Raw genomic sequence first — 115343 nt, forward strand, 5'->3', positions numbered from 1 at the left:
GAGGCATAGCTGGGTAGCTATGTACGGAGGGGATAAGCGCTGAAAGCATCTAAGCGTGAAGCCCCCCTCAAGATGAGATTTCCCAGTATGTAAGACCCCTTGAAGACGACGAGGTAGATAGGTTCGAGGTGGAAGTGCCGTAAGGTATGGAGCTGACGAATACTAATCGGTCGAGGGCTTAACCACAACACAAGCAACACTCACGCGTAACACAACGACTTGTTTCGTATCTAGTTTTCAGGGAATACCATATTTATGATGGCGGTCGTGGCGAAGTGGCTAACGCATCGGATTGTGGCTCCGACATTCGAGGGTTCAATTCCCTTCGATCGCCCTTTCCCAAACCAACATTCATAATGGGGATTAGCCAAGCGGTAAGGCAACGGACTTTGACTCCGTCATGCCTAGGTTCGAATCCTAGATCCCCAGTTTCCTTCATATGCGGTCGTGGTGGAACGGCAGACACACCATCTTGAGGGGGTGGCGCCCAAAAGGCGTGAGGGTTCAAATCCCTCCGACCGCATCCCGAGAAAGCCTTGAATATTCAAGGCTTTTTTTGTTTTTCGGCTTGTCATTTCCTGTTTTTTTATGTTTAATAAAGGTAATTCTTGTAGATTGGGGCGAAAGCATGAGTACATCGGCGATGCCATTACCTTTATCGCAATCCGCTATATGGCCGGTGCAGCGGCGCTATTTTGAACAGACTGGCATTGATGCATGGCGTCAAGCCGAAGTGCCCCACTATGTGACCAACAATCCCACAGTAGCTAAAGCCTATGCGGAGATTGTTTTTGCTTTTTTTAGAGACAGAAATCGCTTATCGACAAATGTACAGGAACCGATATATATAGTAGAGCTCGGCGGAGGTTCAGGGCGCTTGGCTTATCATTTTTTGCGTGAGCTGTGCCGGATGTGCGAGCAGGCGACTTTTCCCGTACCGGCGTTTGTGTACGTATTGACTGATTTGCCGGAAGCGAATTTGCGTTTTTGGCGCGATCATCCGCGTTTGCAGCCGTATATAGAGCAAGGATGCTTGGACATGGCTTGCTTTGATGCCGAACAGGATACGGAGCTTCAGCTGCGACTCAGCGGTAAAGTGATTCGTCCGGGGCAGCTGCAGCAGCCGCTGGTATTGATTGCGAATTATTTTTTTGACAGCATTCCGCAGGATTTGTTCCGATTTTATGAAAACAAGGCGTTTGTGTATACGGTTGATCTGCCTGCGCCAGTGATGAACGAACCGTTTGATGCTGCCGGTTGGCTGAAACAGGCGGAAATGCGCGGACGTTATGACGAGATGCCGCCGAAGGTGTACGAGGAGCCCGAGTTTAATGCGATTCTGGAGCAGTATCGGAAGCGGTTGAGCGATACGCATGTATATTTTCCAGTCGTAGGGCTTAGATGCTTGGAGCGGCTGCGTCGCTTGTCGACGGAGGGGTTTGTGCTCCTTTCCGCCGATAAGGGGGCAGACGCGTGGGGAGAATTGGAGGGTAATCCGCTGCCCGGGCTGGTGCGGCACGGCAGTGTCTCCCTGACAGTTAACTATCATGCGATCAAGAGCTATTATGAGCAGCAAGCTGCGCAGGCGTATTTTACCGAACATCATCATCAGTTTATTAATATTGCCTGCGTAGTCATGCTTGCAGATGGCGCGGATTACGGCGAAGTCAAGCTCGCTTACGAGCGGTTTGTGGGGCAGTATGGCCCGGACGATTTTTTTACTTTGAAAAAGCATTTCGATGCGCACCTGCACGAGATGGAGCTGCGCCATTTGCTGGCGTTAATGCGCTTTAGCGGATTCGATGCGCGTTTATTCAAGCAGGCTGTGCCTTTTTTTCTGAATCTGGTACAAGAGGCCGGGCCGCGGGAGCGCATGGATCTGCAAAGGCTGATGTGTCAGGTGTGGGAGGGCTATTACCCGATCGGGGAAGAGCAGGATTTGGCTTTTGATCTGGCGCTGCTGTTCTATGAGATGGACGAGTATGAAGAGGCGCTGCGCTTTTTTCAAAGCTCGTTGGACGGTTATGGTCCGGCTGGCCCCACTTATTACAATATGGGAGTGTGCTCTTCCGGACTTGGGCGGCTGGAGGAAGCTCAAGCTTGGCTGCTCATGTGTCTGGAAGTTGATCCGGGGCATCAGGAAGCCGCGGCTATGTTGAAGGAGCTTGAAGCCTGAGGGGCAACCCTAAGTTGCGCTAAATGAACAGACACGGGCAAGGTCCGGAATGCAAGTCTTTCTAGCGGTGAGGATCAAGCGAAGGATAAGCACTACATGCAATCGCGGATGAATGCGGTTTGCCGCAAGGCCGGCTCTATATTCGCGTGAACGTACAGCAGGGAGGGAGCTTATGGGGAAGCAGGAGCATGTGAACAAAGCGGTGTCGGCTGGGCCTGAGTCGGCTGAACGAACGTCCGAGACAGAGGCTTTAACGGAAAGAAGCGAAGCGGCTGCGGGGCGTATGGGTGTCGGTACGGCGATTTCGGGTTTGCAGCGACAGTTGGGCAATAACGGTGTGGCGCAGCTGGTACGCTCGCAAAGCGGCCGCTTTGCCGCATCTTCCGCCCCCGTGGGCGCCATTCAAAGGGTCTCGGATAATAAGGACCATCATATTGATTTTTTGACGCTAAGGGCTCAAGCAGCCGGAGCTGATTTGAGTCAAGCCCCATTTATGCTGGCTCATGCGTGCGCCTATGTGATGGATCATCATCTTTACAAGGAAAAATTTAAGCCGGGCAACCTTCCGCCCGTCTATCTGCCTGTGCAGGGGTTGGTTCCGCAGAGCGGGGATCCGGAGGATTATCACAAGATTATTTATGATTACATAGGAACCTTGGGGGGCGCTGCAACCAGTCAGGTGAAGTGGGGCGGGCTGACGGCTGCCGGTACGGGAACGGGAGCGCGGATCACCTATGCGCCCAACGGTCATGCGGAGGGAACGCCAACAGATGCCAAAACGCCGTGGATGACCGAGCTGAGCAAGCGCAAAGACGGAACAAAGGGGCTTTATGTGATGGGCCATTTGATCAATGCCGATCTCGGCGGCCCCGGTCTGGACTATAACTACGTCCCGTTAACGGGTAGAGCGGGCTGGCATGGCGCCAATGACGCCAACGCGCTCCATTCCAAAGGCATCGAGCAGATCGTGAAGACGAAATATGCCCAGCTTGGCGGTGACGTAACCGCGCTGGAATATGAAGTGGTGGCCGATTACTCGCGCGGCCCGCGGACGGCGCAAACCGATCCGATGCAGCAGGCGCTGCAAAAAATAGCGGAAATCGAGGGGGAATTGGGTCCGCTTGCCAATACGCAGCTCGCTCGACTTGAGCAGGCCGATAAAGAGAAATTGAAGAAATTGATTCAGGCTGTTCCCAATCTGGATACGATGCTATACGCCGTAAGCTCCGGCAATTATTGGACGCGCAATTGGGCGACGTTGAAGGGACTTGTGCAAGAGAACCTGAATCTGTGGCAATATGAGGACCAGATTGTACCCAGCGAGCTGAATGCGAGAGTGACCTGGACGCAGGCCGGTTCACAACAGGAGCTGAGGCTGGACGTACCGATCATCTTGCCGGACAGCTTGGCAACGCCGTATAACAGCAATCGCGAATCGAACTACAAAAGTGAAGCGCCAATGGATCACAAAAGCCAGTTCGCCGATTATTTGGAGCGTAACAGCGGTGCGTATCAGTTGGGCGACGAAGCGTCTACAAAAGCTAAGGGCGCAGCGCTCCTGATGGATTTGAATGAATATGACCGCGAGAATTTGACGAATGTTTTAGCCAATATGAGCAAGTATTACGACATTCAACATCAGATTGACGGGGGCAACGGTCCACTGGCGCCGGAGAAGATTGCGGAGCTGCAAGCGGAACAGGCGGAGTATGTGGACGCTTTTGAACTGATTAAGGATGAACCGGATATTGCCAAGCTGATTACGAATAAGGATACGGCTGTAGTGGTGGCGAATCTATTGTCCAGCTCGTCCGGGGCTTTGTTTAACGAGGTTCAGGACTACACGAAGCAGGTCAATGAAACCGCCGGGACGGGGAAAAAATTCAGCCAGTTTGCTTATAGCGGCCAGACGCCGTTCGGCAGTCCGAGTAAAATCGTCGCTCAATTGGAAAAAGACGGCCACCCACAAGGGTCCAGCGCGGGCGGCGATCCGGCATGGATGCTCCAACTGGAGGAGCGGCGCGACGCCAGCAAGACGCTGTACGTGCGCGGTCACATGCTTAATCGTCATCTGGGCGGGGCAGGTCTCGATTCCAACATGGTGCCGCTCACCGGCCGCGAAGGCTGGTACGGGGCCAATAATGCCAACGGCATGCATTCTGCCGGCATTGAAGAAAATGTCAAGCATTTGTACGAGCAGGTGGCCGGACCGGGCGAAGAAGCCGATCCGAGCAAGGTAACGAATCTGGTGTATACGGTTGAGGCGATTTTTGGCGATCACGCCCGCCAGCAGACGGCCCAGGTTAAAGCCTTGTATACAGCCTACAAGCAGCAGGTCATTGACGGTGTATTCAGCAAGCTCGCAGAGGGCAACGAGGCAATGGACGATAACGATCATAAGGAAAAGTATACGAACTACTCCACCGGGGATTTTATCAACATGGTGAATACGGACATGAATGCAGCGCGAGATATGTTCCTCAATAAAATTTACGTGGTCATGGGTGCCAATTATCCGGCCAATCAGGATCCGACGGTTGATCCGTTGCGCTCGCAGATTGCGGCCGATTATCAGTTGGACACGTTGACCGTACCCCAGTTGATTCAAGCGTGGAAGGAGCATCTGGCTACGCGCGAATATCAGGCCACCAACCGGCAGGTTGCTTCTCAACAGATGGCGATGGCGGATATGCGCGAGCAATTCTCCCTGCCGATCGGCGCGTTGCAGCCGGCTCAGGTGCAATTTATTCAGGGCGTCGTGCAAGCCAATGATCAGATGGAAGCGGCGTTGAATGCGGTTAGCCCGAATGGCAACTATTTGCTGGAGGATATTCGCTCGCTGCAGGATGGCCTGTATACGAACAGTGCATTGTGGGAGTTTGAGGATAAAAATGTGCCGCTGCGTCTGGAAGCGTCAGTCCGCTGGACGCAGCATGGAATGAATAAATATGGAGAGGCTTTGATTCCGGTCGTTCTGCCGAGCGACCTCAAGGCGCCGTATCGCGAGCGTGAGCTTGGCTAGAGGCAAACGCAAACAGCCCGTCTAGGCGGGCTGTTTATTGATGCGGTGTGGAAAACGACCACATCGTCCCGGGCTGTCAGCTCATCCTGCTGGCAGAGCCGCAGAAGTCCGGCCCAAGCCGCACTGCCTTCGTTGGAGCAAGCCAGGTTGAATTATTATCTAAATCGGATTTTTTTGACAGGAGACGCGGTTATGATGATTGGCTTGTATAGCCCTAGCCTGGATTGGCTGACTCCCCAGCGTGTAGCTTCATGGGTCCGCACAGCGGAGGAGCAGGGAGTGCAGCTGTTTTTTTTCACGCCCTCCGGCCTGGATGAAAGCTCTGAATCGGTGCAAGGCATCGTGTATTCCCGTCAAGGGGAGCAGCGGCAGCGTCTCCCGGTTCCGGCATGCGTCATTGCTACTCCCGGTTCGCCCTCGGAGCTGCCGGCCTGGAGGTGGATGTGCCGTCATACGACGGTTATCGGAACTGAGCTATCCATTCTTCCAGAGGAGTCGGAAATCGGCCGATTCCCGGCGGGAGTCAGGCGGGGAAATGCGGTGGCAACTGCGGAATCGCTGACAGCGGCAGAAGGTCGTGAAGCGTCGGCTCAATTCCGCTGCACGTTGAGCCGCACTGTGCAAGGTGGATGGAAAAGCGCCGGTATCGAGCTGCTGGCTGGCGGGGCTGTTCGTTCCGCACAGATGGAGGGAAAGCCGGATCGCCTGCTGGTTGAAGCGTATTTGCTTGGCGTTGCCATCGAGATGGCAGAGCAAATCGCTGCCAGTCAGCAGACCGAATTGCCGGGCTTGTATGTCGAGCTTGAGCTTGACGAACGGCTCGGCACCTGCGTGGTTGGCGCCGGGATTGCCGTGAATGAAGCGGAGGTCTGCTTGCGGGCGATCTCGCATGCCGCACAGCTGACCGGACAAGCGGGCCGGATGGCTTCGCCGGTGCAGCGGCTTGCAGCCTGCTTGCTGGCGGATAAGCCGACCATTGGCATGCTGGTAGGTTGGGAGCTGTCGCCGCTGTTTCTGGAAGCGTGTCATTACGCAGCCGAGGCGCGGGGAGCGCGCTTTTTTTACTTTTATCCGCGTCGGGTTGATATCGCCAATCGGCAGATTCAAGGGCATTATTGGCAAAACGGGCAGTGGCGTAAGGCGCTGTTTCCTTATCCGGATGTGATTTACGACCGGATGCGGCGCAAAAATGCCGAGCATGCAGCAGTGTATGAAGCGCTGACCGGCATTCCGATTACCCATGAGCTGCTCTTCGGCTCTCTGGACAAGCTGAAGGTGTATCAGGCGGTTGCGGAGCACCCGGTCCTGTCGGCGTCCATTATCCCGTTCCATAAGCTGGACAGGCTGGAGGAAGCGAAGCGTTTTATCGATCGGCATCCGCACTTTATTTTAAAGCCATTGCGCGGTTCAAACGGCGACAAGATGATTATCGGGACGTTGAAGGAGAACGGGCGGTTCGAGATCTGCGATCAGGATTTTGTGCATGACCTGTCGCGGGAGGAGCTGGACAAGCTGCTTGCCGAGCTGCGGAAGCATCGTTATGTTGTCCAGAAGTTTATCGAAAGCCAATCTCGCGAGGGCTTCACTTTCCACGTTCGGGCGCATGCGATGAAGGATGGCAACGGCCGGTGGGACGTCGCGTTTGTGCTGCCCTCCTTTTCGCTGAATAAGCATCGTCAAATTACCAATCATGTCAAGACGTTCCGCTGCGTGACGAAATGGGAATGGTTTCTGAAAAGTCAATTCGGCCAGACGCCGGAGGGCGATATGAATGTCCGGGTGCGGAGCTTTGCGGTGCAGCTTGCCACATTTTTGGAAGGTTGTTTCGGGTCTGGGTTTCATGAAGCAGGAATCGACATGGGCATTGACGAACATGGAGCTATATGTCTTTTTGAAGTTAATTTGAATAACGTGGGTATGAATCTGCATGAGCTGGAAGCTGCCAAATACGGGATTGAATATGCCCTGTGGCTGTTGGCTTCGAGCAAGGGTTGATCGACCGCTACGTGCCAATCCCAGGGGGGCAGTTCGATGGTAAAGAATAACGATGACGCTGAATGGCAAGCGTCGATGGACAAACGGGCCAAGCTCAAAAAGTATGGAAAGGTAGCTCGCACGTCGATGCTGGCCATTACGATGGGCATGAGCTGGACGGCGGGCCATGCATCCGCTGCATCCCCCGGAGCCGAGCCTGCCGCTCAGCCACCTGGACCACAGGTAGCTTCCGCTGCTGCGCCGCCGCAATATACGGGAAATTCGCTGCATTATTTTAAAAATGTATTTTTGCCGCAATCCAAATATTTCAATTCGTCGAGCAGCGGGGAAACAGCGCCGGTAGCGAATAATGTGACCATTAGTGGCATTACAACTGTGGGTCAAACGTTGTCGGGAACCTATGACTATTCGGATGCGGAGAGCGATGCAGAGAGCGGAACGACGGTGCAGTGGTATCGTTCGGACGATCAGGGGCTGACGATCAACTATACGCCCATTGGCGGAGCGACGGGCGGCTCGTATACGCTAACGTTGGCGGATGTGGGCAAGTATATCACATTTGTGGTGACGCCGCGCGCGAGCGTTACTCCGTTCGAGGGGGCTTCGGCGGGCAGCACGACGCTGTCGCCTGTCGCCTATGCGCCAACCGCGCCGACAGCGACCGGAGTGAACGTCAGCGGCAGCGCGGTTGCGGGCCAGACACTGTCGGGCACTTATACGTACGGCGATCTCAACAGTGATGCGGAAAGCGGAACGACGGTGCAGTGGTACCGCTCGGATGATGCCGGGCAGACGGTGAACTATACGCCGATTTCTGGAGCGACGGGCGTTAGCTATACGCTGACGGGAGCGGATGTCGGCAAGTATATCACGTTTGTCGTGACGCCGCGTACGACGGTTGCGCCAACGGATGGAAGCGCGGCGAAAAGTGAGGCAACCGGCCCGATTACTGTGGCTCCGGCTGCACCGACGGCTTCTGCGGTAGCGATCAGCGGAACGGCCCGGGCGGGTCAAACTTTGACCGGCTCGTATACGTACGGCGATGTTAACAGCGATGCGGAAAGCGGCACGACGTTCCAATGGTACCGTTCGGACGATGCCGGCCAGTCTGTGAATTATATGGCGATTTCGGGAGCGACAGGCGCTAGCTATACGCTGACGGGAGCCGATGTCGGCAAATACCTGACCTTCGTCGTAACGCCGCGTACAGCTGTAGCGCCAACCGACGGTGCCGCGGTCAAAAGCGAGCCGACTGCACGCGTGATGGACAAGATCTCTTCGTCGTCAACGACCACGACGGTTTCGGAGCCCAAGGAAGAAGAGGCGTTGATCGAGGTTGTGGCGGTCAAGAAAAATGTGGAAACGCAGGATTCCGCCAAGCTGCTGCTGACGCGGGATAAGGACACAAAGGCGATTACGCTCGCCAACTTCCATTTTTATACGGATGGCGTTAAACAGTCGTCTCAGGATGCCAGCAAAAAAGAAACGATTGCTGTCCGGGCCAAATCGCTGAAGGATGCGCAAAAGGTATATGCCGATATTTCCGGCGACGCTGTTTCCGTATTGCGTGACAATCAGCAAAGATTGGCCGTCATTACCGGCGATGTAGCGATTGATTTGCCGACGATTTCCGTGCCAGTGAACGATCTGGTTCAACAAACCGGCGTTGCCGCGGATAAGCTGAAGATCGAAATCAATATTGAAAAACAACCCGCGGCGGTGAAAGAGCAAGCGGGCGAATGGGCCAGCTTGCAGCATGCAACCGTAATCGGCGAGCCTTACAAGTTCAGCTTGAACGTTAACGACGGAACGGGCGCGATGCCGATTGTTCAATATGGCAATCGTTATGCTTATCAGACGATTCCGATTCCTGAAGGCATTGCCGACCTGAACTCGCTGGGTGCGGTGATGCTGATGGACGGCAAGTATGTGCCGGTTCCCGTACGCATTGTCGATGAAGGACATGCGCTGCTGCATACGCCAACCAACGTTACGGTCATGCTGATACAGCGCAATGAGGATTTTGCCGACATTGCCGATCACTGGAGCAAGGACGATGTGCGGCTGATGGCCAATAAGGGCAATGTACAGGGAGACGCCGCGGGACAATATAACCCCGACCAGCAGCTGACGCGCGCTGAATTTGCCGACTTGCTGGTGAAGGCTTTTGGTCTGGGCCATCAGGATACGGCGGGTCAAGGGCCGCAATTCAACGATTTGCCGGATGATCCCAAGCTCAAGGAAAGCATCGCCATTGTCGTGGGCGACGGCTTGTTCAACGGAATTACCGATGAAGAATTTGCACCGGATGAGGGAGTAACCCGCGAGCAAATGATTACGGTGCTGATGCGGTTCTACAAGGAGTTTGAACTGGAATCCACTCCGGATCAAGAGCCGCCTGTGTACACGGATTCGGAACAAACCTCGGGCTGGGCTCAAGCGGATGTCAACGCCGCCAATGAAGCGGGTATTATTACCGGATACGAAAATGCCACTGTGCGTCCGCTGCATGTAGGCACACGCGCAGAAGCCACGGCATTGATTCGCCGCTTCCTGCAAAAAACGAATTTGATCAATTAAAGCGCCGCTTCCGGCCATGAAAAAACCTCAAAGCTGTTTGTCGCGATGTTGCGGCAAGAGCTTCGAGGTTTTTTGGCGTTGCTCAATCTTGGCGGGCCGTTAGCGGTGCAGGGCCTTGGCGTATTGGCTGGTCTGCAAGATCAGGGCGTACGGAATGACGTAGCGGGCTGCTTCATAAGGATGCACCACGCCAGCCGGGCCCTCGTATTCGCCGCCCAGCAAGCGAATCGTGCCTGCGCTGTCAATCGCCGCGTCGAGAATCAGCTCATGAATGTGATGACGGCTCGCTGTATTAAGCTGCTCAGCCATCGTGCAGGTTAGCGCATGCAATCGGTCATTCAGGCGGATTCCCTCCATTTCCGGGAATTCCCGGTCCAGCAGCCAGTCCCATTTGACCTCGCAAGGCAGCGCCGCTTGCGGTTCATCGGACGCTAGCGCCAGGAGCGGAGCAATATGCAGCAACCGCCAAGCGCCTTCGGCCGTCTTCGTCATATACATGCGAAGATGTAAAGCGTGGCCGTCGTGCGTGGAGCTGCTGATTTGCTCAATCAGTATATAGCCGGAATCGTAAAACAGCTGTAAAAATGCTTGAAATTCGGAAGCTGTCAGCGTGTGGACGAATTGCTCCTCCTGCACGACATAACGGTCCGTCAAACGGCGAATCATCAAGACATCCTCCAGTTGCCGGGCATTGTCGGTTTTCATGACAACGAGCCCGCAGCGGTCGATAAAGTGTTGCGCTTCTTCCGGGCCTTCGGGGCGCACGAATTGCGGCAGGTGAGCGGCCAGCTCCGCATGCCGGGACGCGACGGCAAAAAACAACGACGACGGGACCGGCCCCTTGGGTTCATTGGACGTCAGCTGCAGGTTGGAGCTCGGCCGATACAGCGTATAGGCTGCTTCAAGGTCCGTTTGCTCCATCAGGTTATACACCCTGTCGGGAAATGCAAACAGCCGCTTCGACCAGCTTGGTCCTTCACGCCAATAACCGGAAATCGACCCGGCCCGAAAGCTGATATCTTCAAGTAAAAAATAAGCCAGTTGTACGCCGTGCGCTCCGGCAACATCAGCAAAGGCTTCCAGATCCTCGCGTTCCGGCGGCTCGCTGAACAGCAGGCCCAGGCTGAAGGGCTCATTGCTATGAGCGGGCAGCCTGCTCTTTGGATTAGCCTGCTCGGCGATGTATTTGACATACGCGACCGCTTGCACGGCCCGCTCCTGCTCATGATACAACGTGCCCGGGCACGTATTGGCTTCATAAAACCAAATACGCCGCTCCGCGTCGATCGCCAGATCGATGCCCAGCTCATTCAGCGGATGTGCGTAATGGGAGTCGATGAACGCGGCCAATTCCAGTCCCAGTGCCGTCATCTGCGCAGATAAGCTTTCGGCTTGGCCGGGGAACAATCGCTGCAAAAACGGTTCTACGGGCTCCGTGCGTCCGCCGACGCTGACATTGCTGGTAATCGTATTGATCGCCCCGATGCGCGGGTAAATAATCGTCACGTTCCATTCGCCGCACCCGTCCCGCTGGACCAGCACGCGAAAATCGAAAGGCTCCTGCTCAGGAGTCAAGCAAACGATGTACGGCTGGATCAAATATTCGCGATTCAATTGGGCGACAAACGCATCCAGCTCCGTGCGATTCATCCAGGTCCAATCCGCACCAGCCTGAAGCCCGTACTGATCGTTCCGGCGCACCATCGCTTGTACGCCCTCCCCGCGGCTGCCCTGCACCGGCTTGATGACCAGCTTGCTATGGGCTTCCAGCAGCTCCGTGATCTGAGAGGCATCCTCCAGCACCGCTGTTGGTACCAGATGCTTGGCTAACACGGGATGCTCGGCAAGCATTTTGGTAATTTCCCATTTGTTATCGATTAAAAAAGCCGTAAACGGCACGAGCTTGCGAAAAATCAGCTCCCGGTCCGAGCGGCGGCGCGGTCCCCAAGGCCGGATGTTCATAATCGCCTGCGGAAACGGCAGCACGCGTTCGTTCCAGACGCCTTCCTCAAACATCACACCAGACACCGTCATCTGATCCAAATCAATGCCCGCTTCGTTAAAAAACACCAATTGCACGTCCTGCCTGACGGATTCCGCGACAATCGCTTGTACACGGTTTTCGGTCATCACTGAAAACGGGTCGTGGGGATGAAACACGCCGATCAGCACGCAAAGCTCCTCCTTCAGTCTGCTTACTGGCATGCAGCGCAGTGTCGTTTGTCCTTCATTATAACAAATGCGGGCAGTCTTTTTCTTGCCTTTCGTAATACTTTCACCGTGTTCAGGTTGCGGCGGATCGGCGATGATAGGGAAGGCGAGGCGATCACACGACAAGGAAGCGCGCGAAGCGGGGATTTCTCCCTATTCCGCAGTGCGAGCGCCGACTCGGCGTTCGTATGCTGCGCGCGGCCTTACGCCCCGTCACCAGGTGTCGCAGGTTCGAATCCTGCATCGCCCCGACGGCGATTAGCTCAGTGGTAGAGCACTCGACTGTAAATCGAGCGTACCTTTCTTCAACAGCCTTGGCAAAAAGAGTCCCTGCGGGCCTTCACGGCCGCACCGAAGCGCCGGCTTTGCGAGCTGCGGATACCGGCCGCGGCTGCGCGCGCCTTCCGCTGATGGACGCTCGGCTGGCTAACGGCTTGCCTGCGGGCAAGCTCTGAAGCCGGCGGTATTCATGAGCGACTGGAGTGCCAGGCCTGGCCTCAAGACGGCTCCCGTCGGGCGCAACGGCGGGACTCTCTATGCTTAGGCGCCTATCCATCCGATATTTTACACGAAAAAGGTGATAAAGATGATGTGGAAAACGATCAACATTCAAAACGACGAACGCGGGCTTCTGTTTCGCGACGGCCGCTACGTCAAGCTGCTGGCGCCCGGCCGGCAGCGCTACCTCCCGCTGCGCGGCGAAAGCGTGGAACTGCTGAACGTGCTGCGCCCGTTCTCTGTGCCGGGCAAGGACCTGCGCTTGTTTCTCGGCGACGACCGGCTGCGCATGGAGCTGAGCGTGGTGGAGGTGGCTGACGACGAATACGCGCTGCACTTTGAGGACGGCCAGTTTGTCTCGGTGCTGGCTACCGGCAGGCACGCCTTCTGGCACGCGCTCAAGCGGCATGAAATCGTTCGCGCCGACAAGCGCGATCCGTTGCTTCCGGCCGGGATCAGCGCGACGGTCGCGGTCAAGCTGGTGGCGCTCGGCGTCGTTCAGGCGGTCGATGTGGGCAGCCACGAGGTCGGCTTGCTTTTTTTTAACCATGTGCTGCACAAACAGCTTGGTCCCGGGCGTTACTTCTTCTGGCGGGGGCCGGTAAGCGTAACGGTCCGCAATATCGATCTGCGCCAGCAGCAGCAAGATGTCACCGGCCAGGAGATGATGACGATGGACAAAATCGCCCTGCGCCTCAACTTCGTCTGCCAGTACAAAATCATCGACCCGCTCAAATCGCTCGAAATCAAGGCGTTGGAGGAGCAAATTTATGTGCGGCTGCAGCTGCAGCTTCGGGAATATGTCGGGACGCTCAAGCTCGATGAATTGCTGAACATGCGGCAGGAAATCGCGGCGTTTGTGCTGACGAGGCTGAATGCGGAAAGCGCGACGTACGGCGTGCAGTTCATTTCGGCTGGGGTGAAGGATGTCATTTTGCCCGGCGATGTCAAAGAGATTCTGAACACCGTGCTGCTCGCGGAGAAGAAAGCACAGGCCAACCTGATTACGCGGCGGGAGGAGACGGCTTCAACGCGCAGCCTGTTGAACACGGCCAAGCTGATGGAGGAAAACCAGACGTTGTACCGTTTGAAGGAGCTGGAGTTTCTTGAGAAAATTTGTGAGAAAATCGGCTCGGTGTCTGTTGGCGGCGGGGGCAGCCTGCTGGAGCAGCTGAACTTTTTTCTGGCCGATAAAAGCCGGGGCGTCTAGCTTGAAGTTTGGCAAATGATGGATTACGATAGTGGAAAATCGACGTTGGGAGAAGAAGCGTTTATGAGTTCTGCCTTCATGTTACCCATTCAATATCCGCCAATTACGTCCTATCAGCACCATGCGGCGACGTTATCGATTATGGCTGCGCACGGAGATGACCTGCCGTGGTTTTGCAGCAACTATATCCAGCTGAGAGTGAATGTGAATCCCGATTCCAGACCTTGGCTGGATTTTTTTTCGTTTTTGTATCAGGAGTTTCACAATTGCCCGTATTTGCGCGTGCAGCATCTGGAGAGCGAGCTGATCACGGAGCTGTGTCCGGACGTGGCGGAATTTGCTGTCCGCAGCCTGCGGATCGGCTATTATGTGTACGCTGTGATCGATTGCGCGCTTGTGCCGGCGTATGCCGATTATGGCAAGGAAGCGGCGCCGCATCCGATTTTGCTGTATGGCTGCGATACGGAGCGGGAGCTGCTGTATGCGGGCGATTTTTTTCGGGGACGGTTTGCTTGGGAGACGATTGGGTTTGAGGATTTTCGCAGCGCGTTTCGGGCGGTGAAGCCGGGAGGATTTAATTTTGTCGGCGCCAAGCTGATTCAGCCGTATGTGCAGATAAGGTATGAGCTGGATCTGGAGACGGTCGGCGCTTTGTTCGCCGATTATTTGTACGGGCGGGAGACGGAGGAGCGCTACCGGATGGACCGCAATCTCAATCCCGATATTCGCAAGGGATTGGATGCGGTGTATGACCGGCTTGTGCAGGAGGTCGAGCGGCATCTGGATGAGCCGGAGGTGTTCCATCTGACTTCGTTTCATGTGCTGCATGATCACAAGCGGGCGCTCGTGCGTATTATCGGCTATTTGCAGGAGCGAGGGCATCTGGAGCGCGATTACGGCTTTGCGGCTCTTGAAACGGCAGCGCTGGCATTGCGCAACACGATTCTCAAATATAGCCTCCGGCCGTCGCCCAAGCTGCGCGATCAAATCCTGCGCATGCTGGAGGCACTGCGGGAAGCGGAGCGCTCTGCGCTGACGGCGCTGCTCGCCGAATGGCCGCAGGCTCCTGCCTGAAGGCGCTGCGTGCGAGCGCGGCAAGCCATCGGCCTGCGTACAGCGAGCGGCAGCAGCAAGGAGGCTTGCGCGTGTGCATAGCGGGCGGAAAGCGGCGGCAATTGCAGAGGGCAGAGGGCAGTCTACCGTGGGCAGACCGTCTGGCACCCGCACCGCACCTGCGCAGCAAGCGATGCTCCGGTAGCCGCAGGCAGTTGCCACGCCCGGGCGCTGCCCATTACGGCGCTGCCTGCGCTGGAACGCCGTCAAGCGACATGGCAAGCCGGGAACGGCCGTCGCTGTACTGCCAGACGAGCGTCTGGCCGCTGGCGACAAGGCGGACGGCGTCTTCGTCAGCGGACGAGGTGTGCGCCGGTCCGGCCTGCTGCCGGAAGCGGGCGAGAATGTCGGCGTAGCCGAGCGGCAGCCGAACTTGGCGAATATCGCCGTTTTTGTCAAACACGACGGCGTATTGGACGTTGGCGGGGTCCTCCGCGATCGCAATAAAAGGCGGCGCCGCAGCCGGCATCGACGTCACCTCGCTCAAATGCATGGCCGATAATCGGGCCGCATAATCGGCCGGGACGTAAGGGGCGGAGTCGTCCTCGGCGGAAGCCGACAAGGGCTGTATGGCGGCGCAGCCGGTTAACGCCGGTATGGTGAATATAGACAGCAGCAAGAGCAGGCTGCGGATCAGCTTCATGGAAATTTCCTCCTCTTTTCCTTTCTAGCCGTATACTGGAATAGACGCGTAGCAGCGGGCAAGGTTGCGGGACCGGAAGGAGGAGTTTTTCGGGCTTGGTAATTTGTCGTTTTTTGAAGGTGTTTGTCGAATTTGCTACGAATAAATGAGATAGGCGTTTTTTTAGTCAGAAGGAAGTGGTGCAGGCGGCCTGTCCGGCCAATAATTGTGATCAGCTACGTCTCATTTAAGCCCTATTTCCCCAATCATAAATAGACCGGCAAAGCGGAAACGCCTGTCTGCTGCGGCGCGGCTGTCGAAGGATTATGACAAAAATTTCACAAGTTATTCAAATTGACAGATAAATGTTTCAATTGTGAAAATAAATGTGGAGGATTCAACGCGCTCGCGTCGTATACTTGATAAGTAGTATAGGACCGCATGACTAGTCACTAAGGAGGATATCTATGCCTAAAAACGAGAAGGTTTGGAGATTGACGATCCGCAAGAAACTGCTCTTGATTTCCCTGCTGATGCTGCTTGTTCCCGTTTCTGTGCTGGGAGCGATCACGTATAGAGTGTCCTCGCAGGAAACCGACGCTCTGATTCGGAGCAATCTGCAAAATTCGGTGCGCATGGCCATTGATTTGGCCACAACCTTTGAAGAAGCGGAAAAGTCGGGGATTATGACCAAGGATGAAGCGCAGGAGAAGGTGAAGGCGCTACTGCTCGGTCCCAAGCAGGACGGCAAGCGGCCTGTGAACAAACACATCAATTTGGGCGCAAACGGGTACTTTTTTGTGCTAGAAACGGACGGAACGCTGGCGGCGCATCCTTCGCTGGAAGGTCAAAATATTATTGACAAGCAGGCGCCTGACGGCACGTTTTATGTGAAAGACATTATCGCGCATGCGCAAAGCGGCGGCGGTTACACGATGTACAGCTGGCCGCTGCCCAATTCCGAGAAGGAAGGCGAGAAAATCACGTATTCCGAGCAAACGCCGGGCTGGGGCTGGGTGATTGCGGCAGGTTCCTACATGCAGGATTACAATAGCGGGCAAACGAGAATTCTGAAAACGATTCTGATCACGCTGGTCTGCTGCTGGGTGATCGGCGGGGCGGTGATGACGCTGTTCTCGCTGCATATTTCCCGGCCGCTGATCCGGCTGGCGCAGCAGGCGCGCTTGTTTGCTACAGGCGATTTGCGTAAGGCTGATTTGCAGGTCAGCAATCGCGATGAGATTGGTGAGCTCGCCTCTTCGTTTGAGGCCATGTACAACAATTTGCGAGCGGTTGTATCCGGTTTGCTGAAGAACTCCGATTCGCTGTCCGAAGCGGCGAAAGAGGTCGGGCAGGCGATCGAAGAGACGACGCAGGCCAGCAATCAGATTGCCAATTCGGTGCAGGATATGGCGCTCAGCAGCGAAACGCAGGAGCGCAGCATCCGTGAAAGCTCCGTGGCGATGGAGGAGATGGCGCACGGCATTCAGCGCATCGTCACTACTTCGTTCAGCGCATATGATTCTTCTACAATGACGCTGGAGCAAGCTGAACAGGGCAATCAGCTGATCGTGAGGTCGACGAATCAGATGGGCTCCGTGACGCTGACGGTCAATGAGCTGGCTGAAATTGTCGCCAAGCTGGCCGAGCGCTCGCAGATGATCGGCGAGATCATCCAGGTGATGACGGATTTATCTTCGCAGACGAACCTGCTGGCGCTTAACGCTTCGATTGAAGCGGCACGGGCCGGCTCCGAGGGACGCGGCTTTGCCGTCGTCGCCAGCGAGGTGAAGAAGCTGGCGGAGCGCTCCAATGAATCGGCGTCGCAGGTGTCGGAGCTGATTCATGCGATTCAGGGCGATATCGAGCAAGCCAGCGTGGCGATGAGGAAGGGCGAGCGCGAGGTGGCTGCCGGCGTGGAATCGATCGAGCATACGGGGCAGGCGTTTGTGCGCATTCTCGAAGCGACGCGAAGCGTTGTACAGCAGGTGCAGGAGGCTTCGGCTGCGGCTGAGGAGATGTCGGCGAGCTCGGAGGAGATTTCGGCTTCGCTGCAAGAGATTGAGCGCATGTCGACGCGCGCCAACGAGCTGGCTCAGCAGATTTCCGGCGCGACAGAGGAGCAGATTGCCGCGATGGAGGAGACGAACGCATCGTCAGAATCGCTGCGCGGCATGGCGTCCGATATGCAGGCGCTGGCGCACCGCTTTACGCTGTAGCTTAAAGGTCCCCGCTGCCGAGCCTCGATGGCCGGAAAGTGCGGCGGCGAATGGTCTGTGCGACGGTCGAATTCCGATGTTGCCAATAATGGGCAAAAATTCAATAATTCGAGCGCAAAAAACCTGCGAATAGCAGGTTTTTTGCTTATGAATGGCGAAAACGATTTCTGAAAGCTGTTTGGTATTTAAAGGGGGTTAATCAAGTGAAAATATCGATCGTTATTCCCAGCTATAATGCGGACTGGCTGTTGGCGAAAGGCTTGGCGTCGCTGGCTACCCAGAAGCTGGATACCGGAGATGCCTTTGAGGTCGTCGTTGCCGACGACGGCTCTACGGATGCGACGCGCGAATGCGTGGCCGGTTTTGCCGCTGGCGGGCTGGACGTTCATTATGTGTATGTGCCGCGCGACGAGCATTCCTGCCGTTCGCGAGCGCGAAATCGCGGCATTGCCGCCAGCTCGGGCGAGGTGCTGCTTTTTCTCGATAGCGGAATTGTTGTGCCGGATCGGTTCATAAGCGACATTGCCGCTTATTATCGAACGCATGCGCCCGATTCGGCGCTGCTGATCTATACCTATGGATTGAACGTTACGCCGGAGCAGACCGATATGGAACAGTTGGAGCGGCTGGACATTAACGATCGCCGGGCTGTTGACGAATTTTGCCGGGAGCCGTTCTGGTACGATATGCGGCATGGCGCGTTCCAGCACGAGATCGGGCGGTTGCGGTCGCCGTGGTTTTGCGGTTTTTCGTGCGCGCTGACAGCGCCGGCCGGGCTGACCCGGGCCATCGGCGGCTTCGATGAAGCGTTCAAGGGCTGGGGGGTTGAGGACCTTGATTTCAGCTACCGGCTGCATCGCAACGGGGTATGCTTTGATTCGGTCAGCTCGTTGTACGCGTTCCATTATCCGCATCCGATTCAATATTCAGCCGAGAAGCCGCTGAACGAGCAGCGTAATAAAGAAAACATGCATGCCAAGTATTACGAGCTGGAGACGGAGCTATTTGCTTTTGAACGTCACGAATTTCCGCATGTGTTGGCCAAGCTCGATTATTTGCAGCTGGCAGACCTGCTGCCGGCCGACTATCGGCAAGCGGACCTGGACGAGCTGAGCGAACGCTGTCTGGATGGAGCCGAGCGCTCGCTGCTCGTTGGCGTCGATGACGTCAAGCTAGCTGGTCGATTGCCGGTTACGCATCTGTTCGGACGCAGTCCCGGCATGGTAGAGAAGCTTCAGGCAGCGTTTCCTGAACGAGAGGTTGCTTATTTGCTCGGCTATGCGACCCCTTACGAAAACGATTTTTTCGATGTCGCTATTGTAAGCGATCTGCTGCGCGCGTTGAATCCGCAGGCACGCCGACGCTTGCTGGAAGAGATGAACCGCATCGCCCGCGAGGTGATCGTGTTGATTGGCGCTGCGCTGAGCCCGCGGATTGATCAGGAGCTGAATGCGCGGGTGATTCCCGGCCAATCATTTGTTGGCAGCCCCTTCCAGCCCTATGCCGCAATGGAAAAGGTTTTCAGCGCTTCGCGGGAGGAAATGGCCGCTGCAGCGGTGGGGCTGGAGCGAGTGCGGTTGGTCGATATGGCGCTGGAGGCTGCGCTGGTCAAGGACTAGATACGAATCTGACAACGGTTTGCAGCAGGCTTGCACTGCGCCGTCTCGCGCTGGGCGTAGCGTCGGCTGAGCTCGTTGCCGGTTTAGCGGCGTTTCGTATCGGCGCTTCGAAGATGTGTGTGGCAGCTCTCATGCGCGCAAATTTGCTGTTGACCTCGGGCGCGTCGTCGCTTATGATAGGGGTAAGTAAATAAGGCGATGGAGTTCGCCATAACCGCCGAACGGCTGATGACTCCTACCAGCGATTTTTTTGCTGGTAGGAGTCTGTTTGTTTTTAAGCTTACATTCAGCCGGCAGGGCAAAGGAGAAGAAGTTCATGGGATCTTGGAAGCATCAAGCGATGTCGGCTCTGCGGGAGTCGCATCACGGGGCGCTGCTTGCAGCGCTTGGGAAATGGCTGCTGCTCGGCGGTTTGGTCGGCGTGCTGGCCGGAACGGCGTCGGCCTGGTTTTTGAAAGCTTTGAATGCAGCGACGGAACTGCGGGTGCAGCACGGCTGGCTGCTGTTTCTGCTGCCGCTGGGCGGCGCGTTGATCAGCTGGCTATATATGAAAGCAGGCAAAAACAGCGCGCGCGGCAACAATTTGATTCTGGAGCAAATTGCCGGAGGCCAAGAGGCCGTGCCGCTGCGTATGGCGCCGCTCGTGCTGCTGGGCACGCTGACGACGCATCTGTTCGGAGGATCGGCCGGGCGCGAGGGGACGGCGGTGCAAATGGGCGGCAGCCTCGCGGACGCGCTGGGAAGGCTGCTGCGTATCGGCCGGGACGATCGCGCGATTCTGTTGATCTGCGGCATCAGCGGCGGCTTTGGCTCGGTGTTCGGCACGCCGCTGGCCGGGACGGTATTTGCGTTGGAGGTGCTGGCCATCGGCTTGCTGCGCTATGAAGCACTGATACCGGCGCTGATTGCTGCGCTTGTGGGCAATTCCGTTGCGGTGTCGGTATGGCATGCCCCGCACAGTCACTATCACATCGAAGCGGCGCCGGAATTGTCGGCTTTGCTGCTTGGCAAGGTGCTGCTTGCGTCGGCTGTATTCGGCCTGGTCAGCTTGCTGTTCAGCGAAGCGACCCATGCGCTCAAGGCGCTGTATACCCGTCTGCTGCCGAATCCGCTGGCCAAGGCCGCGGCAGGCGGCTTGATCGTCATTGCGCTAACGTATCTGCTGGGTACGCGCGATTATTTGGGGCTCGGACTGCCGCTGATCGAGCGTTCATTTGACAGCGGGGCCGGTCTGCTGACGTTTTTGTGGAAGCTGATATTTACATCGCTGACGCTGGGCGCCGGCTATCAAGGGGGCGAGGTGACGCCGTTGTTCGCGATTGGCGCGACGCTGGGCAGCGCTTTGTCGCAATTGCTGCATGTTAGCGGGCCCTTTCTGGCTGCGCTTGGCTTTATCGGCGTATTCTGCGGTGCGGCGAATACGCCGCTGGCCTGTTTTATTATGGGGATCGAGCTGTTCGGAATCGGGGGAACGGGCGGGCTTGTTTATATGTTTGTCGCTTGCGCGGTCAGCTACTTGTTTTCCGGTCATACGGGCATCTACACCTCACAGCGGGTGGCTGTGTCCAAGAGCCTGCTGGCTCCGCTACCCGGAGGGCTGACGCTGGCGTCGTTCAAGCAGCAGAAGGCGCAGCGGCGCCAGAGACCGTGAGCGGAGCGGCCGTAGCTCGGCCAGAGAACGTGCGGGAGGCTGCCCCGCGAGTAAGCTGGATGGGCTGATCACGGGGAGGGGGAGCAATGAGCCGAAGATGGGCGGAACTGATCGTGCTCATGACGCTGGCGAGCTGTCTGAGCTTTTCGCGCGCGAATGCTTTAAGCTGCGATTCGGTCTGGATTGAAGACGAGCTGGAGCAATCGCAGGTTGTTTTCTACGGAAAGTCGCTATCGGTTCTGGATGGCTTTACGCTCGTATGATGAACAGGGCAATATCTTCTGCAACGCCTGCACCAGCTTGAGGCTTTGCAGCCGGACTATGTGATGAAGCGCGCAGCTGTAACCGAAAGGCAGCATAAAACGCTCCCGGCCATGAGAGACTGAATCCTCGCGGCGGGAGCGTTTTATATTGTTGGGGCGGCTGCCGACCTAGGGCGCGGCTCCGTCTGTGACGTTACAACTGCGAGGCGTTGTCGGCCAATTCGACGAGCTCCACGATAAAAATCGAGCCCTTGCCCAGCTCCGTATCGATCACGACTTTGCCGTGATGGGCCTCCACGATTTCCTTGACGATGGAGAGTCCCAGTCCGGTACCGCCGATCTTGCGGCGATCGGAATTGTCCACGCGGTAAAAACGCGTAAACAGCTTGTCAAGGGCGTCGGACGGAATGCCAAGTCCGTAGTCCTGAACCTTGATCAGCACTTTGCCGGCGTCGTCTGTCTCCACGTAAATGTCGATTTGATGTTGTCCCGGCGAATATTTGATCGCATTGCTGATGAGGTTGTGAAACACCTGCTTGAGCCGGTCTTCGTCACCGTGCACATAGACGCTGCGCGTCGGCGCATGCAGTCGGGCTTTATGATCGTCCTTGCCCTGCCACTGATCGACGATCTCCTTGAGCAGCAGCACGGCGTCGAGTGTTTTAAAATGAAATTCCTGCCGCCCCGAGGTCATCCGCTGCAAATCGAGGAAATCGTTGATCAGATTGGCGAGCCGGCTGGCTTCCTTGCGGATTGTTTCGATGTAACGCTGCCGCTTGTCTGCAGCAACCTCGCGCGTGGCCAGGATTTCAATAAAGCCTACGATCGACGACATCGGCGTGCGGATTTCGTGCGAGATGATGCTGACGAATTCGTTCTTGATCTCGTCCATCCGTTCCTCGTCCGTGCGGTCGCGAAAGCCGAACAGATGGCCGCGGAATTGGCCTTCCTCTTCGCCGGGAATCGGGCTGACGTAGCATTCGTAGTAGCGGTTTTCTTCATGATGCGTCAGCACGGAAATCCGTTTGCTGAACACCGGGATGTTTTCTTCACAGTACGCGGTAATCAGCTCCGATAAGGTGCCGCCCTCCAGCAGCTTCATGCCGGTGCAGTAATCGGCAAACCGCTGTCCGCTCAGCAGCGGACGCTCGAAGTATTGCTCCAGACGTTGGTTAGCGAACACGACCTGACCGGCGATGTCGCACATCACGATCGCTTCGCGGCTGGATTCGAGCATGCGCTCGATAATTTCGCTTTGCTCGGCGATGGTGCGCTTGGCGTCTTCGCTTTCGCTGAACAGATGCTTGTAGCGCTGCTCGCTGTCGGTTACCTGCCGGTAGAGGACGGCGATGTTCATGTACATTTTGGTAAATTCAAAAATCATGGCAGCCAGCACGATATTGCTGCAAACGAAGCTGTTCCATTTGGCTACGTACCAGCCGAGACTGAAGCGGTGACTGGAATACATGGTAATGGATATTTCCAGCAGCGCAGCGAGCAGCGCGACGGCGAGCCAAGCGGTGCCGACCGTACGTCCGCGGGTCACGGCCATAAAGCTGATCAAGGCGACGATCGTCAGCAGCAAAATAACCGTAGAGACGCCATAGACAAACAGCGGCGTAAATCGGCCGCTGACAACGAGCGGGGGCAAGTAATCGTGAAGCTGCGTCGCAGCTGCTGTAATCAAGCTGACGCCTAGCATCACGGCGGGGATGGACAGGAGAATGGCTCTGCGGGCCGTGCGCGGTCTAAGCCGCGTATGGCGGTGGCGTCGCTCGACGCCAAGATAGATCAGAATGGCCAGCGGCAGTCCGGCGTGCCACAGGCAAAAAATCCAGATCGCCGACTGCGGCCCGGCCCCGAACAGGCCCGTTTCCGAAAACAGGTGGGGGAAGGTTAGCAAATACGGCACGATGATGCAGCCCGAATACAAATAATACACGGCCAGCACGAGCAAGCCGGGCGTTCCGCTGGCGCGGAATTGGCTGTACAGCACGTAAGCGGTGATCAGCTCAAAGCAGATGACGGTGGAAAAAATCGCCGCTTGAAACACTTGAACCTCAAGCAGCTGAACGGAAGCGAACGGCAGCGAGGCCAGCGAAATCAACAGCAGGATCAGCGCGACGGCGAGGGCGAATTTTTGCTGGGAGCGGTTGATTTCCAGGGTAAGCAGGTTGTTGACCGGCGCTTCGGCCACGGGTGGAACTTTCATGACGACCTCCCCAATCGGCTGCGTTTGCAAAAGGCTTTGCTGGACTAATTCGACAGACTGGGGGGAAATCCTTGCGGTGGGGATAAATCGTCTGCGTGGAACGGATTAAGCTTCTTGTTAGGTGATAAATACGGGAATTTTAACAAAAGCTATACGATATTCGAGGTATCCAAGGGAGGATTTTGCTTGAAAAATCAAGGAGTATTGTCCATTTTTGCATTGGGGGGCGTGAATGAGATCGGGAAAAATATGTACGCCGTGCAGATGGGGGACGATATTGTCGTCATCGATTGCGGTTCGAAATTTCCTGATGAAAGCTTGCTCGGAATCGATCTGATCATTCCCGATATTGCGTATTTGCTGGAAAATACTTCGAAAGTCAGAGGTCTGCTCGTCACCCACGGCCATGAGGATCACATCGGGGCGATTCCCTATGTGCTCAAGCAGTTGAACATGCCGATTTATGCGACCAGGCTCACCTTGGGTCTGATCTCGGCGAAGCTGAAGGAGGCGGGGCTGGCGGGCGATGTAAAGCTGCATGAAATCGATGCGTCCAGCGAGGTGCAGCTAGGCGCGATGCGCGCGACTTTTTTTCGTACGAATCACAGCATCCCCGATTGTGTAGGGATTGTGTTCCATACGGCGCAAGGGGTTGTCGTGCATACCGGGGATTTCAAATTCGATCTCACTCCGGTTGGCGGACAATACCCGGATTTGCATGCGATGGCCGACATTGGTAAGCGCGGTGTGCTGGCGCTGTTGTCGGAAAGCACGAACGCCGAGCGTCCGGGTTTCACGCCCTCAGAGCAAGTTGTCGGCGAGCATATTGAGGAAGCGTTCCGTAAGGCCGAACAAAAGGTGTTTTTGTCCACGTTCGCTTCGAACGTGAATCGACTGCAGCAGGTGGTCAACGCTGCGGCAGTGACGGGTCGCAGATTGGTTTTGCTCGGACGCAGTATGGTCAATGTCGTGCACACGGCGCGTGAGCTTGGTTATTTGCATATTCCCGAAGGGATGCTGGTTGAGCCAACAGAAGTGAACAGCTTGCCGCCCAAACGGGTAGCCGTGCTATGCACCGGCTCGCAAGGAGAGCCAATGGCAGCGCTTGCCCGTCTGTCAAGCATGAAATACCGACAGTTCGAAATTTCCCCCGGGGACACGGTGATTTTGTCGGCGACGCCAATTCCCGGCAATGAACGCAGCGTTTCGGCGATCGTCGACAATTTGTACCGATTAGGGGCCAAAGTCATCTACGGCTCGGGCTCGGTGACGGGCATGCATGTGTCCGGTCATGGTAGTCAGGAGGAATTGAAGCTGATGCTATCGCTGATGAAGCCGACATATTTTGTGCCGATTCACGGCGAATACCGGATGCTGCGCCAGCATGCCTTGCTGGCTGAAGCGGTAGGGGTCAAGCCCGAGCATATTTTTATCCTGAAAAACGGCGAGGTTCTTGATATCGAAGCAGGCCAAGCAGAGCAAAAGCGCAAGGTAACAGCTGGTAATACGCTGGTTGACGGCTACGGCATCGGCGATGTTGGCAATATCGTGCTGCGGGACCGCAAGCATTTGGCCGAAGACGGCATACTCGTCGTCGTGACGACGCTTAGCGACAGCAAAATCGCCTCGGGGCCGGATTTTATTTCCCGCGGCTTTGTCTACGTGCGCGAGGCAGAGGCGCTGTTAGACGAAGCGAATCGTCATGTCACGCAAAAGATCAAGGAGCTACTGAGGGAGAATGTAAACCAGTGGAACACGCTCAAGCTGGCCATCAAGGAGACGCTTGGACGTTATTTGTATGAAAAGACCGGGCGGAGGCCGGTAATATTGCCGATATTGCTGGAGGTTTGAAGCGGAGGCTGCGAAGCTGTAAGCTTCAGACAAGTAAAAGAAGCCGTAGACCGAATGAACGAATCGGACTGCGGCTTCTTCAGCTGCATCAAGGAAAGGGGATATGGAAGACGAGGGCATAAAACACAGTCATCGCAACGGAAAGGACGTAGGCTGCCCGGGCGTGGCGGTGGTGCAGTAACAAGATCGGAAACATCGTGGCGACGAAGAAGCAAGACCAGGCGTAGCTCCAGCCGCGATGGTATTCAATGACATGGCCTTTCCAGGCGGCAAATTCAACCAGCCAATAAATAAAACACCATTTCAATACTTGCACCCAAATTTTCGTCGGCGTCCGCTCCAGCTTGTCCAGAAACAGCATGACTGTGCAAGGAAACGCGATAAACGTAATGACCAATTCGGCGATCTTATGATGCCCGAGCAGGCCAGGGTTATACTCCCACAGCAGGTTGTCTTTGACAATGAAATAATACAACAAATTGCACAGCACCATAAATGAAACGGTGGCATTGTAATTTTTCCAGTTTCTATAGGCACGTTGCTTCCAAGTGGAGACGACTGCGGCGAGCGTAACGCCGACAATAAACATAAGCCACCTTCTTCGTCCATAATTGGATTTATTTTTTGTACATGGCTATGTTTTATACTTGGAGAAAAAACTGAGAAAAATCCTGCGCGGCAAATTCGCGGCCCGTTATTCGCTGGTCCCTGACAGGTTAGGATAATGCGGTCATGGACCGATGAAGTCTAAACTAAAGGGCATGAGCTCGGTACGCTACCGAACGCATGCCCTACAGGCTGCTTAAATAAATACTGTCTAGCTTATTTGGAGGCGCTGACCGTTTCGAGGTCCTTGACGCCTTGGTAGATCAGGTTAAACAATTCTTCCAGACCGGCTTCCTCGATGCAGGAGAAGGCGACGCGCAGATCGGTTTGACCGAGAGCGATTGTGCCTACGCCGTATTTGTCGAGCAGGTGGACGCGTAGCGTTTCGGCGTCGACGGTTTTCAGCTTGAGGCACATGAAGTAGCCCGAATTGAACGGATAGTAGCCCCAGGCGTCGTCGAATTTGCCGCTGTCGAGCAGCGCTTTGGTGCGGTTGGCACGGCCTTTCATGATGTCGAATTTTTCTTGCTTTTGCTGCTTGAATTCCGGTGCGTTCAGCGCGCGCAGCACAAATGTCTGCGAAGGGTGCGGCCCGCTGGAAATCGTGGCGCGGATGATGCCGAGCGTTTTTTGCTCCAGCGCCGCAAGCAAAGCTTCACTGCTGCCGGCGTAGGTGATGAACCCGACGCGGAAGCCCCACACGTATTCTTCCTTTGTGGCGCCATCGACCTTGACGGCCAACACGCGCTCATGAAGTCCCGCCAATCGGCTGAACAGCGATTCCTGCAAGGAATCCTCGAAGAACAGCCCGAAATAGGCGTCGTCGGTCAATACGACGACATTGATGCCCGCTTCGGCCGCATCCTTGATCGCAGCGACGATGGCTTGGCCTTCGTCCGCGTTCGGCGTGTAGCCGGTCGGATTGTTCGGGAAGTTGAGCACGACAATCGCTTTGCCGCTGGACTGCTGGGCGAGCAGTGCTTCGCGCAGACCCTCGGCGTTAAACGCGTTGCGCTCATTGTAGAGCGGGTAGTTGACGATGCGCGCACCGCGGCGGATTTCGAACGTCAGCTCGTAGTTTTCCCAGTTTTTATCCGGCAAGATCACGGCGTCGCCGGCGTCGGCGAACAGATCGGCCGCGATGCTGAGGCCGTGGGTCAAAGCGTTGGTGACAATCGGATTGCCGAACAGCTTGCCGGCAAGGCCCGGGTTTTCCTCCAGCATCTTGCTGCGCCATGCCGTGCGCAGCTCGGGCTTGCCTGCAGGCGGAGCGTATTCATATATATCTTTGGGCGCGTAGGATGACAGTGTATCTTGGATCACCTTCAGGTGCATCGGTTGTCCGCCTTCTGTCGCAATGCCGATCGTCGCGTTGTACTTGCCGGCCTTCGTCTTCGCTTCCGCAGATTGGCTCAGGATGCCAACCTTGGGGAAGTAAATCGACTTGCCAAGCGCGGAGAGCATTGCGTACACATGGGGATTTTCGCGTTCCAAGATTTCGTTTAACTGTCGGGCCAAAGGGTTCATGATTTCGGTCATTCCTTCCAAATGGGCTTTTCATTTTAGGTGTTATTATAACACTTCTCCAAGGGCGCGTCATCTTGTCAATTGAAAATTTCTCTCAATGGAAAAAAGCCCTGGAGAATCGCTCCATTTTACATATGCAGCGCGGTTTTTCGCGGTGCGTTGTCCGGTGGAAGGAATGGCTGCTTGCTGGGAAAAAGGTGCTGGTCGACGGGCAGGGTGCCGTTGATGACGCTCGGATGGCGCGCCGGCTGCACGGCGGTGCCATGCTCGTCAGCGCTGCGGCCGATCGCGGGCGACGGCTTTAAGTCGGAACGGCAGCGCCGCGTCAGGCGCGAGCGGACGAGAGTTGCAGCGTAGCGGGCGGACAAGGACGCACGGCGGCGTTTTTGGCCGGCCGCACCTAGCGGCTTAAAAGGCTTTCCAGACGTGCCTTGACCTGCGGCCATTCGGCATCGGTAACGCTGAACATCACGCTGTCGCGGACGTACCCGTCGTGAAGCACGCGGTGCCGGCGAAGCACGCCTTCGCGGACGGCGCCAAGCCGGGCAATCGCCTGCTGCGAGCGTTCATTGCGCAGATCGGTTTTGAGCTGCACGCGCACGAGCTTGAGCTGCTCGAAGCAGTGGCGCAGCAGCAAATATTTGCACTCCGTGTTGACGCGGGTGCGCCAGACGCCGGGATGGTACCACGTATGACCGATTTCGAGCTGCCGGTGGTCTGCCAGGTAGTCGAACAGCCGTGTGCTACCGACGATTCGCTGCTCGCTGCGGTCATAAACAACGAAGGCGAGGGCCGTGCCGAGCAACTGGTCGCGCTGTGCGGCTGCTACATAACGTTCGGCTGAACGCAGGTCTGTAACGGGCTCCATCCAGCTCCAGATGTCGGGGTGCAGCGCCGCTTGCAGCAAAGCTTCAATATGAACGGTTTCCATCGGAATTAATTGTACGCGTTCTCCCTCCAAGACGACGGGGATGAGATTCATGGTCATTCGCTCCTTTGATGACAGGTGTAATAAGGCGATGTTTGTTGCGTAAGGCTACCGAAGCGGTCAGACTTGCCGTGGCTGCTGCGTGAGCTGCGCAAGCTGTAACAAGCAGACAGCGGGCCGCTGCTGAAGAGGGCCGGTCTCTAAACAGGGATGTCGTTTGTGCTTTAAAGGGGGCGGCGACGCAGTCGTTTAGAGAGGGGGGACCCGTGCGCATTTGACGGCAGCAACTGCTATGACAGTCATCTTACATGTAAAATGGACTTGAAAAAAGATCCAATATCGATGAAAATTTATATACCAATTAAGTGAGGCAAGGAGGGGAGCGAGATGGATTTTCATATCCCGTTTGCGACATATCGGTTGAGGCACAAAAGGAAGCTTGCTGCGCTGTACCATGCGCTGCGCGATGGCATCGCCGCCGGGAAAATCGCGCCGCTGACCAAGCTGCCTGCCAGCCGAGAGCTGGCTGTCATGTACGGCCTGTCGCGCGGCACTGTCAATCAGGCGTACGAGATGCTGACTGCCGACGGCTATGTGCAGGCAGAGGTCGGTCGCGGCACCTTCGTTACCTATAGCGGCCGCTGGACGGATGTTCCCGCGACCGCTGCCGTGAAGCTGTCGTCGTGGGGCGTCCGGGTGAGCGGCGCTGAGGCAGGGGGAGAGCAGGAGCAGGAGCGTGAGCATGGGCAGGAGCGAGGGCGAGGGCGAGAGCAGGAGCAAGAGAGAGGTTGCGAGAGCGCAAATGGTTGGCACGCTGGCGGATCGAACGTTACTTCAGATGCAGTGGCCTTCGATCAGGTGCAGCCGGATCTGCGGCATTTTCCGTGGCCGGAGTGGAACCGACTGATGTTTGCCGAGGTGCGGCGCTTGCGCGAGCAGCCCCACGAGGAAGCGCCCGCCGAGGGCGACGCCGCGCTGCGCGAAGCGGTGGCGCTGCATTTGCGGCGGATGCGGGGAATCGACGCGCCACCGGAGCGCGTCGTGATTGTCAATGGGTCCATGCAGGCGATTGCCCTGCTGACCCATCTGCTTGTGGAGCCGGGCGATCCGGTTATTGTGGAGCGTCCCGGCTACTTGGGCATCGAGCGCGCGGTGCGAGCGGTCGGCGGCTGTCCCGTGCCCGGCGTTGTGGACGGGCACGGGCTTGTGCCGCAGCCGTGGGCGGCGCGGCTGCTGTTTGTGACCCCCGGCCGACAGTTCCCGACGGGGGCGGTGCTTGCGCCGGAGCGGCGGCAGGCGCTGCTTCGCTGGGCGGCGGAGCGCGAGGCGTTAATCGTCGAAGACGATTACGACAGCGAGTTCCGCCATCGCGGGCGGCCGCTGGAGCCGCTCAAGGCGCTTGACCGCGAAGGGCGCGTCGTGCATCTCGGCACGTTCTCCAAGACGATGCTGCGCCAGCTGCGCATCGGTTATGCCGTGCTGCCGGAGCCGCTGGTCGCGCCCTTCTCGCGCGCGAAGCGCCTGTTCGAGCCATATCCCGCCGGGCTGCTTGAGCAGCGCACACTCGCCGCGTTCATGCAGAGCGGCGGCTATGAGCGGCACCTGCGGCGGATGCGGCGCGTGTATGCAAGCAAGTTTTTTCTCCTGAAGGGGCTGCTTCAGGAGCATCTGTCCTCGCTGTTTGATTGGGTCGAAAGCGATGCAGGATTGCATCTGTTCGGGTGGTGGCGGGGCGACGCGGCAACGTTCTCGGCTTATGCAGCCGTTTGCCGTCAGGCAGGCGCGGCTTGGGAGACGACGATGCCGCCTGCTGGCGAGGCAGGTCGCTATGGAGCGCGCTTCGGCTTTTCCCATCTAAGCGAAGAACAGCTGCGGCATGGCGTTGGCGTGCTGTGCGAGGTGTGGGCGCGCAGACAGGCATGGCTCTAGCCGCCGCCTTCCGACCGCGGAGTCCGGGCAGTTGCACACTGGCGGCTGATCTCGGAAATCCGGGCTCAGGCGAGGCGAGCTCTGGCCGCTGCGTCCCGCCAGCCGCGTCTCAGCGCCGTGGCGTGGCTGCTGCGTCTGACAGCCGCCGTAGGGCCGGCACCTCGCTCACGGTAGTCGCGCGCGGAGCGGATGTCTTGGCCGGCACTTTTGTAGGGGACAGCAGACGGGGCCGGTGCAGGGGTTCTTTTGGAAAGTGAAGAAACGTATTCTCGACCGGCCCCGCATATGAGCTGTGCGCACGGATTTTTTTGGTCTGCGGCTTTTGAGCGCAGCGCCCTTGCGCCAGCTCCGCAGCCCCAAGCAAAACCTGCAGATCTTGCCGGAGCAGTTGGCAGCCGAAGGGCCGGGATCGACTTTTTGACGTGTGGAGTGGATCATTTGCCGTTTTTGTGAAAACGCTTTGCTGTGCTATGATACGAAAGAGGAAGCATCATCCATTTTTCAGTCAGGGAGGAATCGGTATGGCCGGAGCGATTGGTGGAGGCACCAGTATTATTGTGCGTCTGGAGATGAATAAGGAGCTTGTGACGTTTGGCCATATTGCAACGGCGGTTGGCGAAGCCGGGGGCGATATTGTAGCGGTGGACGTGACGCGGGCCGGCAAAACGGCCACGACTCGCGACATCACGGTCAACGTCAGCGATACGCAAACGGCGGACGACGTCGTCAGCACGTTAAGCAATCTGAACGGCGTGCGCGTGATCAACGTCTCTGACCAGACGTTCCTGATGCATCTCGGCGGCAAAATCGAAGTCAGTCCGAAAATGCCGATCAAAAACCGCGACGATTTGTCGCGCGTTTATACGCCGGGCGTGGCCCGGGTGTGCATGGCCATTCACGAGGATCCGCTGAAGGCGCATTCGCTGACGATCAAGCGCAATACGGTAGCAGTGGTGTCAGACGGGACGGCTGTGCTCGGTCTGGGCAATATCGGTCCCAAGGCAGCGATGCCGGTGATGGAGGGCAAGGCGATGCTGTTCAAGCAGATGGCCGGAGTTGACGCTTTTCCGATTTGTCTCGATACGCAGGACACGGAAGAAATTATCCGCACGGTCAAAGCGATTGCTCCGGTATTCGGAGGCATTAATCTGGAGGATATTTCCTCACCGCGTTGTTTTGAAATCGAGGAGCGGCTGATTCAGGAGCTGGACATCCCTGTTTTTCATGACGATCAGCATGGTACGGCGGTGGTGCTGCTGGCGGGCTTGCTGAATGCGGTCAAGCTGGTCGGTAAACAGCTGGAGGCGTGCAAGGTGGTTCTGACCGGCGTTGGGGCGGCGGGGATTGCCTGTACGAAAATGCTGCTGGCAGCCGGAGTGACCCGGATCATCGGCGTTGACCGGCACGGCGCGATTGTCAAGGGCGAGACCTACGCCAATCCGGCGTGGGGCTGGTATGCCGAGCATACGAATCCGCAGGAGCAGCGCGGTAGCTTGAGCGAGGTGATAACGGACGCGGATATTTTTATCGGGCTGTCCGGTCCGGGTGTGCTAAAGGTTGAGGATGTGCAGCGAATGGCGGCTGATCCGATCGTGTTTGCGATGGCCAATCCGACGCCGGAAATCGCCCCTGAGGATGCGGAGCCGTATGTGCGCGTAATGGCGACCGGACGCTCCGATTATCCGAATCAGATCAATAACGTGCTGTGTTTTCCGGGCATGTTCCGCGGGGTGCTGGATTGCCGGGCGTCGCGGATTACGCAGGAGATGAAGCTGGCTGCGGCCAAAGCGATTGCTTCGGTCGTCAGCGACGAGGAATTGAACGAAATGTATATTATTCCGAGTGTTTTTAATCAAAGCGTGGTGGAAAAAGTACGCGAAGCCGTCATGGAAGCGGCCTACGCTTCGGGCGTGGCGCGCCGGCACAGCGGACGCGAGGGGCAGGAGTAGGCTGCACGGGACGCAGCCCAGCGTGGGTGTCGGGCGTTGCAGCGTCGCAGGCGATGCGCGTCCAAGCCGTGCCGGGAGGGAAAGCGGCTGCGCGTGCCGCAGGCAGAATGGGGCTGCGCGTGCCGCAGGCAGAGTGGGGCTGCGTGTGAGGCGGTCAGAGTGAGGCTGCGCGTGCCGCAGTTCAGAGTGAGGCTGCGCATGCCGCAGGCAGAGTGCGGCTGCGTGTGAGGCGGTCAGAGTGCGGCTGCGTGTGCCGCAGTTCAGAGCGCATGCATCAGGGCTGGGCGTGTAGCAGGCGGAGCGCGGCTGTACGACGAATGCGTGCGGCGCATGGCGTGCTGCTGAGCGACGCAGTGCGGTGTAGCTGCTATCGCTGCGTCTGGCAGCAGCTCGTGCAGGCGAACGCTGCAGCAGACCGGCATGCCGGTGTTTTTTTCGTGTCAAGGGGGAAGTGTTTTGCTGCATATATCGGCCGATCGTTTCGGGCTGCTGCCCGCTTTTGCCAAAATCACCTGTGAACCGGGCTGGAAATGGGCAAGGCGGGAGCACCCGATGAGCAATTATGATTTATTTTACGTATGGGGTGGCGAAGGCGAGCTGTGGCTCGGAGAGACACGATATGCGCTGGAGAGCGGAAGCTGTCTGCTGTTCCGGCCCGGCGATCATACGTGTGCGTCGCATAACCCGCAAAAGCCGCTTGTGCTCAGCTACATTCATTTTACGCTGGAGGGTGGGGACGAGCCGCAGCTGGTCCCTTCTCCGTACCGAGTGCTACGGGACAGGCAGCTGATGGAGACGCTGCTGGCGCGTTATGTGCGCTTGCGGCTGTCGGGCGGCTTCGGAGCCGAAGAAGAAGCGAAGCTGTTGCTCAAGCAGATGATGATTCATCTGCTGCGCGAGGAGCGGCAGGGGACAAGCGAGCAGCGGGCGGAGGAACGGACGGGGCTGGAGGAAACGATTCGCGAAATCGCCAATTTCGTGCGCCAGCATGCCGCCGAGGCGCATACGATTGAGGCGCTGGCCGAGCGGGCCAACCTGTCGCCGCGGTATTTTTCGCATAAATTCAAGCAATTGATCGGCCAGTCGGTGCAGTCTTATGTGATTCGGGCGCGGATCGAGCGGGCGGAGCATTTGCTGCATTATGCCGGGATGAGCGTGACGGAGGTCGCCGAGGCGCTGGGGTATCGCGACGTGTTTTTTTTCAGCAGACAGTTCAAGCAATATACGGGCAAAAGTCCGTCGGCTTTGAAGTAACGGGCCGGCGGGCTTAGTTTTGTTTGTCCGGATCGGATCGGATCGGATCGGATCGGATCGGATGGGTTCCTTCGGACGCGTTCAAAACGGGTTGAGCACATGGAAAAACACATTCGGCGTCGCCATCCGGTAATAGTAGCTGCACCAGCCGACGCCTTGGCCGTTAAAACGGTTCACCGGGCTGTACGGGAGCCGTTCCTGCTCCAGCTCCTCGATTCGCGCGATCCGGCCTTCGGTATAGTCGCTCAGCCTGCGCGCAGCGGACTCCAGCCTGCTGATGACCCCGCCGTAGCGGATGTCGAGCACTTCCCAGCCAAACGGCTTAAAGCGGCTCAGCCACTGGCGGCGGTGGGCTTCGCGCAGCTCACGGACGGCTTCGGCAATCTGCGGCAGCTTGTGGCGGGCGGCATGGCGGAGCGCATCGCGGTCGCCTTGATCATAGGCACGCTTGAGCGTAAGGCCAAGCTCGCTTTTGTGCTTGAGCACGGCACAAAGCTTTTCGGGCATTTCGAACAGGCCGGGGACGCCGCCGGCTGTAGCTGTTTGTGTATGGGCCTCACGCAGCTTGCTTTCCAATTGTTCGTAATGCGCGTTCAGCGGCAATCCGTCGATTTGCCGATCGAACAAGCCAAGCAGTACGTCTTGATAAAGCAAAAATTTGCTCGGATTGCTTTGCTTGCGATTATCCGGCTCGGAGCCCGGCGTTTCGTCCAGCTCCTTCAGCAGCAGAAATGCTTCGGCGTCAATCCCCGTAATCAGCTTCACCCGCTGTGCTATGACCTCACGGTCAGGACGCTCTGCGCAATAGGCGTGCTCGGCGTACAATTGCAGTCCGAGCAGCGCCGCGAACGGATGGCCCTCGTTGCCGTCGTCGCCCCATAGCGTGGCATAGGCCTCGCGAATGCCTTCCTGCTTGCAAACAAGCAGCGCTTCGTCCGACGCCTTGAGCGACAAGCCGTAGTTGACGCCAAACGTATTGAATATCCATACAGCCCCCGCAAAAGCCAGCGGGCAGCCAAGCGGCCGATGCGCAGCGATCAGCTTGCGGTAGTCCTCCGGCTCCGTATGAACATAATCCCAGTAGACGAGGGTTGCGTCTTTGGGTATCCGGTTGGCCATTGCGGCCGGAATTTGCGTATCCGTATCGTAATAATCGCTGCCGGTGGCCGAGGCGAGCTTGAGAAACATATCGCTCCATAGCATCGGTGCCAACCCCTTGCGCCGGGTGATGTCCAGTACGACGTCGAGGTGGCGGCTCATCAGCTCGAAGCGTTCGACGTGGCCAATGCGCTCCAAATACGCCCCGCGCCCGAGCTCTTCGGCTTCATCCATGCCCAGGTGAACGGTGCGGCTGCGAAACGGCGTGCTGACCGCTTCGATCATTCGTTCGACAAGCCGGTTGGTCTCATCCTGTCCGACCAGCAGCGCGCCTTTCGTATCCCGGTAGGGGCGGGCTGCGTCCCACTTCAGAAATTCCTCCAAATGCGCCAGCGTCTGCATGCACGGAATGGCTTCAATGCCGAACAAATCCGCACAATCGTCAATCGCCCGCAGCTCCTCCTGCGTATACCGGCCCCGCATGTAGCCGAAATACGGCTCGCTTTCTACCACATACGTATCCTCCATATAGAGCAAAATGGTATTCATCCCCATCAAGGCCAGCATCGGCAGCAGCTCGCGAAAACCGTCCACCGTCAGCACCGCGTTGCGCGACAGGTCGAGCATCGGACCGATACGGTCGAAGCGGCGAGTTTCCTGCAGGCAAAAAGGCGTCGTGTCCGGGCTGCGGTATCCCGGTTCCTGCTGCGCAATTGGCTGTGTCGATGGAGCGAATGTTTGCGCAGCCGACTGCGTCGGCGTTTGTGGGTTCCACATCTGGACAAGCAGACTGATTGCGCGGAAAAATAAATGCTTGCTCCCGTAGCGAATCACGGCGGCGCTTCCATCCCAGCTCACCTCCAGCGCTTCGGGCGATTGCAAATCGGCTTCAATGCGCAGCGGGATTCCTTCCGGCGCAATCGACAGGCCGATGCGCGGGGCGGCCAGCGCAAATCCGGGCTGCAGCTCCTCCGGCAATTCATTCAACATATGCAGCTTCAACAATATTCAACGCTCCTTCCGCGTAGATGAACCGATCAATGGCGACCAAGCTGGATGAAAGAGGCGGGCTCCATGTTCGCGTGCGCCTTGCTCGATGTCCTGTATTGACTTAAACATTATAACGTTATATTGTTTTCCTCAGAGGTATCGTAGCGCATCGGAATCGGGAACGCAACCGTTTTTGCGAAGGATGCCTCGCAAAGCGAGTCGGGAGAAGGCGGGTGCAGAGCATGACAGCAAGATGGGTGTTGAAGGGCGTGAAGCTGGTTCACGGCGAGGTCGTTGATTTGGTCGTCGCGGAGGGGCGGATTGCCGCGATCGCGCCGACGGGCGAGCTGTCGCTGACTGTGGCGGGCGAAGCTGGCAAAGCTGGCAAGGCTGGCAAGGCGGGCGAGACGGGCGGCGGCGGTGCTCAACAGCGAATTATCGAAGGCACGGGGCTCTACGTATCCAGCGGTTGGATTGACCTTCACGTTCATGCGCTGTCGGAGCTGACGCCTTACGGCGATGAGATGGATGCCATCGGCATTCGTCAGGGCGTTACGACGATTGTCGATGCCGGCAGTTGTGGAGCCGACCGCATCGACGAGTTGGCCGCGCAAAGCGACAAGGCGGCGACGAATGTGCTGGCGCTGCTCAATATTTCGCGCCTTGGGCTGTCGCGCATCGACGAGCTGTCGCAGCTGGACTGGATCGCGCGCGACCCGGCGCTGGCCGCGATCCGGCGTCATCCGGCGTTCATTGTCGGCTTGAAGGCGCGCATCAGCCGCAGCGTCGTCGGCGACAAGGGCGTCGAGCCGCTGCGCTTGGCGCGCCGATTGGCCGACGAAGCCGGGCTGCCGCTGATGGTGCATATCGGCGCCGGCCCTCCCGAGCCGGAAGACATCGTGGCGCTGATGCGCCGGGGCGACGCCCTGACGCACGCGCTGCACGGCAAGGGGGGCGGCTTGTTTGACGAGCGCGGGCGGGCGCGTCCGGCGCTCGTTGAGGCGGCCCGTCGCGGCGTGCGGCTGGACGTCGGACACGGCAGCGCGAGCTTTTCGTTTGCGGCGGCCGAGGCGGCGCTGCGACAGGGCTTCCGGCCGGACACGATCAGCACGGACATCTATCGGGCCAATCGGCTGAACGGTCCCGTGTTCAGTCTGGCCCACGTGCTGACGAAGTTTTTGGCGCTGGGCTGCCCGCTGCAGGACGTGATCGAGGCGGTGACGGTCCGCGCTGCGGCTTGGCTGGGGCGACCGGAGCTTGGCCGGCTGCAGGTTGGTGACCGCGCGAATTTGACGCTGTTTGCGCTCAAGCGGGAGCCGATCGCGCTGCGGGATGCCGAAGGGCAGGAGCGGACGGCGCCGGAGCAAATCGAAGTGAGAGGAGCAGTGGCGGATGGAACACACTTTGCAGGAGAAATATGGGCTGAAGCGGGTTATTAATGCCAGCGGGAGAATGAGCATTCTCGGTGTCTCTGTGCCGTCGGATACGGTGATGGAGGCGATGAAGGCCGGCGGGCAGCGTTATGTCGAGATCGCCGATCTGGTCGACAAGTCGGGCGAGCGCGCGGCAGATTTACTTGGCGCCGAGGCGGCGGTCATCGTCAATTCGGCCTCCAGCGGCATCGCGCTCTGTACTGCGGCTTGCGTAACGCGCGGCAGCCGCAGGCAAAGCTTGAGGCTGCACCAGGAGCCGCTGCCGGCCAATGAAATCGTCATGCTCAAGGGACACAACGTTCAGTACGGCGCTCCGGTTGAGGCGATGATCTATTTGGGCGGCGGGAAAGTGATCGAGGCCGGCTATGCGAATGAAGGGCACGCTTGGCAGCTGGAGGAAGCGATCAGCGACCGCACGGCTGCGGTGCTTTACGTCAAATCGCATCATACGGTGCAGAAAAATATGCTGTCGGTCGAGGAAGCGTGGCTGGTTGCGCAGCGCCGGGGGGTGCCGCTGATCGTCGATGCAGCCGCCGAAGAGGACCTGCAGCGTTACGTGACCTGCTCGGACCTGGTTATTTTTAGCGGCTCCAAAGCGCTGGAGGGCCCGTCCTCGGGGCTTGTCGCCGGGAAGCGGACTTATGTAGAATGGGTGAAGATGCAGCTTCACGGTATAGGGCGCAGCATGAAGGTCGGCAAGGAAACGATGTTTGGGCTGTTGCAAGCGCTGGAAGAATATATGTCGCGCTGTCGGCAAGCTGACCCCAGCGGCCAAAGCAGCGGCGATGACGACGGGCTGCTGCAGACGCTGTTGCCGCTCAACGAGATGCCCGGCCTGCGGGTATCGCTTGTAGCGGATGAGGCGGGGCGGGCCATTCGCCGGGGGCGGATTCACGTCGACGCCGAGGCGGCTGGCTTGAACGCGTTGCAGCTCGCCGAGCGGCTGCGCACGGGTGAGATTGCGATCTATACGCGTGATTACGGCGTGCGGCAGGGTTATTTCGATATCGATCCGCGGCCGCTGCAGGGCGACGATATCGCGGTCCTTGCAGCGGCAATCCGCGACATCGCTGCGCAAGCGGCGGGCGAAGCAGCCGGACAGCGGCTGAAGCCGGGTGAGTCGGCCAAGCGCGAGGGGACAGGAGGGGAGAAGGCATGAGGATCGAGGGGCGCTTTTATAAGGGACAGGTTGCGTTGAATGTGCTGGCCGGCAGCGTGGACAATGCGCGCGAGGTGTTTGCGGCGGCGGAGGGCTATGTGCTGGTCGGGGTGTTGTCCAAGCGTTATCCCGACGCGCAAACGGCTGCAGCTGCCATGCGCGAATACGGAGCGGCGATTGACGATGCCGTATCGATCGGACTCGGCTCGGGCGACAGCCGTCAGGCTGCTGTCGTCGCTGAAATTGCCGCAAGCTATGCCGGCAGTCATATCAATCAGGTGTTTCCGTCCGTTGGCGCGACGCGGGCCCGTTTGGGAGCTCGGCCAGGCTGGATCAATGCGCTTGTGGCGCCAAGCGGCAGGCCCGGTTATGTGAATATCGCCACGGGACCGGCCAGCTCGGCGCTGCCGGAGGGCGCAATTGTTCCGGTCAAAGCGGCAATTGCGCTCGTGCGCGATATGGGCGGCAATGCGCTGAAGTTTTTTCCGATGAACGGATTGAGCTGTGAAGACGAGCTGCGCGCGGTCGCTCAAGCTTGCGGCGAGGAGCGGTTTGCGCTGGAGCCCACGGGCGGCATTGACCTCGGTAATTTTGAAGCGATTGTGCGCATGGCGCTGGAAGCCGGGGTGCCGCAAATCATTCCGCACGTGTATGCTTCCATCGTCGATCCCGCAAGCGGCCAGACGCGGCCGGACGATGTTCGAACGCTGCTGACTTCTATGCAAAGGCTGGTGGATTCTTATGGGTAATGCGCCGCTGACGAGCCGGACGATTGCGGCTTACGGGGAAGTGATGATGCGACTGTCGGTACCGGGCGGGGAGCTGCTGACGCAGGCGGATACGCTGCGGTATTCGTTCTCGGGTACAGGCGTCAATGTGCTGGCGATGCTCGCGCGCTTCGGCCATAACACCAAGCTGGTGACGTCCTTGCCGGCCAATCCGCAAGGCGATGCGGCCATTGGTTACGTGCGCAAGCTGGGCATCGGGACGACGTATGTGCGGCGGGCCGGTTCGCATGTCGGCATGTATTTTCTGGAAGCGGGCTTCGGTCCGCGGCCGAGCCGCGTGACGTATGCCGGTCGCCAGGACAGCAGCTTCAATACGGCCCCGGAGGGCGCTTACGACGCCGAGGCGCTGGCGGGCGAAAATGAGGTGCTGCATCTGTGTGGCATTTCGCTGGCGATGAACGATGGCGTTCGCCGCCAGATGAAGACACTGGCCAAAGCGTTTAAGAGTGCCGGGAGGAGCGTCGTCTTCGATTGCAATTACCGTCCTGTGCTTTGGGGCGAAGACGGATATTCGCGGGCGCGTCCGCATTATGCCGAGCTGCTGGCGCTAGCCGATGTGGTCTTGATGAACGAGCGCGATGCGACGCAACTGCTCGGAATGAGCAGCGCGCAGGTGCAGCCGCGCGAGCGACTGGTCGAACTGATACCGGCGGTGGCCGACGCTTACGGAATCCGCACGATTGCCGGCACGATGCGCGGGGTGAACGAGGACTATACGCATACGCTGCAGGGCTTTATCTGCAAATCGGGCAATTTTTCCTTTTCCCGGAAGCTGACGTTTCCGGTTTATGATAGAATTGGAGCAGGCGACGCTTTTGCCGCTGGAATTGTGCACGGTGAGCTGCAGGGCTTTTCGCCCGCCACGACCGTCGAATTCGCAGCCGCGTCGGCTATGCTCGCGCATACGTATGCGGGCGATATTTCTCTGGCGTCCGAGGCCGATATTTTACGCACCATGTCCAAGCCGGCCGGCGATGTGGAAAGGTAGCCATACCGTGAATTTAACGCGCCATCACAAACCGTTATACGTGCAGATCAAAAACATCCTCAAAGACCGTGTCCTGCACGGTCACTATCCGCTGCACGGCAAGCTTCCCTCCGAGCCCCGGCTGGAGGAGGAGTTTGGCGTCAGCAAAATTACGATTCGCAACGCGATCAAGGAGCTGGTTCAGGAGGGCTATCTGGAGACGAGCAGCGGACGCGGCACGACCGTCATCCGCAACACGTCGCCGGCCAAACGCTCTTCGTGGAAAAGGTTCACCGAGGTGCTTGTCGAAGAAGGGCATCGGATGGAAAAGGAGCTGCTTCGCGTGGAGACAGCCGCAACCGTTCCGGGGAGCGAGGCCCACAGGCTGCTGGGCGAACGTTGTCTGCGGATTGAACGGCTGTACCGATTGAACGGCGAGCCGTATATCCATTACGTTCATTATGTGCCCGAGCGCTTTGGGCCTGTGGCGGCCTCCGAGTTGCACGCTCAGTCGCTGTACGGCTGGCTGGAGGAGCGGGGGGCCGAGCTGGCGCGCTTTCGCGACGCCTTCAGCGCCGCCGCCGCAGCCCCGTCAACAGCGGCGTTGCTTGGCGTCGAGCTGCGCACGCCGCTGCTCAAGCGTACGCGCTGCGCCTGCGATGAGGCCGGAGAGACGATGGAGTATAGCGAAGGCTTTTATCAGGCGGGCTTACACCCGTATGTGGTGGATTATGAGGTGTAATGGAGGGTTCGTCCCGTGCGCAGCAGCATCAGCGCCTGCCGGACGGACCTGTAAGCGGGCGGAAGACGGCCGAAGCATCGCGAAATCGCAAAAAGGAGCCTCCGGCAACCCAGCCGAAAGCTCCTTTTTTCATGGCGTATCGCAAACTCTTACTTGCTTCGCTCCTCAGTCCAGGCGAGCAGCTTGCGGTCGGAAGGCAGCAGGAAGGTCAAGATGCCGGTCAGCGGCAGTAAGCCGCACAGCTCCATGACGTGCGCGGTGCCGTAAACATCGCACAGCTTGCCCAGCACCAGGCCGCCAAGGCCTCCCATGCCAAACGCCAGCCCGGTGATCAGCCCGGAGACGGTGCCGACCTTGCCGGGGAACAGCATTTGCGCGTATACCACGGTAACGGAAAAGCTGGACAGCATAATAAAGCCGGCAATCGGCAGCAGCACATAGGCCCAGCTCGCGCTGACGTAAGGCAAAATCAGGGCAAACGGTGCAGAGCCGAGCATGGAGAAAAAGATCAGGTTGCGCCGGCCGAATCTGTCGGCGAGCGGGCCGCCGAAAAACGTGCCGATGGCTCCGGCAATCATAAACAAAAAGATAAAGTCCTGGGCCTTGTCGATGGTGATGTGATACGTATCGCGCAGGAAAAAGGCGTAATAGCTGCCCATTGCGGCGCCATACCACGACCGGACGAACACGAGGAAAATCAGCACTGAAATGGCAAACAGCAATTGCTTGCGCCGTTCCGGGCTAACCGCGCGCACAGCGGCCTGGCGGGCACGTACGGGCGCGGTCCGCAGCACGTCCTTGTACCAGCTGGCGATGTACATTTGAATCGCGATGGCGATAGCGGCGACGCCGGTAAACCAGATCGCGCCGAATTGCCCGAGCGGAATGAACAAATATTTGGTCATCAGCGGCGCAAACGATTGACCGATGTTGCCGCCAACTTGAAAAATCGATTGGGCCAGCCCCTTGCGGCCGCCGGCCGCCATATGCGCGACGCGCGAGCCCTCGGGATGGAACGCCGCCGAGCCGAGGCCGACGAAGCAAACCGCCAGCACAACGACCCAATAAGCCGGCGCGATAGCCAGCAGCAGCATGCCGAGCAGCATCGAGGCCATGCCGATGGGCAGCATATAAGGGGACGGACGGCGGTCGGTATACATGCCGACTACGGGTTGCATGATGGATGCGGTAAAATTAATGGCGAATAAAATCCAGCCCAACTGGGTGTAGCTCAGATGCATGCTGTCTTGAAAAACCGGCAAGGAGCCGGGAATGACCGATTGCATCGAATCGTTCAGCAGATGCACGACGCTGATCGCCAGCAACGTGCGGTAAACGGTAGGGTTCGCTCCAGGCAGGCCGGAAGCGGCAGATCGTGAAGCCGCTTCGGATGATGTGTTCATGCTGATCTCCTCTCCAGCGCGGAAACGGCTATTGGGCTTCTTTCATCATTCCGAGCGCTTCGCCCATCTTCACCTGGCTGCCGACCATCAAGTCGCCGCGCGGCGTAAAGCTGTCTTCTTCCAGCAGCAGCACGACGGTGGAGCCGAATTCGAAATAAGCCAGCTCCTGACCGCGCTCAAGCGCGTCGGGCAACGGCTCCACATATTGAATGCTGCTGACGTTCAGCGCGCCGACCTTCACGACGGCGATTTCGCCGGCAGGATGCTGCAGGAACGTAATTAGCCGTTCGTTGCGGCTGAGCACACGACGCATGTGGCGCAAGCCGAATTCATTAACCGGGTAGACCTTGCCGGGTACGTGCTCTTTTTCCAAAATATGGCCTTGCGCCGGCGAATGGATGCGATGATAATCGGTCGGGCTCAAATAGAGGACGAAATAAAAGCCGTTCCGATAATTGACCGTGCGCGGCGAGCGATTGAGCAACTCCTCGATCGTGTAATCCTGACCCTTCACGCCGAGAATCAGGCCGTCCCGGATCGGGCCCATGCCGGTAATCTTTGCGTCGACGGGGCTAACCAGACGGCTGGCGTCGGGATCGATCGGCCGCAGGCCGGGTTTCAGTCTCCGGGTGAAAAAATCGTTGAGCGAGCCATATTCGGCGATATGCTTTTCAGCGTCTTCGACGCGAATTCCGTACGATTTGGCAAAGCGGGGAATGAACAGCCGGCTGATCTTCGATTTGGCAAAAGCGCCGGTTAACTGCGACAGCCACTTGCGTGACGACAGCTCGGTCAGCAAGCGAAAAAACTTTTTGGACATAGCTTCAAGCTCCTGTTCTTGGGTTCTCCGATAATCTTGCCACAGAATGCGTCAATTAGCAATTGCCGGATGGGACCAAGCGGAAGCGCATATGAAAAAACAGCCATTCAGGCTGCTTGAACCGATCTTTCTTACGTTGTCCGATATTCCCCGCAGGTCAGGCACGTCGCCAGATTGACGGAGATCGGGACGGAGGAGCCGGCGAATTTGGTGCATTGGACCGGCGTTCGCGAAGCCGGATCGGCAATGCTTGCGCAGTAGCGGCAGGCGGCGGCCTGCTCAACGGTCAACAGGGGCAATCCTGAATTCCAATCAACAGCTTCCACAGCTTCTTGTCCCATAAGACACCTCGTTTCCTTGATTATGCAGCCGCATGAAGAAAAGCCGCCCTAACCAGGCGGCTACTACGCGTCCGATTCAGGGGAACCCGGCTATCATAGCGCTTGTCCGACTGCGCCGTAGACCCGTGGCTTTGCGTACTCGACTTTCGTGCGAGGCTGCCATTTTCCAAAATGTGGGATTCATTTGTTTTTATAGTACCATATCGTTCTCGCGCTGTCATCAACGGATTTGCCGCTGCCGTTTTCAGGCGCGCGATTATGGGCAAACTGCGGGATATGTTACACTACGCATGTGAGAATGAGCTGACAAGGAAAGGAAGATGCCCGATGAAAAAAAGCCTGTGGACCGCCGGCGCGATTTGCGCGGTCCTGTTAGCCACTGCTTGTACGCGCGGCAGCGACGCTTCGCCCGCACCTTCGGCTGCCGGAACTCCGCAAGCTGTTGCGACGGCTTCACCTGCCGCATCGCCAACCCCCACCCCGACGCCGACGCCGGACCCGGTGCAGGCGCGCATCGATGCCATGAGCGTGGAAGAAAAGATCGGCCAGATGGTGCTGGCTGGCATCGACGGCACAGCGGTCGGCGCTCCGACGCGGGAGCTGTTGCAGACGTACCATGTCGGCGGGATTATTTTATATAAGAACAATATTGAAAATGCCGCACAGCTGGCCAAGCTGGTCAATGCATTGAAAGAGACCAACGCGGCCAATCCCGCTCCGTTGTGGATCGGCGTTGACGAGGAGGGGGGGCGCGTAACGCGTCTGCCTGCCGAGGTCGATAAGGCGCCCGCCGCGGCGAAGATCGGGGCCACGGGCAGCACCGCGTTGGCGAAAGGCATCGGCTCATGGCTTGGCGAAGCGCTTGCCGGCTTCGGGCTGAACGTCGATTTCGCTCCGGTGCTCGATGTCAACAGCAATCCGGCGAATCCGGTCATTGGCGACCGCTCGTTCGGCGCGAAGGCTGACCTGGTCGCCAAGCTGGGCGTGCCGGAGATGCAGGGGATAGCCGCACAACGCGTGCTGCCGGTCGTCAAGCATTTCCCAGGCCACGGCGACACGTCCGTCGATTCGCATGTCGGCTTGCCGGTCGTGCCGCACGATCTGACGCGGCTGCGCAGTCTGGAGCTGGCTCCGTTCAAGGCAGTGATCGGGCAGGGCGCCGACGCGGTGATGGTGGCGCACTTGCTGCTGCCCAAGCTGGACGCGGATCATCCGGCTTCGTTCTCCAAGCCGGTGATTACCGGCCTGCTGCGCGAGGAGCTTGGCTTTCGCGGCGTCGTCATGACCGACGATATGACGATGGGCGCGATTGCTGAAAATTACAATCTGCAGCAGGCCGTCGTCCAGTCGGTGCTCGCCGGGGCCGATGTGCTGCTCGTCGGCCACGGAAGCGACAACGTCGCGGCCGTTGTCAGCGCGCTGCGCGCGGCGGTGCAGGAGCAGCGCATTCCGCTGGCGACGATTGACGCCAGCGTCCGCCGGATTGTGCTGCTCAAAGACAAATACCGGGCTGCTGATAGCCCGGTCGAACCGCCGCAGCTGGCTCCGCTGAACGCGAAGCTGGAGGCGCTGCTGCAGCGCTATTTGCCCGCCAAGTAATGGCGGGTTTTTTTGCGCCCAAGAAAGCGGAGCCGAGCGTTGCGACGAGCAGCGGAGTTAGCTGGCCCTGTCGGGAATCGGGCGCAGGGATACGCTGCGAGGAGTGAGCTGGCCCTGTGGGGAATCTGGCGCAGGGATCCGCTACGTGGAGTGAGCTGGCCCTGTCGGGAATCAGGCGCAGCGATCCGCTGTGCGGAGTGAGCTGGCACCGCAGGGAATCGGGCGCAGCGATCCGTGCAGCGCGCCCCCGCGTTTGTCCGGCCGAACCGCCTGCCCGCATTTCGCCAAGGCTATCTGTCGCCGGGGCGGACCCAAGGCGAATACAGGTTGCGCGACGTGCGCCGCAGCTGGGTTGTTACGGTAATATCGATCTGCGCTTGCGGCAGAATCACCGTTTCCCACTGATCGCGGATTTGTTCCCACAATCTCGGCCGCCAGTCCTCCAGTCTGTTGCCGAAAGCAAAGACATCGGCATGATGATTGCCGACGGCTTGATCGAAGGCAGCGGCGATTTCTTTTTTCACCTTTCGGGCCAGCGCCTCCTCCAAATACCGGATGTAATCGTCGTCGATGACCATGCTGCTGCTCGCTTTGTCGCCGATGTTGAACGTCAACGAGACATTAACGCTGATTTGCGCGCGTCCGTCCGCATAGCGCACTTTGATCCGGCTGGAGCTGCTGCTTTCATTGACATTCAGCGAAATGCTGCACGCTTCATTGCGGCAGGGGACGACTACGATGGTGCTGCGCAGCTCGTTTCTTGCCCAGAGCAGGCCTAACGTCTGTTCATCGTCTAGATAGCCGACCATGCGGTCGTCGCGAAATACAGCCGCCCCCTCCAGATAATAAACGACGGATTGGTTGGTATCCTTCCCCTCGTAGGGGGGAACGCCGATCTGCTTACGATCGAAATCGCTTTGCTGGTAAAGCTTGACCATTGGCGCGTAAGGCTGCCCGCCCTTGGGGTCCGCCAGCGCTCGGGCGAAATCGGTATATTCGATTTGCGGGGAGTCGCCGAATTGCTTCATGTTGCCTAGCAGCGCCTTCAGATAGGTGGCGGCGTTCTCGGTAATATCCGGCGAAGCCTCCAGTATGTCGAGCGCGCGTCCCTTGACGACGGCAATATTGGCTGTACCGCGCAGTTCCGGATTGGAGGAAAAGAAATCCAGATAGCCGGTTACGCCTTTGCGGGCCGCCTGCTCGCCAATCAACAGCACCTGCAGATGCGACCAGAACAGCCTGCGGCCGGTCAACTGAATATAATGGTCGCAGGCTTCGAACGTTGTGTTGCCAGCGACGCTCAGTGTTTTTTTCTGCTCGCTTTTGGCCCCTTGCAGCGGCTTGAGCGCAGGCAGCACCGGGGTTAACACGGTCAGCACGATTTGCCCCCGTTCGTTGTAATCGATGCCTGCCGCCAGCACGTATTCGACCGTATCCGATTCGCGTTGATTCCAGCAGCCCGTTAAAAGTCCTGCCGCCAGCAGCAGAGCGCCGGCTGCATTAAGGCGTTTGCCCATGCGATCCACCCCGCGCGCGCAGCTTGGCCAGCGCCAGCAGTCCTCCAACCAGCACATAGGCGTAGATGGCGTAATAGAGTCCCTTGAATTTTTCATATTCAATGATAGAGATATACAAATTGGGCGGCGAGATAGCGATGAAAAAAATAATGATCGACAGCGGGACCAGCAGCGGCCGGAAGCTTGGCAGCCGAAACCAGTGCTGGAAGCCGACTGAGACGGTATACAGCGTCAAGGAGCCCTTCGTCAAGCTGATAAACATCCACAGTGACAGAAAAATGCTTTCCAGATGCTCGATAAAATGCAGCAGCTCGATATCCTTGATGACCTCCAGCATGGGGAACGCCAGCCGGGCCGTGTAGGCGCTGCCATAGGTGCCGACGGCAACTACAAAATCAAGCACAAAGACAATGGCGAGCAGTCCTGTGCCGCCGAGCAGCACCTTGAATACGCGCTGTTTCTCGCGGATGTTCGGCCAAAGAAACAGCAGCATCAGCATTTCCGCAAAGGCGCTGAGAGCGCTCAGGCTGGCCTTCAGCGTTTCCGGCACGGTGGCGTTCCAAAACGGCTCGATGCGGTGCAGCCCCACCTTGGAGAAGGACAATCCGAAGAGCAGCAAGGTAATGACGACGATGCCGGGCATGACCACCTCGCCCCAGCGGGCGATTGCGGACAAGCCGCCCGAGGTTAAATAGAAGCGCAGCGCCAGCAGCATGATGATCGGCAGCTCCAGCGGCGTTTCCGGGAGAACAATCGCAACGAACAGCTCGGTAAACACCCGTACCGTGGCGGCGGAAAAAACAATGAGCGGCGTCAGCACGAACAGGAGCGTAAACAGGCGCCCCGCTACGTTTCCCAGCAAACCCAGGCAAAAGGTGATGAAATCTTGGCTTCCCATCGCCTGACCGAGCCGTTCGAGCATCCCTAACAGCGGAATGAACAGCACGGCGGCGAGGATAATCGCGATCCAGCCGTTATGGCTGGCGGTTTGCGTCAAGCTGCGCGGCAAGGTAATAAAAATAGTGCCGTAGACCGACAGGCAAAGCAGAATCAGCAGCTGCTTGCTGCTAAGGTGCGCTCCTTCCATGCTTGCGGCTCCTTCCTCCCGGCATCTGGCGCTTCAGGCGTCCGAGAAACGACAGTCTGTAGCTTAGCAGGGGGTTGATTTTTTTGAATAAAAAGGAATCGTCCAGATCAGCCAGCGTTTGCGGTGTAATTGACGATAGATAGCTGACGCCGAACGAGCGCAGATGGACCATATGAATCAAAATGCTCGCTGCGCCGAACACGATGCCAAAGATTCCGAATACGGCAGCCAGCAACATTAAAGGAAAACGCAGCAAACGAATCGATATGGACGCGCTGTAATTCGGGATCACAAAGGTGCCGATTGCTGTAAAAGAAACGATGATGGTCAGCACCGGGCCGACAATATTGGCTTGCACGGCTGCTTGGCCGATGACCAGCGCGCCCACGACGCCGATCGTTTGTCCCATGCCTCCGGGCAGACGCAAGCTGGCTTCGCGCAGCAGCTCCAGACTGATCTCCATGATCAGCGCTTCGAAAAAAGCGGGGAATGGCAAGCCACTGCGATTGGCGGCAATCGCAATCATCAGCTGCGTCGGCAGCATTTCCTGATGGAATGTCGACAGGGCAATGTAAATGGACGGGAGCAGCAGCGCCATCAGCACAGCGAGAAACCGAACCCATCGCAGCATCGTCGCCGACGTGTATTTGCCGTAATAATCTTCGCTGGACATCAAAAATTCCGGGAACGTCACGGGCATGAGCAGCACAAATGGGGAACCGTCGACGAAGACGAGCACCTTGCCTTCGAGCAGCGCGGCTGCGGCTTTGTCTGCACGCTCGGTAGAGCTGATCTGGGGGAAGGGTGAATAGGGATTGTCCTCCAAAAATTCCTCCAGTTGTCCGCTGTCCAGCACGCCTTCCGTATCGACCGCTTCGATGCGCCGTTTGACCTCGGTGACAATACCCGGATGCGCCACATCCTGCAGGTAGGCGACAATGCCTTCGGTCCGCGTACGCGCGCCAACCAGAATCGGATCGAGCGTCAGCCGTGCATCCTTCAGCTTGCGGCGCAGCAGGGCGGTATTGACGCGCAGCACTTCATTGAAGGCGTCCTGCGGTCCGCGCACGAGCGGCTCGGTTTTGGGCGAGCTGACGTTGCGGTGCTCCCAGCCTTCAGAAGTGACGGCCAGCCCTGTGGGCTCGCCTTCGATCAGCAAGATGGTGCGCGAGTCAAGCAATCCGCCGACGATGGCCTCCAGTCCGCTCACCTGCTGAATACCGCTCGCCGTCAGGATGCGGCGCTCCAGCAGATCAAGCAGCGGACCTTCGGCGAGCTGCTGCGGCTGAGCCTTCAGAAGCGGCACGATGACGCATTGATGCACGATGTCCTTGTCGGCAAGGCCATCCAGATAAAGCACCGCGCCGCGGGTCGTCCCGCTGCTGCCGACGGCAAGCTCAAGGCTGCGCACGACCAAGTCGGACGCTTGGTGCACGGCGCAGCGAATCGCTGCGACATCGCGGTCGAGCTCGCCGCTGAGTGCGCTGCCGGAGCGGGGCTGGTCGGGCGCTGCATGGGCCGTGACGACGCCGCCATGCGAAGCGGGACCAGCGTTGGTAGCCGCCATCGCCGCTGGGCTGGCTGCGCCGGAAGCAGAAGGGTCGGGCGCTGGTTGAGTCGTGCCGGAGCTGTCGGTCGTTGCGGCTTCTGCCAGCTGCGACTGCCCCGCGCTGCTGTGATAGCGCCGCTTTAACCAGAACGGGCGCATCACGGGCTGCCAAGCTGCCCAAGCAGCGCATGCAGGCATCGATGAACAAGACCGAACAAAGCGGTCAGACGATTGGCGGCATGAAGCGCGGCCAGCGTCAGGGCTATGGCTCCCAGACATAAGTAGGCGCGCACGACGCCGCGCTGCTCAAGCCGCACCGTTTTGCCGGGAAAGCCGGCGGCCAGCAAAGCGCAGGTGGTTAGCAGAGCGAGCATGAGAAGCCCTCCATTCTGATTTTTTGATACTTTGTCCATTTTTAGTCATTTTTATGAGCGTTGGAGATTTGAGATGAGGGTGTGCGACAGACAAATCCTTGGGACCGAGCGCAGAATATCACACGGGCCGCCGCGTGTCAGCATCGGACCACACAAGTGGGGGGCACCTTACATCGCCGAGCTGGCAGAAACAGAGAGAGGCGGGAGAAGAGAGGGAGATTGACAGCAGAGGCTGTGAGAGTAGAAGAGGTTGTGCTAGGCAGAAAGCGAAGCATTCAGTCCAAAAAGCCCCGCACGGAGCGGCGTCAGACGGTCACAACCGGAAGGTTCTGCCTGACGCCCGCTCACAGGCGGGGCCGTTTCGTTTTGTGCTATAGACACATACGCAAAATTTCCCGCACATCGCTCGCTTCCAGCTTGCGGAACGAGCCGATCGGGCCATATCGCACCGCTTCTTCGGCCATGCGGTCAAGCTGCTCCTCGCCGATGCCCGCCTCACTCAGCGTGCTAGGCGCGCCGATGCGGCGGAAATAGTCGCGGGTAGCGTCGATCCCGGCCAGCGCCAGCTCCTCTTCGCTGCGGCCGGTCGGATCGATGCCCCAGACGCGCACCGCATATTGGGCAAAACGGTCGGGACGCGACGTATAGACATAACGCATCCAGTTCGGAAACACAATCGACAGCCCGGCGCCGTGGGCGATATCATAAATCGCGCTGATTTCATGTTCAATCGCATGTGAGGCCCAGTCGGACTGCATGCCGGGATTCATCGTGCCGTTCAGCGCCATCGTCCCGCACAGCAGCAAATTGGCGCGCGCTTCATAATTCTCGCCATCGGCCAGCGCCAGCTCACCGTTCTCTACAACGGTTTGCAGAATCGATTCGGCATAGCGCTCCTGCAGCGGCGTATCCGGTGTTTGACTGAAATACTGCTCGAATACGTGCGACATGATGTCGACGATCCCGTTAACCGTCTGATTGCGCGGCACGCTGAACGTCAGCTTGGGATCGAGAATCGAGAAGCGCGGGTAGGCATGGATCGACGAAAAAGCCCGCTTCAGCTTCGCTTCCCAATGTGAAACGACCGAGCTGCCGTTCATCTCCGAGCCGGTTGCCGCCAAAGTCAAAATCGTGCCAAGCGGCAGCGCTTCGCTTATTTGAGCCTTGCCGACGAAAAAATCCCACACGTCGCCCTCATAAGGCACGCCGACAGCAATTGCCTTGGCTGCATCGATCACGCTGCCTCCGCCCACGGCAAGAATGAACTCGATGCCTTCGCGGCGGCAGAGCTCAATGCCCGCTTGTACCGATGTCAATCGCGGATTTGACTCGATACCGGCCAGCTCGTGGACGGTTGCGCCGTTTTTGTGCAGATGACCGAGCACTTCGTCGTATAAGCCGCTTTTTTGAATGCTGCCGCCTCCGTAGACGAGTAAAATCTTTTTGCCGTATGGCTTGAGCAGCATGCCGAGCTGGCGCACCGTGCCCGAACCGAAGACAAGCTTGGTGGGATTATATAGTTGGAACGTATTCATACGATTAGCAACCTCCGTAATTATTGGGATGGTGTTCCCCGTCATTGTAGCACAAGGGAGGCCGGGAGAAAAATAAAGCGGGATTCCCGCTTGCAGGCTTGTCCGGCCGAGCAGGCCAAGCCGCGAGCTGGTGAGGCTTCAGCCCGTCTGGCTTGCTTGCTGGGGGAGCGGCCATCGCGGCTTGGATGCCCGTTGTTCAGTTGGACTGTTCGTCGGATGCGGCAAAAGGAATGGATGCCAGCTGCGACAGCGGCGGCGAATCGCTATTCCATTCGTTGGCGATGTGTTCGGCGATTGCTTGTTCGTTCATCAAGGCCTCACGCCGTGTGGCGTCTGCTGTCTCCGATTGCGCCTCTACGGCAGGTAATAGCTCTCCGATGGCTGGAGGAGCCGCGGACGGGCTCCCGGTTGGGGCGTCAACCTTGGGCGCAGCCTCGAATCCAGCGTCAGCCATCTGCGTGTGCGCCGCTTGCCTAACGACCGATGCGGGCTGCGCGTTCGTTGGCTCCGGCATCGCGGTTGCAGCGTCGGGCAGCGCCACCGGCGCATGTGCCTCTACAACCGCCGCATGGATGGTTGCAGTCGGCTCCGGCCGCGGCGGAGCAGCAAGCGGTGACGCAGCGCCGTCGTGCACGGCTGCGGCCGGGGGCATTTTTCCGGCCTGCCTGAGCAAAAAAGCGGCATACGCCATCGGCTTGGCATACGTGGCCTGCCATTCCTCCAGCATATCCGCTTCCTTGAAGCTGTAACGCTGGTCTTTGCCATTGCATTCAATAAAGAGCGGGAAGCCGTCGGTGCTCAAGCCGATGTCCAGACCGAGATCGGCCATGTGCGGAAGCCGGGCGCTCAGCTGCTCGGCGACGCGCAGCGCAAAATCGCGCATGCCGGCGATTACGGCTTCGCCGTTCAAGTGCGGGCAGGCCTCGGCGAGCAGCTCAGGCAGCCGCCGGACCTGGCCGCCCAGCGCAACGTTCGTCACATAGAGGTGGGGCGCAGCGACTTTGGCGACGATGCCGGACACGCCCCAGCAGCCGTCGCCGCCACGCTGCACAGACACGCGCATATCGAACGGCCGGCCTTCCGCCGTGGCCAGCGGCAAACGCTGCTGAACGACGTACGGCATGCTGGCGATACGGCGAAGCAGCACCAGCGGCAGGCCGGTGCGAAAACGCACGGTCCGCCAGCGGCGATTGCTGACGCGCAGCGTATCCGGGTACGTCAGGCTCCAGCCGCCGCCCGCCCGCTCCAGCTTCATAATGCCGCGGCCAATGCTGCTTTGGCTCGGCTTGATAATCAGGGAAGAGAAGCTGCGCATCAGCGAGCGGATCGAAGTCGGGCTGGCCGGCAGGGTTACGGGCAAATGGGGGCGCAAAGCGGGCTGCTCCATCAGCAGACGGTGGATGAGCAGCTTGCTGTAACGGTTGCGGCCGTTAAACACGGCAATGCCGCATTCGCTCCAACGGGACAGCTCGCGGTTGGAACGCCGGTCGCCGTATATGGCTCGATTGTGGATAACGGCAGGGATCGGCAGCCATCGGCGCACGAACCCGCCGGACTCGGGAACATAGGCGTGAACTTGCATGGTGGTCCATTGAACATCCTGCATGCGAAAAAATATCGGGATCAAGCCGTCAGCCTGGCCGGCCTGCACGTAGAATTGCACGGCCTCGTAGCCGGTCTGGCCGGTGGGCAATTGGCTGAACAACACGTCGTTGACCAGAATGCCTGCATAGGAAGCATCCATAAGAGGGTTCGCTCCTTTCGAGGGCGTCGGACGGGTAGCCGCATGTACAGTGTATGGGGATACTGGCGCAAGCGTTTGGACAGGAGCGGGGAACGCCGGGCGAATCCCCAAGCCTTGCGGCAAATTCCGCATATGCATATAGAGTGAAGACGTATGAGGTGTATTGGCGGGAGGGAACTTGATGAATCGAAAACCGTGCGTCGCGATCGTTACGCCGGGTGCTTTTCCCGTACCTTCCGGCAAAAGCAGCTCGGTCGAGCAGGTCGTCGAAAAGCTCGCCGAACGGCTTGCACCCCGCGTAGCCACCGTAGTCTTTGGCAGAGCTACGTCGTTTCAACGCGCTGCGGAAACACGCGCCGGCGTCAGCTATCGCCGCGTCCCTTACGGCAATCCTAGAGCCTATATCGCTCGGGTCAGCGCCAAGCTCGCGGCGCTGCGGCCAACTGTGATTCAGGTGGAGAATCGTCCGCGTTTTGCCGCTTATTTGCGCAAGCGACATCCGCGTGCCGAAATCACCTTGTCGATGCATTCGACGTATTACATTTCCCGTCCGCATATCGGCCGTAAGGAGCTGGCTGCTTGTTTGCGCTGTGTGGACCGCGTCATTGTGAACAGCCGTTTTTTGCAGGGCTGGCTGGCCCGCCGCGTTCCGGGCTGCGCGCACAAAATCGTCGCCCAGCATCTCGGAGTCGATGCAAACGGCTTTATCTCACGCTGGACGCCGGAAGGGCAGGCACTGCGCGAGGCCAAGCTGCGGGAACTCGGCATCGGCGAAGACAGGCGCATTGTGCTGTATGTCGGCCGGCTGATTCCGCGCAAAGGCGTCCATCTCCTGCTCGAAGCGATGCCGGCGATTGCCGAGCAGCATCCGCAGGCGCTTTTGATTGTGGTGGGCGGGGCGTTTTACGGCTCGAAGCGCGAGTCCGGCTATGTGCGGAAGCTGCACCGGACGGGCAACGCGCTGCGGCAGCATGTGCGTTTTGTACCGTATGTGCCGCATCAGGAGGTGGCTTCGTGGTATCGGCTGGCCGATGTCGCCGTTGTCCCCTCCGTCAAGGAGGAAGCGTTCGGACTGGTCAATATCGAGGCAATGGCTTCGGGCGTCCCGGTGGTGGCTGCGCGCTCCGGCGGGATTGAAGAAATCATCGCCCACGGTACGACCGGATACATGACGACCTCCGGCTGTCCGGTCACAGAGCTGGCGGCCTATATCGTACGCTTGCTGGCCGATGCCGAGCTGCAGCGGGCGATGGGCGAGCAGGCCGTGCGCCGCGTTCAATCGCTGTTTACTTGGGAGCGGCTGGCAGCTGAACGGGCGGCCTTGTACGGCGTGCCTGATATGCCACCGCTGTAGCGCTAAGGTGCGATGCGGTTGACCTGAGGGGCGCGTTGATCGCCGGAAGCCGTGCCTATTTTTCCGCACCGTACGCGAATGGCCGGCCATGCGGCGGCTGCCAGAGCTGGCGGTTGTGACCGAGCTGCCGGAAAATGAGTCGGTTACGTGCCGTTTCGCGGCCCCAGTATTCGGAAGGATCTCGGAGGAAGTGCAACAGGCCCGTTGCTGCGAGCCGAAGCCTCCGACGGCGGGAAACGGTGGAGGAGGGCGGCGGGTCCGCGGGGCTTTTTCCACCAACAAGGTTGCCGAAAGGCGGCCTGAGCTGCGGGACAAGCTTTTTTTGGGCGGTTGGCAGGTTGTACGTTTTTGCAAGGCGGATGTACCGAGCGGCGGGCGGATGAATATGGTAACATGTGACAGTTTTCGAACATTGAAGGAGAGAAGTCTATGAGCAGACGTAAACATAAGGACGATGCAGGCAAACCGTTTGTCCGGCGCGTAAGCTCCAAAACGAACGAGCTGCGCTGGCTTGACGAGCCGGAGCGCAAGCTTGCCGCCCCCGCGGCCGCTGCTTCGCAGGAAGACGAACATGCGGTCATTTCCAAAATTGCGTTGAAGCCGTCCGTTCGCAAAAAGCAGGAGGCGGCTCCCGAGCCGACATCCCCGGTAAACGAGCCGGAGTTGTCCGATGACGAATTGATCGAAACGCCGGACGCTGCGCTGTCGCTGCTGGCTGAGCGCCAGACCGGAGGCTACGGCCAGCCGGTTATTTACACGGACGATATCGTCGAAGAAGCGGTGACCTCGGATAAAATCGCCCGCCGCTCGATCGACGAGTCGAAGCTGAAGCCGCAAAGCATCGGGGCCAAAAGCATTCGCGATTTGGCCATCGACCACACCAAGCTGGCGCCAGGCAGCGTCACCCGCGACAAAATCGCCCCCGGCGCCGTCGATATCGAGCACTTGGCCCCGCAGGCTGTTTCGGGCGACAAGCTGCAGGATCATTCGATTGCCGGCAGCAAGCTGCAGGACAAAAGCATCACGTCAGACAAACTGGCCGATCAGACGATTGATGCGCTGAAGCTGGCTCCGGGCTCGATTCTGCCGCACCATATGTCGGAGATGGCGGTTACGACCGAGCTGCTGGAGGATCAGGCCGTTACGGGAGATAAAATCCAAAGCGGCGCCGTGCACGCCCGCCACCTGGCCAACTACAGCGTCGATACGGCCAAAATCGCCGATGCTGCCATCACGGGCGACAAGCTGCGCGATTTGGCGGTCAGCGAAGAGAAGCTCGCGCCTGAAAGCGTAGCGTCGTTCCATTTGCAGCCAGGCAGCGTGCAACGCCAGCATTTGGGCGACGGTGTGGTGCAAAGCGATAATATTGCCGCCGATCAGGTGCGCAGCGTGCATATTGCCGACGGCGCCGTGCAGTTTTTTCACCTGCAGGACGAGGCGGTGACTGCGAGTAAGCTGCAAAAGGGCGCCGTTGGTCCGGCGCAGCTCGGCGAGCAGGCCGTCGAGGGACGGCATCTGCAGGAAGGCGCGGTCGGCGCGGAGCATCTGGGCGATGAAGCGGTCACGACCGGCAAGCTGGCGCCGGGCAGCGTGGCGACCGATCGGCTGGCCGATGGAGCGGTGACCGCAGAGAAGCTGGCCCCGGAAGCCGTTGGCTCCGCCCAACTGGCGCCGGAAGCGGTGGGCCCGCAGCAGCTGGCTGCCGGCGCCGTACACGCGGGGCATTTGCAGCCGGGGGCGGTCGTGTCCGGCGTCATTGCGCCCGGCGCGGTCGATGCCGAGCATATCCGGCCGCAGTCGATTGACGCCGGTCTGCTGCAGGACGGCGCTGTGACGGCGGCGAAGCTGCAGGGCGGCGCGATTGATGGCCGGCACCTGCGCGAGCTGGCGGTGGACACGGCTCACTTGGCCGACTATGCCGTTACCGGGCCGAAGCTGGCTCCGGAGTCGGTCTCGATGGAGAAGCTGGCCGATTTGTCCGTCGGCAGCGCCAAGCTGGGCGACGAGAGCGTCCATTCGGAGAAGCTGGCACGCGGCGCTGTCGGCTCCGGCCATGTCCAGAATGCGGCGATAACGCGCCGGCACTTGGCCGACCGCAGTGTGGACGGCAGCAAGCTGGAGGCCGGCGCAGTCGGCGGCGAGCATCTGGCGGCGGAATCCGTCGATGCCTCGAAGCTGGCGGAGGAATCCGTAACAGCGGAGAAGCTGGCTCCGCTGGCTGTTGAGGGCCGGCATATTCAGCCTGGCAGCGTGGACGGCGGCCATTTGCAGCTGGAGACCATCGGGCCGGAGCATCTGGTGCATGGCGCGTTCACGATTCACCAGCTGGCCGACCGCAGCATTGCCAGCAGCAAGCTGCAAAGCGGGGCTGTGGACGAAGAGATCCTGGCCCCGGGTTCTGTGACGGAAGCGAAGCTGGCGTATGGCGCGGTTGGCAGCGAGCATGTGCAGCGGGGAGCGATTTTGACCCCGATGCTGCGCGATGAGGCTGTCACCGAAGCCAAGCTGGCCGATGCTGCCGTGACGGGAGGGAAGCTGGCTTCCGGCAGCATCGATGTGACGAAGCTGTCGGCGGGCGCTGTCGGCAGCGTGCAGCTGATCGACGCCTCCGTCACTGCATCGAAGCTGGCAGCGGAGAGCGTCAACGGCGGCAAGCTGGTCGCGGGAGCCGTGAGCGCGCGTCATCTGGCGGACGGAGCGGTGACGCTGTCGAAGCTGGCGGCGGAAAGCGTGGACGGCAGCAAGCTGGCTGCGGAAGCGGTGAGCGAGGCGCATGTGGCGGACGGAGCGGTGACGCTGTCGAAGCTGGCAGCGGAAAGCGTGGACGGCAGCAAGCTGGTCGCGGAAGCGGTGAGCGAGCGGCACGTTGCGGACGGAGCGGTGACGCTGTCGAAGCTGGCAGCGGAGAGCGTGGACGGCAGCAAGCTGGTCGCGGAAGCGGTAAGCGCGCGTCATCTGGCGGACGGAGCGGTGACGCTGTCGAAGCTGGCGGCGGAGAGCGTGGACGGCAGCAAGCTGGTCGCGGAAGCGGTGAGCGAGCGGCACGTGGCGGACGGAGCGGTGACGCTGTCGAAGCTGGCAGCGGAGAGCGTGGACGGCAGCAAGCTGGTGGCGGAAGCGGTGAGCGAGCAGCACGTGGCGGACGGAGCGGTGACGCTGTCGAAGCTGGCGGCGGAAAGCGTGGATGGCAGCAAGCTGGTGGCGGAAGCGGTAAGCGAGCGTCATGTGGCGGACGGAGCGGTGACGCTGACGAAGCTGGCAGCGGAAAGTGTGGACGGCAGCAAGCTGATCGCGGGAGCGGTGAGCGAGGCGCATGTGGCGGACGGAGCGGTGACGCTGACGAAGCTGGCAGCGTGCAGCGTGGACGGCAGCAAGCTGGTCGCGGAAGCGGTAAGCGAGCGGCACGTGGCGGACGGAGCGGTGACGCTGACGAAGCTGGCGGCGGAAAGCGTGGACGGCAGCAAGCTGATCGCGGGAGCGGTGAGCGAGGCGCATGTGGCGGACGGAGCGGTGACGCTGACGAAGCTGGCGGCGGAAAGCGTGGACGGCAGCAAGCTGATCGCGGAAGCGGTGAGCGCGCGTCATCTGGCGGACGGAGCGGTGACGCTGTCAAAGCTGGCCGCAGGCAGCGTCGATGGGACGAAGCTTACCGGCAAAAGCGTGGACGGCACGAAGCTGACGTCGGAATCGGTAAGTGAGCGCCATTTGACGGACGGCTCGGTGACGTTGTCAAAGCTGGCCGCAGGCAGCGTCGACGGGACGAAGCTGAAGGACGGAAGCGTAGACGGCACGAAGCTGGCTTCGGAATCGGTGAATGAGCGCCATTTGACGAACGGCTCGGTGACGCTGTCGAAGCTGGCGGAAGGCAGCGTCGATGGAACCAAGCTGACGGGCGGAAGCGTGGACGGTACGAAGCTGGCTTCGGAATCGGTGAATGAGCGCCATTTGACGAACGGCTCGGTGACGTTGTCGAAGCTGGCGGAAGGCAGCGTCGATGGAACGAAGCTGACGGGCGGAAGCGTGGACGGTACGAAGCTGACCGCGGGAGCAGTGAGCGAACGTCATCTGATGGACGGCTCGGTGACGTTGTCGAAGCTGGCAGAAGGCAGCGTTGATGGAACGAAGCTGACGGACGGAAGCGTGGACGGCAGCAAGCTGATCGCGGGAGCGGTGGGTGAGCGTCATTTGACGGGCGGCTCGGTGACGTTGTCGAAGCTGGCGGAGGGCAGCGTTGATGGAACGAAGCTGACGGACGGAAGCGTGGACGGCAGTAAGCTGACCGAGGAAGCGGTGAGTGAGCGCCATTTGACGGATGGCTCGGTGACGTTGTCGAAGCTGGCTCAGGGTAGTGTGGATGGCAGCAAGCTGGCGAACGGAAGCGTGGACGGCAGCAAGCTGATCCCGGGAGCGGTGAGTGAGCGCCATTTGACGGATGGCTCGGTGACGTTGACTAAGCTGGCTCAGGGTAGCGTGGATGGCAGCAAGCTGGCGAACGGAAGCGTGGACGGCAGCAAGCTGATCGCGGGAGCGGTGGGCGAGCATCATTTGACGGATGGCTCGGTAACGATGTCGAAGCTGGCGGAAGGTTGCGTCGATGGAACCAAGCTGGCGGACGGAAGTGTGGACGGCAGCAAGCTGATCGCGGGAGCGGTGGGCGAGCGTCACTTGACGGATGGCTCAGTGACGTTGTCGAAGCTGGCTGACGGCTCGGTGGACGGCAGGAAGCTGTCGGACGATAGTGTGGATGGGACGAAGCTGGCAGCGGGTGTGGTGAGTGAACGCCATCTTGCCGACGGCTCGGTGAGCGCAGCCAAGCTTGCGCCCGGCAGTCTGGACGGAACAAGGCTTTCTTTTGCCAGTGTCGACGGCACGAAGCTGACTGCGGGAGCGGTAAGCGAAGCTCATCTGATGGAGGGTGTAGTGACCAGCGCCAAGCTGGCAGCAGGCAGTGTCGAGGGATCGAAGCTGGCCCGCGGTGCGATCAGCGACGTGCATATTTTGGACGGCGTCATTAGTGCTTCCAAGCTGGCTCCCGGCTGCGTAGACGGGACGAAACTGATTGGCGGAGCGGTAAGCGAGCCGCATTTGGCGAACGGTGCTGTGACGGGAGCGAAGCTGTCTCCGGGCAGTGTAGATAGTACCAAGCTGACGGCCGGCGCTGTCAATGAAGTGCATTTGGCGGACGTATCGGTCACGTCGTCGAAGCTGGCTTTTGGCAGTGTGGATAGCACGAAGCTGACGGCTGGCGCGGTAAGCGAGGGACATTTGGCCGAACGCGCGGTGACGCTGGCGAAGCTGGCTGAAGGCAGCGTGGACGGAACGAAGCTGACGGCCGGAGCTGTCAATGAAGCGCATCTGGCCGAAGGGGCGGTCAGCCGCTCCAAACTGGCGATGGGCAGCGTGGATGGCGCGAAGCTGGCTGCCGGAGCGATCAGCGAGCTGCATATTGCCGACGGCTCCGTGACCCGTAGCAAGCTGGCCACAGGCAGCATCGATGCCGCCAAGCTGACCGCTAATGCGATTCATGAGGCTCATTTGACCGACGGCGCGGTCACGGCAGCGAAGCTGGCTTCTGCCAGTGTGGACGCCGGGAAGCTGGCGGCGGGCGCTGTGAATGAAGCGCATTTGGCCGAAGGCGCGGTGACGGGGAGCAAGCTGGCAGCTGGCAGCGTCGATGGCGGCAAGCTGGCAGCTGGAGCGGTCGGCGCCGAGCATATTCGCGACGGTGCGCTGAGCGGCGATAAACTGTCGCCTGGCAGTGTGGACAGCAGCAGGCTGGCGGCCGGGGCGGTAAGCGCCGAGCATGTGCGCGACGGATCGCTGAGCGGCAACAAGCTGGCCTTCGGCAGTGTCGACGGTACGCGGCTGGCCGCTGGGGCGGTCAGTGTCGTACACGTCCAGGACGGTGCGCTGAGTGGCGAAAAGCTGGCTTTTGGCAGTATCGACGGCACGAAGCTGGCGGCAGGCGCTGTCACAGCGGCGCATATTCGCGATGGCGCTTTGAGCGGCGAAAAGCTGGCCTTCGGCAGTGTCGACGGCAGCAAGCTGGCTGCCGGTTCGGTAGGGCCGGCCCACGTGCAGGACGGCGTTCTCAGCGGCGACAAACTCGCGCCGGGCAGCATTGACAGCAGCAGGCTGGCCGCAGGCGCCGTTGGCCCCGAGCATGTACGCGACGGTGCCTTGGGCAGCGAAAAGCTGGCCGCCGGCAGCATCGACGGGACGCGGCTGGCGACAGGAGCTATTGGCGAAGCGCATGTTCAGGACGGGGCGGTCACGCCTGCCAAGCTTGCTTTTGTCCCGGTTCAGGCCGCTGCCACCCAATCGAACACACTTCAGCAGTTCGGATTGGTGCCTTTTGAAATGAAAATTCAGGACGAAACGCTGGAGGTGGAAATCAGCTTCGACGCGCCTTTTGCCAATGAGCATTATGTGCTCACAGCGATGACCAACCATCCGGCCTGCTATGTATCGGTTAAAAAGAAGCTGACCGACTCCGCTGTCATCTCCGTGATCCGGGCGAAATTCTCGCACGATCAGTACGGCATCGTCAACTGGATTGCGATCGGAGCCAAAGGATAAATTAATGAAAAAATCGACCTTGTCTGTTGGGGCAGACGGGTCGATTTTTTTGTCCGTATTCGCTATGATGAGGGGAGGGGGGATGCGGTTGAGCTTTTTTATGGTGTGGGTCTTGCCGATTTTGCTGATCGGGGTTCGTGGCTGCACTGGTCTTGTCTCCGATCAAGCAATTGGATGGGATGTACCGTGTAGTTTTTTACGGAGTAGCGCCTGTTTTGATTTTAATATTCGGCGTGTTGCTCCGGTTGGAGGAGCTCCGTCAGTTCCTTTTTCATCCCAACCAAACGCTGCTTCACTTACTGAAGTCGCTGACGGAATCTCCATTTGTAATTGCCTTTATCTTGCTGGCAGCTTTAGCTGTTGAGAGATGGGTTGAAGCTAAAAGACGGAAGCCAAGTGAATGAAGACCTTTTCTGCGGATGTGCAGGCAAGGTCTTTTTTCTGTATCGGTTTCAATCCATGCTCCCGCGTAAGGAGCGACAGGAGTATTAAATGGGACTGTTAGATCGAGTCATGTTTCAATCCACGCTCCTGCGTAAGGAGCGACGGCACATACTCTACGTAACTACCATCAGGCGCAAAGTTTCAATCCACGCTCCCGCGTAAGGAGCGACATGGACATGTCTTAACGAGAGGAGGTGAGGGAGAGTTTCAATCCACGCTCCCGCGTAAGGAGCGACGCGATTTTCTCTTATAATTTCGACAAGCTTGAGCTGTTTCAATCCACGCTCCCGCGTAAGGAGCGACAAGAGTCTTGCAATGTCCCACGGGATGCTAAAGGGGTTTCAATCCACGCTCCCGCGTAAGGAGCGACTCATGCGTATCATAGAGCTGGCTAAATTTTTTGACGTTTCAATCCACGCTCCCGCGTAAGGAGCGACCAAGGTAATAAGTTGGCAAGGTGTACGAGCTCAAGTTTCAATCCACGCTCCCGCGTAAGGAGCGACATGGAGCAGGCGAAGCAGAAGATTTCGTTCCAGTGTTTCAATCCACGCTCCCGCGTAAGGAGCGACGACTATACAGACGAGCAGTATCAAGCATTTTACGTTTCAATCCACGCTCCCGCGTAAGGAGCGACGTGCAAACGATTCGCTTGATCAGATGGACGGCAAGAGTGTTTCAATCCACGCTCCCGCGTAAGGAGCGACTTTAATGCTTGTGACCAAAATTTCGGACCTGAACAGTTTCAATCCACGCTCCCGCGTAAGGAGCGACGAGGTGCTGCGCTAATGTACACCATGTTGGATTTTTTGTTTCAATCCACGCTCCCGCGTAAGGAGCGACCTCATGGATGTACTCATTGACTACTGCGTATTTGTTTCAATCCACGCTCCCGCGTAAGGAGCGACGATTTCTGCCGGGTATTTGATGTACTCCAAACGGTTTCAATCCACGCTCCCGCGTAAGGAGCGACATCTGACGATTAAAACCAAGGAGGATAACGAAAATGTTTCAATCCACGCTCCCGCGTAAGGAGCGACGTGCGCGTGTACGGCATGGACATGTGGGGCTACTGGTTTCAATCCACGCTCCCGCGTAAGGAGCGACCCGGGAGATACGATGCGCGGCACAAACATGCACCATGTTTCAATCCACGCTCCCGCGTAAGGAGCGACAGCACCCCTCGCGAGCCCTTGTGTAGCAAGGACTGGCGGGGGCATTTGCGCGAACCTCTTCGCGACAGTGCCTTTTTGCTGGCCGAGTTGGCCTTCAAGCACTTCGCAAGCCCATCAGACGGCACCACAAACCCTTGCGTGGCAAGGAGTTGCGGCATTGCGGAGCTGTTTGCGCGAACCTCCCGGGAAATTCATGTGCGCTTGGGGTTCGCGCAAATTTTTAACAGCTACCTGAAATGACTGTAACATATCTGCAAGTCCCCCAGCAACGGCGGATATGCGTGCATTCACATTGCGATGGTTTCGAAATTTTTTGGCGTATCGCGGACGCTTTTTTCTTATTTTACCAAAATTATGAAGGAATCTGGCGATTTTTGAAGAATGAGTAGTTGTCCATAGGAAAAAGGAACTATTTGGATGAAAAGGGGCGAACAGGTGGACAAGCTGATTCGGTTATTTGACATTATAATGGCCATTCAGGCCAATCCGGGAATTACTGCGAAAGCCCTTGCATTCAAATGCGATTGCAGCGTTCGCACGATTTATCGCTATATCGATATGCTGGAACCGATGACGCCGCTGAGGCGCGAGGGGGGCGGTTCGGGTTATCGGTTTGCGGGGCAGTTTTACGCCTATCCGCTGGATTTGACGGAGCAGGAAACGCTCGCTTTTTCTTTGCTGCCTTCGCTCGTAGATCGCAACAAGATGCCTGCCGGTTTCGAAACAGCACATGACAAGGTCATGTCCGCGCTCGCGGGTAAAAGCCCCCGCCACCACATGCTCGGCGACATCACTGATGTGATCCAGATGGGGATGCCGGCGTACCGGCCGGACAACCCGAACTGGCTGGCGCCGATTGTGCAGGCGATTCTGGAAAATCGGACGCTGGCTGCCGTCTATCACACGCAGTCCAGCAACGAGACGAAGGAGCGCAGGATCGATCCTTATTGTCTGGTTCCGCGCGATCAGCGCTATTATTTGATCGGTTTTTGTCATGCGAACCAAGAGATTCGCACGTTTCGCGTCAGCCGGTTTCTCCAGGTGGAGCCGACGGAGGACGTTTTTGATAAAGGAAGCTTTAATATCCGAACGTATCTGAAGCATACGTGGTCGATCCAGCGTGGCGACAAAAACATTCGTTTCAAGGTGCGCTTCTCATCCGCAGTTGCCCGCTATGTGCAGGAGAAGGAGTTGTTCGTCGAGCCTAAGCTTACTCCGCTTGCCGATGGAGGTTTGCTTTTTGAAGTGACCGTGAATAATGAGCGCGAGTTTTTGAAATGGGTGATGCAGTACGGCCCGGATGCGGAAATTGTTAGTCCTGCGACGACTCGTCAAAAAATGAAGGTCAAGCTGGCGGAATGGAGTCTGCTTTATGACTAAAACATTTGTTCGGGTGACACACATGTTGTCACTGGGGCTGTGATAGATTGTCCTTACTGGAATAAATGAGAAAAGGAGATGTATATGCCGATGTCCGATTCTGCAGCAGGCAGTCAGTATTACGCACATCGCACAGACTCCGCCAACAAGGAGGATTGGCAGACACTCAAAGCGCATTTGGAAGGCGTAGCCAAGCTTGCCAAGGAATTTGCGGCCCAATTTGGCGCTGGCGAATGGGGTTGGCTGGTTGGCATGCTGCATGATGTGGGGAAATTCTCCAAGGAATTTCAACGCAGGCTGGAAGGCGAGAGATTAAGCGTCGATCATGCGACAGCGGGAGCGCAATATTTGGACGAACGATGGAAAAAGCTTGGCGCGAACGCTGCCCGCAGGCGTATAGCATCTTACGTGATTGCAGGCCATCACGCAGGATTGGCCGATTACGGCACCCCGGCTTCGATCGGTGAACGGGCGTTATGCCGCAGACTGCTTAAAACGATTCGCGAATACAAGATGGCATTCGAACAGGAAATGAAGCTGGAGTTGAACTTGCCCGAATTGCAGCTAGGCACAAGTCTACATGAAGGCTTGCAGCTTTCGCTGTTTATCCGCATGATTTTTTCCTGCTTGGTTGATGCCGATTCGCTGAATACAGAGGAATATGCGGATCAAGAGAAATTTGCGGCGCGGGGAAAAAGTTGCCCCTTGCACGAGTTTTGGCCGGTTTACGAGCAATATATGAGGACAAAATTTGCTGTCAGTCGGCATCCTGTCGATCCGCTGCGCGCGGAGCTGCGCGAGGAAATCTTGCGTGCGGCGGACAAGCCGCCGGGGTTATTCGAGCTGACGCTGCCCACGGGTGCGGGCAAGACGCTAATTGCTTTGGGGTTCGCGTTAAAGCATGCTGTCGAGCACTCGCAAATGCGGAGAATTATTTTTGTGTTACCTTACGCGAATATTATTGAACAGAACGCTGCGGTATTTCGCGAGGTGTTGGGACGCGAGGCGGTGCTGGAGCATCATTCGAACGTACGCCACGAGAAGGATGACGAGGATACAGAGCTGGATAAAGATTATGCGAAAATGAGTCAAAAGCTGGCGTTAGCCGCGGACAATTGGGATTGTCCTGTAGTCGTGACGACCAATGTGCAGTTTTTCGAGACGTTGTTTTCCAATAAACGCACGCGTTGCCGCAAGCTGCATAACTATGCGAACAGCATTATTGTGATCGATGAAGCGCAGATGATGAACGGGGAATTTTTTAGACCATGTTTGTATGCGCTGGAGGAGCTATCCCGTAATTACGGGTCTACCGTTGTATTCAGTACGGCTACGCAGCCGCCGATCAAGCAATTGTTTGAAAATCAGGTGCATTTACAGCCATTGGTGGCTGATCCTAAGAGACGTTTTGAGCAGTTCGAGCGAGTGCATGTGACGAATCTGGGTTCCGTTGACACGTTGGCATTGGCTGAGCGTATTGCAGGCCATGAACAGGCGTTGTGCATCGTGAATACGCGTAGAGCGTCCAGAGAGCTGTATGAAGAAGTGAGGAAAATATTTCCAGTAAGCAACAAGCATGTGTTTCACTTGAGCGCCAGAATGTGTGCGGCCCATCGGCAAAACAAGTTGCGACGTATCCGCAAACGGCTTCGTTATGGATTGCCCTGTCTGCTGATCAGTACCCAGCTTGTGGAGTGCGGAGTTGATATCGATTTTCCAGTCGTGTACAGAGAATTGGCGGGGCTGGATGCGATTGCGCAGGCGGCGGGGCGCTGCAATCGGCACGGGAGGCTGGAAGCCGGGGAAATGTATGTGTTTGAAGGCCAATTATCGTCAGGCAAGGAGAAGTGGCTGGATGTGACGGCGAGTACGGCAAGGCTGGCGTTAGAGAAATATAAGGGTAAGGAGCTGAGTGTGGAAGCGATCCGGTTTTATTTTCGCCGCTTGTATTCTCTGCGCGAGGGAGCCGTCACTCAAGGCGGAGCATCGGACGCTATGGATAAAATGGGGATTTTGCCGCTGTTGGACGAGCTGGCGGATGAGCTGATGTTTCCATTCGATGAAGTAGCTCGGCGGTTCAAGCTGATTCCGACGGTCATGAAGCCCGTGATAGTCGATTATAAAGGCCAGGCTCGGCCTTTGCTGGACAAGCTGCGCCACGCCCAGTGGACGACGGGAATTATGCGGGAGCTGCAACCGTATGTGGTGCAGTTGTATGCCAGTGAGTTTGAGGCGTTTCGTAAGGCGCAAGAGCTGGAAGAGATTCGAGAAGGCGTATTTTGCTTACGGGATACGAGGCTTTGGTATAAGGATGATATTGGAGTGGAGCCGTTTTTGGAGGAGTTTCGGTTGGCGGAGATTTACGCGGTATGATAGTTTGATTATTTATATAGCCTAAAAGTTATAAGTTGCTTCGACTGAACATAAAAAATAAAGTGTGTTCGGTCGTTCTTTTGGGAACGTGGGTTGCAACTAAAGGTTTATGGCTATGAAGGAAAAGATAACGCCTGCTAGAAAGTGGGCGTATTCTTCTAAAGGTTTATGTATTAAGGAAAAGATAAAAAGGAGGTTGAGGGAATGAAAGCCGAAGGCATTAAAATTTTATTAATGATCGCTTCGCTACTCGTATCTATCATTTCTTTATTTACTTAGCAGCAAACTCCTTGAAGTATATCAAGGAGTTTGTCGATCCTAGAAAGTAATTCAGGTGAGGAAGTATCGGGCTTCCTCTCCTTCCTTTCATAAAGAGATTTTTATTATACCATGATGATTATTTAATTACTAAATTTTCACCGAAAGGAGCATCCCATGAGCTACGGAATCAAGCTCCACGTATGGGGCGACAATGCTTGTTTCTCTCGTCCTGAGATGAAAGTGGAACGCGTCAGCTATGATGTGATAACGCCGTCGGCGGCGCGCGGGATTTTGGAAGCCATTCACTGGAAACCGGCGATTCGCTGGGTGGTGGATCGGATACAGGTACTCAATGAAATTCGTTTTGAAAATATTCGTCGCAACGAAGTGGCCGGCAAGCTGCTCGCTTCCAGTGTGAAGGCGGCGATGAGCGGCAAGACGACCGCGCTGGCGCAGGTGGTGACCGAGGAGCGTCAGCAGCGGGCGACGCTGATGCTCAAGCAGCCTGCTTATGTGATTGAGGCGCATTTTGAAATGACGGGGGCGGCCGGAGCGGAGGATACGCCGGAGAAGCATTATAATATTTTTCTGCGTCGGGCCCGGCAAGGTCAATGCTTTCAGCAGCCGTATTTCGGATGCCGGGAGTTTGCCGCACAGTTTGCGCTAATCGAAGATCGCGATGTGCTTCCGACCAGCTTTTACGAGCATGCCGGGGAAAAGGATTTGGGCTGGATGCTGTACGATATTGATTTTGCCCGCAATATGGAGCCGCAATTTTTCCGGGCAATCATGCACAACGGCTGGCTGGAGCTGGCGAAGCTGCGCGAAAGGAGGTGAACGCATGATTATTCAAGCGCTTCACCAACGTTACCTGGAGCTGGCGGCCGATCCAAAATCGAACGTCAGCCCTCTTTATTTTAGCTCGGCGAAATATACGTATGTGTTGACGATTGATCGGCAGGGTCGGCTTGTCGATATGGCGGACATGCGGGAGAATACGGACAAGAAACGTCCGTTGCTCGCGATTGTACCCGAGCAGCCCACTCGTTCCAGTGGTGTCAGTCCTTATTTTTTATGTGATAAAGCCGAATATATTCTCGGTTATGCCCAAGCTGCTGCCGATGGGAAAACCGCTGCCAAAAAAACGGCTGACGCGCTAAAAAAGTTCCAAGCCTCGCGCGAGCTAGCTTACGCGGTGCTTGGGTCTTGCGAGCATGCTATGGCGCAGGCGCTGCTCCGCTTTTACGATAACTGGAATCCGGAGGAAGCCAGACAACACAAGGCTGTACAGCCGTATGTTCAGGATTTGGACAAGGGCATCGATACGAATATGGTTTTTTACTACGATGATGAGGATGAGCTGGAGGAAGGGCAGAGCCCTCTCTTTCATAAAAACGCAACTCTTCAGCAAGCCTGGATGGATTACCGGAAGCTTGGCGACGACAGTGAGGAGTATATCGCGCAATGCTTGCTGACGGGAGAGGTCGCACCCATTGCCCGCACGCACGACAAAATCAAAGGCGTTCGCAACGCGCAATCCTCCGGGGCTTCGCTGGTGTCGTTTAATTTCCGTTCTGCGGATTCGTATGGCAAAGATAGTATGCAAAGCTACAATGCTCCTGTCAGCAAGCAGGCGATGTTCGGCTATACGACGGCGTTGAATCATTTGCTGGCCTCGCCGGATCACAGCACGGTGCTTGGCGATATGACGATTGTGTTCTGGGCCGCTGCTTCTCCGGTTGGCTTGGAGATGGAGGCGATTGCCGGCGATATGCTGAATCGTAAAGCAAGCCGCTCGGAAATTACCCAACTGCGCAAGCAGGTGCATGATGTGCTGGAACGGGCCAGACGCGGCCAAAAGCTGGATAAAACAATGATTCCGCAAGGCGATACGCCGTTTTATATGCTGGGCTTGGCACCGAATATGGCGAGGGTATCGGTCCGCTTTTTTTGGCAAGGGGAGTTTGGCGATCTGGTGGTTAAGCTGGGACAGCATGAAGCCGACATGGCGATGATTGGACTGGAGGATGCGGACGGGGAGATGCCCTCTGTCAATCGGATTTTGCGGGAAACGATGCGAGTCGGCAGTGAAGGCAAAAAGGTCGGCGATGAGCCTCCGCCTGCACTCGGCGGCGAGCTGCTGCGCGCGGTTATTCTCGGCACGGCGTATCCGTTTGCGTTATTTAATATGATTATCAATCGCGTGCGCGCGGATCGGATCGTGAACCCGCTGCGGGCGGCCATTTTGAAGGCGTATCTGAATCGTTACAGGCGCATAGGTCAAGCCGGCGCTTATTTAAAGGAGGAATTGACGGTGGCGTTACAGGAAACGAAGGAGCCGGCATACCGGCTGGGACGGCTGTTTGCGGTGCTGGAGAAGCTGCAGCAAGAGGCAGCGGGCGGAGCAGGTCGTTTAAATTCAACGATCAAGGATCGATATTTTGGGGCGGCATCGGCCAATCCTGCGGCCGTATTTCCGGTGCTGATCAAGCTGGCCCAGCATCATGTCAGCAAAGCCAAATTCGGCGAATTCCGCGACCGGGAGCTGGCGGAGATTATGCACGGCATGGACGTGACAGAGTTTCCTAAACGTCTGGATCTGCAGCGGCAGGGCATGTTTATTGTCGGCTACTACCAGCAGAAACAACATATTTACGAGCAAATCAAAATCGCGTCGGATGCCAAAAAGGATCAGGCCGGAGCGACGAGCAGCACCGACGACGGACAAGCGGAATAGCCGGTTGCGGCATAGCCGATTTTTTATAAGGAAAGCAACAGACGGCGATACGCCAATTTATTTTGAAGGGATGAGATGAACATGGCAATGGTGGAAAAAGAACTGAATGCGCAAGCAGCGCCGCAAACGGCAATCGATAAGCGAATTGAATTTTCGCTGTTTTTTGAAGTCATCAACGGCAATCCAAACGGTGACCCCGACGCGGGCAATATGCCGCGAATTGATCCGGAAACAGGCTGTGGCATCGTCACAGATGTCTGTCTCAAGCGCAAGGTACGCAATTTTATCGAGCTGACGCGGGCAGGAGAATTAGGCTTTAACATTTATGTAACCGAAGGCGGCGTGCTGAACGAGCAGCACCGCAGAGCGTATCAGGCTGTGCGGCCCGACGATGCGCAGAGTAAGGAGCTGAAGCCGAAGGATGCAGCGGAAGCAGCGCTGCTGACAAGCTGGATGTGCGCGAATTTTTACGATGTGCGGACGTTTGGTGCGGTTATGACGACCAAGGTCAATACGGGACAGGTGCGGGGGCCGGTTCAGTTTACGTTTGCGCGCAGTCTGGACCCGATTTTTGCCCAAGAGGTGACGATCACCCGGCAGGCGGTGACGCAGGAAGGCTCGGAGAAGGAGCGGGAGATGGGCCGCAAGCATATCATTCCGTATGCGCTGTATCGGATGGACGGCTATATTTCGGCTTATTTGGCGGAAAAAACCGGATTTTCGGATGCCGATCTGGATGTGCTGCTGCAAGCGCTGGAAAATTTGTTTGAGCATGATCGTTCGGCGGCCCGCGGTCAGATGGCGGTGCGCAAGCTGGTGGTGTTCGAGCACGAAACGCGGCTGGGCAGCGCTCCGGCGCATCGATTGCTGGAGCTGGTGCAGGCGAAAAATAAATCCGACAACCCTCCCCGCTCCTTCACCGATTATGAATTTACGATTGACTACGATCAATTACCCAGCGGCGTCAAGCTGATCGAGCGGGCGTAAATGGCCGGGCCGGGCGGTGGAGTCGTGGCGTCGTCGGAGGAAGATGAGCTGTTGATGCTTTCCGGGATTCAGCACTATGCGTTTTGCCGCAGGCAGTGGGGATTGATCCATTTGGAGCAGCTATGGGCAGATAATGTGTTGACGTATGAAGGCAAGCTGCTGCATCGGCGGGCGGACGATCCGGCTGCCAGCGAATTGCGCGGTGGTGTGCTGATCTCGCGGGCGATGCCGTTGGTATCGCCGACGCTCAAGCTGTACGGCGTAGCCGATGTGGTGGAGTTTCACAAGGTTGACGATCAGGACGATCCGAATGCCGTCCGGTTGAACGGGCGGCGCGGCCGGTGGCGGCCGTATCCGGTGGAATACAAACGCGGCAACCGCAAAAAAGGCGACTGCGACGAGGTGCAGCTTTGCGCTCAAGCCATCGCGCTGGAGGATATGTTCGGTGTATATATTGAAGCCGGGGCACTGTATTACGGCGAGCGGGAGCGAAGGATCGGCGTTGAATTCGATGCCGGACTGCGCACGCGTGTTCGGGAGCTTGCGGCGCAGATGCACGAGGATTTTGCCCGCGGGGTGACGGCGGCAGCGGTGCGTGAGCCCAAATGTACGAGCTGTTCGCTGGAGCCGATGTGCCATCCTGGCGTAACGACGATGTCGGCAGAACGTTACGTAGCCGAGCAGCTGCGGCTGGCGGATACGTGAAAAGGAGGCGGAAACCAGATGCGCAAGCTGCTGAATACGTTGTATATTACGGCTGCGGATAGCTATTTGGCCCGTGAAGGCGAAAGCGTGATCGTGCGCAAGGAGGAGCAGACGGTACTGCGCATTCCGGTACATAATCTGGAGAGTATTGTTATGTTCGGTTATGCCGGAGCGAGTCCATCTTTGATGCAGTTGTGTATGGAACGCGGCATCTCGCTGACTTTTTTGCAGGAGAACGGTCGTTTTCTCGGCAGCGTGGTCGGGGCGGTCAAAGGCAATGTGCTTTTACGGCGTAAACAATATCGGATGGCAGACGGGCCGGAGGGTGTGCTGTTGGCGTCGCGTTTTGTGCTGGGGAAAATCGCTAACGCCCGCACCGTGCTGCATCGTGGCTTGCGTGATCATGGCGATGTGCTGGATGAAGAGAAGGTGGCGCGGGAAGCGGAGTTTTTGAAGCGATATATGCGCAGAGCGCTGACTTGCCAATCGCTGGACGAGGTGCGCGGTGTGGAGGGCGAAGCGGCGCGGCGTTATTTTGCAGCGTATCCCGAATTGATTTTGACGGATAAAACCTCGTTTACGATGCGTGGACGCACCCGCCGCCCGCCGTTGGATCGGGTGAATGCGCTGTTATCTTACGTGTATGCCTTGCTGCGTACCGATGTGCAGTCGGCGCTGGAGACGGTCGGGCTGGACCCGGCCGTTGGTTTTTTGCACCGTGATCGTCCAGGGCGGCAAAGCCTAGCGCTGGATTTGATGGAGGAGCTGCGCAGCTACATGGCGGATCGGCTGGTGTTGTCGCTGATTAACCGGAAGCAGATCGGAGCGAATGATTTTATCGTCAAGGAAAATGGAGCGCACCTGCTCAAGCCTGCCGCAAGAAAAGAGGTCATTACTGCGTGGCAGCAGCGCAAGCGCGAGGAGATTCGGCATCCGTTTTTGAAGGAAAGCATCCATCTTGGTTTGCTGCCCTATGCGCAGGCGTTATTGCTGGCCCGATACATACGTGGAGATTTGGACGGATACCCGCCGTTTTTGTGGAGGTGACGGGGCTATGATGGTGCTGATTACGTATGATGTAGAAACGTTAAGCGCGCAAGGCAAACGACGGCTGCGTCAGGTGGCCAAAACCTGTTTGAATTACGGGCAACGCGTGCAAAATTCAGTGTTCGAATGTTTGGTTGACCCTTTGCAATTCAAGCAAATGCGCACGCAATTGGAGCAGATCATTGATCCTGAAAAAGATAGCTTGCGCTATTATATGCTCGGCAGCAATTGGAAAAAACGCGTCGAGCATATCGGCGTGAAGGAGGCATACGACCCTGAAGGGCTGCTTTGGGTGGAGTAAACGAGGCCGATTTGCCTTGCGCGAACCCCAAGCGCACATGAAAACCCCGGGAGGTTCGCGCAAATGCCGCGGAGATGGGCAAAGCCTTGTCCCGTATGGGTTTAGTACGATGCAGACAGGCTTTCAAGGCATGTGATACAATGATTTTAGCTTATCTTGCGGAGGCTCGATTCGAGGTTCGCGCAAATAGGGCCGCAAAGCCTTGCGGGACAAGGCTTTGCGGCCCATGCTGTCGCTCCCCGCGCGGGAGCGTGGATTGAAACATGAACGTACGGTAGTTGGTTAAAGGAGTCATCCGTCGCTCCCCGCGCGGGAGCGTGGATTGAAACCCTCGGCTGTGAATTGTGCGACGTGGAAGTGCTTCGTAGTCGCTCCCCGCGCGGGAGCGTGGATTGAAACCATCCTTCACCCCATTGAATCAAAAAGACATAAGGTCGCTCCCCGCGCGGGAGCGTGGATTGAAACGATTTGCCGGCACGCTGGCCCGGCACTCAGCTCCCGTCGCTCCCCGCGCGGGAGCGTGGATTGAAACACATCTTACCTATCTTATCCAAAATATTCCCAATAGTCGCTCCCCGCGCGGGAGCGTGGATTGAAACCGACCAAACCAAACGCAGGATCAAGCAGAACCTACGTCGCTCCCCGCGCGGGAGCGTGGATTGAAACCGGCGTGGGGGAGGGGACTAGCCCAGCAGCCAGCGTCGCTCCCCGCGCGGGAGCGTGGATTGAAACTAGACGCCTGCACAGGCGTACTTTAGGGGGTTAACGTCGCTCCCCGCGCGGGAGCGTGGATTGAAACGACGACCTTCTGGCCGACCTTGTTGCCCACTCTGGGTCGCTCCCCGCGCGGGAGCGTGGATTGAAACAGCGAATACGCGCGGTTGCATATTTTGTTGTGCTGTCGCTCCCCGCGCGGGAGCGTGGATTGAAACATCGTCCGTGATCTCGATCTGTACTTCCGCTTCTGGTCGCTCCCCGCGCGGGAGCGTGGATTGAAACACATAATCAGCAAAAATATATTCGGCGCGATAAATGTCGCTCCCCGCGCGGGAGCGTGGATTGAAACACTGGAGTACGTGCCTGTTTTTTGGGCTGCGCTCACGTCGCTCCCCGCGCGGGAGCGTGGATTGAAACTTTATCAGCTTGATTTACGATTTCAGCGCTCATTGTCGCTCCCCGCGCGGGAGCGTGGATTGAAACATTATGGCCTTGAACTTGATCAAGCGAAAAAATGGTCGCTCCCCGCGCGGGAGCGTGGATTGAAACGGCGATTGGCGTCATGTCTCAATCCAACATCTATGTCGCTCCCCGCGCGGGAGCGTGGATTGAAACATTGGGGGAGGGGTGGCTTTAATGAAAATGTTCGGGGTCCCTCTCCGCGCGGGAGCGTGGATTGAAACCGCGCCCATCGTATAGATTAGGCTTACCCAACTTAAGTCGCTCCCCGCGCGGGAGCGTGCATGGAAACCACATCAACAGCACAAGCAGGTGAACGCATGACACTTCAGCAACTCAAATACGTGCTCGAAGTTGTAAAACAGGGCTCAATCAACGAAGCCGCTCGCCGGCTGTTTATTTCCCAGCCCAGCCTGTCCAACGCGATCCGCGATCTGGAGGTGGAGATGGGCATTGCCATTTTTGCAAGGTCGAATAAAGGGATTTCGTTGTCCAAGGAGGGCGCGGAGTTTTTGCGATACGCGAGGCAAGTGGTGGAGCAGGCGGAGCTGCTGGAGAGCCGGTATTTGAATGCGAAGCCGTCGCCGCAGCATTTTTCTGTGTCGACCCAGCATTATGCGTTTGCGGTGAATGCGTTTGTGAGTCTGGTTCAGCAATACGGGCATGAGGAGTACGAGCTGGCGCTTCGCGAGACGAAAACCTACGAAATCATTGAAGATGTTCAAAGCTTCCGCAGTGAAATCGGGATTTTGTATCTGAATGAATTTAACGAAAAGGTTATGAGCAAGATGCTAAAGGCCGCGAATCTGGAGTTTCACAGCTTGTTTGTGGCGAAGCCGCATATTTTTATCAGTGTGAACAACCCGCTGGCCCGGCAGTCGATGGTGACGATGGAGCAGCTCCAGCAATACCCGTATTTGAGCTTCGAGCAGGGCGAATACAATTCGTTTCATTTTTCCGAGGAGATTCTCAGTACGTTATCGCATAAAAAAAGCATTCGCGTGAACGACCGCGCCACGCTGTTCAATCTGCTGATCGGGCTGAATGGTTATACGATTTCAACCGGGGTGCTCAGCTCCGATTTGAACGGCAATGAGATAATTCCTGTTCCGTTGGATTGCGAGGAATCGATTGATGTTGGCTGGATCGCGCATCGCAATGTGGCGTTATCCATGCTAGGCGAAGCCTATGTGGAGGCGCTCAAGCAGGCGATTCGCGCTTAGCTGGACGGGGAAACCGTCTTTGTTTGCTTTTTGCTATAGTTTTTAGCTATATCAAGGTATAGGAATTAGCAGTTACCTGTCCATCAAGCCATCGTGATATCGTTGAGCTTATCAATCAATGGTTGAGCAAAGGGGAAATGAACAGATGGCAAAAAGTGGTGTACTCGGCTATCCGCGCATCGGAGAGAACCGGGAATGGAAAAAAGCATTAGAGGATCATTGGGCAGGCAAGCTGGATGAGCAGGAGCTGGACCTGCAGTTGACCGGCATCCGTTTGCAGCATTTGCGGAAGATCAAGGAAAGCGGCGCGGATTTCATTCCGGTTGGCGATTTCAGCTATTACGATCATGTGCTGGATACAGCGGTGATGTTCGGCATCGTGCCCAAGCGTTTTGCTTCTTATCAGGGCGGCGCGGTGTCCAGAGCGATTTACTACGGCATGGCTCGCGGCACGAAGGATGCGACGGCTTGCGAAATGACGAAATGGTTCAACACCAATTATCACTATATTGTGCCGGAGCTGGAGGGCGCAGAGCCGCAGTTGACGGAAAATAAACCGCTGCTCGCTTACCGCGAGGCGAAAGCGGAGCTGGGCATTGAAGGGCGGCCGGTGCTGCTCGGCCCGCTGACGTTCCTCAAGCTGTCCAAGGGCTATGCGGAGCAAGGGCTGGACGCCTGGCTGGATCGGCTGCTACCGCTGTATGCGCAGATCGTGCAGGAGCTTGAGCGCGAAGGCGTGCAGTGGGTGCAGCTCGATGAGCCGATTCTCGTGACCAAGACGGATGAAGCGGATGTACAGCGGCTCCACAAAATCTGCGCTGCGCTGACGGCTGCGGCGCCGGGGCTGAAGCTGCTACTGCAAACGTATTTCGAATCGGCGGAAGCGTACTCTGCGCTTATCGAGCTGCCGGTTCACGGCATCGGCCTCGATTTCGTGCATGGGCTGGAGGGCAATCTGGCCGCAGTGAGAGAGTATGGCTTTCCGGCCGACAAGGTGCTTGGCGCAGGAGTTATCGACGGACGGGGCATCTGGAAGGCGGCTTTATTGGACAAAAAAGCGCTGCTGGATGAGCTGTCCGCTTTTGTCCAGCCGGAGCAGCTGATCGCGCAGACGTCGTGCAGCCTGCTGCATGTTCCGGTTTCGCTGCAAAAAGAGACCGGCCTCGCGCCCGAGCTGCACGCTGCGCTTGCGTTTGCCGACGAAAAGCTCGCCGAGCTGGCGCTGCTGACGCGCGCCTTGGGCGGCGACGGCGAAACTGACGCCGAGCTGGCGGCTTACGACGAAGCGGTGCAAGCGCTGAACCGCTCGGCTTCGCGCAGCCGGCAGGATATTCGCACGGCTGCAGCGGCCATTGCGGCACAGGAGCCGCAGCGCAACAAGCCGTTTGCCGAGCGCAACGCGATTCAGCGGGCCAAGTGGCAGCTGCCGCTGTTCCCGACGACGACCATCGGCAGCTTCCCGCAGTCGGCTGAAGTGCGCAAGGCGCGCCAGTTGTGGCGTCGCGGCGAATGGAACGCCGAGCAATACAATGGATTCATCCGCGAGCAGATCGACCGTTGGGTGCAAATTCAAGAGGAGATCGGCATTGACGTGCTCGTACACGGCGAATTTGAGCGGACGGATATGGTGGAGTTTTTCGGGGAAAAGCTGGCGGGCTTTGTCTTTACGAAAAACGGCTGGGTACAGTCGTACGGCTCCCGCTGCGTGAAGCCGCCGATTATTTACGGAGATGTAGCGTTCGAAGGGCCAATGACCGTTGAGGAAACCCGTTACGCGCAATCGCTGACCCAGCGTCCGGTGAAGGGGATGCTCACGGGACCGATCACGATCATGAACTGGTCGTTCGTCCGCGAGGATATTTCCCGCGAGCAGATTGCGTACCAGTTGGCCTATGCGCTGCGGCAGGAGGTTGAGGCGCTGGAAGCTGCAGGCATCGGGATGATTCAAGTCGACGAGCCGGCTGTGCGCGAAGGCTTGCCGCTGAAGGCGTCGAAGCAGGCGAATTATCTGGAGTGGGCGGTGCGGGCCTTCCGGCTGGCCACCTGCACGGTGCGGGACGAGACGCAAATCCATACGCATATGTGCTATTGCGAATTTCACGATATGATTGATTCGATTGATGCAATGGACGCGGATGTGATTTCGATCGAGACCTCGCGCAGCCACGGCGAATTGATCGGCAGCTTTGAAGTGAATACGTATGGTAAAGGCATCGGCTTGGGCGTCTACGATATTCACAGTCCGCGCGTGCCGGAGCTGAATGAGATGACCGGCATGATCGACCGAGCATTGGCGGCGCTGGCTCCCGAGCTGTTCTGGATCAATCCGGACTGCGGCCTCAAAACGCGCGGTTATCAAGAAACCGTCGCTTCCTTGCAGCGTATGGTCGAAGCGGCTCATCTGGCGCGGGAAAAATATAAGCAGGTGCTCGTCTAGCGCACTGTATAACGTTCCGTCCGCGGCGCGTGCTGCCTGAATGGCAATACGCGCCGCATCGTGTGTCTGACGGCATATGTACGTCTGCGCCGTGCTCCGGGAGCCCTGCATAGGCCCCTTTGCCGCAAGACCGGAGTCCCGGGGATGCCCGAATTTTTTTATGCTAATGGGTAATTGGGACTAAACATGCTGCCAAACCTTTCCGATATATCTACTAACAAGTGGAATCAGGAGGTGCGGATTTATGCAAATCAAGCAATCCAGCATCGCAATGAACAGCGTGCATGCCCGTGTAGACGCGCAAACGACAGAAGAACATCTGCGCGTGACCAACACACGGACCGGCGCGGTGCTGCAAATGGATACGGTGCAATCCAGCATCACGATCTCGGGCGAAGCCCGCCAGATGTTCGAGAGAAGCCAGACGACGACGCCCGACCGGACGCCGGCCGGTGCAGGCAACGGTCAAACGGGCTCGGCCCAAGCCGCCTGCAAGGACGAGGATGACAACGAGCTGAGCGATAAGGACAAGCTGAAGATTCAAATGATTGAATCGTTCATCGAATCGACAACCGGCAAGAAAATCAAGCTGATCGTACCCAAGAAGGTGACGCTTGATGGCGCTGCGGGCGGAACGGGGGCGGCCATGACGGTCAGACCCGGCGTTCGCGTCGGCTGGGGATTGACCTACGACCGCACGGAGCACCACATCGAAGCGGAGCAAATGCAATATCAGGCTGCAGGCACGGTCACAACGGCCGATGGTCGGGAAATCCGTTTTGCCGTCGATTTGAACATGCAGCGGCAATACGAATCCGTCTCGCAGGTGAGCATTCGCGCCGGCGATCAGCCGCAGCTGTGCGACCCGTTGGTGATGAACCTGAGCGGCGCGCCGACATCGTTGACGCAGCAGAAGTACGCCTTTGACCTGAACGGCGACGGCAAGGAGGAGCAGATTGCCTTCGTGCAGCCGGGCAGCGCCTTCCTGGTGCTGGACCGCAACGGCAATGGCAAGGTCGATGACGGCAGCGAGCTGTTTGGCGTCGCCAGCGGCAACGGCTTCGCCGATCTGAGTGCCTACGACCAGGACAATAACGGCTGGATTGATGAAAACGACGCGGTTTTCGACAAGCTGCAGCTGTGGATGAAGGATGAGTCGGGAACCGACTATTTGGTCGCGCTGGGGCAAGCCGGCGTCGGCGCGATTTATTTGGGCTCGGAGCAAACCGAGTTTACGCTCAAAAATACCCAGAACGATACGCAGGGCGTCGTTCGCCGCACGGGCGTGTACCTTCGCGAGAACGGCGGAGCCGGCACGCTGCAGCAAATCGATCTGGCGCTGTAAGCGACTGCTTGCGCTAGTATAGATAAGAAGCAAGCCACCTAAGCCACCTAAGCCACCTAAGCCACCTAAGCCCTCTTAGGTGGCTTATTTCTATTTGTGGCCGCGTTCTCCCGCAACGGGAAAGTCGCTGGTTTTTGCCGGGTATGCATCCAATTTTCTTGTCCACGGTATACGTCCATTCCGCGTCTGCATTGGCGCATATCATGAAAGGGATGACGATAACGTTTTGTGGAAAGGGGTGCGCCTTGTGAAAGGTGTGGTACTGGCGGGAGGTACGGGCAGCCGACTGCGCCCAATGACGAAACTGATCAACAAGCATCTGCTGCCGGTTGGCGAGCGGCCTATGATTCAATACGCGATCGAGAAGCTGAGCGCTGCGGGGGTAACGGATATTTTGCTCGTAACCGGCAAGCAGTCGGCTGGCTTGTATCTGGAGTATCTCGGCAGCGGCGACGAATTCGGGGTGCGCATGACCTACAAAATCCAGGAGCAGGCCGGCGGCATTGCGCAGGCGCTGGGGCTGGCAGAGGGCTTTGTTCAACCGGGGGAATCGTTCGTCGTGCTGCTGGGCGACAATTTGTTTGAGGAGCCGCTGAAGCCGTTTCTAGACGCCTATCGACAGCAAAACAGCGGAGCGATGGTGTTTCTGAAAAAGGTTCATGACCCCGAGCGCTATGGGGTGCCGACGCTGCAGGACGGCCGCATTGCGTCCATTATTGAAAAACCGACCAACCCTGCTTCCAGCTATGCGGTGACCGGCATTTACGTGTACGACTCGCAGGTGTTTGATTTGATTCGCGAGTTGGCTCCTTCCGGACGCGGCGAGCTGGAAATTACCGATGTCAACAACGGGTACGCCTTGAAAAATCAGCTGGGCCACCAGATCATGTCCGGCTGGTGGATCGATGCAGGTACGCACGAATCCTTATTTCAAGCGGCGTTGTGGATACGCCGGGAAGAGGAATGAGCGGCCGGTCGGAACGTCGTCTGCCGGGACAAGAGGAGCGGGCTGGGAGCAGCGCCGCAGCAGCTGCAGCGGCAGTGGCCGCAGGTGCGACGCACACTGTAGCTCCAGCCACCCAAGTATCCGCAGGCGCGACGCACACTGTAGCTCCAGCCATCCGAGCAGCAGGTGCGACGCACACAGTAACTCCAGCCACCCGAGTAATCGCTGGAGGCGCGACGCACATTGTAGCTTCAGCCACCCAAGTAACCGCAGCCGCAGGCGTGACATGCGTAAAGGCTCGCTTGTTGGGAGCGGAAGCGCCATGAAGGTGCTGCTGACAGGGGCGGGCGGCCAGCTTGGCCGGGAGCTGCAGCGCTTGCTTGCACCGCGCCATCAGGTGACGGCGTTGATGCGCGAGCAGCTCGATGTGCGCGACGCTGAACGGACCGAAGCGCTGCTGCAAGCCGAGCGGCCGGATGTCGTCATCCACGGGGCGGCGTTTACCGATGCGGACCGCGCCGAGCGCGAAGTCGAGCACGCTTACGAGGTGAACGCCATCGGAACGTGGCGCTTGGCCCAAGCGGTCCAACTCGTCGACGCCAAGCTCGTGTGCCTGAGTACCGATCAAGTGTTTGATGGGATGAAGGGAGCGCCCTATGAGGAAGACGACCGGCCCGAGCCGCGCAGCATCTACGGACAGTCCAAGCTGTTGGGCGAAAAGCTCGCCGCTGCCAGCTGCGACAAGCTGTTTATTGTCCGCACCTCATGGCTGTATGGGGCGTCCGGGAGCAGCTGGGTTACGCAAGCGGCGCAGCGGGCACTGACCGAAGGCAAGCTGACGGCGGAGGACGATCAATACGGCTCACCGACATATGTGCGCGACTTGGCGGTTTTGCTGGAGCAGCTGATGGCCAGCGATAAATACGGCGTCTATCATGCGGCGAATGCCGGCTGGTGCTCGCGCTACGAGCTGGCCCGGCATCTGGTAACCGGACTCGGGCTTGAGCCGGAGGTGGTGACGCCGGTGCCAAGCGGTGAGCGTGCGTTTGCCGCAGTCAGCCCGCCGTTCTCGGCCTTGGCCGGCAAGGCGCTGGCGGCGAACGGTTTTCAAACGCTGCGGGATTGGAAGGCAGGGCTGGATCATTTTTTGCAGCATGATTTCGGCAGGTGACGATTGCGGGCCATTACGCCGAAGATCGTTCGGCGACGGGAGGTGGAGAGATGAAGATGAAAAGCGCTGCGGAGCAGGCGGAAGCCGGCCGGTCGGCAGGTCAGCGCGTCGGAATGGCTGCGGGGCGGCGGCTGGGACGCTGCCAGGCTGTGCTTGATGCGGCCGTGCCGCCTCCGGTGCGGCTGCGGGAAGCGAGCGTTCTGTTCATCGTGCAGGGCTTTGACGCGATTGACGAAGGCATTGTGCAGGCGCTGCAGGAGACCGTCCGGCAGTGGCAGGCGGCGACGGCCTACGACATGCTGGAGCGGGCGCTGGCGCTACGGCCGGATCTGGTGCTGGTGCTTAATGGGCTGCATGTGTTTCCGCCGGAGCACGCCGCCCAGCTTGACGAGCTGCGCGAGCAAGGTATTCGTACTGCGGTATGGTACGCGGACGATCCTTATTTTACCGATCATACGGCAGATCTGGCCGGGCATTATGACTATGTGTTTACCCATGAAATGGGCTGTCTGGCGTTTTATCGCGAGCTGGGCTGCGCGCAGGTGCATTATTTGCCGCTGGCGGCCAATCCGCACGTATTCAAGCCGCTGCATGCCGATTTGTCCTATAGCTCGGACATTTGCTTTATCGGCAACGGGTTTCCGAACCGGATCGAGCTGTTTAATCGGCTGACGCCTTTTTTGCGGGGGAAAAAGGTGCTGCTGGCCGGGGCGCTCTGGGAGCGGCTTGCTGGCTACCGGCTGCTGGAATCGAGCATCAAGCTTCAGTGGGTTCCGATTGAAGAAACGGTCAAATACTACAACGGCGCCAAAATTGTGATCAATGTTCACCGGCTGACCTACGACGAGGTGTTCAATAAAAACAGCCGCAATCTGCCCGGGCATTCCGTCAATCCGCGGACCTTCGAAATTTCAGCTTGCGGTACGCTGCAAATTACCGATGTACGGCATGATTTGTACCGTTATTACACGCCGGGGGCGGAAATCGAAACGTTCGTTTCTCCGTCGGAGCTGATCGCTAAAATCAGCTATTATCTCGCGCATGAAGAGGAGCGGATGCGGATTGCGCTGGGCGGGCTGCGGCGCACGGTGGAGGAGCATTCCTATGCTGCAAGGCTGACGCAGCTATTGGATATCGTATTTGGATAGAAAGGAGGGTACCCGCCAATGGCTTTATCGACGAACCATCGCGGCTGGAGACGTGGTCTTGCGGCAGGCTACGCTCATGGCTATGAATCGGGAGTTTATCTGGGCCGCTGTGAAGCCGTCATCCAGCAGGCTGCGCTGCAACGCGCGCCGGGCGGGCTTTGGGACGTCAGCGTGTTGTTTGTGACCTCGGGGAAGGGCTTTCCTTATGCGCCGATTGACCAGGCGATTATCGAAAGCTTGCGTCCGCTGGTGCGGGAGCTGATTATCGGCCATATGCCGGGTGATCCTGTGCAGCTCGGCGGTCCGGCCCCGGACATCGACACGCTCGTGGCTTTGCACCGGCCCGATCTGATGCTGGTGCTTGACGGGCTGAACATGCCGCTGCCGCTTGTCGACCGGGTGCGCGCGTCCGACGTGCGTACGGCGATTTGGCTGACGGACGATCCTTACTACAGCGATTATACGATTCCAATGGCGCCGCATTATGACTTCATGTTCACGCTGGAAAAAAATTGCCTGCCGTATTACCGCAATAACGGCTGCAGTCAAGCGCACTATTTGCCGTTCGCTGTGCAGCCGCAGCTGTTCCGTCCGGTGCCTGCGCCGCTTTCGCAACGCAAGGAGATCGCTTTTATCGGCTCAGGCTATTGGAACCGGATTGCCATATTCGACCGGATTGCGCCGTATTTGGCCCGTCGCCAGGTCGGCATTACCGGCATCTGGTGGGACCGGCTCAAGCAGTTCAAGCTGCTGGCCCGCAGCATTCGCTTAAATACCTGGATGGGGCCGGCGGAAACGGCGCAAGCCTACAGCGGAGCCAAAACTGTAATCAATATGCACCGTGCGCACGACGACACGACCTATAATAACAACAGCCGCCGGATCGAGGCGGTGTCGCCGAATCCGCGGACGTTTGAAATTTCCGGCTGCGGCGCTTTGCAGGTGACGGATATGCGCGAGGATTTGGTGCAGTTTTATACGCCGGATGCGGAAATTGTGACGTATGCGTCGCCGGAGGAGCTGGTGGCGAAGCTCGATTATTATTTGAAGCATGAAGAGGAGCGGCGGCGGATCGCCTTGAACGGTCTGCTGCGCACGCTGCGCGATCACACGTATGAGAACCGGCTATCGCAGCTGCTGTGTACGGTGTTTGGCGAAGGCGTTCAGGCCGCAACCTGAGAGGAGGACGACAATGCGCAAGCGACAAGCAAGCGGGAGCAGCAGCGAGCGTGAGGCCGGCGAGGAGCGGGTGCGCGTGAGCGCGAAGCGAGAGGCTGGCGAGGAGCAGCGCGTGCGCGTGGGCGTGAAGCGAGAGGCCGGCGAGGAGCGGGCGCGCGTGAGCGCGAAGCGGGAGGCCGGGGAGGAGCGGGTGCGCGTGGGCGTGAAGCGAGAGGCCGGCGAGGAGCGGGTGCGCGTGAGCGCGAAGCGAGAGGCCGGCGAGGAGCGGGCGCGCGTGAAGCGCCGAGCCAGGCGCGCGGGGGCGCGAGCCCGCGCGGGCAAGCCTGCGGCAAAGCTGCGCAGGCGCAAAAGCACGGGCGGCGCAGCAGCCGCCCGCAGCGGAGTGCGCGCGAAAACGGCGCGCCGCCAAGCGGCGCCGGGCCGTACGCGCGCGGCAGCCAAGGGCGGCGTTGCGTTGCGCCGCCGCCGCCACCGCCGGAGCGGCAGTACCGCTGCCCCGGCGGCCAGAGGCTACGGCGCGCATTACAACGCCGCGTTCGATCAAGGCTATAACGAGGGCTTTAATACCGGCTTTGCCGAAGGCTATGCCCTCGAACAGCAACAGCAGCAAGCGGCCGGCTAAACGCGCCCGAATCCACCGTGGGAAGGTGCGCTGGGACCGGCATTGGGCTGCGTTCCGCACCGCGCGCAACTCCGAAGCACGGTGCGGGCCGTAAGGCGACTGTCGCCGACCGGAAGGCGCATTCGGAGCTCGCTACGGTACATGGCTGCGTTCCGCACCGCGCGCAACTCCCGGAGCGCGGTGCCGGCCGGGGCCCGCAGCCGCAATACGGCTCGCAATTGGCTGCCGGAGTCCGCATCCGCCAGGTCCATCGCCAGCAACGGTCGGCAGCGGAGCGTACAGCCCTTGTACGGATGCCGCAGCAATTGTACGAATGCACGGGGGTAACTGTCGTGGCGGATAAAAGGCCAGTCTAATATATTGGTACTACCTAGAACGACAGGAGGTGAATTCCATACCTGTTGCCATCGACGGGTATGAAGCTTACTGTGAGCAAAGCGAAACCAAGCGTCATGCTGTTTTCACATATTTGCAGCCCCGATCACATTACCGGAGCGGAAAAAATGCTGCTTTTTATCGCCACTGAACTCAACAATCGGGTCGATTGTCTGCTCGTCGTACCGGGGGAGGGCATGCTGGCCGAAGAGGCGAGGCGCGCCGGAATAGCAACCCTTGTACAGCCGTTTCCGCTGCTGTATGACGTGTATCACCCTTCGCCTGCACTACCGCAGCTGGCAGCCGAGCTTCAAAAGCATCCGGCCTCCGCCCAACTCATCGACTTGATGCTGATTCGTCAGCCCGACGTCGTTATTGTGAACACCTGTGTGAACGCTCTTCCCGCCGCAGCTGCCAAAAAAGCCGGCATCCCCGTCATCTGGATCATTGCTGAGGTTATCCAAAGCAACGCATTCACCTCTCACTCCATCGACTTGATTCATCGCTCGACCGATTGCATTGCAGGCATTTCTCACGCCACGCTCCAGCCCTTCCAAGGACATCCCGCCGCCAGCAAAACGATCGTGCTCCCGCCATCCTGGCAGCCGGAGCAGTTTCATCCCTCGCTTTGGCCCTTTGCTCGCAATCAGGCCCGAAGCGAGCTGGGGCTTTGTGAAACAGACACGGTCATCGGCTATATCTCATCCGACATTTACGCCAATAAAGGTCTCGATCATTTTATTCAAATGGGCATTACCTTGTGCGCAGGGTACCCCGATACGCGATTTCTGATGGTCGGCAAGCCTGTGGATCCCTTTTATATGGAACAGTGCATGAAGCTGATCGAAAAATCCGGCTATGCCTCGCGCTTTATGCTGGCTCCGTTTCATCCCGATATCGAACGGCTCTATCCCGCGATGGATATCGTGGTCATTCCCAGCCTGCTGAGCGAAGGCTTTGGCTTGACGGCGCTTGAAGGGCTGATTTTCGGCAAGCCGGTAGTGGCTTATCGTTCGGGCGGGCTTGCCGAGGTGCTGACCTCCACCGGAAATGAGGCGTTTTTGGCCGCGCCGGGGGACATTGCCGAGCTGACGGCGCGAGTCGGGCAGCTCGCTGCAGACCGCGGGCTTCGTCAGACCGTAGGCGAGCGCAACCGGGAGAGCGTGCGGCAGGTTTTCGGCCTCCAGGCCTTTCGCCAGCGGCTGGAGCAGCTGTTGATGGAGATTACCCGTCTTGCCGATCAAGGCTGGCCGGCCGTTCCACCATTCGGCGAGGGGGCGCTGCTGAAAGGGGAGTCGTCCCAGGTCATTTTTTGCTTGCAGGCGGGAAGCAAACGGCCGATTCAGGGCGAAGAGACCTTCCGCTTTTACCGCTTGCGCAGCGATAGGGTAACCGTCGTTCCGGATGCCCAACTGCGCGCATTTGCCAGTGGAGCGCCGGTTATAGCCACCGAGCCGATTGCCGGTCATGCACCGTCGCGATTTGTGGCGCGGGGTAGCGGGCCAACCGTATATTTGCTGCTGAACGGCCGCAAGCATGCGGTGCCTTCAGTACGGGCCTTGCATCGAGAAGGCTTTGCGATGGAAAACGTCGTGCCGCTCTCGGATGCAGCGCTTGCTGCGTTTCCTGCCGGCCCGCCGCTCGCAGATGCCGCCCGGATACGCGGTCACAAGCGTCTGCGGTTGCGCCGGGGACGCGTCCAAACAGGGGGAGTCAGAGCGAGCCGCACGTGGGCCAGCCGCGCCCGAGTCGGCCGCATCCGAGCCGGCCGCGCCCGAGCCGGCCGCGCCCGAGCCGGCCGCGCCCGAGCCGGCCGCATCCGAGCCGGCCGCATCCGAGCCGGCCGCGCCCGAGCCGGCGGCGCCCGAGCCGGCGGCGCCCGAGCCGGCCGTGCCCGAGCCGGCCGTGCCCGAGCCGGCGGCGCCCGAGCCGGCCGTGCCCGAGTCGGCCGCGGCCGAGCCGGCCGTGCCCGAGCCGGCCGTACCCGCACTGGCTCGCGCACTCAACGCGCAAGAAGCGCCTGAAGCGAACGACCATTACCGACCAACAAGGAGGAGCTATGAAAATCGCGACGATTCTGGGGACACGCCCGGAAATTATCCGGCTGAGCTTGATCATTGCCAAGCTTGACGAATTGGCCGACAAGCACACGCTGATTCACACCGGACAAAATTTCACCCATTCATTAAGCGATGTTTTTTTCGACGAGCTGCGTGTGCGCCGACCCGATCACCTGCTGCACAGCGGCTCGCAGACCATTGGCGGTCAGCTGGCGGTGCTGTTCTCGGGCGTCGAGCGAATTTTGCAGCAGGAGCGGCCCGATAAGGTGCTGCTGCTGGGCGATACGAACAGTGCATTAAGCGCCATTGTCGCTGAACGAATGGGGATTCCGGTCATCCACATGGAGGCCGGCAACCGCTGCTACGATCTGGCCGTCCCCGAAGAGAAAAACCGTCGGATTATCGACGCCGTCGCTTCCATCAACATGCCGTACACCCGCTATAGCCGTGAGCACCTGCTGCGCGAGGGCTTTCCGGGACCGCGCATTGTGACGACCGGCAATCCGATTTATGAAGTGCTCACGCATTATGCTGCCGACATCGACGCCAGTGATGTGCTGAACCGGCTTGGCTTGATGCCCGGCGCGTATTTTCTCGTCACCGCCCACCGGGCCGAGAACGTTGACGACCCGTCGCGGCTCAAGGAAATCCTTGCAGCGCTCAACGGCGTGGCCGAGGAATTTGGTCAGCCGGTCGTGTGCAGCATTCATCCGCGCACGCGCTCCCGGCTGGAGCAGGAGGACGCGGCTGATCGGCATCCGCTCGTCAGGTTCAGCGAGCCGTTTGGCTTTTTCGACTTCGTCAAGCTGGAGCGCCATGCGCGCTGCGTCCTGACCGACAGTGGCACCGTGCAGGAGGAATGCTGCATTTTCCACGTGCCGACAGTCACCATGCGCACAACAACCGAGCGGCCGGAGACGATCGACTGCGGCAGCAATATCGTCGCCGGGGTCGATGCCGGGCGAATTGTCGGCGCGGTGCGCGTCATGCTGCGAATGCCAGCAGGCTGGCGCTGCCCGGAGGGGTATTTGGACACGAATGTATCGCAAAAAGTAGTTCAATACGTGTTAGGAGGGAATTCGCATGTTTGCTAATTCGACGATTCTGGTGACCGGGGGAACCGGTTCCTGGGGCTACGAGCTGGTCCAACAGCTGCTGCTGGAAAATCCGAAAAAAATCATCGTTTTCTCCCGCAATGAATCCACACAGGTGTCGATGCGGCGTGCGATTGAAGACAGCCGGCTGAGCTTTTGCATCGGTGACGTGCGCGATAAGGAAGCGCTGATGCGGGCATGCGAGCATGTGGATTACGTATTTCACCTTGCTGCGCTCAAGCATGTGCCGGTGTGCGAGGACCAGCCTTATGAAGCATTGAAAACGAACGTGCTTGGCACGCAAAACATTATTGAAGCGGCGATTGAAAACAAGGTGAAAAAAGTCATTAATATTTCCACCGACAAAGCGGCCAATCCGTCGAACTTTTACGGCATGACCAAAGCAATCGGGGAAAAGCTGATCGTCTACGCTAACCTGATGAGCAGCGAGACGAAATTCGTCTGCGTGCGCGGGGGCAACGTGCTTGGCACCAACGGCAGCGTTGTGCACCTTTTTATGAAACAAATTCGCGAAAAAAATTGCGTTGGCATCACCGACATCAACATGACGCGCTTTTTTCTGACCAAGCAGGAAGCGATTGCGCTTTTGCTGCGCGGAGCAAAGGAAGGCCAGGGGGGCGAAATCTTTGTCATGACCATGCCGACCTGCAAAATTGTCGATCTGGCCAAGGTGCTGATGGAGGAGTTGGGCAGCCCCGATGCAGAGGTTGTCGAGTTGGGTGTGCGGCCGGGGGAAAAAATTCACGAGATTCTGCTCTCCGAATTCGAAAGCCAATATACGGTGCTGTATGACAGCGAATATCTGGTGATTTTGCCGACGATTGAAATTCCCGGCCTGAAGGAGCATTACGCCGAATTTCCGAAGGTGCCAATTGACAGCTTCAGCTCCGAAGGACCGCTGATGAGCAAGGCGGAGATCAAGGAACTGCTGGTTAGAGGAGGCTTTCTTACATGACACGCAAGCTGCTTGTGTTCGGAGGACAGGGTATGCTGGGCCATATGCTGGTCGATTATTTCCGAACGATCGGCGGCTGGCAGGTGATGTACACGACAAGAGACCGGCACGATCCGTTTGGTCTTTATCTGGAAGGCGGCGATCTGGCGGCGGTCGAGCAGCTCATTGCCGCCGTCCGCCCCGCTGTGGCGGTTAACGCTATCGGCTTGCTGAATGAATTTGCCGAGCGTGATCCGCAAGCGGCTTATTGGATCAACGGGCTGCTCCCGCATCGCATGGCAGCGGCGCTGGCGAGGAACGGCGGACGGCTGATTCATATCAGCACGGACTGCGTGTTCGCCGGAGTGCGGGGCATGCATGCGGAAAACGACGAGCCTGACGGCGTATCCGTATATGCCCGCTCCAAGGCGCTTGGCGAGCTGCGGGTGGCCCCCCATGTGACGCTGCGAACGTCCATCGTCGGACCGGACAACCGGGCGGCGGGCATCGGGCTGTTGGCGTGGCTGCTGCGCCAGCCGCAGGGGGCGACGATTCGCGGCTATACGCGCGCGTATTGGAACGGAGTGACGACGCTGGAGCTGGCCAAATGTGTGCATGCCGTCTGCGAGGATGAAACGGCAGCAGGTCTGTTTCATATCGCTGCTCCGGAGCCTGTCAGCAAATATGAGCTGCTTCAGCTGTTCAAGACGGCGTTTGACCGCATGGATGTGACGGTGGCTGAAGACGACGCAATCCGTCTGGACCGCACGCTGGCTGTTACGCGCGAGGATTTCCGCTGGTCTGCGCCGGACCATCCGACGATGCTGGCCGAGCTGGCGGCATGGATGAACGCCCGATGAGCGTTATTTTGATTACCGGCGCAGCCGGCTTTACGGGACGGCAGGCGTGCGCTTATTTCAGCGAGCGCGGCTTGACGGTGATCGCTGTCGTGCGCCCTAAGCCGGAGGGCGATCTGCCGACTGCCGATTTCGCCGGGCCGGGGGCATCAACCGACGGGAGCCAGCAGACGGCTGCGACAGAAACGAGTGGAATAGAAGTAGCACCAAACAGAACTACGTTAAATGGTGAAGCAGCGTCCGTACCGTCAGCACCATCCATGTCGTCTGCGTCCGCGCTGTCGTCGCCGTCCGCACCATCCACGCAGTCCGCGTCCCCATCGTCGTCGCCGTCAGCACCATCCATGTCGTCTGCGTCCGCGCTGTCGTCGCCGTCCGCACCATCCACGCAGTCCCCGTCCCCATCGTCCCCTCTGTCGTTCCCGTCCCCGCCGACTGGCCCCATTATCGAATGGCCGTGCGACTTGACGCGCGCTGACGATGTGCGGCGGCTGATTGCCGAAACGTTGCCCGATCTGGTGCTGCATCTGGCGGGCCGCAACGCCGTCGGCGAATCGTGGCGCGAGCCGCTGGGCTACCTGCAGGCCAACGTCATGTCGACGTTCAACCTGCTGGATGCGCTGCGGGCCCGCCCGGCGAGCCGGATCGTCGTTGCCGGCTCCATGCTGGGCTTCCCGGCATCGGAGCGCCCCGACCCACCGCACCCCTACAGCTTGAGCAAAGCGTTTCAAGCCTGGGGGGCGCTGGGCTGGGGCCGCCTGTTCGGGCAGCCGGTCATCGTGGCGAAGCCGTCCAACCTGATCGGGCCCGGCCCCTCCACGGGCATCTGCGCTCTCCTGGCGCGTCGGGCCGCCGAGCTGGAGAAGGGGCGGCAGGCGCCCCCCTTCAGCTTGTCGTCCGCGATCGAGGAGCGCGACTATCTGGACGTCCGCGACGCTGTGCGCGCGTACGAAGCTTTGCTCGCCGCCGGTGAGCCCGGCGGCGTCTATCCGGTAGCGAGCGGCGTGAACCGCTCGCTTGGCGCCGTCGCCGCTGCGGTGCAGCAGCAGCTCGGCCGGCCGCTGCCGCTGCGCATCGGCAGCCTCGACGGCTACCTGCCGCCTGCGCCGGTTGATATCGCGCCAATGTGCGCTCTCGGCTGGCGGCCGGTCATCCCGTTCGAGCAGTCGCTGCGCGACGCGCTGGATTATTTTCGCACGACAGTGTGATCACAGCACCCCGGAGGAGGTGAGTGCATGTATCCAACAGTTTCGATCATCATTCCGTTTTATAACGATCCCTACATCGAGCAAGCGATTTACAGCGCCTTGAGCCAGACGTATCCCTACACGGAAATCGTCGTTGTCGACGACGGCTCCACGATGCATCAGGAGCGCATCCTGCCCTACATGAAGCATATCAACTATTTAGGCAAGGCGAATGGCGGTACGGCTTCTGCGCTGAATCACGGCATCCGCTGCTGCTCGGGACAGTATGTCGCCTGGCTCAGCTCCGACGATATGTTTTATCCCGACAAGGTGGAGCGGCAGCTGCAATTTATGCTGGCGCGTCACGCTGCCGCCAGCTATACCGCTTTTGATGACATTAACGGGTATAACGAAATTGTGCGTCGAGGCGTATCGACGCGTTTTTCCAAACAGGCGGAGCTGGTGCGGGCCTTTGCGTCCAGCGATCCAATTAACGGCTGTACGATCATGCTGAACAAAGAGCTGTTTACTCATCTGGGGTATTTCAATGAAGGGCTCCGTTACACCCAGGATTACGAGATGTGGATTCGTGTGTTGCTGGGCCGCGTGCCGATCCATTTTCTTGACGAGTCGCTGACGATGTACCGCTGGCACGACCAGATGGGGACACGCAGGCATAGCGACGCGGTGATGCAGGAGGTGGCCTGGCTGCAAGCGCAGTACGGGCAGCGGCTGCTCAATTACGCGGCGGAGCTCGGTTAACAACCGGAGAAAGGGAGGAAGCCGATGAAAATTTTACTTGCCACCTACTGGCCGCTTCCGCATCTGGGCGGAGTCTGGCCGTTTATGGAGCAAATCAAGCGCAAGATGGAAGCTCTGGGCCATACCGTGGACATTATGGGCAACGGGGCGGCGGAGCCGCGCTACCATATAGTCGGCACGGACCGGGAAATCAGCAAAGAGAAGCTGCTGCCGATGGTCAAGGCCAAGCTGCCTGCGCTTCTGTACCCGTCGCTGAATGAAGATTCGCTGGTGCAGCATGTCGAAACCGATCGCTACTGCATGGAGCTGGCCGCTGCTTATTTCGGCGTTGGACAATACGATGTCATTCATACCCAGGATGTTATATCCACGCTAGCGATGAATCGGGTACGGCATCGGCATACCGCGCTTGTCGCCAGCATCCACGGCTCGCTTGCCCGGGAAGTGAAGATGGCGCTTGCCAAGCAGTATCCGCAGCTCAATCTGAACGACTCGATCGTCTGGAAATACTACTATGCGATTGAGCGGCTGGGCGCAATGGCGGGTGAAGTGACAATTACGTCGTCGCAATGGCTGAAAAAGCTGCTGATGGAGCAATTCGCTGTTCCGGCCCAACAGCTGACCGTTTTCCAGTACGGCCTGGATACCGGCACGTTTTTCACCAAAAGAGCGCAGGGCACCGACCTGCACAAGCCGCTCGGCAAAAAGCTGATCATTTGCCCGGCGCGTCTTGTTTACATCAAGGGCATCCACCATTTACTCGATGCCTTGGCGCTGCTCAAGCAGGTGCGCAGCGACTGGGAATGCTGGATTGTCGGCGACGGCGACAAGCGCGAGGAGTTGGAGCGGCAGGCCGTGACGCTCGGCTTGAGCCAGGACGTGAAATTTCTCGGCAACCGCAAGGATGTGCCGGCGCTGCTGGCGTTGTGCGATATTTTTGCCCATCCGAGCATTCAGGATAATCAGCCGTTTTCCGTGATGGAGGCCCAGGTTAGCGGCAAGCCGTCCGTTGTGTCCGATGCCGGTGGGCTGCCGGAAATCGTCGAGCATGGCGTAACCGGCTTCGTCTCGCCGGTCGGCGATATTTACTCGCTCTTCCGCCACCTCAAGCAACTGGTAGAAAACGACGCCTTGCGCCGCAGCATGAGCGTCAATGCGCAGGGCTGGGGCATGCGGCATTGGTCGCTGGAGACGATGATCCAGCGAACGCTGAGCGTTTACCAAGCGGCCTCGACACTAAATACGGCCAAAAGGAGCGGGTATTATGTCTGAATTTTCGGTCTTGTCCGATTTGTACAACCGGCTGTTTGCCGTCCAGATTTCGAATCCTGATCTGAGCGTCGATTACTGGGTGTGGAACACGATTTATGCTGAGCTGCCCCAGGGCTATACGCTGCCCGATATGCAAATTGTGCAGGTGTTGAACCAGCCTTGACGCGCTTGCCCGATGAAGCAAAAAACGCCCTTTCTGCCCTGCATGCAGGCAGCTAAGGGCGTTTTTGCGCTAGGGTATTAACCGATGACGGAACCGCTCAGATGTACCGGTCCGACAATCGAAGCCGCGCCCAGACCAACCAGCTCAGCGGTCAGAAAGTAGGCGTCCGGGCGGACTGCCGTCGCCTTCTCCGCATGGGTGAACGAGGTGGTGACGGGATTGGACAAGAGCGGAAGCAGGATGCCTGTCCCAAGGAACGCCGAGTCCGACGTTTCGAACAGCAGCGGGAAGCTGGGCGCGGACCCGCCGACGCGAATGCGGAACGTAACGACCGGCAGCAGCGGCGTCAGCAGCGCCAGATCCGGCTGCCAGCCGACTGTTCCTTGAAATTGCAGCGTATTGTCTGCGGCATAGGTCGTCAGATTGATGGTGGCCAGTCCCACCTCGACGCCTGGAAGGAGTGGAAACGGAAGCGAGTTGGTGCCGATCGCGGCTTCGTTAAAGGCATAATCGAGCAAAGCTGCCATTGCAATCTCTCCTTTGAAAATAAAATAAAGTGAATACGTTATAGCAGATTCAAAAGCGGCCGGCTTGGCCCCGGACAAGTCGACCGCTGCAAACGTTGATTTTTTACGAGCCTGGCGCTGGCCGTCAGGACGTTCCGGAGAAGACGGTGCCTTTAAGCAGGAGCGGACCTATGGCGATTGCACGCTGGTCAAAGGATGCAGCCGACAAGTAGAAAAGCAAATCTCCAGCCGTTGCGCTGATTTCACTGTGACGGCCGGTGCTGACCGCTTTTTGATAGCAGGTTTCTTCGCTCCAGCTTACGACGGGCCCGTCTGGCGCTCCGCGCCGCAGCGTCAGCTCGATTTCACCAATATCGCGGTGGGCCGGCTTTTCCCAGGCCAGAGAGTAGACCAGCTCAATGCGGTCACCCGGCTCTACCTGCTGGAGCGCAACGACGGTCAGCTGGGTTTCTTGGGTCGTCAGCAGCAGCGGCAGTGAGAAGGTACCCGGCTGTGCTTCGCTGATTGCGGAATATTTGATCATCGGATGTCACCTCCTGTCATGCTGCCGTACGAAAAGCTGTCCGTCCGCTGTACCGAGCACATCGCGCTGCGAGCGCAAAGTGACGGATACGGCAGCTGCGACCAATTGCTCCATGCCGGTTACCAGATGGATGAAAAAAGGCTGGCGATTCGTCTGCACCCCGCGCAGCATAACGGTCATATCCGGCGCAGACGGACTATTCAAATGCAGGGACGCCAGCAGCATCGAGCCGTTCTGGTCAAATGCCTGCACGATCATATCGAGATCCTCGCGGCCCTGGTTATGCAGCTGCACATCAAAGCTTTCTATGAAATGAGAAGCTGGCGTCGAGCTTTCCGAGATATCCAGACGAAACACGGACACGTTTTCCACCCCCTTGCTTTTACAGTTCTTTCTATAATATGCACGCCGCTTTTGCGCCGTTTGGACAAAATCGTCCAATCTTTTAAACGTACTCTCGCATTTACTATAACAACCACGATAAGGAGGGGATCTGTAGTGAAATTGAACGAGCTTCAGGGCAGCTACGACGCCGTATTCAGCTTGGGTCAGAACTGTCTGCCGGCGATGCAGATGGAAAAAAATAATCTTCGCCCGTTCGCGGGCGTGCTCGACTGGATGATTTCGGATGATTTGGCCGATGTCAACCGGCTGTTGCGCTGCCGTTTCTATGGCATGATGGATTTGCCGAACATGCGCATTGTCGGCTATGACGGCAGCGGCACCAATCTGATGGTCAAAGACGAGAAGTTTAACGTGACGTCTGTGCACGATTTTCCCATCAGCCGCAACACGCTCCAGCATTTGGCCACCTACCCCGAATTTATGCAAAAGCTGAACCGTCGCATTCACCGTTTCCTCGGTCAACTGGCTACAGCCAAGCGGCTGCTGTTCGTGCGGATGCACGCGACGGAAGCGGATACCCGCGAGCTGCAGGCGCTTTTGTCGGCGATGTGCGCGGGGGAATTTCATATTCTCGTTGTGAACTATACACAGGTGGAGGGCATTGTCGAGCAGCCTTGGGCCATTGACAACGTGTGTGCGGTTGAGGTGCCGTACAGTGCGATCTGGAACTATAACGGCAGCGATTCGCTGTGGAAGACGATGTTTGAGGGAGTTATGCTGGTCTGAAAAGGAGGAGAGCGGCATGCGCATTCGCGAGCTGAACGGCGCTTACGACGGTATTTTCAGCATCGGTTTTAACTGTTTGCCGGCCATTCAGCTGGAGAAAAACGGGCTCCGCCCCTTTGCCGGGGTGATTGACTGGATGTATTCCGATATGACGAATGTATCCCGGCTGTTTGCCCATCGTTTTGCCGGTTTTATGAGCCGCGGGAATTTGGCCGTGGTCGGCTTCGACTACGCGCAGGTGAATCTGCTGGTCGAGGATCGGGCTTACGGAATTACGTCGACGCACGATTTTCCGAGCAGCCGCAACAGTTTGTATGCGCTGACCTCCTATCCTGAATTTCGCGACAAAATGGACCGCCGCATTGAGCGCTGTCTGGAGCGGTTCGATAACGGCAAGCGGCTGCTGTTTGTGCGCACTGGCGGAACGTATGAGCAGGCCGTTGAGCTGGAGCGCGTGCTGCGGCAGGTCGTCCGGCATGAATTCAGCCTGCTGCTCGTCAATTTCAGCGAAGTCTGGAACGTGGTGGATATCGACTGGCCGCTGGAGCATGTCTGCTCCGTGCTGCTGCCCAAGACGAATATCTGGACTGACTGGGATCACCTGTGGTCCAAGCTGCTGCGGGGCATTCACTATCGCCAAATGATCGGGTAAAGGAGTGCGGACGGATGGCAAACGAAGGAATCAACTCTACGGCTAATGGCTTTGCCGCACACGCCGAGGGATATGCAACGAACGCTAACGGCGTCGCTTCGCACGCCGAAGGCAGCACGAATACGGCCGATGGCGACGCCTCGCATGTGGAGGGCTCGAACAATATCGCCAGCGGCGTAGATGCCCATGCCGAAGGGTATTATACGGCGGCGCGGGGCTTTGCTTCGCATGCCGAAGGCACACAGACGATTGCTCAGGCCAATCTGTCGCACGCGGAGGGCGGGCAGACGCTGGCCAGCGGGGTATCGTCGCACGCCGAAGGCAATCTGACGGTGGCCAGCGGCTTTGCCGCGCACGCCGAAGGAGAATACGCCATCATTAACGGCGTATCGAAGCTGACGGTGGCAAGCGGCGAGGCGTCGCACGCCGAGGGACAAGCGACGAGCGCCGTGGGGGAAGCCTCGCATGCGGAAGGCTTTAACACGACGGCGGGAGTGTTCGGCGGCGGCTTGGCTGCGCATGCGGAAGGGGTGAACGCGACGGCGCGGGCCGAAGCGTCTCATGCCGAGGGCTACGCAACGGTAGCCTCGGGGTATGCGGCGCATGCTGAGGGCGGGACGGCGACGGCCAGCGGCCAGACGGCGCACGCCGAAGGCAGCGGGACGATCGCGAGCGGCAGCGCCGCGCACGCGGAGGGGTTTCAAACCAACGCGAGCGGCGCGGTTTCGCATAGCGAGGGGATTTTGACATCGACGGCGGGGTACACCGCTGCCCACATTATGGGGCAAAGCGGCAGCGCGAATGAGTCGGTGTCGTGGTTTTTGGCGAATGGCGGGATCAAGGCCAAAATTTCCGGTAATACCGGCGTCGGCACGTTTACCGGCGGTACGTCGCTGGGCCCGGCGGATTACGCCGAGCTGTTCGAAACGGCCGATGGGCTGCCGATCGAGCCGGGGTATTTCGTCACGTTCGCTGCAGGCACGGACGGGCTGATCCGCGTCGCGGGAGCGGCGGATCGTTACACGATTGGCGTGACGAGCGCCAATCCGGGGGTTGTCGGCGACAGCGCCGACTTCGAGTGGCGCGGGAAATACGTCCGCGACGAGTGGGGGCGGGCGCTGTATCGCCTTGCGCCGGCGGCGGAGGCGCTCGTGCAGCGCGAGGCGGGGGCCAGCCTCAGCCCGGCGGCACGGGCCGGGGGGCGGGACGGCGCAAGCGCGAGCATGGGCATGGGCATGGGCACGGGCGCGGAAGCGGGAGCGGGAGCGGTCGGCGGCGGTGAGGCGACCAAAGCGGGAACCGGCACGGGAGTTGGAGGCGGCGGTGAGACGATGACAGCGGGAGCGGGCGGAGACGCCGAGGCGCGGGAGTTGCAGCGCGAAGCGGAGCCGCGCCTGTGGCGCGCTGGTGAAGCAGCAGGCGTGCTGAGCGGCGAGCCGGAGCAGCTGCTGGAGCCGATGCTGAGCGGCGAATGGGACCCACAACGGCCGTATGTTCCGCGCTCGGAGCGTCCGGAGTGGGTCGCGGTCGGGCTGCTCGGCAAGCTGCTTGTGCGCGATGACGGAACATGCGAGTCCGGTGGCTGCTGTCGGCCGGGGGCGGGCGGTATCGCCACGTCGGCCAGGTCGGGCTACCGCGTGATCCGGCGAACGGGCGCGCGTCAGGTTTTGATTTTGCTCAAGTGAAGGCAGGGAGAAGGGTGCTTTGCACCCTTTTTGTGCTATAATAAAGACAGATAAATCGCCGGCTGTTTAAGCCGTTGGAGTTGAACGTGATGAATAGATTGCTGGAACCCAGCGTGGATTTTGTGTTTAAGCAAATTTTCGGAAGCGAAGAGAATAAGGACGAGGTTCTGCTGAATTTTCTTAATGAAGCGCTGCGGGAAACAGAGCCGAAGCCGTTTGTCAGCTTAACGATTTTGAACCCTTATATCGATAAAAATTCGCTGAGCGACAAGCAATCCATTTTGGATGTCAGAGCCCAAAACGAAGACGGCAAGCAGGTCAATCTGGAAATTCAGGTGAGCAACAAACACGATATGGCGAAGCGAAGCCTGTATTATTCCGCCAAAATGTACGAGGAGCAGCTGCAGGAAGGTCAGATTTATGCGAGTCTGCAAAAAGTGATTTCGATAAATATTTTGACTTTTACTTATTTGCCTAACGATCGTTTCCATAACATTTTTCACTTGCGTGAGGATCATACGGGGGAGCTGTTGATTGACGATTTGGAAATTCATTTTATGGAGCTGCCGAAGCTGGAGCGTCAAGCCCATGAAATGGACAGTCGGCTGGTCAACTGGTTGATGTTTATTGACGGCGCGCCGCCGGAGCGATGGGAGGAGTTGGCGATGGATACACCTGGATTGAAAAAAGCGATGACGACGCTGGAGTTTTTAAGTCAAAACAAAGAAGCGCGTATGTTATATGAAATGAGGAAGAAAGCGCTGCTCGATGAGCAGTCCGCGCTGGATTATGTAGAGTCGCGGGGTCGGGCGGAAGGCCGGGAAGAGGGGCGAGCCCAGCGGGATCACGAAGTGGCTGCCAGCATGCTTCAGGAGGGACTGTCCATTTCACTGATTGCCAAGGTGACCGGGCTGACCGAAGCGGAGATTGAAGCTTTGCAGCAAAGGTTGCATTGAATCGGCGCAGCGCGCAGCGCGTTCCCCAAATGAAAGGGCCCTTTCTGCGTCCAACGAGGTTGGAGACGGAAAGGGCTCTTTTGTGTTTGTTACAGCGCATGGATCATGTTGATAAAATGATACGCATACACGTCGGGATGGTGCACGACCTGCACGTGTCCGAGCGCCTGCTGACGGATGGCTTGGCGCAGCTGCGCGTTCAGCATGAGCTCCTGCGCTTCGGCAGCGGCGTGGTCGATATCGCCGAGGGCGTAGTATTTGCCGGTACGGTTGTGGTCAATGGCGCTGCGCACACCGTCGGAATCGGTCGTCAGCACGGGGCACAAGCAGCTCATCGCTTCAAGCACCGCGTATGGAGCGCCTTCCACCTTGGAGGTCACGCAGAGAAAGCCGCCGGAGTCGCCAACAACCGATAAAAAGTTCATCATGTCCGCGTGTTTCACGTTATGGAATACCTGCAGGTGCGGACCTAGTCCCAGTCGCTCGATCTGTTCGGTGAAAGCGGCTTTTTCGCTGTCTGCGGACAGCAGCGGATCGATGAACATCCAAAGCTGCATGGCGGAAAAACGCCGGGTGAGCTTGGTGGCAATTTGCAGAGCTTCCCGCCAGTTTTTGTTGTCCTCAAGCCGTCCGATCCAGGCCATAATCGGATAGGCCGGCGTTTCCAGCGCGCGATAGCCGAAGGCTGCGGTATCAAAGCTATTGGGAAAAGCAAAGGTGGGCACGGCCGGATATAATTCGGCGAGCAATTCGCCAATATGCGGCGTTTGCGGATGCAACAGCGCATCGGCGTATGAGCTGATGTAGATTTGAGCGGTGAGCAGTTCTTTGCGGGCGGTAGCTTTGGCTCCGAATCCTTGAATTTCAAAAATCAGCTTGCCGGTATAGCCGGCGGCGCGAATGCGCTGAAGCGCATAGTAGTCCGAGATGACGATAACGGCGTCGTAGCGGCCATTTTGCAAAATCACGGACATGTCCTGCTCCTGTGACGTAATGAAGATCGGAATATCGCTTGCATTTTGCAGACCTGCTCCGCTTCGGTAGTAGAGGCAATGCCCCTGAACGCCTTGACGGCGCAAAGCGAGACAGCGCTGACGATTCAACGTTTCGACGCCGCCGCTCGGCAAGTAGTAGACGAACAACACATTCATGGGGCGTCCTCCTTACCCGCCGATTTCAAAATCGGCGTTGGTCGCAATGGCGACGGTTTGGCCTTTTTGTTTGGCGAAAAGGAGCACACTCGCTGTTGTCGCGCATTCGACGTTCGTGACGAGCAGCAGCTCAAACGATACCGCATGAGTTGGAATATCGGCAGTCTGGTAAACGGAAAGCGGGGATGAGGCTGCTTCCAGATGAGTGAGTCCGAGGAAAAATAAACCGGTCCCGTTGAAGCCTTGAATCAGCAAATCGAAATCGTTGCTGCTGCTGTTCGTAAAGACAAGCTGCACGGCATCGATATGCGAAGAACAAAACGCTGTGTGCGGTGCGGAGGTAAAGCGGAAAACAGACATTAAGCAAGCACCTCCCGTTCGTATGTGCGGCGCAAGCCTTCGCCGATCGAGGTTGCCGGCTGCCAGCCAAGCAGCGCTAGGGCCAACTGGTTATCGAGGCAGCTATGGCGAATGTCGCCGGCGCGCGCCGGCAGATGTTCGACAGCCAGCGGAGTGCCGTGAATGGCGCCAAGCGCTGCGGTTAACGCATTGACCGAAGTGCTGGCCGCGGTGCTGATATGAAGCGTAGTCTGGTCGCCGCAGTCGATGGCTGCCAGGTTGGCTGTGACGATGTCCTCGACAAAAATAAAGTCGCGCGTCTGCTCGCCGTCCCCGAACACCCGCAGCGGCTGGCCGCTGAGAATCCGGCTCATGAACAGCGCCACGACGCCGCCTTCGCCCTTGGGCGTTTGTCTGGGGCCATACACATTGGCATAACGCAAAATCGTGTAAGGTAAATCATGCAGCTCGTGGAAAAGCCGAATGTGCGCTTCAGCGGCAGCTTTGGATTGGGCATAAAAAGAAATGGGTGCAACCGGATCGTTTTCAGAAAGCCGTTCACGTTCCAGATTGCCATAGACGCCGGAGGTCGAAGCGAAGATGATTTTACGCACGCCGACATGGCGGGCGGCTTCCAGGACATGGGCCGTACCCAGCAGGTTGACGGCGGCGTCGTAAGAGGGCTCCTTGATCGAGCGCTGCACATCGGCTTGAGCAGCCAAGTGAAACACGACATCCGGACGAATGGCGGCAAAGCATCGGCGCAGCGCTTGTTCGTTGCGAATGTCCAGCTCGTGGAACGCCGCTCCAGCCGGCACATGCCGCCGCGCGCCTGTGGAAAGGTTGTCAATGACGCAAGTGTCAGCTCCACGCGCCAGCAGCGCTTCCGCCAGATGGGAGCCGATGAAGCCTGCGCCTCCCGTAACGATAGCTTTCATAGACAGCTTCCCTCTCTCTTGTAGTTGGATCATCTCTTTATCCTACGTCGCGACGGGGAGAGGCGTACAAGACATCTATCCTGTGGACGACCGGAGCTGGCAGAGATTTTTGCAACGGCGCGCACGGAAGCGGGTAGCAAGGCGTCGACGATTGCGGAGGCAGTCGGGATAGCTGTTTTGCGGCTGGAGTAGCGTGGCGGGGAGGAACGCGGCGCCGAGTCGGCCTATGTTTTTTGCAAGGGCGTAACTGCCCGTTTTTTCCAGTTCCGGCGTTTGCCCTGTCCTGATGCGCGTTTGTACATATGATAGATGGAGCAGGCAATCTGTCATGGAACAGGAGTGGAAACCCTTGAGCAAACAGCGTGTCCGGTTCAATGCGGGGCGTCGGCCCGGTTTGCCCGCCTCTGCTCCGAATGGGGCTCCCCGCGTGTCTGTTATCATTCCTGTATTGAACGAAGCCCGCACGCTGGCACGGGTCATTCGTCAAGCGCAACGCGTTCATCCGCGGACGGAAGTGGTGGTCGTGGCCAACGGTTCAACCGACGGCAGTCCGGCTATCGCTGCCCGGGCGGGAGCCCGGGTGCTGACATTTGAGCGCCCGCTCGGTCATGATGTCGGGCGCAGCATAGGCGCGCTGGAGGCGCGCGGCGAGGTGTTGTTGTTTATCGACGGGGATTTTATCGTTCCGGCGGCGGAGCTGTCTCCGCTAGTGCGAGCCGTGGAGTCGGGCGTTGATGTGGCGCTGAACAGCTACAGCGGCTTGACGAGCGTTCGCGATGCGCATCGCGTCGTGCTCGTCAAGCATGCGCTGAATGCGCTGATGGGGCGGCCGGATTTGCGCGGGGCGTCGTTGACGGCGATTCCGCACGCGATCAGCCGTCGGGCGCTGGAGGCGATTGGCGCAGAGGCGCTCGCTGTGCCGCCGCTGGCGCAAGCGATGGCGCAGCAGCTTGGCTTGCGGGTGGAAACCGTTCGGCTGATCAATGTCCGCGCACGCAATCCGGTGCGGCGCATCAGCCGGGGCCGGGACCCGGTCGGCGATTTGATCATCGGCGACCACCTGGAAGCGCTGCATTGGCTTATGCAGCGGCTCGGCGGGCGTCTGCACGGGCAGGACCCGATCCGAAGCAGAGATACAATGGGGTGATATTACGTGTTGCACATAATAAAAGGAACACCTTTGTTGAAGCTGGGTGGGCCGTCGGTAAAAAGTGGCGGTTCGTCCAGGCACGGCGCAGCGCGCGAAGCGCGGTCGGGCGGCACACCGGCAAAGCGCGAGCCGGCGGGAGGCGCCGGGAGGGAGCGCCGCGCATCGGTGGCGGAGCGCGAGCCGGCGGGAGGCGCCGCGAAGGAGCGCCGTGCGTCGGGGGCGGAGCGCGAGTCGGCGGGAGGCGCCGGGAGGGAGCGCCGCGCATCGGCGGCGGAGCGCGAGTCGGCGGGAGGCGCCGGGAGGGAGCGCCGCGCGTCGGGGGCGGAGCGCGAGCCGGCGGGAGGCGCCGCGAAGGAGCGCCGTGCGTCGGCGGCGGAGCGCGAGTCGGCGGGAGGCGCCGCGAGGGAGCGACGCGCATCGGCGGCGGAGCGCGAGCCTGCGGGAGGCGCCGGGAGGGAGCGCCGTGCATCGGTGGCGGAGCGCGAGCCGGCGGGAGGCGCCGGGAGGGAGCGACGCGCATCGGGGGCGGAGCGCGAGTCGGCGGGAGGCGCCGCGAAGGAGCGCCGCGCGTCGGGGGCGGAGCGCGAGCCGGCGCGCCCGCTGCGCGAAGCGGAGGCGTCCGTGAGCGGCCGCCCCGCCCCGCCGCCCGCGCCCCCGCGCCCCCGCGCCGCTGCTAGGCTGCGCCCTGCCCGCCCGCGTCCCGCGGCGAAGGCGCCGCCCGCGCGCCCTGCCGCCGCCCGCGCCCGCGCCCCCGCCGCCGCGTCTGCGCCCGCCGCCGCGCCGCCGCTGCCGCGCGCCAAACGTTGCGCCGCCGCCCCCGCGCCGCGCCCTGCGGCTGCACCCGGCCGCGCCGTCCGGCCGCAGCCGCGCCCGACCCGCGCGCGCCAGCCCGCGCGGCCCAACCCCCGCCGCCGGCGTCTGACCGCCGGCGAAGCGCATTGGCGCGCGTGGGGCCAGCGCGCCGGCCGCGCCGACGCTGCGCTTCATCCCATCGCCGGCGCGCCGAATTACCGCAAAGCGCTCAATGCGCTTTGGCAGCCGCATAGCCGGGCCCTTCCGCCCGGCTTGAGCGCGAGCGCCTGTTACGCCGCCGCTCAAGGCTATGCCGCCGGCTATGGCCAGGCGTCCGGGCTGGGCGCCGCCGACTGGGTGCTGCTGCCGACAGAGCGCACGATTGCAGCAGTTGTCTGCGCCATGAATGAGGAAGCGACCATTGCCGGCGTGCTTAGAGAGCTGCAGCGGCTGCCGCTTGACGAGCTGTACGTCATCGTCAACGGCTCGCGCGACCGCACGTTGGAGCGCGTTCGGCAATGTCCCGACGCCATAGTGGCGTATTACCCCGAAGCATTGGGTCACGATGTGGGCCGGGCCATTGGCGCCAAGCTGTCGAGCGCTGACATCGTCTTGTTTGTCGACGGCGATTTCGTTGTCCCGGCCGAGCGGCTTGCGCCATTCATTACTGCAGTCAGTAACGGCATGGATGTGGCGCTGAACAATATCACACCGTATTTGCCGCCGTTCTCGCGCTGGGATCAGGTGACCACGATGAAAAGATTTCTCAACGTCACAATGGGCCGGCCGGAGCTGAAAGCCAACTCGCTCACGGCTGTCCCTCATGCACTATCGCGCGCTGCGATTGAGCGGATCGGCTACCGCGAGCTGATGGTGCCGCCCAAAGCACAGGTTCGCGCCATGCTCGGCGGCTTGCAGATCGGCGCGCCTGCCGGCGTTAACGTCATTGCCGCCAATCGGCAGCGCGGCACCAATCGCGGGCGGCTTAATCCCGTCTCGCGTCTGATTATTGGCGATCATGCCGAAGCGATCGAGCTGGCGATGGCCGAACGCGGCGAACGGGTATCGTTCCCCGACACGATGCGGCAGCGAAAAATGATTCGAAAGGGGGAAGGCGCATGCCGCTGACGAGCATCATCATCCCGAATTTTAACGGACTCGGGCTGCTGCGCGATTGTGTGGCGTCGATTCGGCGGCACACCTCGTTACCCTATGAAATCATTGTTGTCGACAACGGCTCCAAGGACGGCTCGCTGGACTATTGCGCCCGCGAGCGGCTGAAGGTCGTCTCGCTGCCTTACAATCGCGGATTTCCCGCCGCTTGTAATTTAGGCCTGAAGCTGGCCACCGGCGATGATTTGATGCTGCTGAATAACGATACGCAAGCGACGCCGAACTGGCTGGATAATATGCAGCGCTGCTTGCATAGCGCCGATGATATCGGCATGGTCGGTCCAATGACCAACTATGCCAGTGGCAAGCAGCAAATTGCTGAGCCTTTTACCACCATCGCCGACTTTGCTGCCCGCTACAACAACCCGGATCCCGGTAAATGGCAGGAAACGGCGCGACTTGTCGGCATCTGTCTATTGTTTCGCCGCGAGCTGACCGAGCAGCTTGGCTTGCTCGACGAGCGCTTCGGTCAAGGGCATTTTGAAGACGACGACCTCTGCTACCGCACGCGGCTTAGCGGACGCCGTTTGATGATGGCTGGCGACGTCTTTCTTTTTCATCACGGCAGCAGCAGCTTCAAAAAAGAAGCGCGAGATATCGTTCAGGAGCTGCTGCGGCGCAACCGCCAGCTTTTTATCGACAAATGGGGCGTCGACCCGCACAGCTTTATCTAATTCGCAAAAGGATCGGCTGAAGCCGTGTCACCCCTTGACGCCCCCCTGCATACGCTGAAGTAAAAAAATGGAAGGTGCGGAGGGCAAACAACATGGAGCAAAAAATTACAGCGATCGTTGCCCATATTGCGGCTACGCATCGCGAGATGTCGCGGATTTTGCAAGCGAAACGGCAGGTCGCCGCGCAAATGTCGGCGGTAACCCGGGAGATTCCCGATTCGCATCCGCAATTTGAAGGCGTGGAGGCGCTGCAGGAGCAGTCGCTGCAGTTGACGCGCGGCGTAACAGCCTATTTGAACAGCCTTGCCGATCTCGTTGATGCGATTGCTCAACAGACGGAGGTCGTGATGAAGGAAATGAACGGCAGCGATGCCGAAGAATAGAGGGAAGCGATGTGAATCGTGAAGATATTTGGCTGCATATGCTCGACTCCACGGCTAAGCTGCAGCATGAAATTGCGTTGATTTTGGAGGCAAAGGCGCAGGAAGCGGAAAAATCCCGCAGTTGGGTCTGTCATCATCTGACCTCGGCCAACGTGCCGGGGCACGACAATCAAATGAAAACCAGCGTGGAAGTAAACGAGCAAATCATTGAACTGATCGATGGCCTCACCAAGCTGGAAAGCGCATTGAACCGCCAACTGCAAGCACTGCTTGGGGCCAAGGAGGATGACGGCGGCGGGAGCGGCTTTGGCGATATGATGAGCTTCGGGAGTGAACGGGGATGATGCGGGAGCGCGTAACAACTCGTGAACACATTGAGCTGCATTTGCTAACCTCGCTTGCCCGCAGTCAGCGGGCGCTAAGCCGGATCGTTGAGTCGGTCGCCGACCAGGCGGCAGCCTCCGACCGGATTGCGAAGGAAATTGCCGGACATCTTGAAGCGCTTTGTCGCTATCAAGGAGCGATGATAACCAAGTTTATCGGCAAACGTCCCGTTCGGCGGCGTTCTGCATTTCCTGCTCCGCCCTGGTTGAATCCGTTGTCTGGCGTGGCGGCGAGTCGACAATTTCCTAGGAAATAAGTCGAACGCCATGTTAACATGGCTCATATAGCTGACGTAAAAAAAGTACAACGCTGCACTCGACGGCTTGGTCGAGTTTGCGGCTGACTTGCTGCTGCGGCGCTGCCGGAATCCAGGCGCTGCAGCGCAGTCTCACGTCGCGAGCGAGGCGGTACTCGCCACAACGTCATGGATAGGCTGCAAAATATTAGGGCTTTCACCGAGCACACCTGCGGGCCGCGAATGCCGTTTGCTTTCGTCATCGTAGCGAAACAATTGTGGCGGACAAGCCCATAGATCAATAAATAGAGGAGAGTCGAGCATGATCTCATACAAAAAGTTGGTAAGCTTGCTGCTTGCTATCGGCTTGAGCCTGACAGGCTGCTCGAACGCTGAGCATAAGCTCAATCGGCAAGATCTTGCTTTTTGCAAAAGGGGATGAATATGGCTGATGTAGTTGCTGCTATCGAGCGTCCCTATCGGGATGTTGGATCGGGACTGTACATACTCGAATATCAACTTGAAGATGGGGGAGCGAGGCTTCATTTTGATGCCAATCGCAAGCTGGATGGATGGGAGTTCATTCCCCTGAGAACAACCCGTAATCATTCCTTGGGACCTGTTGGTTGAATGGCGTTCGATGGATGGAGAATCGCTGAGCTAGGTTCAATCAGGTATGGCGAGTGACCAGCCACCGGGCTGAAGGCATGTTGATATATGAGGTCAGGAGCCTTTCGCTGCTTTCAATTCGTCAACTGGCGTGACGAAGACGATGCGTTGCTAGAAGTTATCGCTGCGGAATGCGTGTTTGAAGCGTAAGAGAAATACCGATTATGGCAGGTTTTTCAAAAAAATGCACACTGAATACCTATCAGCTGCGCATTTTCCGCTACAGCCTTGCGTATTCAGGCATATTTGTCCAAACCATTCCTGCTTGACCACATATACTACGAGTGAAGTAACAAATAAACTCCACTTAACAGCGCTTTTTGATCCTGAATTTGTTGCCATTTGTGAAGGAGGTAGATAGGATGACACAACTTTTGGATGCAAGAACATCGCAGAATGCCAGCTACGCGAACTCCATTGCCATTCCGATTCTAGTCATCAATACGCCGCAATTGTTTGGTGTGGTCGGCTTGAATACGGCTGGTGCGTCCGGAACGCTGCGGGCGGAGCTGACAGGTACAATTTCCGTCCAGCTTCCGTTGGCGCTTGTCGGCGTTACCATTACGATTGTCAGAGGAACGATGCCCACAGACCCGCTGGTTTATTCGGCAACGTCGACCTTCAGCTTGAGCGTATTGGCGCCGCAAATCATTACGTTCTCGGCTGCCGATTACAACCCGCCGCTCACCGCTCAAATCACGTATTCCGCTTTCATTTCCTCCAACCTGCTCGGTACGATCCGTGTCGGTCCGGAAAACTTCAACGGCGCGTTGTATTCGGACTCGCCTGCGGGCTGATCCGGCGCTGGTCGCTGCTGATCGCCAAGCATCAACGGACTGCCGAACCTGTTCGGCAGTCTATTTTTTATGACGGTTCGCGAAAAATCATCCACCCCGGCCCGGATCGATCCACACCGCCACGCGGCCGCATCGTCGCACGACAAAGCCGCCAGCTCGCGAGTATGTACCCGCGGGCTGGCGGCATGTGCGTTTATCCCCATTTGACGATTAAACCGGCGTGGGCCAAGCCCCCGCCAAAGCCATACAGCATCAGCGTATCTCCCGGCTGGACGCGTCCTTCTCGGACGCCCAGGTCCAGCGCCAGCGGGATGGAGGCTGCGGACGTATTGCCGTAATAAACGAGGCTGTAGAGCGCTTTTTCGAAAGATAACCCGCTTTTTTCACAGATGGAATCGATGATGCGCAGATTAGCGCTGTGCGGAACGAACCAATCGATATCGGCCAATGTTAATCCGCTTGCTGCAAGCAACTGCTCCATCCCCTTGGGAACTGTAGTGACAGCAAATTTATACACCTCGCGGCCATTTTGTACAACCTTGCCGCTGCCTTCCAGCGGCTGGCCGTTCAGCGTTGAGGCAATGCCGGTACGGTATACGTGCTTGCCGCCGCTGCCGTCTGCGCCGATATGCGCGGCGAGAAACGCGGGATGCTCGTCATCGCGCTCGACCAGCAGGGCTCCGGCCCCGTCGCCGAACAAGATGCAGGTCGAGCGATCGGAATAATCGGTAATTTTGGACATGGCGTCTGCGCCGACGACGAGTATTTTGCGGTGTATGCCCGCGGAAATCAGGCCGTTTGCCAGATGGAGCGCATACGTAAAGCCCGCGCACGTTGCATTGACATCCAGCGCGCCGGCCGCATTCATACTGAAGTGAGCTTGCAGCAAGCAAGCGACGGAAGGAAACGGAAGGTCGGGCGTATGGGTGGCGACAAGCACCAGATCAACGTCATCGAGCCGTACATGGTAGCGATCCGCCAGATCTGCCACTGCGCGAATCGCCAGATGACTGGTGAATTCATCATCGGCCGCAATACGTCGCTCCTGGATGCCGGTGCGCTGCACAATCCATTCGTCATTAGTATCGACCAATCGTTCCAAATCGGCATTGCTGAGCACCTTATCCGGCACGTAGCTGCCGATAGCTGTAATCCGGGCGCGAGAAACGGGGGCGTTCAAGGACATAAAGCTCACCTCATCTACACATATTGGAAAAGCGGACGGAACATCCATAATGACATGATTTATTATCAAGTATTAGTATCAGGTACTAAAAATAATGTACCCGATTGACGGGTATCTGTCAATGCGCTCTTGCCCCGCTTGCGGGCGAAACGAGCGGCTTGTTCCGGGTCGGGTGCCGCGGCGCGAATCCCGAAGCGCGGTGCCGGCCGTATGGAGGTTGTCAGACCGGCGCTTAATTGTGACTTGCGCGCGTTGTGGGCTCGTGAAGCTCCGGCTAAAAAATTACCCTGATCCTATCGCATAAATGCTGGCATTTAAGCCAACCTATTAGCGTCGCTGCAAGGCGACCGAAATGTGTCGAACAGGGAGTGAGCTTACTATGCTTCAGCGAAGCAAAAAAACGATATGGATCACGCTGCTGTGTCTCGTCCTGCTGGTCTCGTCCGCTTCGACGGCGTTTGCCTTCGGTAAAACGGCCAAAGGACCGGATGTGTATGCGGTGCAAGGGATGCTGAAATCGCTCGGGTATTACGGCGGGCCGATTACAGGCTATTTTGGCAATCAGACGGAAGCGGGGGTTAAAGCGTTTCAGCGCAAATACGGCTTGCCCGTTACCGGGGCCGTCGACGATCAGACGCTGCAGTCGATTTTATGGGCTTACGGCAATTTGAAAATCAGCAAAACGCCGGCTCCGTCGCCTACGCCAGCTCCGACCCGGACGCCTGCGCCAACGCCGGCTCCTAGCGCTGCGCCTGGAACGGCGCCTTCCGCCGAAGAGATGGCGATGATCGATTTGGTCAACAAGGAGCGGGCTGCTGCCGGACTTGCTCCGCTGGCAGTGGATAGCGCATTGACACGGACAGCGCGGCTGAAAAGTCAGGATATGGTCGACAACAATTATTTTTCGCACGATTCTCCGGCCTACGGCTCTCCGTTCGATATGATGAAGAACTTCGGCATCAGCTACCGGACAGCGGGTGAGAATATCGCCTGCAATCAGAGCGTGCAAGCAGCGCATGAGGCGTTGATGAATTCGCCGGGCCACCGGGCCAATATTTTGAACAAGGATTACACACACATCGGGATCGGGATCGTTAACGGCGGTCCGTGCGGAAAAATGTTTACGCAGCAGTTCGTTGGCCGCTAATCCATCTGCCGCTTGCGGCACTGCCGGGCGGAAGCAGGAGCAGGTTGCCCGCGGGCGGCAAGCTCCTGTGCGAAAGTCAGACAAGCAGGGGCGTTCCTCCTCATGACGAAAAGAGCTTTGCCCTTGGGCAAAGCTCTTTTTTGGAGAATCGGGGATTTTCGTTCCCGATCAGGAAGCCGAAACCGGCTTCAAAGCCTCCGACCACGCCTGGAAGGTTTGCAGCGCTTTGCCTTGCTCGATCGCGTGCCGGGCCATATACAAGCCTTCCTCGATGGAACCGGCTTTTTGCCCGATCCACAGCCGCACGGCGCTATTGAGCAGCACCATGTTCAAATACGGCAGCTCGGCTTCGCCACGCAGGACAGCGAGCGTCGTTTGCGCTTGCAGCTCCGTCGTCCATTCGCCTTCCGGCATCTCGACCTGCAGCTCATACAGCTCGGGATCGACAATGAACAGCTCGCTGACACCGTCGCGAATGACGTAGGTGCGCGTCCGTTTTTCCACGGATAAATCCTCCGAGCCTTCCATGCCCTGTACGACAATGCCGCTGGTAACGCCGATGTCGATCAGCAGTTGGCTGATTTTTTCGAAAACCGTGCCGTGAAAAACGCCCATCGCCATATGGCGCGCGTTGGTGAAGCGCAGCAGCTTCTCGGCGGTGTTGAACACCGTGCGCAAAGCCAGCTCTTGCCGGATCGCGCGCAGCTCGCCCAGCGGCGGGCACCAGCGCTCCGTCGGCGCGAACAAAAAGCCCGTGCGGTCGGCTGCGGCGGTCAGCGCCTCGCGTGAGGCGTCCAGCACCGGAATATGCAGCGCTTGCAGCACATCCGTCAGCGTAACGCCCCATTTCGGCGGCAGGCTCGGACTTCCGTGCAGTACGGCAGGCAGTCCGCAAGCCGCCAGCACGAACGCTGTCGGCAGCGTCGCGATAAACGACCGCGTTCGTCCGTCGTACGGCCCGGCGCAATCGAAGCTGCCTTCCATCGGATACGGCAGGCAACGGGCGCGCAGCGCATCGGTGAAGGCGCGCAGCTCGTCGGACGATTCCATTTTGATCCGCTCAGCCACCAGAAATGCGCCGATTTGCGCGGGAGTCGCTGTTTGGGTCAAAATCGCTTCGGCTCCCTGCATCGCTTCTTCATAGGTCAAATCTCTGGCGCCGCGTTTGCCGCGGGCGACTTCTTTAATTAATGATATCATCGTTTACGACCTCCCTGATTCTCATCCTGCAAAAGCTGATATACCTTAACGATGGAGGTGGCGACATCAACCATGCGTTTGCGTTCATTCATGGCCTGCTTACGCAAAAATTCGTAGGCCTCGGCTTCGGAGATGCGCTTGATTTCGGATAAAATCCGCTTGGCCTGATCGATCCATTTGCGCTCCTCCAGCCGTGAGAGCAGTTGCTCTCGTTCCTGTTGCCATTCCGTGCGCTGAAAATAATGATTCACGCCAAGCAGCAACGCGCAATGGACTTCCCGTGCACTCATGGCCGGACCGATCATGCCGTCGATTCCGGTGTTCATCCGGCATTCATTGCTGGGGAAGGTGAGCGGGTCGCACCACCAGAAAATCGGCAAGCTGCGCTGCGCCAGCACGCGCGCGCGCCACGGCTCCACTTGCTCGGGAGCGACAGACAACAGAGCGGCGTCGGCTTTGCCGATATGGAGCCCCAGCTCCTTGGGCAAAGCGGCGACATGGACCCGGAAGCCCAGATCGCGGAGCATCGCGACAGGAATTGATTCTGAACTTATGATAGCAGAATCAGACCGCGAAGGGGAAGAGGCGGAGGAAGCGGCTGCGCGAGACGTGGCCAACTCGTCGATGAGTATAAAAGATTGTAACATGGTAAAACCCCCATCAATAAGTAAGCTTCATTTTATGTTATATTAATGTCATGTATTTCGGGTATATCGCTGTTTTCTTCCTAAAATATAGCATGAAGCTGCTCTTTTGTCGATAAAGAAGATCGCAAAACGATGTTTATGAAAATTTTATGTCATGTTTATTGACACAAAAGCCACGGCGTACTATAATGAGGGCAGGAAGATCAGCAATCCACTGACACAATGGGGTGTCACATGCAACAGAAGTTAACGCGCAGACCACAATGCTGTGGCTGCCGTGGCAATGAGGCCGATGGAACGTTCCGCTTGCGCGCGGATAACGTCTGTCGGCTTTTTTTATTATCGGATAGGAATCTAAGAGACAAGGCGAACAGCGCCGCAACCAAAAGGAGAGGGTACACATGGTCGATCGGAAAGGATTTTTGCACAGCGGTCACAAAGGTTCGTTATTCAGCGCATTCCTTTATTTTGACATGAGCTTTATGGTCTGGGTACTGCTCGGACCGCTCGCCGTAATCATTTCGGGCGAATTTTCTCTGAATGCTGCGGAGAAGGCGAATCTCGTTGCGCTGCCGACGCTCGGCGGCTCGATTCTCCGCCTGGTGCTCGGGTATTTGACCGACAAAATCGGCCCGAAACGCACGGGACAGATCGGTCTTGCGCTGACGCTGCTGCCGCTGCTGTGGGGCTGGCAGTTCGCCGATACGATGGGCGAGATGTACTTCGTCGCGCTGATGCTGGGCATCGCCGGTGCAAGCTTTGCCGCGGCACTGCCGCTGGCTAGTAGCTGGTACCCGCCGCAATATCAGGGACTGGCGATGGGAATTGCCGGAGCGGGCAATAGCGGTACGATCTTCGCTACGCTGTTCGCGAACCGGATCGCCCAGCATTTTGGCAGCTGGCACGTCGTGTTCGGCATGGCGATGATTCCGATTGCGATTACGCTGGTGCTCTTTACGATTCTCGCCAAGGACAGCCCGAATAAGCCCGCGCCCAAGAAGCTGACGGATTACGGCCGGGTGCTCAAGCAAAAGGACGCATGGCTGTTCTGCATCTTCTATAGCGTAACCTTTGGCGGTTTTGTCGGCATGTCGACGTATCTGACGATCTTTTTTAACACGCAGTACGGCTTGTCTCCAATTAAAGCGGCCGATTTCACGACCTTATGCGTCATTGCCGGCAGCTTCTTCCGTCCGGTTGGCGGCTGGCTGGCCGACCGGATCGGCGGGATTCGAATGCTGATGGTGCTTTACGGAGTCGTCGGCTTGATGATGGCGGGTATTTCCACCTTGCCGGCGCTGCCGCTTACAACAGCCATGCTGTTCGTAGCCATGATGTCGCTCGGTATGGGCAATGGCTCGGTATTCCAGCTCGTACCGCAGCGTTTCCGTCAGGAAATCGGCATCATCACGGGGATTGTCGGCGCTGCCGGGGGGCTTGGCGGCTACTTCCTGCCCAAAATTCTCGGCAACGTCAAGCTCACAACCGGCTCGTTCACGCCAGGCTTCCTGATTCTCAGCGCGATTGCCTTCGCTTGTATCGCATTGATTGCCATTGTACAGGGTCAATGGAAGCGGACGTGGATCGGCGAAGGCGGCAAGGTGAAAACCTCCGGCGGTCTCGACGGGGTCAGCGCCTGATCGGTTGAATCCGGACAAAAAGCAACCGGAGGGCAACGGTTCGGCCGGCGCCAATATATGCCGGCCGGCTCTGCCAGCCAACGTAGACGAGTTGCTTGTACAGCCCGGAGCTACGGGCTGTACAGGCAAAGACGTTTACGACCACTCGTCTTTGGCAGTTCGCTTGCGAGCTGTTTTAGCTCCATATCCCAACTTTTGTCATTCGGGGGCGGTTCAAGCTCATAGGCCCCCGGTGGCCCTTTTTTACAGCACCCAGGGCATGGAGAATCAGGTCGGTAGACAGCAGATAACAGATAAACCATTTGCGAAGGGATGATGGATATGGGAAGCAAGGAGAAGCTGGTACTGGTCGGGAACGGGATGGCTGGAGTCAATGCCGTCGAGCATTTGCTCAAGCTGGCGCCCGGCAAATATGACGTGACGATTTTCGGTAGCGAGCCGCATCCGAACTACAACCGGATTTTGCTCTCTTACGTGTTGGCCGGGGATTCCAAGGTGGAGGACATTGTGATTCATCCATTTGAATGGTACGAAACGAACGGCATTACTTTATATACAGGTCAAACGATCACAGACATCGATACGGCGGCTCAGACGGTCACCAGCGATAAAGGCGTGACCGTTGCTTATGACAAGCTGATTCTCGCGACCGGCTCCAATCCGTTTATGCTCCCGTTGCCGGGCGCGGATAAAGAGGGCGTCATGGCGTACCGCACCATCCGCGACTGCGAGCTGATGATGGAAGCGGCGGCCAAATACAAAAAAGCCGTTGTGATCGGCGGAGGCTTGCTCGGTCTCGAAGCGGCGCGCGGCTTTCTCAATCTCGGCATGAAGGTCGATGTCGTTCATATTTGCGATACGATCATGGAACGCCAGCTTGACCCGACGGCTTCGAAGCTGCTGCGCGAGGCTTTGGAGGCGCAGGGCATGAATTTCCTGCTCGCCAAGCAATCGGCGGAAATTATCGGCGACAAGCGCGTGACCGGGCTCAAATTCAAAGACGGCAGCGTGGCTGAAGCCGATCTGATCGTCATGGCGGTGGGCATTCGCCCGAATGTAGAGCTGGCCAAAAAAGCGGGTCTGGATTGCAATCCCGGCATTCTCGTCAATGATTACCTGCAAACGAGCGTGCCGAACATTTACGCCGTCGGCGAATGCGCGATGCATCGCGGCGTTGCTTACGGGCTGGTTGCCCCGTTGTATGAGCAAGGCGCTGTGCTGGCGAAGCATTTGGCCGAAGTGGAAACCGGGCCGTATGAAGGCTCGATCGTGTATACGAAGCTGAAGGTGGCCGGTGTGGATGTGTTTTCGGGCGGTAGCTTTACAGAAACGGAAGGCTGTAAAACGATCAAGGTGCTCGATGAGTTTTCCGGCATATACAAAAAGGTCGTAATACGAGATAACCGCATTGTCGGCGCGGTGCTGTTCGGGGATACGGCCGACGGCACGCGGCTTATGCAAATGATTCGCGAGGGCACGGACATTAGCGGCATGGAGAAAACAGCGCTGCTGCGCGACGGCTCGGAGAAGGGCGGCGCTGCCTCGGGCGTAGCGGAGATGAAGGATGACGCGATCATTTGCGGCTGCAACGGGGTAACGAAGGGTGCGATCTGCTCGGCGATTCGCGAGCAAGGGCTGACGACGGTGGAGGAGGTCAAGAACTGCACGACCGCTTCCCGCTCCTGCGGCGGCTGCAAGCCGTTGGTCAGCGACCTTTTGGCCTATACGCTTGGCGATTCCTACGATCACTCGGCGAGCAAAGAAACGATCTGCGGCTGCACCGACCACACGCGGGATGAAGTGGTGGCTGCGATTCGCGACAAGGGACTGACCCATGTGCGCGAGGTGATGAATGTTTTGGGCTGGAAGCACGAGGAGGGCTGCTCCAAATGTCGTCCTGCGCTGAACTACTATCTGGGCATGATTCATCCGGGCATTTACAAGGACGACAGCACCTCGCGTTTTGTCAACGAGCGGATGCATGCCAACATTCAGAAGGACGGTACGTATTCGGTGGTCCCGCGGATGTACGGCGGCGTGACCAATCCGTCCGACTTAAAGCGCATTGCCGAGGTTGCGGAAAGATTCAACGTCCCGACAGTCAAGCTGACGGGCGGACAGCGCATCGATCTTCTGGGTGTGAAAAAAGAGGATCTGACCGCGATGTGGGAAGCGCTCGACATGCCCTCCGGTTATGCCTACGGTAAGGCACTGCGCACGGTCAAAACGTGCGTCGGCGAGGAGTTCTGCCGCTTTGGCACCGGCGATGCAATGGGCGTCGGGATCGCGATGGAGAAGCGATTTGAGCGGCTGAATACGCCGGCCAAGGTGAAGATGGCCGTCTCCGGCTGTCCGCGCAATTGCGCCGAGTCCGGCATCAAGGATCTGGGCGTCGTCTCGGTCGACGGCGGCTGGGAGCTGTATGCAGGCGGCAACGGCGGGGTAAAGGTGCGTGTCGGCGATCTGCTCGTGACCGTGAAGACAGAAGCGGAAATCATCGAATACATCGAGGCGTATTTGCAATATTATCGCGAAACCGGCAAATACGGCGAGCGCACGAGCGAATGGGTAAACCGCCTGGGCATCGAGCATGTGCGCGGGGTTGTAAGCGACGCTGATCAGCGCAAGGCGCTGTGCGAGCGGATGGAGCTGGCCCTATCGGTGACGAAGGACCCGTGGAAAGAAGCGATTCAAAGCGAAAAAATTCAAAAGGACCTGTACCAAGTCGTTGAGTTGAAATAATGGCAGGACATTCGGAGAGGAGAGAGGGACATGATCGTGAAGGAAGAGCAACTGGTATGGGTGAAAGCTGTTGCGTACGAGGAGCTAGCGGTGAATACAGGGCGCACGGTCCGCTACTGCGGAGAAGAAGTCGCATTGTTCAAGCTCAGCAGCGGTAAGCTGCAAGCGATCCAAAACCGCTGTCCGCACAAGGACGGCGTGCTGGCGGAAGGCATTGTGTGCGATGAGCATGTGTTTTGTCCGCTGCACGATCGCAAAATTCATCTGCCGTCCGGTCTCGTCCAGCTGCCCGATACGGGCTGCGTTCGAACGTACACGACGAAGCTGGAGCAAGGCGACGTCTATATCGGCTTTCCTAAGGCGCAGGAGCTGGCGGGCTGATCGGAGACAGGCGCAATTCAACATGATGAGATGCGGGAGGTGATGAGCGGTGAAAACGCCGATGTTGATGATACCGACAGCTTCCCACTGCTGTTTTTGCAGCATGCAGTGCGGCATGCTGGTGATGCCCAGCGACAAAGGAACGGGGCTTGTGATCAAGCCGAGCCCCGATTTTCCGGTCGCAACCGGCAGGCTGTGCCAGAAGGGCCTGAACGCACTTGAGCATGTGCAGCATGCGGACCGGGTTACGTTGCCGCTCGTGCGCGCCGGCTACTGGCAGCGGCAATCCGCAGCGCGTGCAGCGGGAGTGGTCCAGACGTTGCCTGATAGCGGTTATGTGTCCGCAAG

Annotated in this window: 89 protein-coding genes, 3 tRNA genes, 1 rRNA gene, 2 CRISPR repeat arrays and 2 riboswitches (1 of these 97 running past the window's edge); of the genes, 68 read left to right on the top strand and 25 right to left on the bottom strand. The window is 58.4% G+C overall.

Features of this window, described 5'->3' with window-relative positions; genetic code table 11:
- From B5M42_RS04090 to B5M42_RS04125, 8 genes are all read left to right on the top strand, one after another.
- A 23S ribosomal RNA gene (locus tag B5M42_RS04090) occupies window positions 1-186 on the top strand; the annotation flags it as partial.
- Between the two features lie 75 nt (window positions 187-261).
- Window positions 262-334, top strand: a tRNA-His gene (locus B5M42_RS04095).
- A 23-nt stretch (window positions 335-357) separates the two neighbouring features.
- Window positions 358-429, top strand: a tRNA-Gln gene (locus tag B5M42_RS04100).
- A gap of 12 nt (window positions 430-441) precedes the next feature.
- Window positions 442-523 (top strand) — tRNA-Leu (locus tag B5M42_RS04105).
- A gap of 354 nt (window positions 524-877) precedes the next feature.
- Window positions 878-2176, top strand: a complete 1299-nt coding sequence (locus tag B5M42_RS04110; RefSeq protein WP_134754830.1) for a tetratricopeptide repeat protein — start codon at window positions 878-880, stop codon at window positions 2174-2176.
- 172 nt (window positions 2177-2348) lie between these two features.
- Window positions 2349-5198, top strand: coding sequence for a hypothetical protein (locus tag B5M42_RS04115; protein ID WP_134754828.1), 2850 nt, complete (start codon window positions 2349-2351; stop codon window positions 5196-5198).
- 192 nt (window positions 5199-5390) lie between these two features.
- Window positions 5391-7193, top strand: coding sequence for a YheC/YheD family protein (locus B5M42_RS04120; protein WP_134754826.1), 1803 nt, complete (start codon window positions 5391-5393; stop codon window positions 7191-7193).
- A gap of 36 nt (window positions 7194-7229) precedes the next feature.
- The gene (locus tag B5M42_RS04125; protein ID WP_134754824.1) at window positions 7230-9773 is read left to right on the top strand and encodes an S-layer homology domain-containing protein; all 2544 of its coding nucleotides are present in this window, start codon (window positions 7230-7232) and stop codon (window positions 9771-9773) included.
- Window positions 9774-9872: 99 nt separating this feature from the next.
- Here the strand turns inward: B5M42_RS04125 and B5M42_RS04130 are convergent, their stop codons facing one another.
- Window positions 9873-11945, bottom strand: a complete 2073-nt coding sequence (locus tag B5M42_RS04130) for a YheC/YheD family protein (protein ID WP_167690095.1) — start codon at window positions 11943-11945, stop codon at window positions 9873-9875.
- Between the two features lie 628 nt (window positions 11946-12573).
- Between B5M42_RS04130 and B5M42_RS04135 the strand changes: the two genes are divergently transcribed.
- Window positions 12574-13692 (top strand): slipin family protein, encoded by a 1119-nt coding sequence (locus tag B5M42_RS04135; RefSeq protein WP_134754841.1) that lies wholly within the window; start codon window positions 12574-12576, stop codon window positions 13690-13692.
- A 78-nt stretch (window positions 13693-13770) separates the two neighbouring features.
- Entirely contained in the window at window positions 13771-14766 is a 996-nt protein-coding gene (locus B5M42_RS04140) for a hypothetical protein (protein WP_134754821.1), read from the top strand.
- Between the two features lie 217 nt (window positions 14767-14983).
- Here B5M42_RS04140 and B5M42_RS04145 read toward each other — a convergent pair whose 3' ends face one another.
- The gene (locus B5M42_RS04145; protein ID WP_134754819.1) at window positions 14984-15448 is read right to left on the bottom strand and encodes a hypothetical protein; all 465 of its coding nucleotides are present in this window, start codon (window positions 15446-15448) and stop codon (window positions 14984-14986) included.
- 446 nt (window positions 15449-15894) lie between these two features.
- On the opposite strand from B5M42_RS04145, the gene B5M42_RS04150 reads away from it, so the two are divergent.
- The 4 genes from B5M42_RS04150 to B5M42_RS04165 all read left to right on the top strand — a co-directional run bounded on the left by B5M42_RS04150 (window position 15895) and on the right by B5M42_RS04165 (window position 21179).
- The gene (locus B5M42_RS04150; RefSeq protein ID WP_134754817.1) at window positions 15895-17646 is read left to right on the top strand and encodes a methyl-accepting chemotaxis protein; all 1752 of its coding nucleotides are present in this window, start codon (window positions 15895-15897) and stop codon (window positions 17644-17646) included.
- A 203-nt stretch (window positions 17647-17849) separates the two neighbouring features.
- Complete coding sequence (locus B5M42_RS04155) at window positions 17850-19265, top strand: glycosyltransferase (protein WP_167690092.1); 1416 nt, start codon at window positions 17850-17852, stop codon at window positions 19263-19265.
- A 185-nt stretch (window positions 19266-19450) separates the two neighbouring features.
- A riboswitch (Fluoride riboswitch) is annotated at window positions 19451-19510 on the top strand.
- Between the two features lie 71 nt (window positions 19511-19581).
- Window positions 19582-20916: a voltage-gated chloride channel family protein gene (locus B5M42_RS04160; RefSeq protein WP_230632659.1), complete on the top strand. Its 1335-nt coding sequence runs from the start codon at window positions 19582-19584 to the stop codon at window positions 20914-20916.
- An 86-nt stretch (window positions 20917-21002) separates the two neighbouring features.
- Window positions 21003-21179: a hypothetical protein gene (locus B5M42_RS04165; protein WP_167690090.1), complete on the top strand. Its 177-nt coding sequence runs from the start codon at window positions 21003-21005 to the stop codon at window positions 21177-21179.
- Window positions 21180-21372: 193 nt separating this feature from the next.
- On the opposite strand, the gene B5M42_RS04170 is transcribed toward B5M42_RS04165, so the two are convergent.
- On the bottom strand, window positions 21373-23391 hold the full coding sequence (locus B5M42_RS04170) for an MASE4 domain-containing protein (protein ID WP_134754813.1): 2019 nt from the start codon (window positions 23389-23391) through the stop codon (window positions 21373-21375).
- A gap of 186 nt (window positions 23392-23577) precedes the next feature.
- On the opposite strand from B5M42_RS04170, the gene B5M42_RS04175 reads away from it, so the two are divergent.
- Window positions 23578-25242 carry a ribonuclease J gene (locus B5M42_RS04175; RefSeq protein ID WP_268999074.1) on the top strand — a complete coding sequence of 555 codons (1665 nt, stop codon included), beginning with the start codon at window positions 23578-23580 and terminating at the stop codon, window positions 25240-25242.
- 88 nt (window positions 25243-25330) lie between these two features.
- Here B5M42_RS04175 and B5M42_RS04180 read toward each other — a convergent pair whose 3' ends face one another.
- Both B5M42_RS04180 and B5M42_RS04185 read right to left on the bottom strand, forming a co-directional pair.
- The gene (locus B5M42_RS04180; protein ID WP_134754812.1) at window positions 25331-25831 is read right to left on the bottom strand and encodes a CBO0543 family protein; all 501 of its coding nucleotides are present in this window, start codon (window positions 25829-25831) and stop codon (window positions 25331-25333) included.
- 233 nt (window positions 25832-26064) lie between these two features.
- The gene (locus B5M42_RS04185) at window positions 26065-27375 is read right to left on the bottom strand and encodes an aminotransferase class I/II-fold pyridoxal phosphate-dependent enzyme (protein ID WP_134754810.1); all 1311 of its coding nucleotides are present in this window, start codon (window positions 27373-27375) and stop codon (window positions 26065-26067) included.
- A gap of 74 nt (window positions 27376-27449) precedes the next feature.
- Between B5M42_RS04185 and B5M42_RS04190 the strand changes: the two genes are divergently transcribed.
- Complete coding sequence (locus B5M42_RS04190) at window positions 27450-27680, top strand: hypothetical protein (protein WP_134754808.1); 231 nt, start codon at window positions 27450-27452, stop codon at window positions 27678-27680.
- Between the two features lie 95 nt (window positions 27681-27775).
- On the opposite strand, the gene B5M42_RS04195 is transcribed toward B5M42_RS04190, so the two are convergent.
- Complete coding sequence (locus B5M42_RS04195) at window positions 27776-28357, bottom strand: GNAT family N-acetyltransferase (protein WP_134754806.1); 582 nt, start codon at window positions 28355-28357, stop codon at window positions 27776-27778.
- A 333-nt stretch (window positions 28358-28690) separates the two neighbouring features.
- Here B5M42_RS04195 and pdxR point away from each other — a divergent pair, with 333 nt between their 5' ends.
- The 3 genes from pdxR to B5M42_RS04210 all read left to right on the top strand — a co-directional run bounded on the left by pdxR (window position 28691) and on the right by B5M42_RS04210 (window position 33435).
- The gene (gene pdxR / locus B5M42_RS04200; protein WP_134754804.1) at window positions 28691-30232 is read left to right on the top strand and encodes a MocR-like pyridoxine biosynthesis transcription factor PdxR; all 1542 of its coding nucleotides are present in this window, start codon (window positions 28691-28693) and stop codon (window positions 30230-30232) included.
- A gap of 521 nt (window positions 30233-30753) precedes the next feature.
- Window positions 30754-32181, top strand: coding sequence for an NAD-dependent malic enzyme (locus B5M42_RS04205; RefSeq protein ID WP_134754802.1), 1428 nt, complete (start codon window positions 30754-30756; stop codon window positions 32179-32181).
- Between the two features lie 456 nt (window positions 32182-32637).
- Window positions 32638-33435: a helix-turn-helix domain-containing protein gene (locus B5M42_RS04210; RefSeq protein ID WP_134754800.1), complete on the top strand. Its 798-nt coding sequence runs from the start codon at window positions 32638-32640 to the stop codon at window positions 33433-33435.
- An 81-nt stretch (window positions 33436-33516) separates the two neighbouring features.
- On the opposite strand, the gene B5M42_RS04215 is transcribed toward B5M42_RS04210, so the two are convergent.
- Window positions 33517-35523, bottom strand: coding sequence for a beta-N-acetylhexosaminidase (locus B5M42_RS04215; RefSeq protein ID WP_407946113.1), 2007 nt, complete (start codon window positions 35521-35523; stop codon window positions 33517-33519).
- Between the two features lie 242 nt (window positions 35524-35765).
- Between B5M42_RS04215 and B5M42_RS04220 the strand changes: the two genes are divergently transcribed.
- From B5M42_RS04220 to B5M42_RS04240, 5 genes are read left to right on the top strand one after another with little or no spacing between them, the layout of a single operon-like run.
- Complete coding sequence (locus B5M42_RS04220) at window positions 35766-36962, top strand: amidohydrolase/deacetylase family metallohydrolase (protein ID WP_134754798.1); 1197 nt, start codon at window positions 35766-35768, stop codon at window positions 36960-36962.
- Entirely contained in the window at window positions 36916-38115 is a 1200-nt protein-coding gene (locus B5M42_RS04225) for a DgaE family pyridoxal phosphate-dependent ammonia lyase (RefSeq protein ID WP_134754796.1), read from the top strand. The genes B5M42_RS04220 and B5M42_RS04225 overlap by 47 nt, the downstream gene beginning before the upstream one ends.
- A complete protein-coding gene (gene dagF / locus B5M42_RS04230; protein WP_134754794.1) occupies window positions 38112-38864 on the top strand; it encodes a 2-dehydro-3-deoxy-phosphogluconate aldolase in 753 nt (250 codons plus the stop codon). Before B5M42_RS04225 ends, dagF begins: the two co-directional genes overlap by 4 nt.
- Window positions 38857-39891: a sugar kinase gene (locus B5M42_RS04235; protein ID WP_134754792.1), complete on the top strand. Its 1035-nt coding sequence runs from the start codon at window positions 38857-38859 to the stop codon at window positions 39889-39891. The genes dagF and B5M42_RS04235 overlap by 8 nt, the downstream gene beginning before the upstream one ends.
- Before the next feature lie 7 nt (window positions 39892-39898).
- Entirely contained in the window at window positions 39899-40612 is a 714-nt protein-coding gene (locus B5M42_RS04240) for a GntR family transcriptional regulator (protein ID WP_134754790.1), read from the top strand.
- Window positions 40613-40761: 149 nt separating this feature from the next.
- On the opposite strand, the gene B5M42_RS04245 is transcribed toward B5M42_RS04240, so the two are convergent.
- From B5M42_RS04245 to B5M42_RS04255, 3 genes are all read right to left on the bottom strand, one after another.
- Window positions 40762-42015, bottom strand: a complete 1254-nt coding sequence (locus B5M42_RS04245) for an MFS transporter (RefSeq protein ID WP_134754788.1) — start codon at window positions 42013-42015, stop codon at window positions 40762-40764.
- A gap of 28 nt (window positions 42016-42043) precedes the next feature.
- Window positions 42044-42835 carry an archaetidylserine decarboxylase gene (gene asd / locus B5M42_RS04250; RefSeq protein WP_134754786.1) on the bottom strand — a complete coding sequence of 264 codons (792 nt, stop codon included), beginning with the start codon at window positions 42833-42835 and terminating at the stop codon, window positions 42044-42046.
- Between the two features lie 131 nt (window positions 42836-42966).
- Entirely contained in the window at window positions 42967-43176 is a 210-nt protein-coding gene (locus B5M42_RS04255; protein WP_134754784.1) for a hypothetical protein, read from the bottom strand.
- 77 nt (window positions 43177-43253) lie between these two features.
- A riboswitch (cyclic di-GMP riboswitch) is annotated at window positions 43254-43347 on the bottom strand.
- Between the two features lie 156 nt (window positions 43348-43503).
- Between B5M42_RS04255 and nagZ the strand changes: the two genes are divergently transcribed.
- Window positions 43504-44775, top strand: a complete 1272-nt coding sequence (gene nagZ / locus B5M42_RS04260) for a beta-N-acetylhexosaminidase (protein ID WP_230632663.1) — start codon at window positions 43504-43506, stop codon at window positions 44773-44775.
- 290 nt (window positions 44776-45065) lie between these two features.
- On the opposite strand, the gene B5M42_RS04265 is transcribed toward nagZ, so the two are convergent.
- From B5M42_RS04265 to B5M42_RS04290, 6 genes are all read right to left on the bottom strand, one after another.
- On the bottom strand, window positions 45066-46292 hold the full coding sequence (locus B5M42_RS04265) for a Ger(x)C family spore germination protein (RefSeq protein WP_167690087.1): 1227 nt from the start codon (window positions 46290-46292) through the stop codon (window positions 45066-45068).
- The gene (locus B5M42_RS04270) at window positions 46276-47379 is read right to left on the bottom strand and encodes a GerAB/ArcD/ProY family transporter (protein ID WP_134754778.1); all 1104 of its coding nucleotides are present in this window, start codon (window positions 47377-47379) and stop codon (window positions 46276-46278) included. Before B5M42_RS04270 ends, B5M42_RS04265 begins: the two co-directional genes overlap by 17 nt.
- Entirely contained in the window at window positions 47360-49087 is a 1728-nt protein-coding gene (locus tag B5M42_RS04275; RefSeq protein WP_230632745.1) for a spore germination protein, read from the bottom strand. The genes B5M42_RS04270 and B5M42_RS04275 overlap by 20 nt, the downstream gene beginning before the upstream one ends.
- Window positions 49087-49302: a hypothetical protein gene (locus tag B5M42_RS04280; RefSeq protein WP_167690083.1), complete on the bottom strand. Its 216-nt coding sequence runs from the start codon at window positions 49300-49302 to the stop codon at window positions 49087-49089. The genes B5M42_RS04275 and B5M42_RS04280 overlap by 1 nt, the downstream gene beginning before the upstream one ends.
- Window positions 49303-49673: 371 nt before the next feature.
- Complete coding sequence (locus B5M42_RS04285; RefSeq protein ID WP_134754774.1) at window positions 49674-50837, bottom strand: iron-containing alcohol dehydrogenase; 1164 nt, start codon at window positions 50835-50837, stop codon at window positions 49674-49676.
- 196 nt (window positions 50838-51033) lie between these two features.
- On the bottom strand, window positions 51034-52581 hold the full coding sequence (locus B5M42_RS04290) for a YheC/YheD family protein (protein WP_134754772.1): 1548 nt from the start codon (window positions 52579-52581) through the stop codon (window positions 51034-51036).
- Window positions 52582-52762: 181 nt separating this feature from the next.
- On the opposite strand from B5M42_RS04290, the gene B5M42_RS04295 reads away from it, so the two are divergent.
- From B5M42_RS04295 to B5M42_RS04420, 26 genes are all read left to right on the top strand, one after another.
- The gene (locus B5M42_RS04295; RefSeq protein WP_134754770.1) at window positions 52763-53935 is read left to right on the top strand and encodes a glycosyltransferase family 4 protein; all 1173 of its coding nucleotides are present in this window, start codon (window positions 52763-52765) and stop codon (window positions 53933-53935) included.
- Window positions 53936-54364: 429 nt separating this feature from the next.
- Window positions 54365-60514, top strand: a complete 6150-nt coding sequence (locus tag B5M42_RS04300; protein ID WP_230632665.1) for a WIAG-tail domain — start codon at window positions 54365-54367, stop codon at window positions 60512-60514.
- A gap of 449 nt (window positions 60515-60963) precedes the next feature.
- Window positions 60964-62130: a CRISPR direct-repeat array (repeat unit 32 nt; unit sequence GTTTCAATCCACGCTCCCGCGTAAGGAGCGAC).
- A gap of 417 nt (window positions 62131-62547) precedes the next feature.
- Window positions 62548-63510 (top strand): helix-turn-helix transcriptional regulator, encoded by a 963-nt coding sequence (locus tag B5M42_RS04305; RefSeq protein WP_134754766.1) that lies wholly within the window; start codon window positions 62548-62550, stop codon window positions 63508-63510.
- 90 nt (window positions 63511-63600) lie between these two features.
- Window positions 63601-65883 (top strand): CRISPR-associated helicase Cas3', encoded by a 2283-nt coding sequence (gene cas3, locus B5M42_RS04310; protein WP_167690081.1) that lies wholly within the window; start codon window positions 63601-63603, stop codon window positions 65881-65883.
- Window positions 65884-66318: 435 nt separating this feature from the next.
- The gene (gene cas5c / locus B5M42_RS04315) at window positions 66319-66981 is read left to right on the top strand and encodes a type I-C CRISPR-associated protein Cas5c (RefSeq protein ID WP_134754762.1); all 663 of its coding nucleotides are present in this window, start codon (window positions 66319-66321) and stop codon (window positions 66979-66981) included.
- Between the two features lie 4 nt (window positions 66982-66985).
- Window positions 66986-68881, top strand: coding sequence for a type I-C CRISPR-associated protein Cas8c/Csd1 (cas8c, locus tag B5M42_RS04320; protein ID WP_134754760.1), 1896 nt, complete (start codon window positions 66986-66988; stop codon window positions 68879-68881).
- Window positions 68882-68962: 81 nt separating this feature from the next.
- Window positions 68963-69868, top strand: a complete 906-nt coding sequence (gene cas7c / locus B5M42_RS04325) for a type I-C CRISPR-associated protein Cas7/Csd2 (protein WP_134754758.1) — start codon at window positions 68963-68965, stop codon at window positions 69866-69868.
- Entirely contained in the window at window positions 69869-70573 is a 705-nt protein-coding gene (cas4, locus tag B5M42_RS04330) for a CRISPR-associated protein Cas4 (RefSeq protein WP_134754756.1), read from the top strand.
- Between the two features lie 18 nt (window positions 70574-70591).
- A complete protein-coding gene (cas1c, locus tag B5M42_RS04335) occupies window positions 70592-71620 on the top strand; it encodes a type I-C CRISPR-associated endonuclease Cas1c (protein ID WP_134754754.1) in 1029 nt (342 codons plus the stop codon).
- A gap of 7 nt (window positions 71621-71627) precedes the next feature.
- On the top strand, window positions 71628-71921 hold the full coding sequence (gene cas2 / locus B5M42_RS04340; RefSeq protein WP_134754752.1) for a CRISPR-associated endonuclease Cas2: 294 nt from the start codon (window positions 71628-71630) through the stop codon (window positions 71919-71921).
- Between the two features lie 231 nt (window positions 71922-72152).
- Window positions 72153-73389: direct repeats of the CRISPR family, unit length 32 nt; unit sequence GTCGCTCCCCGCGCGGGAGCGTGGATTGAAAC.
- 28 nt (window positions 73390-73417) lie between these two features.
- Window positions 73418-74320: a LysR family transcriptional regulator gene (locus tag B5M42_RS04345; protein ID WP_134754750.1), complete on the top strand. Its 903-nt coding sequence runs from the start codon at window positions 73418-73420 to the stop codon at window positions 74318-74320.
- A 145-nt stretch (window positions 74321-74465) separates the two neighbouring features.
- Window positions 74466-76757, top strand: coding sequence for a 5-methyltetrahydropteroyltriglutamate--homocysteine S-methyltransferase (gene metE / locus B5M42_RS04350; RefSeq protein WP_134754748.1), 2292 nt, complete (start codon window positions 74466-74468; stop codon window positions 76755-76757).
- Between the two features lie 244 nt (window positions 76758-77001).
- On the top strand, window positions 77002-78102 hold the full coding sequence (locus B5M42_RS04355) for a hypothetical protein (RefSeq protein ID WP_134754746.1): 1101 nt from the start codon (window positions 77002-77004) through the stop codon (window positions 78100-78102).
- Between the two features lie 247 nt (window positions 78103-78349).
- Window positions 78350-79069, top strand: a complete 720-nt coding sequence (locus B5M42_RS04360; RefSeq protein WP_134754744.1) for a sugar phosphate nucleotidyltransferase — start codon at window positions 78350-78352, stop codon at window positions 79067-79069.
- A gap of 301 nt (window positions 79070-79370) precedes the next feature.
- Window positions 79371-80219: a dTDP-4-dehydrorhamnose reductase gene (rfbD, locus tag B5M42_RS04365; RefSeq protein ID WP_167690078.1), complete on the top strand. Its 849-nt coding sequence runs from the start codon at window positions 79371-79373 to the stop codon at window positions 80217-80219.
- A 50-nt stretch (window positions 80220-80269) separates the two neighbouring features.
- Entirely contained in the window at window positions 80270-81367 is a 1098-nt protein-coding gene (locus B5M42_RS04370) for a CgeB family protein (protein ID WP_230632667.1), read from the top strand.
- An 18-nt stretch (window positions 81368-81385) separates the two neighbouring features.
- Complete coding sequence (locus B5M42_RS04375; protein WP_134754740.1) at window positions 81386-82546, top strand: CgeB family protein; 1161 nt, start codon at window positions 81386-81388, stop codon at window positions 82544-82546.
- 13 nt (window positions 82547-82559) lie between these two features.
- Window positions 82560-83168, top strand: a complete 609-nt coding sequence (locus tag B5M42_RS04380; RefSeq protein ID WP_134754738.1) for a hypothetical protein — start codon at window positions 82560-82562, stop codon at window positions 83166-83168.
- A 428-nt stretch (window positions 83169-83596) separates the two neighbouring features.
- Entirely contained in the window at window positions 83597-85567 is a 1971-nt protein-coding gene (locus tag B5M42_RS04385; RefSeq protein WP_230632669.1) for a glycosyltransferase family 4 protein, read from the top strand.
- A gap of 35 nt (window positions 85568-85602) precedes the next feature.
- On the top strand, window positions 85603-86697 hold the full coding sequence (gene wecB, locus B5M42_RS04390) for a non-hydrolyzing UDP-N-acetylglucosamine 2-epimerase (protein ID WP_134757524.1): 1095 nt from the start codon (window positions 85603-85605) through the stop codon (window positions 86695-86697).
- Window positions 86687-87673, top strand: coding sequence for an SDR family NAD(P)-dependent oxidoreductase (locus B5M42_RS04395; RefSeq protein ID WP_134757526.1), 987 nt, complete (start codon window positions 86687-86689; stop codon window positions 87671-87673). Before wecB ends, B5M42_RS04395 begins: the two co-directional genes overlap by 11 nt.
- Window positions 87670-88512 carry a dTDP-4-dehydrorhamnose reductase family protein gene (locus B5M42_RS04400; RefSeq protein WP_134757528.1) on the top strand — a complete coding sequence of 281 codons (843 nt, stop codon included), beginning with the start codon at window positions 87670-87672 and terminating at the stop codon, window positions 88510-88512. The genes B5M42_RS04395 and B5M42_RS04400 overlap by 4 nt, the downstream gene beginning before the upstream one ends.
- Window positions 88509-89717 carry an NAD-dependent epimerase/dehydratase family protein gene (locus tag B5M42_RS04405; RefSeq protein WP_209280807.1) on the top strand — a complete coding sequence of 403 codons (1209 nt, stop codon included), beginning with the start codon at window positions 88509-88511 and terminating at the stop codon, window positions 89715-89717. The genes B5M42_RS04400 and B5M42_RS04405 overlap by 4 nt, the downstream gene beginning before the upstream one ends.
- A gap of 27 nt (window positions 89718-89744) precedes the next feature.
- Window positions 89745-90458, top strand: a complete 714-nt coding sequence (locus B5M42_RS04410; protein WP_134757532.1) for a glycosyltransferase — start codon at window positions 89745-89747, stop codon at window positions 90456-90458.
- 24 nt (window positions 90459-90482) lie between these two features.
- The gene (locus B5M42_RS04415) at window positions 90483-91730 is read left to right on the top strand and encodes a glycosyltransferase family 4 protein (RefSeq protein ID WP_134757534.1); all 1248 of its coding nucleotides are present in this window, start codon (window positions 90483-90485) and stop codon (window positions 91728-91730) included.
- Complete coding sequence (locus tag B5M42_RS04420; protein ID WP_167690350.1) at window positions 91723-91893, top strand: hypothetical protein; 171 nt, start codon at window positions 91723-91725, stop codon at window positions 91891-91893. The genes B5M42_RS04415 and B5M42_RS04420 overlap by 8 nt, the downstream gene beginning before the upstream one ends.
- Window positions 91894-91970: 77 nt before the next feature.
- Here the strand turns inward: B5M42_RS04420 and B5M42_RS04425 are convergent, their stop codons facing one another.
- The 3 genes from B5M42_RS04425 to B5M42_RS04435 form a co-directional block, all read right to left on the bottom strand.
- Window positions 91971-92420: a hypothetical protein gene (locus B5M42_RS04425; protein WP_134757536.1), complete on the bottom strand. Its 450-nt coding sequence runs from the start codon at window positions 92418-92420 to the stop codon at window positions 91971-91973.
- Between the two features lie 124 nt (window positions 92421-92544).
- On the bottom strand, window positions 92545-92943 hold the full coding sequence (locus tag B5M42_RS04430) for a hypothetical protein (RefSeq protein ID WP_134757538.1): 399 nt from the start codon (window positions 92941-92943) through the stop codon (window positions 92545-92547).
- Between the two features lie 6 nt (window positions 92944-92949).
- Window positions 92950-93306: a hypothetical protein gene (locus B5M42_RS04435; RefSeq protein ID WP_134757540.1), complete on the bottom strand. Its 357-nt coding sequence runs from the start codon at window positions 93304-93306 to the stop codon at window positions 92950-92952.
- A gap of 135 nt (window positions 93307-93441) precedes the next feature.
- On the opposite strand from B5M42_RS04435, the gene B5M42_RS04440 reads away from it, so the two are divergent.
- The 4 genes from B5M42_RS04440 (at window position 93442) to B5M42_RS04455 (ending at window position 97367) form a co-directional block, all read left to right on the top strand.
- Window positions 93442-94074 (top strand): DUF1796 family putative cysteine peptidase, encoded by a 633-nt coding sequence (locus B5M42_RS04440; RefSeq protein WP_134757542.1) that lies wholly within the window; start codon window positions 93442-93444, stop codon window positions 94072-94074.
- A 16-nt stretch (window positions 94075-94090) separates the two neighbouring features.
- Window positions 94091-94726: a DUF1796 family putative cysteine peptidase gene (locus tag B5M42_RS04445; protein ID WP_134757544.1), complete on the top strand. Its 636-nt coding sequence runs from the start codon at window positions 94091-94093 to the stop codon at window positions 94724-94726.
- 14 nt (window positions 94727-94740) lie between these two features.
- Window positions 94741-96411 carry a peptidase G2 autoproteolytic cleavage domain-containing protein gene (locus B5M42_RS04450; protein ID WP_134757546.1) on the top strand — a complete coding sequence of 557 codons (1671 nt, stop codon included), beginning with the start codon at window positions 94741-94743 and terminating at the stop codon, window positions 96409-96411.
- An 89-nt stretch (window positions 96412-96500) separates the two neighbouring features.
- The gene (locus B5M42_RS04455) at window positions 96501-97367 is read left to right on the top strand and encodes an Rpn family recombination-promoting nuclease/putative transposase (RefSeq protein WP_134757548.1); all 867 of its coding nucleotides are present in this window, start codon (window positions 96501-96503) and stop codon (window positions 97365-97367) included.
- Between the two features lie 89 nt (window positions 97368-97456).
- On the opposite strand, the gene B5M42_RS04460 is transcribed toward B5M42_RS04455, so the two are convergent.
- The 3 genes from B5M42_RS04460 to B5M42_RS04470 are packed head-to-tail and all read right to left on the bottom strand — an operon-like array spanning window position 97457 to window position 99795.
- Window positions 97457-98518: a glycosyltransferase family 4 protein gene (locus tag B5M42_RS04460; RefSeq protein ID WP_134757550.1), complete on the bottom strand. Its 1062-nt coding sequence runs from the start codon at window positions 98516-98518 to the stop codon at window positions 97457-97459.
- Window positions 98519-98530: 12 nt separating this feature from the next.
- Window positions 98531-98878: a hypothetical protein gene (locus B5M42_RS04465; RefSeq protein WP_134757552.1), complete on the bottom strand. Its 348-nt coding sequence runs from the start codon at window positions 98876-98878 to the stop codon at window positions 98531-98533.
- A complete protein-coding gene (locus tag B5M42_RS04470) occupies window positions 98878-99795 on the bottom strand; it encodes an NAD-dependent epimerase/dehydratase family protein (protein WP_134757554.1) in 918 nt (305 codons plus the stop codon). Before B5M42_RS04470 ends, B5M42_RS04465 begins: the two co-directional genes overlap by 1 nt.
- A 427-nt stretch (window positions 99796-100222) precedes the next feature.
- Between B5M42_RS04470 and B5M42_RS04475 the strand changes: the two genes are divergently transcribed.
- The 8 genes from B5M42_RS04475 to B5M42_RS04510 all read left to right on the top strand — a co-directional run bounded on the left by B5M42_RS04475 (window position 100223) and on the right by B5M42_RS04510 (window position 106052).
- Window positions 100223-100942: a glycosyltransferase family 2 protein gene (locus B5M42_RS04475; protein ID WP_329959244.1), complete on the top strand. Its 720-nt coding sequence runs from the start codon at window positions 100223-100225 to the stop codon at window positions 100940-100942.
- 624 nt (window positions 100943-101566) lie between these two features.
- Window positions 101567-102865, top strand: a complete 1299-nt coding sequence (locus B5M42_RS25475; RefSeq protein WP_230632671.1) for a glycosyltransferase family 2 protein — start codon at window positions 101567-101569, stop codon at window positions 102863-102865.
- Window positions 102856-103584: a glycosyltransferase family 2 protein gene (locus tag B5M42_RS04485; RefSeq protein WP_134757154.1), complete on the top strand. Its 729-nt coding sequence runs from the start codon at window positions 102856-102858 to the stop codon at window positions 103582-103584. The genes B5M42_RS25475 and B5M42_RS04485 overlap by 10 nt, the downstream gene beginning before the upstream one ends.
- A 92-nt stretch (window positions 103585-103676) precedes the next feature.
- Window positions 103677-103967 carry a nucleoside-diphosphate sugar epimerase gene (locus B5M42_RS04490; protein WP_134757152.1) on the top strand — a complete coding sequence of 97 codons (291 nt, stop codon included), beginning with the start codon at window positions 103677-103679 and terminating at the stop codon, window positions 103965-103967.
- A gap of 11 nt (window positions 103968-103978) precedes the next feature.
- Window positions 103979-104311, top strand: coding sequence for a restriction endonuclease subunit S (locus B5M42_RS04495; protein ID WP_134757150.1), 333 nt, complete (start codon window positions 103979-103981; stop codon window positions 104309-104311).
- The gene (locus tag B5M42_RS04500) at window positions 104308-104607 is read left to right on the top strand and encodes a hypothetical protein (RefSeq protein ID WP_134757148.1); all 300 of its coding nucleotides are present in this window, start codon (window positions 104308-104310) and stop codon (window positions 104605-104607) included. Before B5M42_RS04495 ends, B5M42_RS04500 begins: the two co-directional genes overlap by 4 nt.
- Window positions 104608-105030: 423 nt before the next feature.
- Complete coding sequence (locus tag B5M42_RS04505) at window positions 105031-105216, top strand: hypothetical protein (protein WP_134757146.1); 186 nt, start codon at window positions 105031-105033, stop codon at window positions 105214-105216.
- A gap of 401 nt (window positions 105217-105617) precedes the next feature.
- Window positions 105618-106052, top strand: a complete 435-nt coding sequence (locus B5M42_RS04510) for a hypothetical protein (RefSeq protein WP_134757144.1) — start codon at window positions 105618-105620, stop codon at window positions 106050-106052.
- Window positions 106053-106245: 193 nt separating this feature from the next.
- Here B5M42_RS04510 and B5M42_RS04515 read toward each other — a convergent pair whose 3' ends face one another.
- On the bottom strand, window positions 106246-107238 hold the full coding sequence (locus B5M42_RS04515) for a ketoacyl-ACP synthase III (protein ID WP_134757142.1): 993 nt from the start codon (window positions 107236-107238) through the stop codon (window positions 106246-106248).
- Window positions 107239-107617: 379 nt separating this feature from the next.
- Here B5M42_RS04515 and B5M42_RS04520 point away from each other — a divergent pair, with 379 nt between their 5' ends.
- Window positions 107618-108385 (top strand): CAP domain-containing protein, encoded by a 768-nt coding sequence (locus tag B5M42_RS04520; protein ID WP_134757140.1) that lies wholly within the window; start codon window positions 107618-107620, stop codon window positions 108383-108385.
- Between the two features lie 168 nt (window positions 108386-108553).
- On the opposite strand, the gene B5M42_RS04525 is transcribed toward B5M42_RS04520, so the two are convergent.
- Both B5M42_RS04525 and B5M42_RS04530 read right to left on the bottom strand, forming a co-directional pair.
- On the bottom strand, window positions 108554-109585 hold the full coding sequence (locus tag B5M42_RS04525) for an anthranilate phosphoribosyltransferase (RefSeq protein WP_134757138.1): 1032 nt from the start codon (window positions 109583-109585) through the stop codon (window positions 108554-108556).
- Window positions 109582-110112, bottom strand: coding sequence for an ANTAR domain-containing response regulator (locus B5M42_RS04530; RefSeq protein ID WP_167690306.1), 531 nt, complete (start codon window positions 110110-110112; stop codon window positions 109582-109584). Before B5M42_RS04530 ends, B5M42_RS04525 begins: the two co-directional genes overlap by 4 nt.
- Window positions 110113-110633: 521 nt before the next feature.
- On the opposite strand from B5M42_RS04530, the gene B5M42_RS04535 reads away from it, so the two are divergent.
- The 4 genes from B5M42_RS04535 to B5M42_RS04550 all read left to right on the top strand — a co-directional run.
- Window positions 110634-111872 carry a nitrate/nitrite transporter gene (locus B5M42_RS04535; protein ID WP_134757134.1) on the top strand — a complete coding sequence of 413 codons (1239 nt, stop codon included), beginning with the start codon at window positions 110634-110636 and terminating at the stop codon, window positions 111870-111872.
- Window positions 111873-112193: 321 nt separating this feature from the next.
- The gene (nirB, locus tag B5M42_RS04540) at window positions 112194-114614 is read left to right on the top strand and encodes a nitrite reductase large subunit NirB (protein ID WP_134757132.1); all 2421 of its coding nucleotides are present in this window, start codon (window positions 112194-112196) and stop codon (window positions 114612-114614) included.
- A gap of 30 nt (window positions 114615-114644) precedes the next feature.
- Window positions 114645-114995: a nitrite reductase small subunit NirD gene (nirD, locus tag B5M42_RS04545; RefSeq protein ID WP_134757130.1), complete on the top strand. Its 351-nt coding sequence runs from the start codon at window positions 114645-114647 to the stop codon at window positions 114993-114995.
- A 61-nt stretch (window positions 114996-115056) separates the two neighbouring features.
- Window positions 115057-115343, top strand: the beginning of a protein-coding gene (locus tag B5M42_RS04550; protein WP_456238742.1) for a molybdopterin oxidoreductase family protein. The gene runs 2014 nt beyond the window's last position; 287 of the gene's 2301 nt are visible here — the first part of the coding sequence; it begins with the start codon at window positions 115057-115059; the stop codon falls past the right edge of the window.

This window comes from Paenibacillus athensensis, assembly GCF_004514475.2.
In the GTDB taxonomy this organism is placed as follows: domain Bacteria; phylum Bacillota; class Bacilli; order Paenibacillales; family NBRC-103111; genus Paenibacillus_AL; species Paenibacillus_AL athensensis.

What these genes read in the sequence shown, in the direction of transcription:
- B5M42_RS04180 (WP_134754812.1), bottom strand. Translation starts at nt 25,831, where the DNA reads ATGTTTATTGTCGGCGTTACGCTCGCCGCAGTCGTCTCCACTTGGAAG.
- B5M42_RS04490 (WP_134757152.1), top strand. Translation starts at nt 103,677, where the DNA reads ATGGAGCAAAAAATTACAGCGATCGTTGCCCATATTGCGGCTACGCAT.
- B5M42_RS04215 (WP_407946113.1), bottom strand. Translation starts at nt 35,523, where the DNA reads ATGTTGAATGAATTGCCGGAGGAGCTGCAGCCCGGATTTGCGCTGGCC.
- B5M42_RS04455 (WP_134757548.1), top strand. Translation starts at nt 96,501, where the DNA reads ATGAATAGATTGCTGGAACCCAGCGTGGATTTTGTGTTTAAGCAAATT.
- B5M42_RS04295 (WP_134754770.1), top strand. Translation starts at nt 52,763, where the DNA reads ATGAATCGAAAACCGTGCGTCGCGATCGTTACGCCGGGTGCTTTTCCC.
- B5M42_RS04395 (WP_134757526.1), top strand. Translation starts at nt 86,687, where the DNA reads ATGTTTGCTAATTCGACGATTCTGGTGACCGGGGGAACCGGTTCCTGG.
- B5M42_RS04470 (WP_134757554.1), bottom strand. Translation starts at nt 99,795, where the DNA reads ATGAAAGCTATCGTTACGGGAGGCGCAGGCTTCATCGGCTCCCATCTG.
- B5M42_RS04520 (WP_134757140.1), top strand. Translation starts at nt 107,618, where the DNA reads ATGCTTCAGCGAAGCAAAAAAACGATATGGATCACGCTGCTGTGTCTC.
- cas7c (WP_134754758.1), top strand. Translation starts at nt 68,963, where the DNA reads ATGGCAATGGTGGAAAAAGAACTGAATGCGCAAGCAGCGCCGCAAACG.
- B5M42_RS04145 (WP_134754819.1), bottom strand. Translation starts at nt 15,448, where the DNA reads ATGAAGCTGATCCGCAGCCTGCTCTTGCTGCTGTCTATATTCACCATA.
- B5M42_RS04235 (WP_134754792.1), top strand. Translation starts at nt 38,857, where the DNA reads ATGGGTAATGCGCCGCTGACGAGCCGGACGATTGCGGCTTACGGGGAA.
- B5M42_RS04265 (WP_167690087.1), bottom strand. Translation starts at nt 46,292, where the DNA reads ATGGGCAAACGCCTTAATGCAGCCGGCGCTCTGCTGCTGGCGGCAGGA.
- B5M42_RS04185 (WP_134754810.1), bottom strand. Translation starts at nt 27,375, where the DNA reads ATGAACCCTTTGGCCCGACAGTTAAACGAAATCTTGGAACGCGAAAAT.
- nirB (WP_134757132.1), top strand. Translation starts at nt 112,194, where the DNA reads ATGGGAAGCAAGGAGAAGCTGGTACTGGTCGGGAACGGGATGGCTGGA.
- cas5c (WP_134754762.1), top strand. Translation starts at nt 66,319, where the DNA reads ATGAGCTACGGAATCAAGCTCCACGTATGGGGCGACAATGCTTGTTTC.
- B5M42_RS04375 (WP_134754740.1), top strand. Translation starts at nt 81,386, where the DNA reads ATGGCTTTATCGACGAACCATCGCGGCTGGAGACGTGGTCTTGCGGCA.
- B5M42_RS04485 (WP_134757154.1), top strand. Translation starts at nt 102,856, where the DNA reads ATGCCGCTGACGAGCATCATCATCCCGAATTTTAACGGACTCGGGCTG.
- B5M42_RS04170 (WP_134754813.1), bottom strand. Translation starts at nt 23,391, where the DNA reads ATGAAAGTTCCACCCGTGGCCGAAGCGCCGGTCAACAACCTGCTTACC.
- B5M42_RS04115 (WP_134754828.1), top strand. Translation starts at nt 2,349, where the DNA reads ATGGGGAAGCAGGAGCATGTGAACAAAGCGGTGTCGGCTGGGCCTGAG.
- B5M42_RS04525 (WP_134757138.1), bottom strand. Translation starts at nt 109,585, where the DNA reads ATGATATCATTAATTAAAGAAGTCGCCCGCGGCAAACGCGGCGCCAGA.
- B5M42_RS04275 (WP_230632745.1), bottom strand. Translation starts at nt 49,087, where the DNA reads ATGCGCCCGTTCTGGTTAAAGCGGCGCTATCACAGCAGCGCGGGGCAG.
- B5M42_RS04530 (WP_167690306.1), bottom strand. Translation starts at nt 110,112, where the DNA reads ATGCTCCGCGATCTGGGCTTCCGGGTCCATGTCGCCGCTTTGCCCAAG.
- cas1c (WP_134754754.1), top strand. Translation starts at nt 70,592, where the DNA reads ATGCGCAAGCTGCTGAATACGTTGTATATTACGGCTGCGGATAGCTAT.
- B5M42_RS04255 (WP_134754784.1), bottom strand. Translation starts at nt 43,176, where the DNA reads ATGGGACAAGAAGCTGTGGAAGCTGTTGATTGGAATTCAGGATTGCCC.
- B5M42_RS04460 (WP_134757550.1), bottom strand. Translation starts at nt 98,518, where the DNA reads ATGAATGTGTTGTTCGTCTACTACTTGCCGAGCGGCGGCGTCGAAACG.
- B5M42_RS04150 (WP_134754817.1), top strand. Translation starts at nt 15,895, where the DNA reads ATGCCTAAAAACGAGAAGGTTTGGAGATTGACGATCCGCAAGAAACTG.
- cas2 (WP_134754752.1), top strand. Translation starts at nt 71,628, where the DNA reads ATGATGGTGCTGATTACGTATGATGTAGAAACGTTAAGCGCGCAAGGC.
- B5M42_RS04305 (WP_134754766.1), top strand. Translation starts at nt 62,548, where the DNA reads ATGAAAAGGGGCGAACAGGTGGACAAGCTGATTCGGTTATTTGACATT.
- B5M42_RS04510 (WP_134757144.1), top strand. Translation starts at nt 105,618, where the DNA reads ATGACACAACTTTTGGATGCAAGAACATCGCAGAATGCCAGCTACGCG.
- B5M42_RS04430 (WP_134757538.1), bottom strand. Translation starts at nt 92,943, where the DNA reads ATGATCAAATATTCCGCAATCAGCGAAGCACAGCCGGGTACCTTCTCA.
- B5M42_RS04400 (WP_134757528.1), top strand. Translation starts at nt 87,670, where the DNA reads ATGACACGCAAGCTGCTTGTGTTCGGAGGACAGGGTATGCTGGGCCAT.
- metE (WP_134754748.1), top strand. Translation starts at nt 74,466, where the DNA reads ATGGCAAAAAGTGGTGTACTCGGCTATCCGCGCATCGGAGAGAACCGG.
- B5M42_RS04380 (WP_134754738.1), top strand. Translation starts at nt 82,560, where the DNA reads ATGCGCAAGCGACAAGCAAGCGGGAGCAGCAGCGAGCGTGAGGCCGGC.
- B5M42_RS04140 (WP_134754821.1), top strand. Translation starts at nt 13,771, where the DNA reads ATGTTACCCATTCAATATCCGCCAATTACGTCCTATCAGCACCATGCG.
- B5M42_RS04270 (WP_134754778.1), bottom strand. Translation starts at nt 47,379, where the DNA reads ATGGAAGGAGCGCACCTTAGCAGCAAGCAGCTGCTGATTCTGCTTTGC.
- B5M42_RS04355 (WP_134754746.1), top strand. Translation starts at nt 77,002, where the DNA reads ATGCAAATCAAGCAATCCAGCATCGCAATGAACAGCGTGCATGCCCGT.
- B5M42_RS04415 (WP_134757534.1), top strand. Translation starts at nt 90,483, where the DNA reads ATGAAAATTTTACTTGCCACCTACTGGCCGCTTCCGCATCTGGGCGGA.
- dagF (WP_134754794.1), top strand. Translation starts at nt 38,112, where the DNA reads ATGAGGATCGAGGGGCGCTTTTATAAGGGACAGGTTGCGTTGAATGTG.
- B5M42_RS04290 (WP_134754772.1), bottom strand. Translation starts at nt 52,581, where the DNA reads ATGGATGCTTCCTATGCAGGCATTCTGGTCAACGACGTGTTGTTCAGC.
- B5M42_RS04425 (WP_134757536.1), bottom strand. Translation starts at nt 92,420, where the DNA reads ATGGCAGCTTTGCTCGATTATGCCTTTAACGAAGCCGCGATCGGCACC.
- nagZ (WP_230632663.1), top strand. Translation starts at nt 43,504, where the DNA reads ATGAAAAAAAGCCTGTGGACCGCCGGCGCGATTTGCGCGGTCCTGTTA.
- B5M42_RS04450 (WP_134757546.1), top strand. Translation starts at nt 94,741, where the DNA reads ATGGCAAACGAAGGAATCAACTCTACGGCTAATGGCTTTGCCGCACAC.
- B5M42_RS04465 (WP_134757552.1), bottom strand. Translation starts at nt 98,878, where the DNA reads ATGTCTGTTTTCCGCTTTACCTCCGCACCGCACACAGCGTTTTGTTCT.
- B5M42_RS04405 (WP_209280807.1), top strand. Translation starts at nt 88,509, where the DNA reads ATGAGCGTTATTTTGATTACCGGCGCAGCCGGCTTTACGGGACGGCAG.
- B5M42_RS04500 (WP_134757148.1), top strand. Translation starts at nt 104,308, where the DNA reads ATGATGCGGGAGCGCGTAACAACTCGTGAACACATTGAGCTGCATTTG.
- B5M42_RS04245 (WP_134754788.1), bottom strand. Translation starts at nt 42,015, where the DNA reads ATGAACACATCATCCGAAGCGGCTTCACGATCTGCCGCTTCCGGCCTG.
- nirD (WP_134757130.1), top strand. Translation starts at nt 114,645, where the DNA reads ATGATCGTGAAGGAAGAGCAACTGGTATGGGTGAAAGCTGTTGCGTAC.
- B5M42_RS04220 (WP_134754798.1), top strand. Translation starts at nt 35,766, where the DNA reads ATGACAGCAAGATGGGTGTTGAAGGGCGTGAAGCTGGTTCACGGCGAG.
- B5M42_RS04505 (WP_134757146.1), top strand. Translation starts at nt 105,031, where the DNA reads ATGGCTGATGTAGTTGCTGCTATCGAGCGTCCCTATCGGGATGTTGGA.
- B5M42_RS04160 (WP_230632659.1), top strand. Translation starts at nt 19,582, where the DNA reads ATGGGATCTTGGAAGCATCAAGCGATGTCGGCTCTGCGGGAGTCGCAT.
- asd (WP_134754786.1), bottom strand. Translation starts at nt 42,835, where the DNA reads ATGTCCAAAAAGTTTTTTCGCTTGCTGACCGAGCTGTCGTCACGCAAG.
- rfbD (WP_167690078.1), top strand. Translation starts at nt 79,371, where the DNA reads ATGAAGGTGCTGCTGACAGGGGCGGGCGGCCAGCTTGGCCGGGAGCTG.
- B5M42_RS04345 (WP_134754750.1), top strand. Translation starts at nt 73,418, where the DNA reads ATGACACTTCAGCAACTCAAATACGTGCTCGAAGTTGTAAAACAGGGC.
- B5M42_RS04285 (WP_134754774.1), bottom strand. Translation starts at nt 50,837, where the DNA reads ATGAATACGTTCCAACTATATAATCCCACCAAGCTTGTCTTCGGTTCG.
- B5M42_RS04195 (WP_134754806.1), bottom strand. Translation starts at nt 28,357, where the DNA reads ATGAATCTCATCCCCGTCGTCTTGGAGGGAGAACGCGTACAATTAATT.
- wecB (WP_134757524.1), top strand. Translation starts at nt 85,603, where the DNA reads ATGAAAATCGCGACGATTCTGGGGACACGCCCGGAAATTATCCGGCTG.
- B5M42_RS04300 (WP_230632665.1), top strand. Translation starts at nt 54,365, where the DNA reads ATGAGCAGACGTAAACATAAGGACGATGCAGGCAAACCGTTTGTCCGG.
- cas4 (WP_134754756.1), top strand. Translation starts at nt 69,869, where the DNA reads ATGGCCGGGCCGGGCGGTGGAGTCGTGGCGTCGTCGGAGGAAGATGAG.
- B5M42_RS04120 (WP_134754826.1), top strand. Translation starts at nt 5,391, where the DNA reads ATGATGATTGGCTTGTATAGCCCTAGCCTGGATTGGCTGACTCCCCAG.
- B5M42_RS04205 (WP_134754802.1), top strand. Translation starts at nt 30,754, where the DNA reads ATGGCCGGAGCGATTGGTGGAGGCACCAGTATTATTGTGCGTCTGGAG.
- B5M42_RS04370 (WP_230632667.1), top strand. Translation starts at nt 80,270, where the DNA reads ATGAAGATGAAAAGCGCTGCGGAGCAGGCGGAAGCCGGCCGGTCGGCA.
- B5M42_RS04125 (WP_134754824.1), top strand. Translation starts at nt 7,230, where the DNA reads ATGGTAAAGAATAACGATGACGCTGAATGGCAAGCGTCGATGGACAAA.
- pdxR (WP_134754804.1), top strand. Translation starts at nt 28,691, where the DNA reads ATGGATTTTCATATCCCGTTTGCGACATATCGGTTGAGGCACAAAAGG.
- cas8c (WP_134754760.1), top strand. Translation starts at nt 66,986, where the DNA reads ATGATTATTCAAGCGCTTCACCAACGTTACCTGGAGCTGGCGGCCGAT.
- B5M42_RS04515 (WP_134757142.1), bottom strand. Translation starts at nt 107,238, where the DNA reads ATGTCCTTGAACGCCCCCGTTTCTCGCGCCCGGATTACAGCTATCGGC.
- cas3 (WP_167690081.1), top strand. Translation starts at nt 63,601, where the DNA reads ATGTCCGATTCTGCAGCAGGCAGTCAGTATTACGCACATCGCACAGAC.
- B5M42_RS04280 (WP_167690083.1), bottom strand. Translation starts at nt 49,302, where the DNA reads ATGCTCGCTCTGCTAACCACCTGCGCTTTGCTGGCCGCCGGCTTTCCC.
- B5M42_RS04420 (WP_167690350.1), top strand. Translation starts at nt 91,723, where the DNA reads ATGTCTGAATTTTCGGTCTTGTCCGATTTGTACAACCGGCTGTTTGCC.
- B5M42_RS04165 (WP_167690090.1), top strand. Translation starts at nt 21,003, where the DNA reads ATGAGCCGAAGATGGGCGGAACTGATCGTGCTCATGACGCTGGCGAGC.
- B5M42_RS04445 (WP_134757544.1), top strand. Translation starts at nt 94,091, where the DNA reads ATGCGCATTCGCGAGCTGAACGGCGCTTACGACGGTATTTTCAGCATC.
- B5M42_RS04535 (WP_134757134.1), top strand. Translation starts at nt 110,634, where the DNA reads ATGGTCGATCGGAAAGGATTTTTGCACAGCGGTCACAAAGGTTCGTTA.
- B5M42_RS04135 (WP_134754841.1), top strand. Translation starts at nt 12,574, where the DNA reads ATGTGGAAAACGATCAACATTCAAAACGACGAACGCGGGCTTCTGTTT.
- B5M42_RS04225 (WP_134754796.1), top strand. Translation starts at nt 36,916, where the DNA reads ATGGAACACACTTTGCAGGAGAAATATGGGCTGAAGCGGGTTATTAAT.
- B5M42_RS04410 (WP_134757532.1), top strand. Translation starts at nt 89,745, where the DNA reads ATGTATCCAACAGTTTCGATCATCATTCCGTTTTATAACGATCCCTAC.